The organism is Cupriavidus sp. MPR-AND1C (assembly GCF_058809705.1).
The window spans coordinates 1-103,051 of sequence record NZ_JBXASU010000018.1 but is presented as its reverse complement, the minus strand read 5'-3'; the positions used below and the strand labels follow the sequence as shown (position 1 = coordinate 103,051).

General features: G+C 66.1%; 83 protein-coding genes, 2 tRNA genes and 1 pseudogene. 42 read left to right on the top strand and 44 right to left on the bottom strand.

Annotated features, from left to right (window positions below):
- Positions 1–526 precede the first annotated feature (526 nt).
- The 6 genes and pseudogenes from AC1RWI_RS13010 (at position 527) to AC1RWI_RS12985 (ending at position 6,374) form a co-directional block, all read left to right on the top strand.
- On the top strand, positions 527–850 hold the full coding sequence (locus AC1RWI_RS13010; protein ID WP_043345985.1) for a hypothetical protein: 324 nt from the start codon (positions 527–529) through the stop codon (positions 848–850).
- A gap of 242 nt (positions 851–1,092) precedes the next feature.
- Positions 1,093–1,260, top strand: a pseudogene (locus AC1RWI_RS13005) (helix-turn-helix domain-containing protein); the annotation flags it as partial.
- A 139-nt stretch (positions 1,261–1,399) separates the two neighbouring features.
- Positions 1,400–1,837, top strand: coding sequence for a MarR family winged helix-turn-helix transcriptional regulator (locus AC1RWI_RS13000; RefSeq protein ID WP_043345982.1), 438 nt, complete (start codon positions 1,400–1,402; stop codon positions 1,835–1,837).
- Between the two features lie 41 nt (positions 1,838–1,878).
- A complete protein-coding gene (locus AC1RWI_RS12995; RefSeq protein ID WP_492866803.1) occupies positions 1,879–3,366 on the top strand; it encodes an efflux transporter outer membrane subunit in 1,488 nt (495 codons plus the stop codon).
- A 60-nt stretch (positions 3,367–3,426) separates the two neighbouring features.
- Positions 3,427–4,698: an HlyD family secretion protein gene (locus AC1RWI_RS12990; RefSeq protein ID WP_492866801.1), complete on the top strand. Its 1,272-nt coding sequence runs from the start codon at positions 3,427–3,429 to the stop codon at positions 4,696–4,698.
- 110 nt (positions 4,699–4,808) lie between these two features.
- Positions 4,809–6,374, top strand: coding sequence for a DHA2 family efflux MFS transporter permease subunit (locus tag AC1RWI_RS12985; protein WP_492866799.1), 1,566 nt, complete (start codon positions 4,809–4,811; stop codon positions 6,372–6,374).
- 67 nt (positions 6,375–6,441) lie between these two features.
- On the opposite strand, the gene AC1RWI_RS12980 is transcribed toward AC1RWI_RS12985, so the two are convergent.
- The 5 genes from AC1RWI_RS12980 to AC1RWI_RS12960 are packed head-to-tail and all read right to left on the bottom strand — an operon-like array spanning position 6,442 to position 10,554.
- Positions 6,442–7,086: a hypothetical protein gene (locus AC1RWI_RS12980; protein ID WP_052494546.1), complete on the bottom strand. Its 645-nt coding sequence runs from the start codon at positions 7,084–7,086 to the stop codon at positions 6,442–6,444.
- Complete coding sequence (locus tag AC1RWI_RS12975; protein WP_492866797.1) at positions 7,083–7,721, bottom strand: SCO family protein; 639 nt, start codon at positions 7,719–7,721, stop codon at positions 7,083–7,085. Before AC1RWI_RS12975 ends, AC1RWI_RS12980 begins: the two co-directional genes overlap by 4 nt.
- A gap of 1 nt (position 7,722) precedes the next feature.
- Positions 7,723–8,331: a c-type cytochrome gene (locus tag AC1RWI_RS12970; RefSeq protein WP_043345977.1), complete on the bottom strand. Its 609-nt coding sequence runs from the start codon at positions 8,329–8,331 to the stop codon at positions 7,723–7,725.
- 15 nt (positions 8,332–8,346) lie between these two features.
- Positions 8,347–8,949, bottom strand: coding sequence for a cbb3-type cytochrome c oxidase subunit II (locus AC1RWI_RS12965; RefSeq protein ID WP_043345976.1), 603 nt, complete (start codon positions 8,947–8,949; stop codon positions 8,347–8,349).
- A gap of 3 nt (positions 8,950–8,952) precedes the next feature.
- A complete protein-coding gene (locus AC1RWI_RS12960) occupies positions 8,953–10,554 on the bottom strand; it encodes a cbb3-type cytochrome c oxidase subunit I (protein ID WP_492866794.1) in 1,602 nt (533 codons plus the stop codon).
- Between the two features lie 602 nt (positions 10,555–11,156).
- On the opposite strand from AC1RWI_RS12960, the gene AC1RWI_RS12955 reads away from it, so the two are divergent.
- From AC1RWI_RS12955 to AC1RWI_RS12945, 3 genes are all read left to right on the top strand, one after another.
- Complete coding sequence (locus AC1RWI_RS12955; RefSeq protein WP_043345975.1) at positions 11,157–12,371, top strand: NnrS family protein; 1,215 nt, start codon at positions 11,157–11,159, stop codon at positions 12,369–12,371.
- A 133-nt stretch (positions 12,372–12,504) separates the two neighbouring features.
- Entirely contained in the window at positions 12,505–13,956 is a 1,452-nt protein-coding gene (gene pdxR / locus AC1RWI_RS12950; protein WP_492866792.1) for a MocR-like pyridoxine biosynthesis transcription factor PdxR, read from the top strand.
- Positions 13,957–14,052: 96 nt separating this feature from the next.
- The gene (locus tag AC1RWI_RS12945) at positions 14,053–14,490 is read left to right on the top strand and encodes a carboxymuconolactone decarboxylase family protein (RefSeq protein ID WP_043345971.1); all 438 of its coding nucleotides are present in this window, start codon (positions 14,053–14,055) and stop codon (positions 14,488–14,490) included.
- 44 nt (positions 14,491–14,534) lie between these two features.
- Here AC1RWI_RS12945 and AC1RWI_RS12940 read toward each other — a convergent pair whose 3' ends face one another.
- Positions 14,535–15,059: an RrF2 family transcriptional regulator gene (locus tag AC1RWI_RS12940; protein ID WP_043345969.1), complete on the bottom strand. Its 525-nt coding sequence runs from the start codon at positions 15,057–15,059 to the stop codon at positions 14,535–14,537.
- A 302-nt stretch (positions 15,060–15,361) separates the two neighbouring features.
- Here AC1RWI_RS12940 and AC1RWI_RS12935 point away from each other — a divergent pair, with 302 nt between their 5' ends.
- Positions 15,362–16,573, top strand: coding sequence for a globin domain-containing protein (locus AC1RWI_RS12935; protein WP_492866790.1), 1,212 nt, complete (start codon positions 15,362–15,364; stop codon positions 16,571–16,573).
- A 73-nt stretch (positions 16,574–16,646) separates the two neighbouring features.
- Here the strand turns inward: AC1RWI_RS12935 and AC1RWI_RS12930 are convergent, their stop codons facing one another.
- Together AC1RWI_RS12930 and AC1RWI_RS12925 are read right to left on the bottom strand one after the other, a co-directional pair.
- Positions 16,647–18,071: a heavy metal sensor histidine kinase gene (locus AC1RWI_RS12930; protein WP_492866788.1), complete on the bottom strand. Its 1,425-nt coding sequence runs from the start codon at positions 18,069–18,071 to the stop codon at positions 16,647–16,649.
- The gene (locus AC1RWI_RS12925; RefSeq protein ID WP_043351702.1) at positions 18,068–18,739 is read right to left on the bottom strand and encodes a heavy metal response regulator transcription factor; all 672 of its coding nucleotides are present in this window, start codon (positions 18,737–18,739) and stop codon (positions 18,068–18,070) included. The genes AC1RWI_RS12930 and AC1RWI_RS12925 overlap by 4 nt, the downstream gene beginning before the upstream one ends.
- A gap of 147 nt (positions 18,740–18,886) precedes the next feature.
- Between AC1RWI_RS12925 and AC1RWI_RS12920 the strand changes: the two genes are divergently transcribed.
- From AC1RWI_RS12920 to AC1RWI_RS12905, 4 genes are all read left to right on the top strand, one after another.
- Positions 18,887–19,528, top strand: a complete 642-nt coding sequence (locus AC1RWI_RS12920; RefSeq protein ID WP_492866786.1) for a hypothetical protein — start codon at positions 18,887–18,889, stop codon at positions 19,526–19,528.
- A gap of 61 nt (positions 19,529–19,589) precedes the next feature.
- Positions 19,590–20,237, top strand: a complete 648-nt coding sequence (locus tag AC1RWI_RS12915; protein WP_492866784.1) for a cytochrome b/b6 domain-containing protein — start codon at positions 19,590–19,592, stop codon at positions 20,235–20,237.
- Positions 20,238–20,266: 29 nt separating this feature from the next.
- Positions 20,267–21,019 carry a molybdopterin-dependent oxidoreductase gene (locus AC1RWI_RS12910; RefSeq protein WP_043351701.1) on the top strand — a complete coding sequence of 251 codons (753 nt, stop codon included), beginning with the start codon at positions 20,267–20,269 and terminating at the stop codon, positions 21,017–21,019.
- Between the two features lie 246 nt (positions 21,020–21,265).
- Entirely contained in the window at positions 21,266–21,559 is a 294-nt protein-coding gene (locus AC1RWI_RS12905) for a hypothetical protein (protein WP_043345960.1), read from the top strand.
- Between the two features lie 211 nt (positions 21,560–21,770).
- Here the strand turns inward: AC1RWI_RS12905 and purL are convergent, their stop codons facing one another.
- From purL to AC1RWI_RS12860, 9 genes are all read right to left on the bottom strand, one after another.
- Positions 21,771–25,817, bottom strand: coding sequence for a phosphoribosylformylglycinamidine synthase (gene purL / locus AC1RWI_RS12900; protein WP_043345959.1), 4,047 nt, complete (start codon positions 25,815–25,817; stop codon positions 21,771–21,773).
- 275 nt (positions 25,818–26,092) lie between these two features.
- Positions 26,093–28,039 carry an alkyl/aryl-sulfatase gene (locus AC1RWI_RS12895; RefSeq protein WP_492866781.1) on the bottom strand — a complete coding sequence of 649 codons (1,947 nt, stop codon included), beginning with the start codon at positions 28,037–28,039 and terminating at the stop codon, positions 26,093–26,095.
- Between the two features lie 264 nt (positions 28,040–28,303).
- Positions 28,304–28,762 (bottom strand): (2Fe-2S)-binding protein, encoded by a 459-nt coding sequence (locus tag AC1RWI_RS12890; protein WP_043345955.1) that lies wholly within the window; start codon positions 28,760–28,762, stop codon positions 28,304–28,306.
- Positions 28,763–28,778: 16 nt separating this feature from the next.
- Positions 28,779–31,046 (bottom strand): xanthine dehydrogenase family protein molybdopterin-binding subunit, encoded by a 2,268-nt coding sequence (locus AC1RWI_RS12885; RefSeq protein ID WP_492866779.1) that lies wholly within the window; start codon positions 31,044–31,046, stop codon positions 28,779–28,781.
- On the bottom strand, positions 31,043–31,477 hold the full coding sequence (locus tag AC1RWI_RS12880) for a hypothetical protein (protein ID WP_043345951.1): 435 nt from the start codon (positions 31,475–31,477) through the stop codon (positions 31,043–31,045). The genes AC1RWI_RS12885 and AC1RWI_RS12880 overlap by 4 nt, the downstream gene beginning before the upstream one ends.
- 26 nt (positions 31,478–31,503) lie before the next feature.
- Entirely contained in the window at positions 31,504–33,381 is a 1,878-nt protein-coding gene (locus AC1RWI_RS12875) for a GMC family oxidoreductase (protein WP_492866777.1), read from the bottom strand.
- Between the two features lie 21 nt (positions 33,382–33,402).
- The gene (locus tag AC1RWI_RS12870; protein WP_492866775.1) at positions 33,403–35,766 is read right to left on the bottom strand and encodes a hypothetical protein; all 2,364 of its coding nucleotides are present in this window, start codon (positions 35,764–35,766) and stop codon (positions 33,403–33,405) included.
- Positions 35,767–36,255: 489 nt separating this feature from the next.
- Positions 36,256–39,906, bottom strand: a complete 3,651-nt coding sequence (locus tag AC1RWI_RS12865) for a hydantoinase B/oxoprolinase family protein (RefSeq protein WP_492866773.1) — start codon at positions 39,904–39,906, stop codon at positions 36,256–36,258.
- 105 nt (positions 39,907–40,011) lie between these two features.
- A complete protein-coding gene (locus AC1RWI_RS12860) occupies positions 40,012–40,632 on the bottom strand; it encodes a winged helix DNA-binding protein (protein WP_043345941.1) in 621 nt (206 codons plus the stop codon).
- Positions 40,633–40,938: 306 nt separating this feature from the next.
- Between AC1RWI_RS12860 and AC1RWI_RS12855 the strand changes: the two genes are divergently transcribed.
- The 8 genes from AC1RWI_RS12855 to pgi all read left to right on the top strand — a co-directional run bounded on the left by AC1RWI_RS12855 (position 40,939) and on the right by pgi (position 51,239).
- The gene (locus AC1RWI_RS12855; RefSeq protein ID WP_043345939.1) at positions 40,939–42,282 is read left to right on the top strand and encodes an amidase; all 1,344 of its coding nucleotides are present in this window, start codon (positions 40,939–40,941) and stop codon (positions 42,280–42,282) included.
- Between the two features lie 147 nt (positions 42,283–42,429).
- Positions 42,430–43,392 carry a TRAP transporter substrate-binding protein gene (locus AC1RWI_RS12850; protein WP_052494774.1) on the top strand — a complete coding sequence of 321 codons (963 nt, stop codon included), beginning with the start codon at positions 42,430–42,432 and terminating at the stop codon, positions 43,390–43,392.
- Positions 43,393–43,578: 186 nt separating this feature from the next.
- On the top strand, positions 43,579–44,130 hold the full coding sequence (locus tag AC1RWI_RS12845) for a TRAP transporter small permease subunit (protein WP_043345936.1): 552 nt from the start codon (positions 43,579–43,581) through the stop codon (positions 44,128–44,130).
- Positions 44,130–45,440 carry a TRAP transporter large permease gene (locus tag AC1RWI_RS12840; protein WP_043345935.1) on the top strand — a complete coding sequence of 437 codons (1,311 nt, stop codon included), beginning with the start codon at positions 44,130–44,132 and terminating at the stop codon, positions 45,438–45,440. Before AC1RWI_RS12845 ends, AC1RWI_RS12840 begins: the two co-directional genes overlap by 1 nt.
- A gap of 40 nt (positions 45,441–45,480) precedes the next feature.
- Positions 45,481–46,779: a D-amino acid dehydrogenase gene (locus tag AC1RWI_RS12835; RefSeq protein ID WP_492866770.1), complete on the top strand. Its 1,299-nt coding sequence runs from the start codon at positions 45,481–45,483 to the stop codon at positions 46,777–46,779.
- Between the two features lie 2 nt (positions 46,780–46,781).
- Positions 46,782–48,407 carry an NAD(P)H-hydrate dehydratase gene (locus AC1RWI_RS12830; protein ID WP_492866768.1) on the top strand — a complete coding sequence of 542 codons (1,626 nt, stop codon included), beginning with the start codon at positions 46,782–46,784 and terminating at the stop codon, positions 48,405–48,407.
- Positions 48,404–49,366 (top strand): DMT family transporter, encoded by a 963-nt coding sequence (locus tag AC1RWI_RS12825; RefSeq protein WP_492866766.1) that lies wholly within the window; start codon positions 48,404–48,406, stop codon positions 49,364–49,366. The genes AC1RWI_RS12830 and AC1RWI_RS12825 overlap by 4 nt, the downstream gene beginning before the upstream one ends.
- Before the next feature lie 238 nt (positions 49,367–49,604).
- Positions 49,605–51,239 carry a glucose-6-phosphate isomerase gene (pgi, locus tag AC1RWI_RS12820; RefSeq protein ID WP_492866764.1) on the top strand — a complete coding sequence of 545 codons (1,635 nt, stop codon included), beginning with the start codon at positions 49,605–49,607 and terminating at the stop codon, positions 51,237–51,239.
- Positions 51,240–51,251: 12 nt separating this feature from the next.
- Here the strand turns inward: pgi and AC1RWI_RS12815 are convergent, their stop codons facing one another.
- Positions 51,252–51,950, bottom strand: coding sequence for an ABC transporter ATP-binding protein (locus AC1RWI_RS12815; RefSeq protein WP_043351695.1), 699 nt, complete (start codon positions 51,948–51,950; stop codon positions 51,252–51,254).
- Between AC1RWI_RS12815 and AC1RWI_RS12810 the strand changes: the two genes are divergently transcribed.
- The gene (locus AC1RWI_RS12810) at positions 51,949–52,632 is read left to right on the top strand and encodes an arylesterase (RefSeq protein WP_492866762.1); all 684 of its coding nucleotides are present in this window, start codon (positions 51,949–51,951) and stop codon (positions 52,630–52,632) included. The two genes, AC1RWI_RS12815 and AC1RWI_RS12810, sit on opposite strands and share 2 nt — an antisense overlap.
- Before the next feature lie 72 nt (positions 52,633–52,704).
- On the opposite strand, the gene AC1RWI_RS12805 is transcribed toward AC1RWI_RS12810, so the two are convergent.
- From AC1RWI_RS12805 to mnmC, 8 genes are all read right to left on the bottom strand, one after another.
- A complete protein-coding gene (locus AC1RWI_RS12805; RefSeq protein WP_492866760.1) occupies positions 52,705–54,654 on the bottom strand; it encodes a SurA N-terminal domain-containing protein in 1,950 nt (649 codons plus the stop codon).
- 248 nt (positions 54,655–54,902) lie between these two features.
- Positions 54,903–54,979: transfer RNA gene (locus AC1RWI_RS12800), tRNA-Asp, on the bottom strand.
- A gap of 55 nt (positions 54,980–55,034) precedes the next feature.
- Positions 55,035–55,110: transfer RNA gene (locus AC1RWI_RS12795), tRNA-Val, on the bottom strand.
- 296 nt (positions 55,111–55,406) lie between these two features.
- Entirely contained in the window at positions 55,407–57,818 is a 2,412-nt protein-coding gene (gene lon, locus AC1RWI_RS12790) for an endopeptidase La (RefSeq protein ID WP_043351692.1), read from the bottom strand.
- Between the two features lie 249 nt (positions 57,819–58,067).
- On the bottom strand, positions 58,068–59,342 hold the full coding sequence (clpX, locus tag AC1RWI_RS12785; RefSeq protein WP_043345921.1) for an ATP-dependent Clp protease ATP-binding subunit ClpX: 1,275 nt from the start codon (positions 59,340–59,342) through the stop codon (positions 58,068–58,070).
- A gap of 246 nt (positions 59,343–59,588) precedes the next feature.
- Entirely contained in the window at positions 59,589–60,239 is a 651-nt protein-coding gene (gene clpP, locus AC1RWI_RS12780; RefSeq protein WP_043345919.1) for an ATP-dependent Clp endopeptidase proteolytic subunit ClpP, read from the bottom strand.
- Between the two features lie 73 nt (positions 60,240–60,312).
- Positions 60,313–61,674, bottom strand: coding sequence for a trigger factor (gene tig / locus AC1RWI_RS12775; RefSeq protein WP_043345917.1), 1,362 nt, complete (start codon positions 61,672–61,674; stop codon positions 60,313–60,315).
- A 226-nt stretch (positions 61,675–61,900) separates the two neighbouring features.
- Positions 61,901–63,925, bottom strand: coding sequence for a bifunctional tRNA (5-methylaminomethyl-2-thiouridine)(34)-methyltransferase MnmC2/FAD-dependent 5-carboxymethylaminomethyl-2-thiouridine(34) oxidoreductase MnmC1 (gene mnmC / locus AC1RWI_RS12770; RefSeq protein ID WP_492866758.1), 2,025 nt, complete (start codon positions 63,923–63,925; stop codon positions 61,901–61,903).
- A 245-nt stretch (positions 63,926–64,170) separates the two neighbouring features.
- On the opposite strand from mnmC, the gene AC1RWI_RS12765 reads away from it, so the two are divergent.
- Complete coding sequence (locus tag AC1RWI_RS12765; protein ID WP_043345913.1) at positions 64,171–65,028, top strand: 23S rRNA (adenine(2030)-N(6))-methyltransferase RlmJ; 858 nt, start codon at positions 64,171–64,173, stop codon at positions 65,026–65,028.
- Positions 65,029–65,139: 111 nt separating this feature from the next.
- Here the strand turns inward: AC1RWI_RS12765 and AC1RWI_RS12760 are convergent, their stop codons facing one another.
- Entirely contained in the window at positions 65,140–65,391 is a 252-nt protein-coding gene (locus AC1RWI_RS12760; protein WP_043345911.1) for a DUF1488 family protein, read from the bottom strand.
- Positions 65,392–65,724: 333 nt separating this feature from the next.
- Between AC1RWI_RS12760 and AC1RWI_RS12755 the strand changes: the two genes are divergently transcribed.
- The 7 genes from AC1RWI_RS12755 (at position 65,725) to AC1RWI_RS12725 (ending at position 71,820) form a co-directional block, all read left to right on the top strand.
- Positions 65,725–66,216, top strand: coding sequence for a hypothetical protein (locus tag AC1RWI_RS12755; RefSeq protein ID WP_043345909.1), 492 nt, complete (start codon positions 65,725–65,727; stop codon positions 66,214–66,216).
- 240 nt (positions 66,217–66,456) lie between these two features.
- A complete protein-coding gene (gene dinB / locus AC1RWI_RS12750) occupies positions 66,457–67,620 on the top strand; it encodes a DNA polymerase IV (RefSeq protein ID WP_492866756.1) in 1,164 nt (387 codons plus the stop codon).
- Between the two features lie 107 nt (positions 67,621–67,727).
- The gene (locus AC1RWI_RS12745) at positions 67,728–69,437 is read left to right on the top strand and encodes a sensor domain-containing diguanylate cyclase (protein WP_492866754.1); all 1,710 of its coding nucleotides are present in this window, start codon (positions 67,728–67,730) and stop codon (positions 69,435–69,437) included.
- A gap of 260 nt (positions 69,438–69,697) precedes the next feature.
- Positions 69,698–70,219, top strand: a complete 522-nt coding sequence (locus tag AC1RWI_RS12740) for a hypothetical protein (RefSeq protein ID WP_492866752.1) — start codon at positions 69,698–69,700, stop codon at positions 70,217–70,219.
- Positions 70,220–70,380: 161 nt separating this feature from the next.
- Positions 70,381–70,902, top strand: a complete 522-nt coding sequence (locus AC1RWI_RS12735; protein ID WP_492866750.1) for a hypothetical protein — start codon at positions 70,381–70,383, stop codon at positions 70,900–70,902.
- 194 nt (positions 70,903–71,096) lie between these two features.
- The gene (locus AC1RWI_RS12730; RefSeq protein WP_492866748.1) at positions 71,097–71,477 is read left to right on the top strand and encodes a helix-turn-helix domain-containing protein; all 381 of its coding nucleotides are present in this window, start codon (positions 71,097–71,099) and stop codon (positions 71,475–71,477) included.
- A 109-nt stretch (positions 71,478–71,586) separates the two neighbouring features.
- Positions 71,587–71,820 carry a DUF2188 domain-containing protein gene (locus AC1RWI_RS12725; protein ID WP_043345901.1) on the top strand — a complete coding sequence of 78 codons (234 nt, stop codon included), beginning with the start codon at positions 71,587–71,589 and terminating at the stop codon, positions 71,818–71,820.
- 70 nt (positions 71,821–71,890) lie between these two features.
- Here AC1RWI_RS12725 and AC1RWI_RS12720 read toward each other — a convergent pair whose 3' ends face one another.
- A complete protein-coding gene (locus AC1RWI_RS12720) occupies positions 71,891–72,322 on the bottom strand; it encodes a GNAT family N-acetyltransferase (protein ID WP_492866746.1) in 432 nt (143 codons plus the stop codon).
- 255 nt (positions 72,323–72,577) lie between these two features.
- Here AC1RWI_RS12720 and AC1RWI_RS12715 point away from each other — a divergent pair, with 255 nt between their 5' ends.
- From AC1RWI_RS12715 to AC1RWI_RS12700, 4 genes are all read left to right on the top strand, one after another.
- On the top strand, positions 72,578–72,916 hold the full coding sequence (locus AC1RWI_RS12715; RefSeq protein ID WP_144409793.1) for a hypothetical protein: 339 nt from the start codon (positions 72,578–72,580) through the stop codon (positions 72,914–72,916).
- 428 nt (positions 72,917–73,344) lie between these two features.
- Positions 73,345–74,097, top strand: coding sequence for a carbonic anhydrase family protein (locus AC1RWI_RS12710; protein ID WP_492866744.1), 753 nt, complete (start codon positions 73,345–73,347; stop codon positions 74,095–74,097).
- 97 nt (positions 74,098–74,194) lie between these two features.
- Positions 74,195–74,557 carry a hypothetical protein gene (locus tag AC1RWI_RS12705; RefSeq protein WP_492866742.1) on the top strand — a complete coding sequence of 121 codons (363 nt, stop codon included), beginning with the start codon at positions 74,195–74,197 and terminating at the stop codon, positions 74,555–74,557.
- 82 nt (positions 74,558–74,639) lie between these two features.
- Positions 74,640–74,990 (top strand): hypothetical protein, encoded by a 351-nt coding sequence (locus tag AC1RWI_RS12700; RefSeq protein ID WP_043345887.1) that lies wholly within the window; start codon positions 74,640–74,642, stop codon positions 74,988–74,990.
- Between the two features lie 91 nt (positions 74,991–75,081).
- Here AC1RWI_RS12700 and AC1RWI_RS12695 read toward each other — a convergent pair whose 3' ends face one another.
- The 9 genes from AC1RWI_RS12695 to AC1RWI_RS12655 all read right to left on the bottom strand — a co-directional run bounded on the left by AC1RWI_RS12695 (position 75,082) and on the right by AC1RWI_RS12655 (position 88,790).
- Positions 75,082–75,870, bottom strand: coding sequence for a peptidylprolyl isomerase (locus AC1RWI_RS12695; protein ID WP_043345886.1), 789 nt, complete (start codon positions 75,868–75,870; stop codon positions 75,082–75,084).
- Between the two features lie 10 nt (positions 75,871–75,880).
- Positions 75,881–76,624 carry a respiratory nitrate reductase subunit gamma gene (gene narI, locus AC1RWI_RS12690; protein WP_492866740.1) on the bottom strand — a complete coding sequence of 248 codons (744 nt, stop codon included), beginning with the start codon at positions 76,622–76,624 and terminating at the stop codon, positions 75,881–75,883.
- The gene (narJ, locus tag AC1RWI_RS12685) at positions 76,621–77,301 is read right to left on the bottom strand and encodes a nitrate reductase molybdenum cofactor assembly chaperone (protein WP_492866738.1); all 681 of its coding nucleotides are present in this window, start codon (positions 77,299–77,301) and stop codon (positions 76,621–76,623) included. Before narJ ends, narI begins: the two co-directional genes overlap by 4 nt.
- Before the next feature lie 11 nt (positions 77,302–77,312).
- The gene (gene narH / locus AC1RWI_RS12680; RefSeq protein WP_043345879.1) at positions 77,313–78,836 is read right to left on the bottom strand and encodes a nitrate reductase subunit beta; all 1,524 of its coding nucleotides are present in this window, start codon (positions 78,834–78,836) and stop codon (positions 77,313–77,315) included.
- A 17-nt stretch (positions 78,837–78,853) separates the two neighbouring features.
- The gene (locus tag AC1RWI_RS12675) at positions 78,854–82,657 is read right to left on the bottom strand and encodes a nitrate reductase subunit alpha (RefSeq protein ID WP_492866736.1); all 3,804 of its coding nucleotides are present in this window, start codon (positions 82,655–82,657) and stop codon (positions 78,854–78,856) included.
- Between the two features lie 40 nt (positions 82,658–82,697).
- On the bottom strand, positions 82,698–84,149 hold the full coding sequence (locus AC1RWI_RS12670) for a NarK family nitrate/nitrite MFS transporter (protein WP_492866734.1): 1,452 nt from the start codon (positions 84,147–84,149) through the stop codon (positions 82,698–82,700).
- A 337-nt stretch (positions 84,150–84,486) separates the two neighbouring features.
- Positions 84,487–85,164, bottom strand: coding sequence for a response regulator (locus tag AC1RWI_RS12665; protein ID WP_492866732.1), 678 nt, complete (start codon positions 85,162–85,164; stop codon positions 84,487–84,489).
- 17 nt (positions 85,165–85,181) lie between these two features.
- Positions 85,182–87,077, bottom strand: a complete 1,896-nt coding sequence (locus AC1RWI_RS12660) for a type IV pili methyl-accepting chemotaxis transducer N-terminal domain-containing protein (RefSeq protein ID WP_492866730.1) — start codon at positions 87,075–87,077, stop codon at positions 85,182–85,184.
- Between the two features lie 363 nt (positions 87,078–87,440).
- Positions 87,441–88,790 (bottom strand): hypothetical protein, encoded by a 1,350-nt coding sequence (locus tag AC1RWI_RS12655; RefSeq protein WP_492866728.1) that lies wholly within the window; start codon positions 88,788–88,790, stop codon positions 87,441–87,443.
- A 350-nt stretch (positions 88,791–89,140) separates the two neighbouring features.
- Between AC1RWI_RS12655 and AC1RWI_RS12650 the strand changes: the two genes are divergently transcribed.
- The 5 genes from AC1RWI_RS12650 (at position 89,141) to AC1RWI_RS12630 (ending at position 92,260) form a co-directional block, all read left to right on the top strand.
- Positions 89,141–89,662, top strand: coding sequence for a hemerythrin domain-containing protein (locus AC1RWI_RS12650; protein WP_492866726.1), 522 nt, complete (start codon positions 89,141–89,143; stop codon positions 89,660–89,662).
- Between the two features lie 196 nt (positions 89,663–89,858).
- A complete protein-coding gene (locus AC1RWI_RS12645) occupies positions 89,859–90,539 on the top strand; it encodes a Crp/Fnr family transcriptional regulator (protein WP_492866724.1) in 681 nt (226 codons plus the stop codon).
- 506 nt (positions 90,540–91,045) lie between these two features.
- Complete coding sequence (locus AC1RWI_RS12640; protein ID WP_492866805.1) at positions 91,046–91,345, top strand: DUF2249 domain-containing protein; 300 nt, start codon at positions 91,046–91,048, stop codon at positions 91,343–91,345.
- Positions 91,346–91,654: 309 nt separating this feature from the next.
- On the top strand, positions 91,655–91,798 hold the full coding sequence (locus AC1RWI_RS12635) for a hypothetical protein (protein ID WP_492866722.1): 144 nt from the start codon (positions 91,655–91,657) through the stop codon (positions 91,796–91,798).
- A 27-nt stretch (positions 91,799–91,825) separates the two neighbouring features.
- On the top strand, positions 91,826–92,260 hold the full coding sequence (locus AC1RWI_RS12630; protein WP_236702003.1) for an RrF2 family transcriptional regulator: 435 nt from the start codon (positions 91,826–91,828) through the stop codon (positions 92,258–92,260).
- 37 nt (positions 92,261–92,297) lie between these two features.
- On the opposite strand, the gene AC1RWI_RS12625 is transcribed toward AC1RWI_RS12630, so the two are convergent.
- The 7 genes from AC1RWI_RS12625 to ytfE all read right to left on the bottom strand — a co-directional run bounded on the left by AC1RWI_RS12625 (position 92,298) and on the right by ytfE (position 99,819).
- Positions 92,298–93,485: a DUF8744 domain-containing protein gene (locus AC1RWI_RS12625; protein ID WP_492866720.1), complete on the bottom strand. Its 1,188-nt coding sequence runs from the start codon at positions 93,483–93,485 to the stop codon at positions 92,298–92,300.
- Positions 93,434–93,787, bottom strand: coding sequence for a metal-sulfur cluster assembly factor (locus tag AC1RWI_RS12620; RefSeq protein ID WP_052494772.1), 354 nt, complete (start codon positions 93,785–93,787; stop codon positions 93,434–93,436). The genes AC1RWI_RS12625 and AC1RWI_RS12620 overlap by 52 nt, the downstream gene beginning before the upstream one ends.
- A gap of 124 nt (positions 93,788–93,911) precedes the next feature.
- Entirely contained in the window at positions 93,912–94,631 is a 720-nt protein-coding gene (locus AC1RWI_RS12615) for an anaerobic ribonucleoside-triphosphate reductase activating protein (protein ID WP_492866718.1), read from the bottom strand.
- A complete protein-coding gene (nrdD, locus tag AC1RWI_RS12610; RefSeq protein WP_492866716.1) occupies positions 94,615–94,815 on the bottom strand; it encodes an anaerobic ribonucleoside-triphosphate reductase in 201 nt (66 codons plus the stop codon). The genes AC1RWI_RS12615 and nrdD overlap by 17 nt, the downstream gene beginning before the upstream one ends.
- A 65-nt stretch (positions 94,816–94,880) precedes the next feature.
- On the bottom strand, positions 94,881–96,662 hold the full coding sequence (locus AC1RWI_RS12605) for a ribonucleoside triphosphate reductase (RefSeq protein ID WP_492866714.1): 1,782 nt from the start codon (positions 96,660–96,662) through the stop codon (positions 94,881–94,883).
- A gap of 150 nt (positions 96,663–96,812) precedes the next feature.
- Entirely contained in the window at positions 96,813–99,098 is a 2,286-nt protein-coding gene (locus AC1RWI_RS12600) for a nitric-oxide reductase large subunit (protein WP_492866712.1), read from the bottom strand.
- Positions 99,099–99,138: 40 nt separating this feature from the next.
- Positions 99,139–99,819 carry an iron-sulfur cluster repair protein YtfE gene (gene ytfE, locus AC1RWI_RS12595; RefSeq protein ID WP_043345856.1) on the bottom strand — a complete coding sequence of 227 codons (681 nt, stop codon included), beginning with the start codon at positions 99,817–99,819 and terminating at the stop codon, positions 99,139–99,141.
- A 149-nt stretch (positions 99,820–99,968) separates the two neighbouring features.
- Here ytfE and norR point away from each other — a divergent pair, with 149 nt between their 5' ends.
- The gene (norR, locus tag AC1RWI_RS12590; RefSeq protein ID WP_492866710.1) at positions 99,969–101,561 is read left to right on the top strand and encodes a nitric oxide reductase transcriptional regulator NorR; all 1,593 of its coding nucleotides are present in this window, start codon (positions 99,969–99,971) and stop codon (positions 101,559–101,561) included.
- A 184-nt stretch (positions 101,562–101,745) separates the two neighbouring features.
- The gene (locus AC1RWI_RS12585; RefSeq protein ID WP_492866708.1) at positions 101,746–103,029 is read left to right on the top strand and encodes an MFS transporter; all 1,284 of its coding nucleotides are present in this window, start codon (positions 101,746–101,748) and stop codon (positions 103,027–103,029) included.
- Positions 103,030–103,051: the final 22 nt, after the last annotated feature.

The following is a 103,051-nucleotide window of genomic DNA, read 5'->3' as shown; positions in this document are numbered from 1 at the left end:
CTTCAGCTTTCTTGCTGGGGCGGAGCAGCGGCTTCCATGTGCTGAATATTATCTACTGGTAGATAGATAGTCAAGGGGTTTTTCAGATCGGATGCCAGAAGCTCAAGATACCGCGCGAAGCGCACATGAGACGTGGCAAGACGCGCGAAGAAAGCGCGAAGAAAGCGCGAAGAAAAGCCGGGGAAAACCAGGAAAATCGGGGGGAATGCACCGGCCGCTGCACACCGTTCACGCTCCGGGACAGGGCGCGGCCGAAAGGAAAAGAGCGCAACAAGGATTTACAACGTTTTACTACGGCCTCCCCGGATTCACTCCTAGGATGAACTGTGCGGGACGCAGCATAGGCAGACGGGGGCGAGCACGCATGCACCCCGGCCAGCCTTCACTTGCGTGCCCCGCTGGCCCACCGAGGTTGCCGCCCCAGCTTGCCTGGCGTGGCGCAGATGCCAGCTATTCCGGCCGGCCTGTGACCGGGCGCACCCTCGCTGAACCACAGGCGACCACCTCCTTACCACCGGAGCAAGAGATGCGCAGAGTACTCACGTTGACGTTACTTGTCGCCGCCGCAACGGCTTCAGGCTTGAGCTATGGCCAGCAGAAGAAGTTCGACCCATACACCGACGGGGCCAAGGCCGGCAAGGCCGATCCCTATACGGATGGGGCGAAAACCGGCAAGTTCGATCCGTACACGGATGGCGCGAAGCAATCCACGCAAATGGACCTGAATGCCGCGCAAGGCAAGCCCGATCCCTACACGGACGGGGCCAAGGCCGGCAAGGCCGATCCTTATACGGATGGCGCCAAGGCCGGCAAGGCCGACCCGTACACGGACGGCGCGAAATCGAAGTAGTGTGCAGCCAAAAGGCGCGGCCACCCATGTGCCGCGCCGCCGCGTGGCCATGCTGACTCCCGGGCAATAGCGCCCCGGGTTCGGATCTTTGCAGCGGCAACCGCGCGCGGCCCCTTCGCTTGGCCGCGCTGGGTATGTCTGTGTGCGCAAGGTCACGTCGCCCCCTTCCCCGATCTCCACGCCTAGCCGGCCAGGACCCGCTACGCTTGCGGCCGCTGGCGCCCAGCAACACCTCTGTCCCGCGCTGCGACGCCAGGCTGGCGCTGGAGCGGCTAGCTCGCGGCGAGGCCGTGGGCGAAGTTGCGCCGGCGCTGGGCTACGCCACGCCAAGCAACTTCATCGCCATGTTCCGCCGTGCCTTTGGCGATTCTCCGGCCCGGTATTTCGCCAGCCGCGGGGTGAACGCGTAGCCATCCACGCCGGCAAGCGGCACATTCGGGACCTGTTGACCGCCCTTTGCGCACGCGCTAAAGAATGTAGATTCTGACCTTGAATTTATCTGACTTATCAAATACTATCCAGCCAGCAGACGGAAGACAGGAGGTAGCCATGAAGCACTACACGAAAGGGACTTTCAACCTGACGGAGAGCGTCGGTTTTTATCTCAACAAGGCCCGCAATCTCGTGCTGATGGAGATGGACGCGGCCCTGAAGGACCTGGATATCACCGCCCAGCAGATGGGCATCCTGCTGTCGCTGTCGCACGGCACGGCCACGACCCCGTTCGAGCTGAGCAAGCTGCTGGTGATCGACACCGGCCTGATGACCCGCATCCTCGACAAGCTGGAGCACAAGGGCCTCCTGACCCGCTCGCGCAGCGTGGATGACCGCCGCGTGGTGAACCTGGAACTCACCGCCAAGGGCCACAGCGTTGCCGACCAGATCCCGGAGATCGCCCCCGAGGTGCTCAATGCGCGCCTCAAGAATTTCAGCAAGAGCGAGTTCAACGAATTGTTGCGCCTGCTCGACAAATTCTCCGCCGCCTGAGCGCGCCTTATTTTTTAACCATTTATCTGACAAATCAGAAAATGAAAACGCAGATTTCTCGAGCGACCGGCCGCGCCCTGCGCTCCGCCAAGGTCCTGCCCCTGCTGCTCAGCGCCTGGCTGGCCGGCTGCGCCAGCTACGCGGGCATCTCCAGCGACAAGCACATCACCGACCCCACCACGCTGGAGGCGACCGCCAGCCTGCCCGCCGAGCAAGGCCGCTGGCCCGCGGCGGACTGGGCCGCCCAGTTCGGCGACGCGCAGCTGCGCGCGCTGATTGCCGAGGCGCTCGAAGGCAGCCCGTCGGTCGACATGGCCAAGGCTCGCCTGGCCGCCGCCGCGGCCTACAGCGAAGGCGCCAATGCCAACACCTTGCCGCGTGTGGATGCCGGTTACGCCTTGACCCGCCAGCAGTACTCGGCCACGGCCATGGTCCCTCCGCCCGTCGCGGGTTCCTGGCAGACCGAAAACCGTGGCGTGATCAGCGCCACGTATGAACTCGACCTGTGGGGCAAGAACCGCGAGGCGCTGGCCGCATCGGTCTCGGCCCGCCGCGCCGCCGAGGCCGAATCGGAACAGGTGCGCCTGTCCGTCAGCTCGGCCGTGGCCCGCGCCTATAACGAACTGGCCCGCCTGTACGCCCTGCTCGACATCGCCCAGGACGAAGTCAGGCAGCGCGGCGCGCTGGCCCGCATCACCCACGCCCGCGCCGCCTCCGGCCTGGACACCGAAGTGGAACAGCGCACCGCCGACGCCAACCTCGACGCCAGCAACGCGACAGTCACGGCGCTCAACGGCGCCATCCTCAATGCCCGCTACCAGCTGGGCGCCCTGCTCGGCCGCGGCCCGGACCGCGCTCTGGCCCTCGCGCGGCCCACGCTCAGCCCCGGCGATACGGTGCGCCTGCCGGACAACCTCCCGGCCGACCTGGTCTCGCGCCGCCCCGACATCGTTGCCGCGCGGTGGCGCGTGGATGCCAGCACCCACGACATCAAGGGGGCCAAGGCCGGCTTCTACCCCGACATCAACCTGAGCGCCGCGATTGGCCTGGATGCCTTCGGCTTTGGCCGCTTTCTCACCGCCGCCAGCCGCACCGCCAGCGCCGGCCCGGCCATCCACTTGCCGATCTTCGATGCCGGCGCGCTGCGCGCGCAGTTGAAGGGCCGCTACGCGCAATTCGACATGGCGGTGGCGAACTACAACCAGACGCTGATCGGCGCCCTGACCGACGTGGCGACGCAACTGGCCCAGATCCGCACGATCGATGCGCAACTGGTCGATGCACTGCGCGCCGAGCAAAACAGCCGCCGTGCCCGCGACCTGGCCCTTGCGCAATATCGCCAGGGCCTGACGACCCAGCTCACCGTGCTGAACGCCGAGACCAGCGCGCTGGCCAGCACCCAGGCCGTGGCCCAGCTGCGCATGACGCGCCGCGACCGCCAGATCGCGCTGGCGGCGTCTCTTGGCGGCGGCTACACGGATACGTCCGGCGTGGCGGGCGCTCCCGAACAGCCGCAATCGCCGCAATAACCGCTCGACGCCACCAACGCCACCGATAACGCCACCGATACCGCTACCGAGGTGATCAAAATGACCGAAGCTACCCAGACCGAATCCGCTGCCGACAGCAGCAGCACCGCCCCCGCCAGCAAGATGGCCACCCGCAAGCGCCTGCTCGCCACGCTGGGCCTGGCCGGCCTGATTGCCGCCGGCGGCTACGCTGGCTACTATTTCACCTACGCCGTGCACCACGAAGACACCGACGACGCCTATGTCAACGGCAACCTCGTGCAGCTCACGCCGCAGGTCAGCGGCACCGTGATCAGCGTCAACGCCGACGACACGCAGATCGTGCAGGCCGGCGAAGCCGTGGTCAATCTCGACCCGGCCGATGCGCAGGTCGCGCTGGGCAACGCCCAGGCACAACTCGCGCAAACGGTGCGCCAGGTCAGCGCCCTCTACGTCAACAACAACGTCTACCAGGCCGCGATCCTGCAGCGCCAGGCTGACCTGGCCAAGGCCCGCGACGACTTCCAGCGCCGCAGCCAGGTGACGGAAACCGGGGCCGTGTCCGCGGAAGACGTGGCCCACGCCCGCGACGCGGTCAAGACCGCCGAGGCCGCGCTCGAAGCCGCCCGCCAGCAACTTGCGTCCAACCGCACCATGACCGACCACACCACGGTCGCCGAGCATCCTGCCGTGCAGGCCGCCGCCGCCAAGCTGCGCGATGCGCACCTCGCCCTGGCCCGCAACACACTGCCGGCGCCGGTCACGGGCTATGTGGCGCGCCGCTCGGTGCAGGTCGGCCAGCGCGTAGCCCCGGGCGCGCCGATGATGGCCATCGTCCCGCTGGACGGCGTCTGGGTGGACGCAAACTTCAAGGAAGTGCAGCTACAGCATATGCGAATCGGCCAGCCGGTCGAGCTGCGCGCGGACGTGTACGGCAGCAGCGTGCGCTACCACGGCCGCGTGGTGGGCTTCTCGGCCGGCACCGGCAGCGCGTTCTCGGCCCTGCCCGCGCAAAACGCCACCGGCAACTGGATCAAGGTGGTGCAACGCCTGCCCGCCCGCATCGAACTCGACCCCGCGGAGCTGCGTGCCCACCCGCTGCAGATCGGCTTGTCGATGCAGGCCGAGGTGGACACCCGGGACCGCAGCGGCGCGCAACTCGGCGCGGTCAAGAAAACCACCTACAGCACCAATGTCTACCGTGGCTATGGGGAGCAAGCCGACGCTGAAATCGCTCGCATCATCGCGCTGAACAGCACTTCGGGCACATCGGGCCAGGGCGCACAGGCCACCGCGATTGCCGCCGTTGCCGCGAAGACAGCGGAAAAACCGGCCAAGGGTGCTGTCCTGTAATGCCTTGCCAGGATTTTTCTTCGCCATTTATCTGATAACTCAGATTTTTAAATAGCAATCAAATCCGGCGAAAGCCGGCCGGCACCAGCCGGAGACCCGTCGAGTTCACCATGGAAAACGCCAACACAGCCGAACCGCTCCAGCCCCCGCCGCTTGCCGGCGGCAAGCTGGTGCTAGCCACCTTCGCGGTAGCGCTCGCCACCTTCATGAACGTGCTCGACTCGTCGATCGCCAACGTGGCCATACCCACCATCTCCGGCAACCTCGGCGTGTCGGTGGACGAAGGCACGTGGGTCATCACGCTGTTCGCCGCCGCCAACGCGGTATCGATCCCGCTCACAGGCTGGCTGACCCAGCGCATCGGGCAAATCCGCCTGTTCGTCGGCGCCATCCTGTTGTTCGTGCTGTCATCCTGGCTGTGCGGCATTGCGCCCACCCTGCCGATCCTGCTGGCCGCGCGCGTGCTGCAAGGCGCCGTGGCCGGCCCGCTGATTCCGCTCTCGCAGGCCATCCTGCTTGGCTCGTATCCCAGGCAACGCAGTTCCACGGCGCTGGCGCTGTGGGCCATGACGGCTACCGTGGGCCCGATTGCCGGCCCGGCGCTGGGCGGCTGGATGACCGACCGCTACTCCTGGTCCTGGATCTTCTACATCAACATTCCCGTAGGCCTGTTCGCTGCCGCCGTCACCTGGATCATCTACCGCTCGCGTGAAACACCGAAGCGCGCACTGCCGATCGACAAGGTTGGCCTGGCTTCGCTCATCACCTGGGTGGCAGCGCTGCAGATCATGCTCGACAAGGGCAAGGATCTCGACTGGTTCCATTCGTCGCTGATCGTGGGCCTGGGTGTCGTTGCGTTGATCAGCTTTATCTTCTTCGTGATCTGGGAGCTGACCGAGGAACATCCGATTGTCGATCTCAGGCTGTTCGCCGGGCGCAACTTCCTGGGCGGCACCGTGGCGATCTCGGTAGCCTACGGCGTATTCTTCGCCAATCTGGTCCTGCTGCCGCAATGGATGCAGCAGTACCTTGGCTACCCGGCCGTGAACGCCGGCCTGGTGACCGCTCCGCTGGGCATCTTCGCCGTGATACTGGCGCCGGCGCTGGGCAAGATCATGCCGCGCTCCGATGCGCGGGTGCTGGCGACCCTGGCCTTTGCCGGCTTCGCCGCCGTGTTCTTCATGCGCTCGGGCTACACCACCACCGTGGACACCTGGACGCTGGTGTTGCCCACGTTGTTGCAAGGCATCCCCACCGCGCTGTTCTTCGTGCCACTGACCGCGATCATCCTGTCGGGGCTGTCGCCGGACAAGATCCCGGCCGCCGCGGGCCTGTCGAATTTTGTGCGCGTGTTCACCGGCGCGGTAGGGACGTCGCTGGCCAGCACGGCCTGGAACGACCGCAATGTCCTGCATCACTCGCAACTCGCGGAGCAGGCCAGCCAGCACAACCCGGCCTTTGTGCACGCGCTGGAAGCCTTGCAAGCCACGGCTGGCTTCAGCCATGACCAGGCGATGGCGTTTTTCGAACGCAACCTCACCACGCAAGCCGCCATGCTTGGGTTGAACGATATCTTCTGGATCTCGGGCGTGATCTTCATCGTGATCATTCCGCTGATCTGGTTCACCAAGCCGGCCAAGGGCGGCAATGCTGCCGCTGGTGCGGCCGCGCATTGAAGGCGGGCGGGAGCTTGCATGAATGGGGGGCAAACCGGCCTGCCTGCTTGCCTACTTGCCTGCTTGCCTACTTGCCTTCCTGCCGCCTTGCCCCCGCCGTCCCGTGCGGCTGCTCTGCCTTCCCGGCGGCCCATAGCAGCAACCAGATGCCCAGCAGGCCCGAATAGATCACCAGGCCCACGCCCGCGATGCGCTGGTCGGCCAGCAGGTAGCTGGCGCAAAGGCGCGTCTCGCTATCGATGAACAGCATCCCGAAGGTCAAGCCCATCCATATGTAGTTTCCGCCGAAGAACAACACCAGCGGCCAGGCGCTCACCTTGAAGCCGAAATGCGCGGCGATGCCCGCTGCCACCACCAGCGCGTACTTGGCCACCAGGGTCGGAAATTCCAGCCGGCTGAGATCCAGCGCGACGGGAAGCATCCATGCGCCGTAGGCCAGCAAGGCGAACGCCAGCAGGCTCGGTGCGTAGGGCCGCAACGCCGTGATTCGCTCGCGCCGCGCGTCCGAGATCAGCCAGGGCAGCGCGCAGCCCGCGCAGAACAGGCCCGGCAGCAGCACCAGCATCTGCAGCGTCATCGAGCCCTCCAGCAAGGCATGCACACGCGGCACGCACAGCGTCACGGCTAGCACCGCCAGCCCGCCGGCAAGACCGGCCCGGCGCGCCGGCCAATGGTGGGGACACGGTTGCTGCACGGCGGATTGCGGATTCATGGCAGATGCCTGCGCGCGAAGTCGTAGGCCTGCTGGTAGCCGGCCAGCGCGTAGACGGCCAGCACCCGGCCATGGGCGTCGGCCACGTGCACGCCGCCGTTGTGCTCGAAGCCGCCGAGCCCATCCGGGATAGCGATGACATCCGCGTCGCGCAGCAGCGCCTGCATGGCGGGCGCGGCGACGGGCGCGGCCACCTGCCAGCCGGGCAGTTGTGCATGATGCGCCCTGGCATATGCGGCAAGGCTGGCGGTGTCGTCGCCGGCGGGGTCGAAGGATAGGGATACCAGGCCAATGCGGCCGTCCAGCCCGTCGGCACGGATGCGGCCCTGCAATTGCTCGAACTCTGAGCCGAGCGCGCGGCACACGCTCAGGCAGCGCGTGTAGATGAAATCCACCAGGAAGAACTGCGCGCCCTGCTCCCGCCCCGCGCCGAACAGCCGCGCGGGCTCGCCCGCTTGATTGCGCGTCTCGATGGCCGGCAGCACCAGCGCGCCTTGCGCGATGCGCGTCTCGCGCCGGTCGTCCAGCGTCCAGGCAGTAAAGCCAAAGGTGAGATAGCGCAAACCCGCGACGGCCAGCACCAGCACCAGCAACAAGGCCGATGCCGGCCATGCCGGGCGAGTGCGCGACAGCATGCTAGCCACCCGGCGCGCCAAGCGCGGCATCGCCGTCGAACGGTGCGGTCATGGCCGCGGTCTGCGCGCGCGCCGCCTTGACGATATCTTCCGTGATCGCGGGCGAGGTGTTGCCCCACTGGCTGCGCACATGCGTGAGCACCGCCGCGACCTCGGCATCGCTCAGCTGATCCGCGAATGCCGGCATGGCGCCGTTGTACGTGGCGCCCTTGACCGTCAGCTTGCCGGTGATGCCGCGCAGCACGATGGAGGCAACCTTGGCGTCCTTGCCGTTGACCCACTCCGAGCCGGCCAGCGGCGGGAACACACCCGGCAAGCCCTGCCCCGTGGCCTGGTGGCAAGCCACGCAGCGCGCCTGGAACACGGCGGCGCCATCCACGGCACCGCCGGCGGCCTTGCCGCTGCCCTGGAGATCGGCCAAGGTGCGGCGGTCGCCCAGTTCCGCCGGCGCGTTGATGGGCGCGGTGGCGATATACCAGCAGCCCCAGGCTACCAGGGCCACCACCAGCACCAGCACCACCTTGGGCATGGGTGCGCGGTTTTCATGCGGGTCCGCATTCTCGCGGGATCGGGCCGCGGCGGCCCGGCGCTTTTCCGATGGGCTGTCCATCTGTGTCTCCGGGGGCTACGGCGCGGCCTTGGCCGCGGGCGGCGCGGGCAGGACGGCGCCGGTGCGGTTCAGCGATTGCAGGTACGAAACCAGGTCGAGCGCGGTTGCCGAGGCCACCACGATCTTGCCCGGCGGATTGAAGGCCTCCGGCAGGTTGACCACCTTGTCGCCGGGGTCCGCCTTGTCCTTCACGTCGAACAGGAACGGATAGCTCGGCATGATGCTGCCGGGCACGTAGGCGCGCGGCTGGAACAGGTGGCCGAGGTGCCAGTCGGCACTCGGCTGGCGCACGCCGATGTTCATCAGGTCCGGCCCGGTGCGCATGGTGCCGAGCAGGTGTGGGTGATCGTAGTAGTAATCGCCCGCCACCGACACCCGGCCCCAGCCACGCTTGGCGTCCGGCGCGAACGAGGCATCGCGCGGCTGCTGCGAATGGCAATAGACGCAGCCGTTGGCGATATAGACCTCGCGCCCGCGCAGTTGCGCGGCGGAATACGGCTTGACGCCTTCGGTGGGCTTGACGTCCCGGAGCTGCAGATAGGGGATCACGACCAGCGCGCTCGTTGCCAGCGCGAGCATGGTCATGCCGCCGGCCAGCAGGGCTTTTTCATTGTTCACGATTCAGGCTCCCAGTGCCCGCTTGCGGCCTTGGTGAAACAAGGCAGGCCGGTCCCGGTTGGGTCCCAGGCCAAGGATGGCGCAGACAAAATTGGCGACGAAGCACAGATGGCCGAGCAGCATCATGCCGCCCCCGACGGAGCGCGCTTTCAGGTAAGGGATGGTGACGGCCACGGAATCCATGAAGGGCTTGCTGGCATCGAGCATGGCATAGCCCTGCAGCGTGCCGCCGATGGACAGCCCGATGAAGTACACGCCGATGCCGGCCACCGCGAGCCAGAAGTGCGCGTAGATCAGCCAGCGGTACGGCCACTCGCGGCCGGTCACGCGCGGCACCATGAAGTAGATGGCGCCAAAGAACGCAAAGCTGACAAAGCCGTACAGTCCCAGATGCGCATGCGCCACCGTGTAGTGCGTGAAATGGGTCACGCGGTTGACGGCGCGCAGCGCCTCGAACGAGCCTTGCGCCGAGCTCAGCGTGTACATCATGCCGCCGAAGGTGACGAAGCGCAGCGTGGGCGAATCGATCAACCGGTGGAAATGGCCGCGCATGGTCTGGTGCTGGTTGATCGAGAACGCAATCACGGGCACCAGCATCATCATGCTCTGCACGATGGACAAGGTAATCAGCCAGCCCGGCACCGGCCCGCCGATCAGGTGATGGCCGCCGACCTGGCCATAGAAGAACGCCAGCGCCCAGAAACCCAGCAAGGACAAGCCGTAGGAACGCACGGGCTGGCCGATGATCTTGGGCAGGAAGTAATAGATGGAAGCCAGCGCTAGCGGCGTGTAGAACAAGCCGAGCACGTTATGGCCGAACCACCAGTTCATGGTGGCCTGCTCCACGCCGAAGTGCAGCCCGGGGATGTTCGCCACCAGGAACAGCACGGGGAACCAGAACAGCGCGCAGCCCATGTACCAGACCGAGACGTAGAGGTGATCCACTTTGCGGCTCACCAGCGTGAGCACCAGCGGCATGCCCACCAGCGCACCGCCGGCCACGAGCAGGATGTCGACCTGCCACGGGATCTCCAGCCACTCCAGGCCGTCCGAGATCCCGGCCGCGATGCTCCCCAGCCCGGCAATGAGCCCCGCGTTCCACAAGGCCGCGCCGAGTACAGCATACTTCGCGCCGGCCAGGCGCGTCTTGAGCAGGCGCGGCAGCAGGAACAGCGCGATGGACAAGCCGGCCATCGGCGCCCAGCCATAGGCCACGGCGTTCAGGTGGATGGTGCGGATGCGGCCGAACGACAGCCACGGCACCGAAGCCAGCAAGTCGGGCTCGTGCAACTTGACCGAAGCCGTCAGCCCCGCCAGCGACGCCACCACCAGCCAGACCATGGCGCAGCAGATGAACAGGAAGACCACGGGCGCCGAGGATTCGTCAGCGATATCGCGCGAGGTGTCGTACGCGGCATCGCCAGCGGTCCCATGCGGCTTGTCCGCGGCAGGGTCTTCCGGCTGCCCCGCCTCCCCGCGCTCGAAGATGACGTTGGCCGCGGCTGGCGAAGTATCGAACAAGCCCTTCTGCATGCTCCAGATAAAGGCCGCGAGCGCGACCACCGAGAGCAGGAAGGCAGATAGCAGGATGGCGATTGTGCTCATGGGACGTTTCGGTTGCTGCCGCATCGGGCGCGTGGCGACGATTGCCGCGCGCCAGGCCACCAGCTTGGCCAAGCGCTCGACCCTTTGGGTGGTTTTGTTGCGGATGTGCCGGTGGCGGCCGGCGGCCAAGGCCTCCCCCCGAGGCCTTCTTCAAGATGCTCGTCACAACTTAGCTCAGTTTGGCGGGCGGCGTCGCCCGGGCAAAGAATGGCCTTGCCCGGATACGTCACAGGCCCCGTCACGTGCAGAGTAGGTAGGAAATCGATAAGCCGCCATAGCCATTTTCCAGATTCTTCTGGTAACCACCAGCGGGCGGGCACGCACCGCGGCGGCTCAGCCTTTGCGCAGCCGGGGCCGCGGGCGGCTTAGCGGCAAATTGTCACGTCGCCGCGCCGCCCGTCGCCCCGTTGACACATCCGCATTTTATGTTGCATTTGAAATGCTTGTTTTATAGAATCGTTCACGGGTTGCCGCGCCGCACGATATGCGAGCTCTGTTGGCAAGCGCACAGACAAACACCTGGAAACACCGGCAAACGCCAACAAACGCCAAGAAGCGCCAACGGCAATCCGTGTTTCATCCACCCCCTTGCGAGAAGCGTCATGCTGCCCCTGCCACAAACCCGGCCATCTACCCGGGCGCCAACCGGCGCCGGATACCACGGCCACCCCGTGCTTGCGCTCGCGTTCCGGCCCTTCTATCTGCTGGCGGCGGGCTTCGCCGTGGTGGCCATCGGCGTGTGGGCAGCCATCTACCTGGGCTGGTGGCCCTGGTCCGGCGCACAGCCGGCCATCGGCGGCATGCTGTGGCATGCGCACGAAATGGTGTTTGGCTTTGCCGCCGCGGTTGTGGCTGGTTTCTTGTTTACCGCCGGCAAGAACTGGACGGGACAGCAGACGCCGCAGGGTTGGCTGCTGGGTGGTCTCGCCGCCGTGTGGCTCGCGGCGCGCGTGGCGATGTGGACCGGGCCCGCCCCTGCCGCAGCCCTGCTGGACCTCGCCTTCCTGCTGCTGTGCGCCGCCGCCTTCCTGCGCGTGCTGGTGCGCGCCGGCAGCACGCGCAACTACGGCCTTGCCGCCGCCCTGTTCCTGCTGTGGGCACTGAACGTGGTGTTCCACCTGGCGATGAACAGAGGCGCCGTGCACATCGCGCTGCAAAGTGCCGATGCCGGCATCGGCCTGGTCGTCATCTTCATTACCGTGATCGGCGGGCGGGTGATCCCGATGTTCACCGCCAATACCGTGCCCGGCATACGCATCCGGCGCTCGACGCCGGTAGAGCGCAGCGTGGTGGCGCTGACGCTGGCCGCGATGATCGCCTGCACGCTGGCGCCGCGCGGCATGGCTACCGCGGCCATCGCGCTGCTGGCTGCGCTGGCGCAAGCGCTGCGGCTTGGCGGCTGGAGCTCGTGGCGCACGGTGCGCAAGCCCTTGATCGCCATCCTTCACCTGGCATATGCCTGCCTGCCGCTGGGCCTGGTGCTGCTGGCGGCATCCGCCCTGGGCTGGGGCGAGCGCTCGACGGCGTTGCACGCCCTCACCGTGGGCGCGATCGGCTGCGCCATCCTGGGGATGATCACGCGCACCGCGCTGGGCCACACCGGCCGCAAGCTGGAAGCGGGTGCGGTGGAGAGCGCCGCCTACGCATGCATCGGCCTGGCTGCTGTCGCGCGCGTGATCGGGCCGCTGCTGTTGCCGCAATACAAAGCCTTCTGGATCGCCAGCGCGGCGGCGCTCTGGATGGCGGCCTTCGCGCTGTACCTGCTGAAGTACGCGCCCTACCTGACCCGGCGCCGGGCCGACGGGCGGGAAGGTTAAGGCTTCCGGCGATGCCCGCCGAACGAGACCACGCTCCCCGCTCTCTGCGCTCTCCCCACCTGCCAGCCTCAGCCTCAGCCTCAGCCTTTGGCATCGTGCCGCGCCCGGGTAAACACCAACAAAAGATCAAGGGATGGATGTCCATTTGAGCCTTCACGGCCGGCAGGGCCTTGCCGGCCAACTCTATCGACAGTTGCGGGCGGCCATCGTCGATGGCCGGCTGGCGCCGGGCGAAAGACTGCCGTCGACCCGCGGCCTTGCCACGCAGCTCGGGGTATCGCGCAAGACCACGCTCGATGTGTTCGAGCGGCTGATTGCCGAGGGCTACCTGCGCTCCCGCGCCGGCGACGGCACCTTCGTCGCGCACGAGATGACGGGCCTGGCGCCATCGCCGTCACCGCTCGCCCCCAGCGCCGGCTCCGGCTCGATCTGGGAAGCGCTGCCCGACACCCTTGCCCATACGCCGCGCGGCGCCGCGCCGGCGTTTGACTTCGTGGGCGGCGTCACCGACAAGGGCATGTTTCCCTTCGACAAATGGCGTAGCTGCGTCAGCCACGCGCTACGCGTGCAGGCCCGCGAGCGTGGCAGCTACCGGGATCCCGCCGGCGAGCAGGAACTACGGCTTGCGGTGTCGCGCTACCTGGCGTTCAGCCGTGCCGTGGTAAGCAACTGGCAAGACGTCATCATCACGCAGGGCGCGCAGCAGGCGATCGACCTGATGGCGCGGGTGGTCATCCGCCCCGGCGACGTGGTGGCGGTGGAGGATCCCGGCTATCCGCCCGCGCGCATCGCGTTCCTCGCGCTGGGCGCGCAGGTGGCTTATGTCCCCGTGGATGCGCAGGGGTTGGTCGTGGACGCCCTGCCGGACAATGCGCGCATTGTCTACGTCACGCCGTCCCACCAGTTTCCACTGGGCATGGCGATGAGCCTGGAGCGGCGCGTGGCGCTGCTCGAGTGGGCGCAACGCCGTGGCGCGCTGGTGCTGGAGGACGACTACGACGGCGAATACCGCTTCACGGGCCACCCGATGGAGTCGCTCAAGAGCCTGGACAAGACAGGGGTGGTGGCGTACGTCGGCACCTTCTCCAAGACCATCTTCCCTGAGTTGCGCATCGGCTACGTGATCCCCCCGGCGCCGCTGGGCACAGCCGTGCGCAGGGCCAAGCAGGTCAGCGACTGGCACAGTTGCACCATGACGCAGACGGCGCTGGCCAAGTTCATGCTCGATGGCCACTTCGCCAAGCACCTGCGGCGCATGCGCAAGGAGTACGCCGCACGCCGCGCCGCGTTGCTTGCGCACCTGCAGGGCCCGTTGAGCCCGTGGTTCACGCCCCACGCGCCGGCCGCGGGCATCCACATGGTGGCCCACCTGAGGATGCCGCAAGACGAAACCGCGCTGATCGCGCGCGCCGCCGCCGCATCAGTCGGCCTGTATGGCATTGCGGGCATGTACGGCGGGCAGGCGCCGGCGCCTGGCATCCTGTTTGGCTACGGTGGCATCAGCGCGGCGGACATCCACGCCGGCATGGAAAAGCTGGCCGGCACACTAGCAGCGGACGGCCCGCCACTGGTTACCTCAAATTAGAGAAAACTGGCTATTTTGCATAGCCAGTCGCCGTCCTATTCTTGTTCCTGTCGCGCCTGCACACCGATGGCGCAAAACGCAAGACAGGAGCAAACCATGGAACAACGTCTGGACTTCTACAAAGCCAACCCTGCCGCCATCAAGGCCGTGCTCGGCCTGGAAGAACGCATCGGCAAGAGCGGCCTGGAAAAGCCGCTGGTAGAACTGGTGCGCCTGCGCGCCTCGCAGATCAATGGCTGCGCCTATTGCATCGACCTGCACACGACCGATGCGCGCAAGGGCGGCGAGAATGACCGCCGCCTGGCCACCCTGTCGGCCTGGCGTGAAACGCCCTTCTTCACCGACCGCGAGCGCGCCGCACTGGCCTGGACGGAAGCCCTCACGCTGGTCGCCCAGGATCATGTGCCCGACGCTGCATGGGAAGCGGTTCGCCCCCACTTCAGCGACGCCGAGCTGGTCGACCTGACCCTGCTGATTGCCACGATCAACAGCTGGAACCGCTTCGCCATCTCGTTTCGCAAGACGCCGGCCTGAACCCGGGCCGGCCTCGCCAGCCGGGAGACCGGCGCAACGCCGGCTTACTGCTCGCCAGCGTCCTCGGCTGTCGCCTTGGAGGCCTTGGCCTTGCGCGTCACGTTCTTGACCGGGATGGCGGCCAGGGTGGCCGCGCCGCCGTCGCCAAACGCCCGCGTGAGCGCCGCAGGCTTCTCCACCAGATCCTGCAGGCTATAGGCGTCCAGCACCTCGAAATAGGCGCGCAACGCCGCGGACAGCACGCCGCGCAAGCCGCATACGCGGGTGATGATGCAGTGGTTGTCGTCGCCCTGGAAGCATTCCACCAGGTTGAAATCCGACTCCATGGTCCGGATCACCTCGCCCAGATTGACCTCCGACGCCGGCCGGCCCAGCGCGATGCCGCCGGCGCGCCCGCGCACCGTATGCAGGAAGCCGGCCTGGCCGAGCTTTTGCACGATCTTGATCAGGTGGTTCTTGGGAATGCCGAACGCATCCGCGATGTGCTGGATGGTGACCAGTTCGCCCGGATGGACCGCGACATAGATCAGGGTCCGCAGACTGTAGTCGGTGTAGTCGGTCAGTCTCATGGAAGGAATCCGGTTTGCGGCGATGACGCACGGGGTAGCCAGAATGGGGCTGTGGCGGGCACTGGGCCTCAGTGTGACGGCCAACGCAGTCTAACATGGACCAAAGATACATCTTTGCGCGCCGCCGCAAATTTTATGTTGCATTGCAAATGCATGTTTAATAAAATCGGCTCCAAGGCGTCACCATCTGACCGCGTCCAGGCTGAACCGGGACAGCACCCAGACCGTACGCCGCCACCGCACCACGTTGCGGAGTCGTTTTTCTTTTTTGTTGCATTTTCTGCACATCTTTGGAGGTTGCCGTGCTGTCCGAACAATCGAGACCCCTGATCGACGCGAGCGTGCCCGTGCTGCGCGAACATGGCCTGGCCATTACCCAGACGTTCTATCGCAACATGTTTGCCGATCGGCCCGAGCTGACCAACCTGTTCAACATGGGCAACCAGGCCAACGGTTCGCAGCAGCAGTCGCTCGCCTCCGCCGTGTTTGCCTACGCCGCCAACTATGGCGACAACAGCGCCCTGGCACCGGTGGTCAGCCGCATCGTCCACAAGCACGCCTCGGTCGGCATCAAGCCCAGCCATTACGCCATCGTCGCGCGCCACCTGCTCGGCGCCATCGGCGAAGTGCTCGGCGATGCCGCCACCCCGGCGCTGGTCGCCGCCTGGGACGAAGCCTACTGGCTGCTCGCCGCCGAACTGATCGCCGCGGAAGCCCGCCTCTACGCGCACGCGCAAACCGGCCCCGATCACCGCCAGCCCGTGCGCATCGTCGCGCGCGAGGAACAAAGCGCCGACATTACCGCCTTCACGCTCGAAGCCGTCGGCGGCACCACCTTGGCCGACTTCCTGCCCGGGCAGTACATCTCCGTGGTGGTGGAACTCTCCCCCGGCGCCTTCCAGCAGCGCCAGTACAGTTTGTCCGACGCGCCCAACGGCAAGACCTGGCGCATCTCGGTCAAGCGCGAGCGCGGCAATGGCGAGGACCAGCCCGCCGGCACGGTCTCGAACTGGCTGCATGAAAACGCCCGCGAAGGCGACGTGCTGCTGGTCAGCCAGCCCTTTGGCGACTTCGCCCCGCGCATCGAGCCCAGCACCCCCATCGTGCTGCTTTCGGCCGGCGTCGGTGTCACGCCCATGATCAGCGCGCTGAACACCGTCGCGCAGCGCAATCCTTCACGCAAGGTCGTATTCGGCCACGCCGCGCGCATGGCCTCGCATGTGGCGCACCTGAAGGACGTCAAGCATGCCGCCCGCAAGCTGCCCGAGCTGCGCACGCACTTTTTCCTGGAATCCGAGGAACCGGCGGAATTTCTGGCGCAACCCGCCCTGCCCGGCCGCATGGATATCGATGTGATTCTGGCCAACGAAGATCTTGCGGATGCCGACTTCTACCTGTGCGGGCCGCTGCCGTTCATGCAGGCACAGCGCGCGGCGCTGCAAGCGCGTGGGGTGAAGGCGGACCGGGTGCACCGCGAGGTGTTCGGGCCGGATCTGCTCGATACGCTGCTGTAACGCCGCCGGCACGCTGCTGGCACGCCAGAAACCAGACGGCAATGAAGCGCGCGGGGATCCCCCGCGCGCAAGCTCAGCAAGCCTGCCCCTGCTGCCGCGGGAACCGTAGCGCAAACCGCACCAGCCCCGGCGCGGGGCAACTGGCCGTCACGCCGCCGCCGTGCAGCACCATGATGGCCTTCACGATAGCCAGGCCGAGGCCGTTGGACTCGGTGACCCGGCTGCGCGCCGCATCGCCGCGATAAAAGCGGTCGAACAAGCGGTCGAGCTGGCCTTGCGGGATGGCCTCGCCCTGGTTCTCCACCGCAACCACGACGCCATCAGGCTCTTCGGTGCTGCTGAGCCGCACCACGCTGCCCGGCGTGCCGTAGCGCACGGCATTGACCACTAGGTTGTTGATGGCGCGACGGCACAGCAGCGGATTTGCCCAGACCGTGCCGCGTGCCTCCACGTCGAATGTCATCGCCCTCTCGTCCGCCGGCCCTTCGAAATACTCGGCAATCTTGTTGAGCTCGTCAGGCAGCGACACCGGGACGCGCTCGATAACCAGCCCGGCATGGTCGGCCTGCGCCAGGAACAGGATGTTCTCGGCGATATGGCCGAGCCGGTTCAGCTCCTCCAGGTTGGACTCGAGGACGTCCTGGTATTCCTCCGGCCGGCGCGACTGGTTCAGCGTGACCTGGGTCTGGCCGATCAGCGCGCCCACGGGCGTGCGGATCTCGTGGGCCAGGTCGGCGGAGAACTGGGACAGCCGCTCGTAGCCGTCGGCCAGCCGGTCCAGCATGGCGTTGAACGCGCCAACGAGGCCGCGCAGCTCGGCGGGCGCATCCCGCTCATCAAGGCGCACCGCGAGGCTGGCGGGGCTGATCTCGGCGGCGCGCGCGGCGATGCTGCCAACCGGCTTGAGCCCGCGCCGGATGGCGAAGAAGGCGAGCGCGGTCGCCGCCAGCATGCCGACCAGCGCGGCCAGCACCACGCGGTCGCGGTAGGCGGCAAGCATGCGCACTTCGTTGCTCATCGGATGCGCGGCGATCACCTCGACCACGCCGCCATCCTCGCTGGAGCGCGCCATCGCGGCCGCCCAGTGCACCGGCACGCCGTTGTCCAGCCGGGTGCGCAGGATGCTGGCTGCGCTCAGGCCGGCGCCGTCGCCCGGCGGGGACGCCGCAAGCTTTGCCGGTACCGGCAGGTTGTCCGGGTTGACATGGATGAACGGCGGCTCGCCCGGCTTGCGGAAAATCAGCACGTCGCGCTCGGCGCCGAGCATGGATTCGAACAGCAAAGGCCGGTCCTTGAGCTCGCCCACGGTGTACACATCGCTGGCCAGCCGGCGAAAATGCGCCACGCGCCCGATCAGCTGCAGATCGGCTCGGGCCTCCATCGAGGTCTTGACGGACTGGTAGAAATACGCGCCCAGCGCGCCGATCACCACGCAGGCAATCGCGGCGAACGACAACGTGGTGCGCGCGGTCAGCGAGCGCGAGGACCAGGATTTCACGCGCCCTCGCCGAAGGTATAGCCGATGCTGCGCACGGTATGGACGAGTTTCTTGTCGAAGGGCTGGTCGACCTTGGCGCGCAGCCGCTTGATGGCCACGTCGACGACATTGGTGTCGCTGTCGAAGTTCATGTCCCACACCTCGGCGGCAATCAGCGTGCGCGACAGCGCCTCGCCCTGGCGCTTGACCAGCAGGTGCAGCAGCAGGAATTCCTTGTTGGTCAGCACGATCTCCACGCCCTGGCGCGTCACCTTGCGGCGCAGGACATCGAGCTTGAGGTCGGCGAATTCGAACACCTCCGCCTCGCGCACCACGCCGCGGCGCAGCAGCGTGCGGATGCGCAGCACCAGCTCGATGAACGAGAACGGCTTGACGAGGTAATCGTCGGCGCCAAGCTCAAGCCCGTGGATGCGGTCGTTGACGTGGTCGCGCGCGGTCAGGAAGATCACCGGCAGGTCGCGCCGCGCGCGCAGCGTGCGCATGATTTCCCAGCCGTCGATGCCCGGCAGCATCACGTCGAGCACGACGAGGTCATAGGCATGCTCCAGCGCCATGTGCAGGCCGTCCGTACCGGTGCGCGCGAGATCCACGGCGTAGCCGCTTTCGCGCAAGCCCTTCTTGAGGTAATCGCCGGTCTTGGGGTCGTCTTCGATGACGAGGATGCTCATGATGCGCAATGCCATTCAACGGTATGCCGCCATTCTAGCGGTGGCCGGAGCCCCGATTTATGACTTTTTTGTCATCAAAAAGTCACCCGAGCGACCCGGCCATCACCCTAACCTACGCAGCACTTTCCACGCACCAGGAGTTCCAGGATGAAGATCGTTTCGAGTAGGTTGACACGTACCTTGGTGGCCCCGGCGCTGCTCGCCGGCGCCATGTTTGCCGCTGCGCCCGCAGTGCTGGCGCAGCCCGCTCCCGCCGCCACGCCGACCGGCGTGCGCGGCACCGTGACCGCCTTCGCCGGCGACACGCTGAAGGTGCGCACGCGCTCGGGACAGGACCTGGAAGTGGGCCTGACCAAGGACACCGCGGTGCGCGCGGTGACGCTGGCCAAAGTCGATGAGATCAAGGCCGGCAGCTATATCGGCTCGGCCGCCGTGCCGCAGGCGGATGGCTCGCTCAAGGCGCTCGAGGTGCACGTGTTCCCGCCGAGCATGCGTGGCAGCGGCGAAGGCCACCGTGCGTGGGACCTCGGCAAGAACAGCAGCATGACCAACGGCACCGTGGGCAACGTGGTGGTCAGCAACGGCCGCACTATCACCGTGAAGTACCCCGACGGCGAAAAGCGCATCGTGATTCCCAACGACGTGCCCATCGTCAACCTGGAACCCGGCGACCGCTCCTTGCTGATCCCCGGCGCGCACGTCGTGCTGTTTGCCAGCAAAGGCGCCGACGGCGGGCTGACCGCGCGCTTTATCTCGGCCGGCAAGCAAGGCGTGGTGCCCCCGATGTAGGACCCGCCCGGGCCGGCGCCGTCCGGCCTGGATCCTTGCTGTCCCGCCAACGTTCCCCGTCATGCGCAAGCTCCCCTCCTCCGCACCCGCGCGGCGCGCCGTCGTCCATCCGCTGGTCGTGCGCGCCACGCACTGGATCAACGCCTTCGCCATGGCCTGCATGGTGATGAGCGGCTGGGCGATCTACAACGCCTCGCCGCTGTTTTCCTTCAAATTCCCGGCCTGGGCAACGGTGGGCGGCTGGCTGGGTGGCTCGATCGCATGGCATTTCGCGGCCATGTGGCTGCTGGCCGCCAATGGCCTGGCCTACCTGGCTTATGGCCTCGCCACACGGCATTTCCGGCGCCACTTCCTGCCGCTGAGCGCGCGCGGCGTCCTGCGTGACGCGTCGCTTGCCATCCGGCTGCGCCTGCCGCATCGGCCTGGCGCCTACAACGCGGTGCAGCGGCTGATGTATGTGGCGGTGCTGCTGCTGGGCGTGCTGGTGGTGGCATCCGGGCTGGCCATCTGGAAGCCCGTGCAGCTGGACTGGCTGGCGACGCTGCTTGGCGGGTTCGACACGGCGCGCCATGTGCATTTCCTTGCCATGGCGGGGATCGTGGGTTTTGTGGTGATTCACCTGGCGCTGGTCATCCTGGTGCCGGCCACCTTGTTGCCAATGTTGACCGGACGCGCCGGGCGCGCTGGCCATGGAGATGTCCAAGCATGAGCGCCCCCAACGATGACAAGCGGATCGTCATGCCGGCCGCGGAGCCGCCAAGCGCGGCTGATTTCAAGCCCCAGCTCGTGCAGCTCCAGCGGCGCCTGTTGCTGCGCTCCTCGCTGTCGCTGGGCGCCCTGTCCATGCTGGCCGGCTGCACCATGCAGGATGGTGATGCCGTGGACAAGGTGCTGTGGTCAATGTCGCGCTGGAACGATCGCGTGCAGGCCTGGCTGTTCAACCGCAACCGGCTCGCCACCACCTACGCGCGCAGCCAGGTCACGCAGCCCTTCCCGTTCAACGCCTTCTATCCTGAGTACGACGTGCCGGAGGTCGACGGTGCCGGCTACCGCCTCGAAGTCTCCGGGCGGGTCGCCGACAAGCGCGCATGGAGCCTGGCGCAACTGCGCGCGCTGCCCCAGGCGGGGCAGATCACGCGGCATATCTGCATCGAAGGCTGGAGCGCGATCGGCGAATGGCGCGGCGTTGCGCTGCGCACCTTCCTGGAACGCATCGGCGCGGACACCACCGCCCGCTATATCGGCTTCAAATGCGCGGACCGCTACTACTCCAGCCTCGACATGGAAACCGCGCTGCACCCGCAGACCATGCTGGCGCTGGATTTTGGCAGCGAGCCGCTGCCCGCCCGGTATGGCTACCCGCTCAAGCTGCGGGTGCCGACCAAGCTCGGCTTCAAGAACCCCAAGCATATCGCCGCGCTCTTCGTGACCAACGAGAATCCGGGCGGCTACTGGGAAGACCAGGGGTATAACTGGTTCAGCGGGCTGTAGGACAAGAAAGCGCCGCCGCCGGCAAGTGACGAACTCTGGGTGATGCACTGGTTGCCGGGCACCCGACGCGGCGTGTGGTGTGCATGCTGCCGCACTCACAAGGCGCGCCGAGCATTCCCACCGTCGCCGCACATGGGTAATATCAAGGCCATGCGCGTTGCCGCCACCCTGGCCGGCACGCAACCTGGATAGCGCAAGCCCGCCCGATCTCCCGCCGCGGGCACCGGCACGCGAACGGGAGAGACCATGGCTTCAGTGGCATCAGGCGGCAGCCCCTACCGGCAACTCTGGCATCTCACATCCGAAGGATGGGGCTACTGTGCGCTCGGCACCTTCAGCCACGATGGCCTGCCCCCGGAATGGCGCGCCGTGCTGCCCATGCTGCCGCTGCGCGACCGCTACTCCCCCGTGAAAGCCGCGCGCATGGTGCTGGTCACCATGCAGATCCGCGGCGCGGCGCCGGCATCGGCCAGGCAATCGGACCCGCAGCGGCCGTTGTACTTCGTTTATCAGGCCTGGAGTACGCGGCGGGTGGCTTGAGCGGGGAAACCACGGGCTTCGCTTGCAGTGGCTCCTAGCTAAGCCACCCCTCTCCCCGGCCCTCTCCCCCTGAGGGGAGAGGGAGAGACAGCCGTCGTCATGGCACTCGGCTTTGGCCCGTTCCCCGGCTTCGGCAAATGCCCCGATCAGAAAAGACAAAAGCCCGCTTGCGGGCTTTTGTCTTTCTACAGCGCAAACAACAGCAGGCCGGTCAACCCACCCACTTGCGCGCATTGCGGAACATGCGCATCCACGGGCTGCCGCCGTCTTCCACCTGCTTCCAGGCGTCCGGCGCCCAGCTCATGGTGGCGGTGCGGAACACGCGTTCCGGGTGCGGCATCAGCACGGTGAAGCGGCCATCGGTGGTGGTCACCGAGGTAATGCCGTCCGGCGAGCCGTTCGGGTTCAGCGGGTAGGTTTGCGTCGGCGCGCCGTGGTTGTCCACGAAACGCAGCGCCACCTGGGCCTGGCTCTTGTCGCCTTGCTGCGAGAAGTCGGCGAAGCCTTCGCCGTGCGCCACCACGATGGGGATGCGGCTGCCTTCCATGCCGGCGAAGAAGATCGACGGCGAGGATTGCACTTCCACGGTGACGTAGCGCGCTTCGTACTGTTCCGACTGGTTGCGGGTGAACTTGGGCCATGCGCCCGCGCCGGGGATGATCGGGGCGAGGTTGCTCATCATCTGGCAGCCGTTGCACACGCCCAGCGCGAAGGTGTCCTGGCGGTTGAAGAAGGCCGCAAACTGCTCGGCCATCTGCGCGTTGAACAGGATGGTCTTGGCCCAGCCCTCACCGGCACCCAGCACGTCGCCGTAGCTGAAGCCGCCGCAAGCGACAAAGCCGGAGAAGTCGGCCAGGTTGGCGCGCCCGGCAATCAGGTCGCTCATGTGGACGTCATGCGTGTCGAAGCCGGCGCGGTCCATGCTGTACGCCATTTCGATCTGCGAGTTGACGCCCTGCTCGCGCAGGATCGCCACGCGCGGACGCGCGCCGGTGGCCACGAACGGTGCGGCGATGTCCTGTGCCGGATCGAAGGTCAGCACCGGCGAGATGCCCGGGTCCGCCGCGTCGAGCACGCGATCGTATTCGCTGTCGGCGCAAGCCGGGTTGTCGCGCAGGCGCGCGATGCGCCAGCTGACTTCGCTCCAGGTGCGCTGCAGCTCGCTGCGCGCGGCGCCGAAGACCTTCTTGGCGTCGCGGTAGATCTCGATCTGGTCGGTGGCATTGGGCTTGCCCACCACGTGGCTGCAGGCCGACAGGCCAACTTCGCGCAGCACGGCGAACACGCCGTCGCGCTCTTCCTGGCGTACCTGGATCACCGCGCCGAGCTCTTCCGAGAACAGCGCGCGCAGGGTCTGCTCGTCGCGGCGGCCGGAGATTTGCTGCGCCCAGTTCTTGGCGTCGCCAAAGTCCTGTTCCTGGACCGGGTCCAGCGCCAGCATGTCGACGTTGAGCGACAGGCCGCAATGGCCGGCAAAGGCCATCTCGGCCAGCGCGGCCATGAAGCCGCCGTCGGAACGGTCGTGGTAAGCCAGCAGCTTGCCCTCGCGGTTCAGGCGCTGGATCACGTTGAAGAAGTTCTTCAGGTCTTCGGCGCTGTCCACGTCCGGCGTGGTGTCGCCAACCTGCTGCGTCACCTGCGCCAGGATGCTGCCGCCCAAGCGGTTCTTGCCACGGCCCAGGTCGATGGCGATCAGCACGCTGTCGCCCGCATCGGTGCGCAGTTGCGGGGTCAAGGTGCGGTCGGTGTCATCCACGGCGGCAAACGCCGAGATGATCAGCGAGACCGGCGCGACCACTTCCTTGTCGACGCCGTCGTCCTGCCACTTGGTGCGCATGGACAGCGAATCCTTGCCCACCGGGATGCTGATGCCCAGCGCCGGGCACAGTTCCATGCCGACCGCGTGCACGGTGTCGTACAGCTTGGCGTCTTCGCCGTCCACGCCGCAGGCGGCCATCCAGTTGGCGGACAGCTTGACCTTGCCCAGGTCCTTGACCGGCGCGGCGGCCAGGTTGGTCAGCGCCTCGCCGATGGCCATGCGGCCCGAAGCGGGGGCGTTGATCACGGCCAGCGGCGTGCGCTCGCCCATGGTCATGGCTTCGCCGGCGCGGCCCTTGTAGTCGAGCGTGGTCACCGCCACGTCGGCCACCGGCACCTGCCAGGGGCCGACCATCTGGTCGCGCGCGTTCATGCCGCCGACCGTGCGGTCGCCGATGGTGATCAGGAACGACTTGCTGGCCACGGTCGGGTGGCGCAGCACGTCGCGCACGGCCTGGTCCAGCGCGATGCCGGTCACGTCCACCGGGGGCAGGCTTTGCTCCACGTGCCTGACGTCGCGGTGCATGCGCGGCGGCTTGCCCAGCAGCACGTCCATCGGCATGTTCACGGCATAGTGTTCCTTGAGCGCCGCGTCGACATGCGCATCGACCAGTTGCAGCTGCTGCTCTTCGGTGGCGATGCCCACCACGGCAAACGGCGAACGCTCGCGCTGGCACATGGTCTGGAACAGCGGGAAGGACTCCGGCGCCACCGCCATCACATAGCGTTCCTGCGACTCGTTGCACCAGATCTCGGCCGGGCTCATGCCCGACTCTTCCAGGTGCACCTGGCGCAGGTCGAAGCGCGCGCCGCGGCCCGCGCCGTCCACCAGCTCGGGGAAGGCATTGGAGATGCCGCCCGCGCCCACGTCGTGGATCGACAGGATGGGGTTGTCGTCGCCGAGCTGCCAGCAGGCGTTGATGACTTCCTGCGCGCGCCGCTCCATTTCCGGGTTGCCGCGCTGGACCGAATCGAAGTCCAGGTCGGCCGTATTGGTGCCGGTCGCCATCGAGCTGGCGGCGCTGCCGCCCATGCCGATGCGCATGCCCGGGCCGCCCAGCTGGATCAGCAGCGAGCCGGCCGGCAGCGCCTTCTTGTGCGTGTGGCCGGCGTCGATGTTGCCGATGCCGCCGGCGATCATGATCGGCTTGTGATAACCGCGCACGGTGCCGCCCACGTTTTGCTCGTAGACGCGGAAGTAGCCGCCCAGGATGGCGCGGCCGAATTCATTGTTGAACGCGGCGCCGCCAAGCGGGCCTTCGGTCATGATTTGCAGCGGCGAGGCGATGCGGTCCGGCTTGCCGGTCACGCTCACCTTGTCGTCCGGGTTGCGGTGCGCCACCGGCTGGGCGGCGTCGCGCGCGTTTTCCCAGCCTTGCACGGCGTCGGGCAGCATCAGGTTGGAGACCGTGAAGCCGGTCAGGCCAGCCTTGGGCTTGCCGCCGCGGCCGGTGGCGCCTTCGTCGCGGATTTCACCGCCGGCGCCGGTGGAGGCGCCGGGGAACGGCGAGATGGCGGTCGGGTGGTTGTGCGTTTCCACCTTCATCAGCGTGTGGGTGAGCGCCTCATGGCGGCCGTACTTCTGCTCGGCGCCGCGCGGGAACCAGCGCTCGGCCACATCGCCTTCCATCACCGCGGAGTTGTCCGAGTACGCCACGATCGACCCTTGCGGGTTGAGCTGGTGGGTGTTGCGGATCATGGCGAACAGCGATTTGTCCTGCTGCACGCCGTCGATGGTCCAGGTGGCGTTGAAGATCTTGTGGCGGCAATGCTCGCTGTTGGCCTGGGCGAACATCATCAGCTCGACATCGGTCGGGTTGCGATCCAGCTTGGCGTAGGCATCGACCAGGTAGTCGATCTCGTCTTCCGACAGGGCCAGGCCCATTTCGGTATTGGCTTGCGCCAGTGCGGCGCGGCCACCGGAGATATCGATGAAGCGCAGCGGCTTGGCCGGCAGTTCCTGGAACAGGCCGGCGGCGTCTTCACGCGAAGCCACCACGCTTTCGGTCATGCGGTCGAACAGGTGCGCGGCCACCGCGGCGCGCGTGCCGGCATCCAGCGTCTTGCGCCCGCGCAGCAGGCCCTTCTTGCAGATCACGGTGATCTCGATGCCGCGCTCGATGCGGTGCACGTGCTCGAAGCCGCAGTTATGCGCGATGTCGGTCGCCTTGCTGGCCCACGGCGAGATGGTGCCGAAGCGCGGAATCACCACAAAGCGATCACCGTCGGTTTGTGCCTCGAAAGGCGCGCCATAGGTCAACAGCGCGGCGATGCGGGCGCTGTCGTCTTGCGACAGCGGCACGTCGGTGTCGACAAAATGCAGGAACTGGCCGTGTACCGACTCGATGTCGGCGTCGATCTGCTTGAGGGCGGTGAGCAGGCGTTGCTGGCGAAAGGCGGAAAGCGCCAATGCACCGGGGAAGCACGAGAAATGCGCCATGGTCTGAGCGGTCGGGAGGGCAGGAGGTAGGGGCTGCTACCGGCCGGCGCCGCTGGTTGGGGCGCCGTGCTGGCGGGAAACCGGGATTATACCTTGTCGAGGGGGGTTTCCCGCGTTGCAGCAGAGGCGGCTTGACGGACAAAGGCGGCTGCGGCCCGGACAAGCTCCGCAGCCATCACGCGGGCCGGGCGACATCCCGGTCAATTGCGCCCCATAAGACACTTTTCCCACTCAAACCACGCAAACCACTCGAACCCGACTCACCGCGACCAGGCTCAGCGGTCCGGCCAGGGGGCCGCGTCCACCACCGGGAAGCTGCCGCTGAACTGGTCCAGCAAGCCCATGAAGCGCGCAAGCAGCGACACATCGCCGCGCAGCGCGAGCCGGCCTTGCGCCACCGCCTCGGCCGCCGTCCAGCGCCGGGCCAGCACGGCGTCGAGCGTGTCGCGGCTGGTCTCGATGACCACGTCCGGCGTGCCCGCCATGTCCGCCGCATCGGCCACATCGGCCGCCTCCACCTGCAGGCTGCTCAGCGCGCAGTTGGACAGCGTGCTCACCCAATGCTCGCCGCTGTCGGTGAACTGCCAGCCGATCTGGCACGCCATGCCCTGCGCGCGCTGGCCGTGGATGCGCACCGCCAGCGCGTCGAACAGCAGCTCGTTGCTCATCGCGCCCATCAGCGCGTTGGCCGGTGGCCCCTGCGGATTGGCCTGCGGCGGCCCTTCGCGATACTCGCGCGCGGCCAGCAGGTAGGCATTGCGCCACGTCGCCGACTCGGCCTGGAAGCCCATCTGCTCCAGCGCGCGGGCCGCCAGCTCGCGCGCCTCGGCATGCGCGGGATGCGCGTAGACCGCGTGCTTGAGCACCTCGGCCACCCAGCGGAACTCGCCGCGCTCGTAGTCGGCGCGGGCCTTGGCCATCACGGCGTCGATGCCGCCCATGTATTCCAGGTGCTTGCGCGCGGCGGCCACCGGTGGCAGCGCATGCAGGTTGGCCGGATGCGCGTCGTACCAGCTCAGGTAGTGCTGCACGATCGCCTTGACGTTGTGCGACACGGTGCCGTAGTAGCCGCGCGTGTGCCAGCGCCTGGCCAGCGGCTCCGGCAGTTGCAGCCCTTCGGCGATCTCGCCGGCCTTCAGGCCGTGGCTCATCAGCCGCACGGTCTGGTCGTGCAGCACGCGGTACAGGTCGCGCTGCTCGGACAGGAAGCGCCGGGCGCGCTCCGCACCCCAGGTCGGCCAGTGATGCTGGGCCAGCACCACCTCGGTACGCGGGCCGTAGCGGCGCAGCGCGCGGTGCAGGTACTTGGACCACGCCAGCGCGTCGCGCACCTTGGCGCCGCGCAGCGGGCACAGGTTGTGCAAATTGTGGGTAGCGTTCTCGGCCAGGTTGAGCGCGCCCTCGGACGGGATGAAGAGGTGCATCTCGGAGGGCGCCTCGGTCTCGGGCGTGAGCTGGAACTCGATCTCCAGCCCGTCGATCACGTGGATCTCGTGCTCGGCCTCGATCGACCGCGTCGGCGCGATCAGCGTCGAGCGGCCCATTGGCAGCGTCTTGCCCAGGCCGGCATCCACCTGCGCCGCCGGCCCTTTGGCCAGCGTGTGGCCGAACTGGAACTGCGCGCGGCGCGCCATGGCCACGCCGCCGATCACGTTCTCGGCGATGGCGTGGTGCATGAAGCCGGAGGGCGCGATCACCTGGACCCGCCCGGCGCGCACATCGGCCTCGTCAACCAGCCCAGCCACGCCGCCGAAGTGGTCGGCGTGGCTGTGGCTGTAGATCACGGTGTGCAACGTGCGGTTGCCGCGATGCGCCCGGTACAGCGCGAGCGCCGCCGCGGCGGTCTCCGGGCAGGTCAGCGCGTCCAGCGCGATCACGCCGGTGTCGCCTTCGATAAAGGTGATATTGGCGATATCGAACCCGCGCACCTGGAAGATGCGCGGCGTGACCTGGAACAGGCCGTGGATGCGGTTCAGGCGCGCCTGCCGCCACAGGCTGGGGTTGACGGTATCCGGCGCCTCGGCGGCGTCAAGAAAACCGTAGGCCTCCAGGTTCCACACGCCGTGCCCATTGGCGCGCGCCACCTTGGCATTGGGGATGGTGCCGACAAAGCCGCGCTGCGCGTCTTCCCAGTCCTGCTCGTCGTGCTCCGGCAGCTCGCGCGCCAGCAGGCGGTGAAAGTCAGCCGTGGCCGCGTGGGCACAGCTTGCGTTGTCCGGCATGGGGTCTCCTTGGTGGCTCGCTGCTAGCTCTTTGGTGGCTCGTTGACGATGCCCAGGCAAGCCAACCGCGCCGGGACCGGTCAGCACGGCGTGAATCGGCACGCCATGCCATGGATGATCGGACGCAACCCGCTTGTGAGCGCGAAGGGCGGTTTCGCCGCGATGGGCATGGCGCAAAACAACCTGAACAGGAATCGGGGTTTCATTCTTTGTCGCGCCCTGCGTTCACGTTATCGGTAAAAACCCTCGCCGGGCGGGGCTGCCTCAGGTGCGTGGCTGCCCGGCGGCCTGGTGGATGGCTGCGCGGATCCGCGGGTAGGTGCCGCAGCGGCAGACAATGTGCGCCATCGCCCTATCGATGTCGGCATCACTGGGCTTCGGGATGCTTCTCAGGAGCGCGCTGGCGGTCATGAGCTGCGCGCTCTGGCAGTAGCCGCACTGCACCACGTCCAGATCGAGCCAGGCCGCCCTCAAGGCTTGCGCCTGCGCGCCGCGCAAGCCTTCGATGGTCACGATCCGGATATTGGCCAGCGTGGAGACCGGGCTCATGCAGGCGACCTGCGGCGCGCCGTTCAACTGCACCGTACAGGCCCGGCAAACGCCGATGCCGCAGCCATACTTGGTGCCGGTCAACCCCAGCTCGCACCGGAGCACCCACAGCAGCGGGGTGTCCGGGTCGGACTGCACGGAGACGGTCTTACCGTTGATGTTCAGGGGCAGCATGGCTTTCTCCCGGGGCTCAGGCCAGTTTCAAGGGCAACGCGCGCAGGCGCTGTCCTGTCAGCGCAAACAGGGCATTGGCCACTGCCGGCGCAATGGGCGGCGTGCCCGGTTCACCCACACCCTGGGGATGGTCCTGGCTTGGCATGATGTAGGTTTCGATGGCCGGGCAGTTGTTCATGAAGATGACGGGGAAATCGCCAAACGTTTTCTGGTGCACCTGGCCGTCGACGATCGTGATCTCCTCGAACAGCGCGGCCGACAAGCCAAAGATGATCGCGCTCTCCATCTGCTGGCGAATCAGGTTCGGATTCACCGGCAGCCCGCAATCGATCGCGCACACCACGCGGTGCACGCGCACGGTCTTGTCCGGCGCCACGGATACCTCCGCCACCTGCGCGACGATGCTGCCGTATGCCTCGTGCAGCGCCACCCCGCGTGCGCGTGCGGCACCGTCTGCCGTCTTCCCTAACGGCTTTGCCCAGCCGGCCTTGTCCGCTGCCATGTGCAACACGGCCAGATGGCGCGGATGCCTGGCCAGCAGGCCGGCGCGGAATTCAACGGGATCCTTGCCAGCGGCCGCCGCCAGCTCGTCGATAAAGCTCTCGGTGAAAAATGCCTGGTGCGAGTGGCCCACCGAGCGCCAGAAGCCCACCGGCACCGGCAGGTCGACAATCACATGCCCGACGCGCGCGTTCGGCCATTCGTAGGGCCGGTCGAATGCGCCTTCTGTCGTGGTCTTGTCGATGCCCAGGCCCGGCAGGCCAAGCAAGCGCGCCAGCATGGCCGGCACGATCGCCTGGCTGGCCGACGTGTTGTGCCAGGCCACCAGGTTGCCCGCGCCGTCGAGCCCGGCCTTGAAGCGCGAGAGGCAGGCAGGCCGGTAGAAGTCGTGCGTGGTGTCCTGCACGCGCGACCAGATCGTCTGCACCGGCCGTCCACCGCCCGCGCGCGCGATGGCGGCAGCCTGGGAGATGAAATCCACCTCCAGCCGCCGCCCGAACGCGCCACCGATCAGTTGCGGCTGCACATCCACCTTGTCGGCATCGATGCCAAGGACCTTCGATACCGCCCGGCGCGCCAGGCCAGGCAGTTGCGTCGAGACCCAAACCCTGGCCGCGCCGTCGCGCACCTGCACCGTGCAGTTGATGGGCTCCACCGCCCCATGCGCGAGGTAGGGCGCGCTGTACTCGGCGCTGACGGGCTTGGCGGCTGACTTCAATGCCGCTTCGACATCGCCATGGCGGTAATAGGCGTGGCCGTCGGAGGCATCCAGCGCCTGCGCGAGGCGGCGGCTCACCTCCGCGCTGGACAGCGAGGCGGCGGCGCCAGGGTTCCACACGATCCTGACCGCATCCAGCGCCTTCATGGCCCGGTACGCGTTATCGGCGATCACCGCCACCCCGCCGGTGCCGCCGTTGTAGGCATCGACCGCGAGCACCTTGACGATGCCCGGCATCGCGGCGGCAACCGCGCCGTCGAAGCTCGCCACCGTGCCGCCCAGGGTCGGGCACATCGTCACGCTGGCGTACAGCAGGCCCTCGGGCAGCACGTCGATGCCAAAACGCGCCGTGCCATCGATCTTGGATGCGGCCTCGATGCGGCGTAGGTCCTTGCCGATCAGCTTGAATTCGGATGGCGTCTTCAGCGCCACCTTTGCCGGCAGCGGCAGCCTCCCGGCCTGGGCCGCCAGTTCACCGAAGGTGGCTGTTTTCCCGGAGGGATGCAGTACCTTGCCGTCCTGCGCGCCGCACTCGCCCGCTGGCACGTTCCACCGCGCCGCCGCCGCGCCGATCAGCATCGCGCGGGCGGATGCGCCGGCTTCGCGCATCGGGTTCCACAGGTCATTGAGGCTCGACGAGCCGCCTGTCACCATTTCGCCGATCTCGCGCATGAGCTTGCGGGTCAGCCAGGCGGCCAGATGCCTGGCCACGCCGTCGTCGTCCGCTCGGAACGGGAGATCCTCCACGACGACTTCCAGGTTGTTGTAGATCTTGTCCACGGGCGCGTGCTCAACCTTCACCTGTGCCCAGTTGGCATCCAGCTCGTCGGCCAGCACCATGGCCAGGCCGGTGTGCACGCCTTGCCCCATCTCGGAGCGGCACATCATGATGGTGACGGTGTTGTCCGCCGCGACCTTGACCCAGCCATTGAGCCCCACCTGCGTGCCAACCGCCGGCAACGGCTGCGACGTGGCCAGCCGCTGCCGAGGCGGCAGCACCGACCAGCCGACCAGCAACGCACCGGCCCCGCCAATGCCAGCGACCAGGAACGCTCTGCGCTTCATCGGAACGCGAGGCAGAAATCGATCAGGCGATGCTTGTCCCAGTACACCTTGCCAAGATATACGCCGGGCGCGATGCAGCGAATCTCGTCACGGATCCAATGCGCGACCAGCGATGTGGCGGAATAGTCCAGGACAACGCACTCCTTCTGGTCAAGCCAGCTCTCGCCCTTGTACACCTTCGCCAGGATCGCCTCGAGCCCGAAGATGGAGACGCGGTTCTTGAGAACGCCGCGCCTGGCGTCGAAGACCTTTCCCTGCCAGGCAAAGAGGTTGATCATCTTGGCGATGCTCTCGGTGAATACGGTGCCGGGCGAGATGATCGCGGTGCCGGTGGCCTCGCCATCCGGAATATCGCCGGCCGGGCTGTTGCGAAACAGATCGTCAAGCTCGTCCTGGCGCATTTCCAGCAGCGTGCGTACGTCGTATGCCATGTTTGCACCTCCAATGTCCCGCCTGCCTACACCTTCTCCGCCGCCTTCTCCGCCACCCTCGCCGCGGCTTTCGCTTCGTGCAAGAGCACATCGGCAGCCTTCTCGGCGATCATGTAGACCGCGCTGGCCAGGAAGAAGCCCGGAATCCTCGGAAAGACGGACGCGTCGACAACCCGCAGCCCGCGCGTGCCATGCACGGAAAAATCGCTGCCCAGCACGCCGCCCGCCGCGCGCGCGCCGATGGCGCAACTGCACGAGGCGTGATGCCCCCAGGCGTTGTCGCGCACATAGCCGCCCAGCTCCTCGTCGCTGCGCAGGTGCGCGCCAGGAAGCTGCTCCTGCACGATCACGCCGCGCTCAGCCAGCGGCGCTGCCAGCTTGCGCACAAAGCGGATGGCGTCGATCACCGCGCGCAGATCCTCGTCCGCCCCCGCCCCGCCTTCTTCGAAATAGTGGAAATTGATCAAGGGCGGCTCCAGCGGATTCGCGCTGCACAACCGCACCGTGCCCGCGCGGTTGCGCGTGTGTGCCTTGAGAATGGCCCAGGTGAGTGCATCGTTGCTCTGGGCGAGTAGCTTGGAGTAACCCGGGAAGTAGCCGGTGAAATGCGCAACCAGCGCCATGCAGAACACATCCGGCACTGGCGCGGATTTGCGTGAGCGACGTGCAACCGCGATCGCCACGCCGTTGGAGGTATAGACCCCCTGCCGGCGGTCGCGCCAGCTGCAATAGGCCGGATCGTCCTTCTGGAAGCGGGCGCCATCAAGGATGCGCCACGGCTGCGCCATCCGGCTTACCACGCCCACCTCATAGCGATCCTGGAGATTGCGCCCGACGCCAGGCAAATCCACCTTCACGGCAATGCCGTGCGCCCGAAGGTGCTCGGCAGGGCCAATGCCCGACAGCATCAGCAGTTGCGGCGTATTGAACGCGCCGCCCGCCAGGATCACCTCACGGCGCGCGTGCACTTCATGGCGCACGCCGGGCGCCGTGCTTGGCGAGACATGGGCCTGATAGAGGCGCTTGCCCTTCAGGTATTCGACACCGGTTGCCGTGCCGTGCGCGTCCAGCAGCACGCGCGTGGCCAGCGCGTCCATCTCGACATGCAAGCACGACGGCAGGCGGGTCGCCACCTCCAGCACCCGTTCGCGCGCGCCGTGGCGCGCATGCCCGCGTGTGGAAAGCGGTGTGTAGCAAACGCCTTCGAAACATCGCCTTGCCCAGATCCTGGCGTTCGGATCGCCCTGCCAGCGCAAGAAGCGCAGGAGCGCATGCAGGCGCCGCGGCACGCTGCGCGCGGCCATTTCCATGGAGCCCAGGATCAGGCGCGTGAGCGCATCGTCGGTCAGCGCTTCCAGCGGGAACGCGCGCTCGGTGCTGAGCCATCCGTCCCAGCCGTGCGCCGTGGGATCGAAGCCAAGGCGGCGCGCGAGCGCCCACAGCGGACGGTGCCGGCATTGCTCCAGCGTCTTGGCGTACCGGCGCATGCGGGTGGCTTTCCACGAGTGGTCGCCGGTCAGCTCGGCAATGCCGTCCCAGTCGGAGTCGTGCGGGTAGAGGAAGATCATCGCGTTGTGCGCGGTACAGCCGCCGAGCGTCGCCGCCCGGGGATAGAGCACGCCTTCGCCGCCGTACTTCGGGTCCCTGCGCTGCTGCGCATCGTCCGCGTAGTGGCGCACAAAGAAATTCCAGCTCATGGCCGGGTTCTCGGAGGCGCAGGCATGAAACGCCGGCACCTCGTAGTCCTCCGGCATGCAAGCCGTGCCGGGCTCGCCCGCATCGTTGCCGGCCTCGAGCAGGAATACGCGCATGCCGGCCTGCGCCAGCCGCGCGGCGAGCGTGCCGCCACCCGCGCCGGAACCGACGATCACGTAATCCCATGCTTGTTCGTCTGGAGCAGACATATCCCCGCCGCGTCGCCTACGTCAAAACGTCTTGAGAAAGGCAATCAAGGCCCGCTTGTCGTCATCGCTCAATACCGGCTCCTGCCCGAACGATTGCTCATCGGCGCTCAGGCCGGCCTGGTTGTTGAACTCCGCCGTGCCGAAGTAGTGGCCGCGGTTCACAACAAAGTCCGGGCACTTGCTGAGTGCCAGCATCGGTTTGACCAGGTCGGCGTAAGTCTTGCCCAGATCCGCGTCGGTCGCACCTTCCGGCACGGAGGCCAGGTCCGATCTCAGCTTGAGCGCAAAGCCCACCAACCTGGCCGCATGCTCGGCCTTGGCCCCGACATCGCTGGTCTCCGACAGCGGCTGGATATTGGCCAGCAGGTTGACCGGCATGCGCCTGGGCGCCGGCCCGATCGTCACATCGCCGCCCGCCCCCACCAGCCACGGCGCATAGCGGTGCATGAAGCCCTGCAATGGCTTTAGCGCGTCCGGCACGAAGCCCTCCGGCACGGTAATCTGGCTGCGCTCGGTGGTGCGATCGATGGTGCCCGGCACCTTGGCGCCCAGGATGTCGTCATGCACGCGCTTCTCGGGCCAGAGCAGCTGCTCGATGGACGCGTCGAAGACCTGGATGCGGCTGGCAACCGACGGATCCTCGCTGAAGGGCCCAAGCGCGTTATTAAGCAGGAACGGCGCCGTCGACCAGACGCTGATCAGCGAGGGCACGCGGGTATAGCCACGGCCGCCGGCCGGCATCCGGTATTGCCAGCGCTCGCCGGTAAAGGGGTCGTTGAGGGTGACGGCCCCGACCGAGGGCAGCGTCTTGTATGACTCCGACGAGAAGTTGTCCCAGATATTTCCGCGCAACGCATTGGTCGCGAGCGGGCTGCACACGTTGGTCCGCAGCAGCGTAGCGGGAATGCGCGCATCGGACGACAGATAGTTGCCCGCCAGGAAGTCCGGCGCTTTGACCACCGCGCGCATCTGCGTCTTGAACTCGTCCGTCTGCGTCCATTTCCAGTACCGCATGAAGCAGGCGAGATAGTTCGGGCCCGCGCAGTTCCGCAGGTTCAGGCGGGCCGGCGGCGGCGGCGCCTTGCTGGAATGACAACGCGCGCAAGTGTCGGCGAACACGACCTTGCCCCGGTCGAGCACCTGCGCGCCGGCCGGCGTGGAAGCGTCCGCCAGGAAGCCTGCGCCGCCCGGGGCATCGCTCAAGTGGTCCGGCGGGGTTGCCTTCAGCAGGAACAGCGCCATGTTGATCGTGCCGGCTTCCGTCGCCGCCCAGTAGCTCGAATTCTTCTGCGCCACCGCCAGCTCGATGGGCGAGATCGCCTTGCCGCCGAGGATGGGATTGAAGTGCAGCAGCCATTCCTCGCTGAACAGCCCGATATTCAGGTACACCCGGTTCAATGCGCCCAGCACGCCGACCGAATCGGCGCCGTCCTTGAGGACGTGCGGCGTCCATACCGTGTCGGGCGGCGTGTAGAACTGCGTCAACGCGCCGGTCTTGACGAAGTCGTTGAGCTGCCGGTTGTTCAGCTCGCCCCCGGCCAGTTTTTCCTCGCCGATGCGCCTGGCCACGCCCATGCGCGACGTCAGGTCGTAGAGCGCGTTCATGGTGCGGGGGTTGTTGATGTTGTCCGTGGACACCAGCGAGGTATCCATGGTGCCCGGGCGGAAGGTATGCACGAGCTGGAACATGAAGTTCTGCCGGCCTTCGGGCGTCGATGCGTTATGGATGAACAGCCGGTCCACCCACATGTACTGCGCGCCCACGGTGGAGCTCAGCTCGGGCCATTGCGGGTGCGCGGGATCCCGGGGGGGATGGATCGGGCTCGGGCCCACGTGGCAAAAACCGCAGGCCATGCCAACGCGGTAGGGCCGCACGAGATCCGCGCGGTTGTAGTACTTGGGATCGGTGTAATAGCGCTGCGGATCCCATGCCTTCGCGGCTTTCTCGTCAAAGGCCGGGTTGGGAAACAGCCGCAAGCCGATGATCCCCGTGGGGTAGCCGTAGTAAGAGCCCACCGGCAGCTTCGCGCCATTGGCGAACGTGGTGCCGCGCGCGCCAATCCTGACGCCCGGATAGGCTTGCTCGTTCTCGAAGGGATCGGCCGGGCAATCCTTGGCCCGCTGGTCCAGCCACAGCCCGAAACGCTGCGGATCGGGCCCCGCGGGCTTTTCGAAGCAGGGCTCGTTGAGCAGGCCCAGGTAGCGCCAGCGGGTGTCGCGGGAATAGCCCTGGCTCGGATGTGAGCTGATGGACTTGAGCAGGTCGAACGCGCCGAACGTGAAGTTCGTCATGTCGTCCCAGAACCGGTCGTTGCCGCCGCTCCACACCAGCCACATATCGCGGCCGGCGACTTCTTCCCGGGTCAGCGCAACGCCACGATCCATGTCGTGGAAATAATCCTCCGATGCATGCCGGAACGTTTCCGGGCCCCGGCCGGCCTGCTTCGCCTCGTCAAGGACCCGGCCCGGCTCCGGCCTGGAGCACCCGCCTGCGGCAAGCGCGCCAATCAATGCGCCAATCAATGCGATACCAAGAACGATTGATCTGCTGCGTGGCGTCACTGTGGTCCCTCCCTTGCCCCCCGGGAATGGCCACATGCTGCACGATGGCCTCACCCCCCAGGGTCTTCATAAACCTAGGAATCACCTGAAGATAAGTCAAGGAGTTTGCTGCAACGCGATGTGTCCGGCAGCGGCGCCCGGCGCGCCGAATCTGCCGAAAATACTGGATCGAAAACTCAGGAAGTGACGAAAGACTGATCTGTTGGAAATGAATGGAAATCAATGGAAATGACCGGGAATGAAAATTCGCCGCACCCGTGACGCGCGCGCGGCGAGCCGGCGCATTGCACCCCTGCTCGCCCCGCCGGGCGCTTACACCTTGCCGTAGCCCCCGCCTCCCGGCGTTTCCACCACGAAGACATCGCCCGCTTTCATCTCGCAACGCCCGACATGGCCCAGCGCTTGCTCGCTCCCGTCACCCCGCACCACGTAGTTGCGGCCCATCGCGCCGGGCTCGCCGCCGGCCATGCCGAACGGCGCATGCAAGCGGTTGTTGGACAGGATCGACGCCGTCATCGGCTCCAGGAAGCGCACCTTGCGGATGCCGCCGTTGCCGCCATGCCACTGCCCCGCGCCACCCGAGCCAGGCCGGATCTCATAGCTCTCCAGCCGCACCGGGAAGCGCCATTCCAGCACCTCCGGATCGGTCAGGCGCGAGTTGGTCATATTGGTCTGCACCACGTCGCAGCCGTTGAAACCCTGCCCCGCGCCGCTGCCGCCGGAGATGGTCTCGTAGTACTGGTAGCGCGCGTTGCCGAACGTGAAATTGTTCATGGTGCCCTGGCTGGCCGCCACCACGCCCAGCGCGCCGTACAGCGCGTTGGTGATGCACGAGGACGTTTCCACATTGCCAGACACCACCGAGGCCGGATAGCGTGGATTGAGCATGGAGCCTTCGGGGATGATCACGTTGATCGGCTTGAGGCAGCCGGCGTTGAGCGGGATGTCCTCGCTGACCAGCGTGCGGAACACGTAGAGCACGGCCGCCATGCAAACCGCGCGCGGCGCATTGAAGTTGTTGGGCAGTTGCGCCGAAGTGCCGGTGAAGTCCACCACGGCTTCGCGCCTGGCCTGGTCCACGCTCACGCGGACCTGGATTTGCGCGCCATTGTCCAGCGGGTACCGATAGGCGCCATCCTTCAGCGCGGTGATGACGCGGCGCACAGCCTCCTCGGCATTGTCCTGCACATGGCCCATATAGGCGCGCACCACCGGCAGGCCGAACTGCACCACCATCTTGCGCAGCTCCTCCACGCCCTTGGCGTTGGCTGCCACCTGGGCGCGCAGGTCGGCCATGTTCTGGTCGATATTGCGGGCCGGGTAGCGCGCGCCCGCCAGCAGTGCGCGCATGCCGGCATCGTCGAGCACGCCGGCCTTCACCAGCGGAAAGTTGTCGATCATCACGCCCTCTTCCTCCACCACCGTGGAGTCCGGCGGCATCGAGCCCGGCGTGATGCCGCCGATATCGGCATGGTGGCCGCGCGAGCCGACGTAGAAGAGGATCTGCGCGCCAGCCTCGTCGAAGACCGGCGTGATCACCGTCACGTCCGGCAGGTGCGTGCCGCCGTTGTACGGGTCGTTGAGCACGTAGACATCGCCATCGGCCATGTGCCCGGCGTTGCGCGCGATCACCGTCTTGATGCTCTCGCCCATCGAGCCCAGGTGCACCGGCATGTGCGGGGCATTGGCGATCAGGTTGCCGCCGGCATCGAAGATGGCGCAGGAGAAGTCGAGCCGCTCCTTGATGTTGACCGAGTACGCCGTGTTCTGCAGCCGCTGGCCCATCTGCTCGGCGATCGACATGAACAGGTTGTTGAACACTTCCAGCATGACCGGATCGGCGTCGGTGCCCATGGCGCGCCGCTGGGGACGCGGCACCGCGCGGGTCAGCACCAGGTGGTCGCGCGCGGTCAGCTCAGCCTGCCAGCCGGGCTCGACCACCGTGGTGGCGTTGCGCTCGGCGATGATGGCCGGACCCGGCAGCACGTCGCCGGGGCGCAGCGTATCGCGCGGGAACAGGCCAGTGTCATGCCAGGCGCCGCCGCTGAACATGCGCACCAGTTCCGCCGGCACGGGGCCGCCGCAGCGCGGCTGCGCGTCGGGCAGCTTCTCCTCGGGTGGCTCGCTGCTGCCGATGGCTTCCACCGACAGTGCTTCCACGACCAGGGGCTTGCCCTGCATCAGGAAGGCGTAGCGCTGGCGGTACGCGGCATCGAACGCCGCCCGCATGGCAGGCAAGGTGCCGAACGGCACCACCAGCGCCGAATCCGTGCCCTCATAGCGCAGGTGCGCGCGGCGCACCACATCGATCTGCGCCTCGGCGACTTCCTGCTCCAGCAATTCCTGCCGCGCTTCGCTTGCCAGCGCATCGAGCGTGGCTTGCAGCGCGGGCAATGCGCTGTCGTCCAGGCGCGTCTCCACGGCGCGCTCGCGCATGGCGGTGCGGTCTGCCAGGCCCATGCCGTAAGCCGACAACACGCCCGCCAGCGGATGCACGAACACGGTCTGCATGCCGAGGGCGTCCGCCACCAGGCAGGCATGCTGCCCGCCGGCGCCGCCGAAGGTGGTCAGTGTGTAGCCGGTCACGTCGTGGCCGCGCTGCACGGAGATCTGCTTGATGGCGTTGGCCATGTTGCCGACCGCGATCTCGATGAAGCCTTCGGCCACCTGCTCGGCGCTGCGTTGATCGCCGGTCGCTTGCGTTACCGCTTGCGCCAGCGCCGCGAACCTGGCCACCACCGTGTCGCGGTCCAGCGCGGCATCGGCGCGTGGGCCGAACACCGCGGGGAAATGCCGCGGCTGGATCTTGCCGAGCATGACATTGCAGTCGGTCACTGCCAGCGGGCCGCCGCGCCGGTAGCTCGCCGGCCCCGGGTTGGCGCCGGCCGAATCGGGGCCGACACGGAAACGGCTGCCGTCGAAATGCAGGATGGAGCCGCCGCCAGCGGCCACCGTGTGGATGCTCATCATGGGCGCGCGCATGCGCACGCCCGCCACGCTGGTCTCGAACACACGCTCGAAATCGTTGGGATGATCGCCGTTGAAGTGCGAGACATCGGTCGACGTGCCACCCATGTCGAAGCCGATGATGCGCCCGAAGCCCGCGCTCTGCGACGAGCGCACCATGCCGACGATGCCGCCGGCCGGGCCGGACAGGATGGCGTCCTTGCCCTGGAAGCGGTGCGCATCGGTCAGGCCGCCGCTGCTCTGCATGAACTGCAGGCGCACGCCCGGCATCTGCTGCTCCACTTGCCCGACATAGCGGCGCAGGATCGGCGACAGGTAGGCGTCCACCACCGTGGTGTCGCCACGCGAGACCAGCTTCATCAGTGGCGACACCTGGTGCGAGACGGAAATCTGCGTAAAGCCGGTCGCGCGCGCGATCCGCGCGGCGGCCTGCTCGTGCGCCGCCTGGCGGTAGCCGTGCAGGAACACGATGGCAATGGCGCGGATGCCGCTGTCGAACACGCGCTGCATGTCAGCGCGCAGCGCGGCCTGGTCGAGCGGCGTCACCGTTTCGCCCTGCGCATCCAGGCGCTCGCCCACCTCCACCACTTCGCGGTAGAGCAGCTCCGGCAGCACGATGTTCAGGTCAAACAGGCGCGGCCGGTTCTGGTAGGCGATGCGCAGCGCATCGCGAAAGCCGCGCGTGATGAACAGCGCCACCGGCTCGCCCTTGCGCTCCAGCAAGGCATTGGTCGCAACGGTGGTGCCCATCTTCACCACTTCCACCTGCGCCGGCGTGACCGGCTCGCCCGGCGCCAGCCCCAGCAGGTGGCGGATGCCGGCCACGGCGGCATCGCTGTACTGCTCCGGATTCTCGGACAATAGCTTGTGCGTGACCACCGTGCCGTCCGGCTGAAGCCCCACCACATCGGTGAAGGTGCCGCCGCGATCGATCCAGAATTGCCAGCGGCGACGGTCCGAAACAACGGCGGCGGAGGATGGCAGCGACTGTGGCATGCGGGGGCTTCCTTCTCGGGCGTGATGGAGATGTCGGGGAAAAAACGGGCGGTCATGCGGCAGCGCGGCCGGGGCGCAGGCCGGCCGCGCGCGGTGTGCTTGCTGCTACAGGGACGTCGCCGAGCGTGCGGCCTGCTCGTACAGGCCGGTCAGCACACGCAGCAGCCGTGCCAGCTCGCCGATCTCGACGTTCTCGGCACTGCCGGCGGAAAAATTGCTGGTCAGGCATTGCTCGCGGATCTCGCGGTAGCGCGCGCAGGCCTCGGTGCCGGCGGGGGTGGTGATGTAGGTGGCTTCCTTGCCGATGCGCTCGCCCTCCACCAGCGCCAGGCCTTGCAGCTTCTTGAGCGCGTAGGTGACCAGGTGGGTATCCTCGACGTTGAGCACGAAGCAGATATCGGCGAGCCGCTTGGGACGCGCCCGGTGGTTGACGTGATGCAGCACCAGCACGTCCAGGAAGGTCAGGTCGCGCACGCCGGAGGCGCCCATGCAGCGCACCACCCAGCGGCTGTATGCGTTGTAGGCCGTGTTCAGGCCGAACTCGAACTCCGACAGCTCCGGGCTGCGCTCCGACACCAGGTGCGAGGACGAAACGATATTGGGGCCGGGCGGGCGCGCCAGCGCGCTGGCCGCGGATCTGGCGTGAGCGTGGCCAACCTCGGCTTGATCGGCGGCTGGCTGAGTTGCTGGCTCGGTTGCTGGCTCGGTTGCTGGCTTACGCGCCATGTCTTCACTCCTTTCAGGGGTTGGTGTACGCACGGAACGACAAGGATGACTAGGTGTATCCCCGAGGTCCCGGCCACCATATTTGGCTTGACAGTTTATTAACAAATTATGAGGATAAACACAAAATAAATCCAAGCAAAACATCGGGGATGTCACCGTGGATTCTGCACGAAAAAAGGGCGGGAAACGCGGATTGCGCACTATCGCGGGGACGCAGGCGTGCCCCGCCATGGGCTGGTTGCGCAGCGCGGACGCACTGGATAGACTCGATCCGACCCCTCCTGAGCGCGACTGATCGCGAGCCCCATGCCCACGGATATCCATACATTACAGACAAGACTTCGCGATGGCGCGATCTCCCGCGCCGACGTGATCGCCCAGGCTGCGCAGCACGCGCAGCAGCCGGACGCGCACGCCGTGTTCCTGCACACCACCTTCGACACCGCCGCGCAGGTCGCCAAGGCCGCCGATGCGGCCACCCGGGCGGGCAAGCCGCTGCATCCGCTGGCGGGCCTGCCGGTCTCGGTCAAGGACCTGTTCAACATCGCCGGCGAAGCCTCGCGCGCCGGCTCGCCGGTGCGCAGCGACGCGCTGGCGGCCACGGCCGACGCCACGGTGGTGCGCCGGTTGCGCGAGAGTGGCGCGGCGCTGGTCGGGCGCACCAACATGACCGAGTTCGCCTTCTCGGGCGTGGGCATCAACCCGCATTTCGGCACGCCGGTGAACCCCGCGGACAAGCAGGTCGCGCGCATTCCCGGCGGCTCGTCGTCGGGCGCCGCGGTGTCCGTGGCGCTGGGCCTGGCCGTGGCGGGGCTGGGCAGCGACACCGGCGGCTCCATCCGCATCCCGGCTGCCCTGTGCGGGCTGACCGGCTTCAAGCCGACCGCCCGGCGCGTGCCGCTGGATGGCGCCTTCCCGCTCTCCTATACGCTGGACACCGCCTGCGCCATGGCGCGCACGGTGCAGGATTGCGTGCTGGTGGACAGCGTGATCGCCGACCAGGCGGTGCTCCCCGTCATCAAGGCCGCGGCGGGCATCCGCCTGGCCATTCCGCGCCAGGTCCTGCTCGACGGACTCGATGACACGGTGGCGCGCGCGTTCGACCGCGCCCTCGGCCGGCTGTCCGCGGCCGGCGTGCAGATCGAGCACATCGACCTGCCGGAGCTGGCCGAGCTGGCCAGCATCAACGCCGGCGGCGGCTTCACCGCCGCCGAGGCGCATGCCATCCACCGCCACGTGCTGGCCACGCGGCGCGAACAATACGATCCGCGCGTCGCCTCGCGCATCGACCGCGGCGCGGCCATGAGCGCGGCCGACTACGTGGACCTGATGCGCGCCCGCCTCGACTGGATCGCGCGGGTTGCGGCCCGCATCGAAGGCTTCGACGCCGTGACCTGCCCCACCGTGCCGATGGTGGCGCCGCCGATCGCCCCGCTGGTGGCGGACGACGCACTGTTCTTCCGCACCAACGCCCTGCTGCTGCGCAATACGTCGGCGTTCAACTTCCTCGATGGCTGCTCCATCTCGCTGCCCTGCCACCAGCCGGACGAGTTGCCCGTGGGCCTGATGCTCTCGCACGGTGCGTTGCGCGACGCGCAACTGCTGGGCACGGCAATTGCATTGGAATCCATCATCAAGCCGGCCGCCTGAGGCGCCGCGGCAAGAACCGGGGTAACCCGCGCCACCCCTGAGCCAGGTGGCGCGGGCAAGACGACTTCAGAACAAAAACCAAGACAAAACGTAGCCGCAACGACCAACCAGGAGAGATCGATGCAAGGGAAGGCCACACTGAAGTGCATGTTGCTGGGCGGGGTGCTTGCCACCGCTGCCGTGATGACGTCGGCCGCGCGGGCGGATACCAAATGGGACCTGCCAACCGGCTACCCGGTGAGCAACCTCCACACCGAAAACCTGCAGCAGATGGCCACCGACGTGGAGAAGGCCACGGGCGGCAAGCTCAAGATCGTGATCCATCCCAACGGCTCACTGCTCAAGGCCAACGAGATCAAGCGCGGCGTGCAGACCGGCCAGGTGCAGATGGGCGAGATCCTGATGTCGCTGCTGGCCAACGAGAACCCGGTATTCGGCGTGGATGCGGTGCCCTTCCTGGCGACCAGCTACCAGGACTCCTACAAGCTGTGGCAGGCCTCGCGCGCGGTCACCGACAAGGTGCTGGACAAGCAAGGCATGAAGCTGCTGTACGCGGTGGCCTGGCCACCGCAGGGCATCTACGCCAACAAGCCGATCAACGCCGCGGCCGACATGAAAGGCCTGAAATGGCGCGCGTATAACCCCGCCACCTCCAAGATCGCCGAACTGGTGGGCGCGCAGCCGGTGACCATCCAGGCCGCCGACCTGGCGCAGGCGCTCGCCACCGGCACCGTCAATTCGTTCATGTCCTCGGGCGCCACGGGCGTGGACACCAAGGTCTGGGAGAGCGTGAAGTACTTCTACACCGTCGATGCCTGGCTGCCGAAGAACATGCTGGTGGTCAGCAAGAAGTCCTTTGCCGCGCTGGACAAGCCAACCCAGGATGCCCTGCTCAAGACGGTGGCCGAAGCCGAGAAGCGCGGCTGGCAGATCTCGGAGCAAAAGACACGTGAATACCTGGCCGTGCTCGGCAAGAACGGCATGACGGTGCAGCCGCCCTCGCCCCAGTTGAAGCAAGACATGCAAAAGCTTGGCCAGGTGATGGTGGAAGACTGGGCCAAGGGCGCCGGCGACGACGGCAAGGCCATCCTGGACGCCTACAAGAAGTAGGCGTCGCCGTCATTGGTGCCGTAATTGGTGCCGTCATTGGCGCCCTAGTCAGCGCCGTAGCGGGAAACCAGCGGTCCGTATCCTGCCATGGCGGCATTGCCCGCCGCCGTGGCCCTGCTGCCGCAAGCCTCCCGCGCCCTCTTTTTCACTGCCTCTTTTTCACCGCATCCACCCTCCCCAATCGCCATGCAAGCCACTTCCGTCAACAAGCGCTGGCTGGACCGGCTGCTTGACCTGTTCGCCGTGCTCGGCGCGCTGTGCATCCTCGGGGTCTGCCTGATCATGATCCTGATGTCGTTCTCGCGCGAGACCACGTTTATCTTCAAGGGCGGCGACGACATCGTTGCGTGGCTGTGCGCCGCCTCCGCCTTCCTCGTACTTGGCCAGACCTTCCAGCACGGCGGCATCGTGCGCGTGGAAATGCTGCTGGAGGCCGTCAGCCCGCGCGTGCGCTGGTGGCTGGAGCTGATCTCGCTGACCATCTGCGCGGTGTTCGCCGCCTACGCGACCTGGGCCTTGTTCAGTTTCGCCTGGGCGAGCTGGGAGATCGGCGATGTGTCGCAGGGCCAGATCGTGGTGCCGCTGTGGATTCCGCAGAGCTTTGCGGTGCTGGGCTGTGCCGGCTTCATGCTGGCGGTGCTGGACGAACTGTTGCGCGTGGCGCGCAAGCAAAAGCCGCGCTACCAGCTGGCGCAGGAAGCCAAGCTGGCCGCCGGCGACTTCGGGGAGACCGTCTGATGAGCACCGTCCTGGTTTCCCTGATCCTGCTGGTGGTGATGATCGGCTTCCTGGTCATCGGCGCGTGGATTCCCGTGGCCATTGCCGTCACCTCCTGGGTGGGGCTGGTGGTGTTTGCCGATCGCGATGCGCTGGTCAACCTGGCCAATGCGTGGTGGTCGTCCAGCGCGTCGTATACGCTGGCCTCGCTGCCGCTCTTCGTGTGGATGGGCGAGATACTGTTTCGCACCAAGCTGTCCGAGCAGATGTTCAACGGGCTCTCGCCGTGGTTGAACTGGCTCCCCGGGCGCCTGATGCACGTCAACATCCTGGGCTGCGGCATCTTCGGCTCGGTGTCGGGCTCGTCTGCCGCCACCTGCGCCACCATCGCCAAGTCGGCGCTGCCCGAGCTGACCCGGCGCGGCTACGATGAGCGCGTGACGCTGGGCTCGCTGTCGTGCGCCGGCACGCTCGGCATCCTGATCCCGCCATCGATCACCATGGTGGTCTACGCGGTCTCGGCCGATGTGTCGATCATCCGCGTGTTCCTGGCCGGCTTCCTGCCCGGCCTGCTGCTGATGCTGCTGTTCTCCGGCTACATCGTGGTGTGGGCGCTGTCGAACCCGGACAAGACGCCGAAGGCGGAAGCCTTCAACTGGCGCTCGCGGCTCGCCTCGATCCGCCAGCTGATGCCGTGCATCGTGCTGATCGCCTTTATCACCTGGATCATGATCACCGGCTACTCCACCGCCACGGAAGCGGCCGCCTACGGCGTGGTGGCGTCGCTGGCGCTGGCGTGGGTGGGCGGCTCGCTCACCCGCAAGGCGTTCTGGGAAAGCCTGATGTCGGCCACCCGGCTGACCGCCATGATCATGTTCGTGCTGGGTGCCACCTCGTTCCTGTCCGTGACCATGAGCTTTACGGGCATCCCGCGCGCGCTGGCGGAATGGGTGGCCTCGATGCACCTGTCGCCCTGGGCGCTGATCGCCGTGCTGACCGTGATCTACATCCTGCTGGGCACCGCGCTCGATGGCATCTCCATGATCGCGCTGACCACCGCCACGGTGCTGCCGATGGTGCAGGCCGCGGGCTTCGATCTGGTATGGTTCGGGATATTCATCGTGCTGCTGGTGGAGATCGCCGAGGTGACGCCGCCCGTGGGGTTCAACCTGTTCGTGCTGCAGAGCATGACAGGCAAGGACAGTAACTACATAGCGCGGGTCTCGCTGCCGTTCTTCATGATGATGGTGGTGGCCATCGGCATCGTCACCGTGTGGCCGCAGATCGTCACCTGGCTGCCCGATGTGGTGATGCAAAAAGAGCTGAAGTAACTGAAGTGACTGATGTGACTGAAGTAACCTACGGAGCGCCATGCATGTGATCGTCATCGGCGCCGGTGTCATCGGCGTGTGCTCCGCGTGGTACCTGCGCGAGGCTGGCTTCGACGTAACCGTGGTCGAGCGGCGCGCGGCGCCGGCGCAGGAGTCGAGCTTCGGCAACGCTGGCGTGATCGCGCCGGGCTATGTCACACCCTGGGCGGCGCCGGGCATGCCGGGCAAGGTGCTGCGCAACCTCTTCGCCAGCACCTCGCCCGTGCTGTTCCGGCCCAGCGCCGATCCGGCCATGTGGCGCTGGATCGCGCGCTGGCTGGGCGAATGCACGCTGGAGCGCTACCGCCTCAACAAGCTGCGCATGCAGCGCCTGGCCTTCTACAGCCGGCAATGCCTGCATGCGCTGCGCGGCCAGCTCCAGATCGACTACGAGCAGTCTCAAGGCTACCTGCAGCTGTTCCGTACCCAGCGCGACCGGGATCTCGCTGAGCCGGCGCTGGCCCTGCTGCGCGAGCACAAGGTTGCGCACCGGCTGGTCGATGCCGACGGCTGCCGGCGCATCGAGCCTGGCCTGACCACCGATACGCCGCTGGCCGGCGGGCTGCATCTCCCCGAGGACGAATCCGGCAATTGCCCGATGTTCGTGCGCCGGCTGCGCGTGCTGGCCGAGGCCGCGGGCGTGCGCTTTGTCATGGACAGCGACGCCAGCGCGCTGCGGCCGTTGCCAGGCGGCAAGCTCTCGCTTGACCTGCGCAGCACCGCTGCCGGCGATGCCCGCAGCGCGCGCGGCGTGCGCGAAACGCTCACCGTCGATCGCGTGCTGGTCAGCGCAGGCATCGCCAGCGCCGCGCTGTTGCGCCCGCTGGGCCTGCGCATCCCCCTCTACCCCGTCAAAGGCTATAGCGCCACCGTGCACGTCAGCGACGAGCTGCAGGCGCCGCTGGGCGCGCTGATGGACGAGTCCTACAAGGTCGCCATCACCCGCATGGGCAACCGCCTGCGCATTGCCGGCACCGCCGAGCTCGGCTCGCGCAAGCTCGACCTGCGCCCCGCGGCCATCAACACCTTGCTCAAGGTGGCGCGCGACTGGTTCCCGGTTGCAGGCCACTATGGCACGGCCACGCTGTGGGCCGGCGCGCGCCCGATGCTGCCCGATGGCCCGCCGCTGATCGGCGCCACGGCCGTGCCCGGGCTGTACCTCAACCTCGGCCACGGCTCCACCGGCTGGGCGATGGCATGCGGCTCCGGGCGCATTGCCGCCGACCTGATCGCAGGCAATCGCCCCGGCATCGACCTGGATGGCCTGACCCCCGACCGCTACGGCTTAGGCCCACGCTGACCATGCAAAGCTCTGCCCCGACTTCTCCCACGCTGGCCGCTGCGCTGCCCGACGATGCCTGGCTGCCCCTGGACGCGGCAAGCGCCAGCGCGATCCCGCTGTACGACGTGGCGGCCGTGCGCCACATCGAAGCGGCAGCCATGGCCAGCCTGCCCGCCTTCGCGCTGATGTCCCGGGCCGGCGCCGCCGCGGCGGCCTGGCTGGCGCACCACGCGCCCGCGGGCCCGCTGCTGCTGCTGGCCGGCCCGGGCAACAACGGCGGCGACGCGCTGGTGGCCGCCACCCGCCTGCACCAGGCCGGGCGCCAGGTGCAGGTGTGGCTGACGGCCGAGCCCGATCGCCTGCCCGCCGACGCCGCGCGTGCCTGGCTGGAGGCGCGCGCGGCCGGCGTGATACTGCACGCCATGCCGGAATCCGCCTGCCATGGCACCCTGCCGCCGTTTCCCCCGGACACCTGCGCGCTGGTCGACGGCTTGTTCGGCATTGGCCTGAACCGCGCCGCCGATGGCTTCACGGCGCAGTGGATCGCGCACCTTGCCGAGTCCCGGCTGCCCGTGTTCTCGCTCGACATCCCGAGCGGGCTGTTCGCCGATACCGGCGCCGGCGCGCCGGCGGTACGCGCTTTGCGCACCCTCACCTTCATCGGCGCCAAGCCGGGCCTGCTCACGCTCGACGGGCGCGATTGCGCGGGCGAGGTCGATATCGCCCCGCTCGGCCTGCTCTATCCGCCGGCCCAGTCCGCCTGCGCCATGGTCAGCGTGCCGGCGTCGTTTGCATCGGCGCTGCCCGCGCGGCGCCATGCGACCAACAAGGGCACGTTCGGCTCGCTCGCCGTGATCGGCGGCGGCATCGGCATGACCGGCGCACCGCTGCTTGGCGCGCGTGCCGCGCAGCACCTCGGCGCCGGGCGCGTGCACATCGCTTTCCTGGCGCAGCCCGCGCCGCTGATCGACCCTGTTCACCCGGAGCTGATGCTGCACCCGATCGCGGAGATCGAGCTGACCAATATGTCCGCGCTGGTGATCGGCCCGGGCATGGGCACGGGCACGGCGGCGCGCAAGCAGCTGGCGCAGTTGCTGCAAGCCAGCGTGGCCGCCACCGAGCCGCCCGCGCTGGTGCTGGATGCCGATGCGCTGAACCTGCTGGCCGCGGACCCCGCGCTTGCCGCCATGCTTGGCGGCGGCCCGCCGGTGCGCGTGATGACGCCACACCCGCTCGAAGCCGCGCGCCTGTCCGGCATCAGTGTGGCTGAGATCCAGCGCGACCGCCTGGCGGCGGCGCGCTCGCTGGCGGCCCAGTGGCAGGCCGTAGTCGTGCTCAAGGGCTCGGGCACGGTGATCGCGTCGCCGCCCGATGCGCTTGGCAGCGTGTCGCTATCGATCAACCCGACCGGCAATGCCGGCCTGGCCACCGCCGGCACCGGCGACGTGCTGGCCGGCATGATCGGCGCCCTGCTGGCCCAGGGGATGCCGGCGCTGCAGGCCGCACAGGCCGCGGTCTGGCTGCACGGGCGCGCCGCCGACCACCTGGTGGCGCAGGGCACTGGCCCCGCCGGCCTGACCGCGAGCGAGCTCTACCTGCCGGTGCGCGACCTGTTCAATGCTCTGCTGCGGGCGCGGCAGGCATGAGCAAGGCGACGGATGGCGGCGCCCGCGCGCAGGCTGCCGGCACCTCGCCGGCCCGGCGCCAGTTGCTCACCGGCGTGGCCCTGCTGGTGCTCGGCCAATGGATACTCAGCCTGCTGGATGCCAGCAGCAAGACGCTGACCCAGCAGGGCCTGCCGGTGGTGGGCGTGGCGTGGGTACGCTACGTGGGCCATGTGGCCGCCATCTTCCTGCTGCTCGGGCCGGCGCGCGTGCGCCAGCAATGGCGCCCCGTGAAACCGGGCCTGCAGTGGCTGCGCGGGGGAATGATGCTGGTCTCCACACTGGTGTTCTTCAGCGTGCTCAAGCTGATGCCGCTGGCCGAGGCCACGGCGCTGAATTTCTGCGCGCCGTTGTTCGTGGTGGCGTTGTCGCCCTGGCTGCTGGGCGAGCGCCCAAGCGCGCATGCGCGTGTCAGCCGCTGGAGCGGTGTAGCGATCGGCTTCATCGGCATGCTGATCGTGGTGCGCCCCGGCGGCGAGTTGAGCGGGCCCGGCATTGCGCTGGGCTTGTTGTCGGCACTGGTGTTCGCGCTGATGCAGATGCTGACGCGGCGCATTGCAGCGCATGACGCGCCCATGACCACCTTGATCCAGAGCGGCGTGACCGGCGCCGCCCTGACCACCCTGCTGGTGCCCTTCTTCTGGTTCGAGGCGGTACCCACGCCGCTGCAAGCCGTGCTCCTGCTGAGCACCGGCGTCACCGGCTCGATTGGCCACTATTTTGTGATTCGCGCTTTCCAGTACGCCGACGCCTCATTCCTCAGCCCCTTCCTTTACCTGCAGATCCTGTCGGCGACGACCATCGGCTACCTGGCGTTCGGCCAGTTGCCGGACTGGATCACTGCGCTCGGCGTGGCGGTGATCTGCGTGGGCGGGGTATGCGTGGCGGGCGGTGAGCCAGCGCTGCGGGCCGTCGCGCGCCGGCTCGGCCGGCCCGGCTGACGGGAGAACAGCGCCAGCGCGCGCAGGCATGCGCCCGGCGACCGATCCCCCCGGAAGCACTAATGCCGTCTTTTGCCGCCAAAACGCCGAGTCGCGCCAGATGGGCGCGTTATACTTGAGAGGCTTCTGACCGTTGCGCAAGGCCAGCCTGGCTGGCTGCCGGGGAGCCATGCTACCTAGCCGAAAAACCAAGCTTGAAACGGTACTTCCGCGCAGTCCTTCAAAGAATCCCGCACGCATGCCCACAGACCTCCACGCCTGGCACTCACTTCTGCAACACCACGACGCCATTCGCGAAACGCCGATGCGCGAGTGGTTTGCCGCCGGCTCCGCGGAACAACGCGTCGAGCAGTTCTCGCTGGAAGCCGCAGGCCTGTATCTCGATTACTCCAAGAACCGCATCACGCCACAGACCATGGCATTGCTGATGCAACTGGCGGATGAAGCCGGCGTGCCGAAACGCCGCGATGCCATGTTTGCCGGCGACCACATCAACGCCACCGAGGACCGCGCGGTCCTGCACATCGCGCTGCGCGCCGGCGCCGACGCAACCTTCAAGGTCGACGGCAAGTCCGTCATGCCCGCCATCCACGCCGTGCTGGACCGCATGCGCGTGTTCTCGCAGCGCGTGCGCAGCGGTGACTGGACCGGCTTCACCGGCAAGCGCATCACCGACGTCATCAACATCGGCATCGGCGGCTCGGACCTCGGCCCGCGCATGGTGTGCCGCGCGCTCTCGCACCTCGCCGGCAACGGCCCGCGCATGCATTTCGTCTCCAACGTGGACGGCACCGAACTGGCCGAATGCCTGGAGCGGATCGACCCAGAACAAACCCTGGTGATCGTCTGCTCCAAGACCTTCACCACGCTCGAGACCATGGCCAACGCCTGCAGCGCGCGCCAGTGGTTCCTCGACAAAGGCGTGGCCAAGGACCAGCTCGCCAGCCACTTCGCCGCGGTATCGACCAATGTGGAGGCGGTGCGCGCCTTCGGCATCGACCCGGCGCACATGTTCGAATTCTGGGACTGGATCGGCGGGCGTTTCTCGCTGTGGTCCTCGGTCGGGATATCGATTGCGCTGGCGGTCGGCTTCGATGCATTCGAAGACCTGCTGATCGGTGGTCGCGCCATGGATGCGCATTTCAGCAGCGCGCCGCTGGCGCAGAACATGCCCGTGGTGCTGGGCATGCTCGGCATCTGGTACCGCAACTTCTTCGGCATGCCGACCAGTTGCATGGCGCCGTATTCCACCTCGCTCGAATTGTTCCCTGCCTTCCTGCAGCAACTGGAAATGGAGAGCAACGGCAAATCGGTGCAGCTCGACGGCCGCCACGTGCGCGCCCATACCGCGCCGGTGGTCTGGGGCTCCGCCGGCACCAACGGCCAGCACGCCTATTTCCAGCTGATCCACCAGGGCTCGCAGATCGTGCCGGTGGATTTCGTGGCGCCGCTGCGGCCGCCGCGCCAGCTGCCCGGCCATCACGCCAAGCTGCTGGCCAACTGCTTTGCCCAGGCCGAGGCGCTGATGCTCGGGCGCACGGCCAAGGAACTGCGCGCCACGGGCCTCACCGACGAGATCCGTATCGCCCACATGGTGTTCGAGGGCAACCGGCCGAGCAACACGCTGCTGATGCAAGACATCACGCCGCATACCCTCGGCGCGCTGATCGCGCTCTACGAACACCGCACCTTCGTGCAAGGCGTGGTCTGGAACATCAACTCGTTCGACCAGTGGGGCGTGGAACTCGGCAAGATCCTGGCCAAGCCGATCGAGGGCGAGCTTAACCATGCGCAAAGTGCCGCCGCGGGGCAGCACGATGCATCGACCGGCAGCCTGATTGCGCGCGCGCGCGCGGCGCTCGGCAACGCCTGACACCGCGGTTTATCAAACCGGCGCGGTCATCCATTCGTCGCTGGCAACCCGGCCGGCTTCGATGGTCAGGATGCGCCCGCAGCGAGCCGCCACCGAGCGATCGTGCGTGACCAGCACCAAGGTGGAACCGGCATCGCGGTTCAGCTCGAACATCAGCGCAATCACGGCCTCGCCAGTTGCCGTATCCAGGCTCCCGGTCGGTTCGTCGGCAAAGAGAATGTCGGGACGGGCCACAAACGCCCGCGCCAGCGCCACGCGCTGCTGCTCGCCGCCGGAGAGCGTGCGCGGATAGTGGGAAAGGCGCCCGCTCAGCCCCACGCGGGCCAGCATGTCGGCGGCGCGCTCGCGCACGCCCGCGGTCTCCCCGCGCAACTCCAGCGGCAGCATGACGTTTTCCAGGGCGCTCAGGTGCCCGACCAGCTGGAACGACTGGAACACAAAACCCACATGGCGCCCACGCTGCGCTGCCCGCTGGTCTTCGTCGAGCTGGAACAGGTCCTGCCCGTTGAGCTTGACGGTGCCCGTGGTGGGCAGGTCCAGGCCCGCCAGCAAGCCCAGCAGGGTGGATTTGCCCGAGCCGGATGCGCCCACAATGGCCAGCGTTTCGCCGGACGTGACGGAAAACGACACGTCGTGCAAAATCGTCAGCGAACCTGTCGTGTCGGCTACGGTCTTTCCTAATGACTCGACTGCAAGAATGGATGAAGACATGAGCAAGAAGTTCTGGTGCGGTTGGCGAAAGCTGGCGCTGGCGGTGAGCGTGGCCACGCTGGTGCCCGCGATGGTGCCGGCCACGGCGTCGATGGCGCGTGCGGCAACGCCCGCCATCCTGGTGCTGGGCGACAGCCTGTCCGCTGAGTATGGCCTGGCCCGCGATGCAGGCTGGGTCAAGCTGATGGAGGCGCGTCTGCGGGCGGAACGTTTCGATTATAACGTCGTGAATGCCAGCGTCAGCGGCGAGACCACGGTGGGCGGCAAGACGCGCTTGCCCGACCTGCTGGCAAGGCACCATCCGGCCGTGGTCATCGTGGAGCTGGGCGCCAACGATGCCTTGCGCGGCCTGCCGCTGCAGACCACCGAGGCCAACCTGCGCAGCATCGTCACCGGCGCGCAGCAAGCCAAGGCCAGCGTGCTGCTGGTGGGCATGCGCATCCCGCCCAACTACGGGCCGGACTACACCGAGCGCTTCTTCTCGCTCTACCCCAAGCTGGCCGGCGAGTACAAGGTCCGGCTGGTGCCCTTCCTGCTGGAGCAAGTCATCGCCAGGCCAGAGTGGTTCCAGGCGGACCGCCTCCATCCCACGGCGCAGGCGCAGGGCGCGCTGCTCGATACCGTCTGGCCGCAGCTCAAGCCCTTGCTGAAGACGCCAGCGGCCAAGACCGCTACCCGCTAGTTGTCCGCGGCTTTGCCATAACGAGAAAGGCGCCCGAAGGCGCCTTTCTCGTTATGGCTGCGAGCAGCAGGTTTACTGCGCGCCAGCGTCGCTGGCCGGACCGGCTTGCGTCGTGGTGGCGGGCTTGAGCAGCTTCACCTTGGCCCGGTCCTTCAGGCCTTCGTAGAAGGCTTCCAGCTGGCTCTGGCCGAGCATCTGGCCCAGTTGCTGCGCCTCGCCCTGGCGCTGCGCGGCATCCGCCTGCGCAGGCTGGCTGACCTTGCCGATGCGATAGATCGCGTAGCCGTCGGCACCCAGGTCCACGCCGACATACGCGGGCAGCTTGGCGGTATCGGCACGCATCACGGCTTCCACAGCCTTCGGTGCCAGGCCGTCGGCCTTGGCGCGCGAGACCGTTACCGGCGCGCCGAAGCCGTCGGCGCCGCCGCTCTTCTTCAGCGCTTCGAGACGTCCCGCGCCCGCCTTGGCGGCAAGCTCGGCTGCCTGCTGCGCGATATAGCCTTCGCGCACCTTGGCCTGCACATCTTCGAACTTGCGCACCGTGGCCGGGCGGTAGTCGACGATGCGCGCCGCCACCAGCGTGGTGGGGCCAACCTGCACGGCCTCGGTGTTGCGCTTGTTCTTGACGGAATCATCGCTGAACAGCGCCTTGAGCAGCTTCTCGTTGTTGAGCGGGTTCTGCGCGCCCAGGGCCGGGTTCGGCTGGCGGGTCACGTTGTCGGCGCTCTGGATCGTCAGCTTGAACTTGTCGGCGGCCGGCTTGAGGCTATCGGACTGCTCATAGACCGTATTGCCAAACGTGTCGGCCAGTTCGGTGTACTTCTTGGCGGCGAGTTGCTTGCGCAACTCCGCTTCCAGTTCGGTACGGACCTGGTCAAGCGGCTTGGTCTCGGCCGGCTTGATGCCGGTGAGCTTGATGATGTGATAGCCGTAGTCGGTCTCGACCACGTCGCTGATCTGGCCATCCTTGAGCGCGTACATCGCGTCTTCGAACGGCTTGACCAGCGCGCCACGGCCCATGAAGCCGAGGTCGCCGCCCTTCTGCGCCGAGCCCGGGTCCTGCGACTGCTTGCGGGCCACGTCGGCAAACGTCTCGGGATGCTTGCGCAGGTCCTCGAGCAGCTTGGTGGCTTTTTCCTTGGCGGCCTGGCGCTCCGCGGCCGGGGCTTCCTTGGGCGAGCCGATCAGGATGTGGCTGGCGCGGCGCTGCTCGTCGGTGCGAAAGCGCGCGATGTTGCTGTCGTAGTAGGACTTGAGCTCTTCGGGCGTGACCGGCGTCGATGCGGCCAGCGCGTCGGCCGACAGCACCAGGTAATCGACCTTGGCTTGCTCGGGCACTGAGAACGCCGCCTTGTGGCTTTCGTAGTAAGCCTTGAGCGCGGCGTCATCCGGATTGACCTTGGCGGTGAAATCGGCCGGCTTGATTTGCAGCGCCTGCACGTCGCGCTGCTGGTCGCGAATGGCGATCAGGCGGTCCAGCAAGGACTTCGGCACGAAGGCGGTCGCGCCAACCGAGCTGCTGAGCTGCTGGGTGGCCAGGTCGAAACGCATGCGGGCGTCGAACTGCTCGGGCGTCATGCCTTGCTGGGCCAGCAGGCCAACGTAGGCCTTGTCGTCGATCGTGCCGTCTTTCTTTTTCGGCAACTGCGCGATGGCGGGAATGCTGCTGATCGTCTCGAGCAGGCGTTCGTTGGAAACAGTCAGGTGCTTCTTGGCCACCTCATCCGCCACCACGCGCTGCAGGATCAGCTGGTCGAGCACCTGCTGGCGTGCCTGCGCACCTTCGAACTGGCGCGGGTCGTAGTTCGTGCCAAGCATCTGGCGCATGCGCTCGCTCTGGTCATGCACCACGTTATCCACTTCTTGCGCCGTGATAGCGCGGCCGTCGACCTTGGCAAGGTCGTGCGAGCTGTCCATGAAACGCGAGTAGCTCTCCACGCCGAAGAACACAAACGACGGGAAGACAAGCACCAGCAGCAGCAAAAGCATCAAGCGCCGGTTGTTGCGTACGAAATCAAGCATGCTGACTCAGGAAAAGGGTTGGTACCGAACGGCAAACCTCGGGATTCTATCAGGAGCGGCAGGCTTCACGCGATTCGCAGCCCCGCGGCTGCAATTGGCGAGCCATATCTGCCCTTGCCGGGCGGGTGCTCCGGGACACCGCAAGCCGGAGCCGGCTTGATCAGGAACGGCGCGCCGAATGCGTAAAGCGAAGTGATGCGCAAAAAGCAAAACGGGCCACTAAGGGCCCGTTTTGCTGACTGCTTGTTTGGCGGAGTGGACGGGACTCGAACCCGCGACCCCCGGCGTGACAGGCCGGTATTCTAACCAACTGAACTACCACTCCTGAATTGGTGTTGCAGGATGCATCTGTGTGTCTGGCTTGTCTTGCGGCAGGAGCGTGGTGGGTGCTGAGGGGCTCGAACCCCCGACCTACGCCTTGTAAGGGCGCCGCTCTACCAACTGAGCTAAGCACCCGCTCGTACCGCAGCCGCACTGCATGCTGCAAGCATCGCCGCGCACATATCAGAGTAATTACTGCTGTTTGCGTTGCGAGGGCGCAAGTGTAATACAGCCTTTGGCGTTTTGCCAAGTATTCTTCGCAGGCATTTTTACAGGCGGGAAAATGCGCCTGCGCGTTGTGCAAAGGCTGTGCGACGTGGCATGAAACAGGAGACGGAACACAGGGGCCAGAATGGAAAAACGCCGCGGGGGACACCCGCGGCGTTTTTCATGCGCTGCCAGCAAGCTACGGCAGCATCAGCGAGACATCATCAGTGATGAATCATCTCGACCTTGGCAGCGCCCTTGTCCGCCACATCGGCAGGCTTGGCCACTTCTTCAGGCAGAGGCTCGGGCTTACGCTCGAGCGCGAGTTCCAGGACCTTGTCGATCCAGCGCACCGGGACGATCTCGATGGCGTTCTTGACGTTGTCCGGAATCTCCGCGAGATCCTTCACGTTCTCTTCGGGGATCAGCACCAGCTTGATACCGCCGCGATGCGCCGCAAGCAGTTTCTCCTTGAGGCCACCGATCGGCAGGACTTCGCCGCGCAGCGTGATCTCACCGGTCATGGCCACGTCAGCACGCACCGGAATGCCCGTGAGCACCGACACCAGCGCCGTGGTCATCGCACCGCCTGCCGAAGGGCCATCCTTGGGGGTGGCGCCTTCAGGCACGTGGATGTGGATGTCGCGCTTCTCGAACATCTCGTCCGTAATGCCCAGACGACGTGCCCGCGAGCGCACCACCGAACGTGCTGCCTCGACCGACTCCTTCATCACGTCGCCCAGCGAACCGGTGCGGGTGATGTTGCCCTTGCCCGGCATGATCGCGGCTTCGATGGTCAGCAGATCGCCGCCCACTTCCGTCCACGCCAGACCGGTCACCTGGCCTACCTGGTTTTCCTTGCCGGCCAGGCCGAAGTCGTACTTGCGCACGCCAAGGAACTTGTCCAGGTTCTCGGACGCGACCTTGACCGTGCCCGTTTCCTTCTTGAGCAGCAGCAGCTTCACCACCTTGCGGGCGATCTTCGACACTTCGCGCTCAAGCGAACGCACGCCCGCTTCCCGCGTGTAGTAGCGAATGATGTCGCGCAGGGCGTCTTCGTTCACTTCCATCTCGCCGGGCTTCAGACCATTGTTCTTGATCTGCTTGGGCAGCAGGTAGCGCTGGGCGATGTTGACCTTTTCCTCCTCGGTGTAACCCGACAGGCGGATCACTTCCATCCGGTCCAGCAACGGAGGCGGAATGTTGAGCGAATTGGAAGTCGCCACGAACATCACATCGGACAGGTCGAAATCGACCTCGATGTAATGGTCCTGGAACGTGTGGTTCTGTTCCGGGTCCAGCACTTCGAGCAATGCCGACGACGGATCGCCGCGGAAATCCATGCCCATCTTGTCGATTTCATCGAGCAGGAAAAGCGGATTGCGCACGCCGACCTTGGCCAGGCTTTGCAGGATCTTGCCGGGCATCGAGCCGATGTACGTACGACGGTGGCCACGGATCTCGGCCTCGTCGCGCACGCCGCCCAGCGCCATGCGCACGAACTTGCGGTTCGTGGCACGCGCAACGGACTGCCCGAGCGAGGTCTTGCCCACGCCAGGGGGCCCAACCAGGCACAGGATCGGCGCCTTCACCTTGTCCACGCGCTGTTGCACTGCAAGATACTCAAGGATGCGTTCCTTGACCTTCTCGAGACCGTAGTGGTCTTCATCCAGCACGCGCTCGGCGTTGGCGAGGTCGTTGTTGACCTTGCTCTTCTTGCGCCACGGCAGGTTGACCAGCGTGTCGATGTAGTTGCGCACGACCGTGGCTTCCGCCGACATCGGCGACATCAGCTTGAGCTTCTTGAATTCGGCGTCCGCCTTTTTCTTGGCTTCCTTCGGCATGCGCGCAGCCTTGATGCGCTTGTCGAGTTCTTCCAGGTCAGCGCCTTCTTCGCCCTCGCCCAGTTCCTTCTGGATGGCCTTGACCTGCTCGTTGAGGTAGTACTCGCGCTGGCTCTTCTCCATCTGGCGCTTGACGCGGCCACGGATGCGCTTTTCCACCTGCAGGATGTCGATCTCGCCTTCGAGCTGCGACAGCAGGCTCTCCAGGCGCTCGGTGACATTCACCATCTCCAGGATCTTCTGCTTCTGCTCGAGCTTGATCGGCAGATGCGCGGCGATGGTGTCGGCCAGGCGACCCGGTTCGTCGATACCCGACAGCGACGTCAGGATCTCGGGCGGGATCTTCTTGTTCAGCTTTACGTACTGGTCGAACTGCGACACGATGGCGCGGCGCAGCGCCTCCGTCTCGGCGGTTTCGACCGGACCCGGCGGCACGGGCACGGCTTCGCACATGAAGTGCGATTCGTCTTCGCTCACTTCGCGGATATTCGCGCGCTGCGTGCCTTCCACCAGCACCTTGACGGTGCCGTCGGGCAGCTTGAGCATTTGCAGGATGTTGGCGATGCAGCCCACCTCATAGAGGTCGTCAGCGGTCGGCTCATCCTTGGCCGCCGTTTTCTGGGCCACAAGCATGATGCTTTTGCCCGCCTCCATCGCAGTTTCCAGCGCCTTGATGGACTTCGGACGTCCCACGAACAGTGGGATCACCATGTGCGGAAACACCACCACGTCGCGCAGCGGCAACAGTGGCAAGCGAATCGGCTCAGCCGGGAGGAGTTGTGTTCCGGACATCATTTTCCCCAGTCAGTCATTTAGGCGTAAATTGGGTCTCATGAATCGATTGCAAGACATCCTTTGCGCGCGATTCGATGCTAGTTGCAAAATGCTGCTCCCCGCACTTGCAAGACCCGTCCAGACAGCATACCCCCGTTTCCTCCCCTTCGTTTTACGAAAATGAAGAAAAAAAGCCGCTCGCTTTTCGCGAACGGCCTCTCAGGACTCGCTGCCGGCCTGGCATCGTCATAAGCGCCGGCGTTCGCGTCAGTTCGAACCAGCCACCTTCGGCTGTTCCTCGTACATCAGCAGCGGCGGCGCGTCCCCGGTGATGGTGTTCTCGTCGATCACCACCTTTTGCACGCCCTTGTAGTTAGGCAGGTCGTACATCACATCCATCAGCGATTGTTCGAGGATCGAACGCAGGCCACGTGCACCGGTCTTGCGGCGGATTGCCTTGCGGGCAATCGCGGAGAGCGCGGCCGGGCGGATTTCCAGCTCAACGCCTTCCATCGCCAGCAGCTTCTGGTACTGCTTGATCAGCGCGTTCTTCGGCTCGACCAGGATCTGCATCAGCGCGGCTTCGTCCAGCTTGGCCAGCGTAGCCACTACCGGGAGGCGGCCGATCAGTTCCGGGATCAACCCGAACTTGATCAGGTCTTCCGGCTCGACCTGCGGCAGCACTTCGCTGGCCTCGCGCTCTTCCTTGCTCTGCACCTGCGCGGCAAAACCGATACCGGTCTTGTCCGAACGCTGCATGATGACCTTCTCGAGGCCATCGAACGCACCGCCGCAGATAAACAGGATGTTGGTGGTATCCACCTGCAGGAAGTCCTGGTTCGGGTGCTTGCGGCCACCTTGCGGAGGCACCGAAGCCATGGTGCCTTCGACCAGCTTCAGCAGGGCCTGCTGCACGCCTTCACCGGAGACATCGCGGGTGATGGACGGGTTGTCGGATTTGCGCGAGATCTTGTCGATCTCATCAATGTAGACAATGCCGCGCTGTGCCTTTTCCACCTCGTAGTTGCAGTTCTGCAGCAACTTCTGGATGATGTTTTCCACGTCCTCGCCGACATAGCCGGCTTCGGTCAACGTGGTGGCATCGGCGATCACGAACGGCACATTGAGCAGGCGCGCCAGCGTTTGCGCCAGCAGCGTCTTGCCCGAACCGGTGGGACCAATCAGCAGGATGTTGCTCTTGGACAACTCGACGTCGTCCTTCTTGCCGAGGTGCTTCAGGCGCTTGTAGTGGTTGTACACCGCTACGGCCAGGATCTTCTTGGCCTGCTCCTGCCCGATCACGTATTGATCCAGGCTTTCGCGGATCTCGTGCGGGGTGGGGAGATCGGACTTGGCCGTGGCCCCCGCGTCCTTGTCGGATGCAGCAGCCTCGTCGCGGATGATCTCGTTGCACAGGTCGATGCATTCGTCGCAAATGAACACCGACGGGCCCGCGATGAGCTTCTTTACCTCGTGCTGGCTCTTGCCGCAGAACGAGCAGTAAAGGAGCTTCTCGCTGGATGAACCTTTTTTATCCGCCATAGGAATCAGTCACATTAGCAGTGTGCGTGCCGCAGTGCCGGAGCGCTGCGGGGATACGCTTCAAACGCATCATACGCCAAAAAAAATGGCGCGGCGGGTAGACCCCCACGCTGTGGGGCAAAAGCAAAAAACGAGGCACAAGGCCTCGTTTCTCTATAGCCTTCTTCGTTGCGGCCGGGCGGCGATTCCCGAAGGATCACTGCCCGGCCCCTGCCCGGGCCGCCTTGCGGCAGCCGGGCCGGTCTGTCAGGCACGGCGGGCGAGCACCTTGTCGATCAGGCCGTAGTCCACTGCCTGCTCGCCGCTCATGAAATTGTCGCGATCGGTGTCGCGGGCAATCTTGTCGACCGGCTGGCCGGTGACTTCCGACAGGATCGTGTTGAGCCGCTCGCGCAGGTACAGGATCTCGCGGGCCTGGATCTCGATGTCCGAGGCCTGGCCGCGCGCGCCGCCCAGCGGCTGGTGGATCATGATGCGCGAGTTGGGCAGCGCCGAACGCTTGCCCTTGGCGCCAGCCGACAGCAGGAAGGCACCCATGCTGGCTGCCATGCCCATGCACAGCGTGGCCACGTCCGGCTTGACGAACTGCATGGTGTCGTAGATGGCGAGGCCAGCCGACACCGAGCCACCCGGCGAGTTGATGTAGAGCGAAATATCCTTGTCGGGATTCTCGCTTTCCAGGAACAGCAACTGGGCGACCACCAGGTTGGCGGTCTGGTCGTTGACTTCGCCGACCATGAAAATCAGACGCTCCTTCAACAGGCGCGAATAGATGTCATAGGCGCGCTCGCCCCGACCGGACTGCTCAACCACCATCGGCACCAGCCCCAGTCCCTGCGTTTCCAGGGCGGAGGCCTGCGTGGTGGCCAGACGGTCAAGCAAATCATTGCGGGTCATGCAAGTTCTCCTGGAGTTCGGTAAGAGGCAAGGCTGCGGCCAACGCGCCACGCGCGCCGGCCACGGACCAGGCTCAGGCCTGCTGAGGCTGGTTGTTGCCTTCGGCAGTCAGTTCCTCGAAGGACACCGTCTTGTCGGTGACCTTGGCCTTGTCGCACACGAAATTTACCACGTTGTTTTCGAGCACGTAGGCCTCCATCTCGGCCAGGCGCTGTTGGTCACCGTAGTACCAGCGCATGACTTCCTTCGGGTCTTCGTAGCTCTTGGCGAAGTCTTCGATCTCGGCCTTGATCTGGTCTGCCTTGGCGTCCAGGCCGTGCGCCTTGACGATCTCGGCCAGGATCAGGCCGAGCTTGACGCGGCGCTCGGCTTGCTGCGTGAACATTTCGGCCGGGATGGGCATGTCCTTGGCGTTCGGCATGCCGCGTTGCTCCAGGTCGCGACGCGCCATTTCCACCAGGCGCTCCTGGTCTTGCTCGATCAGGGCCTTCGGCACTTCCAGCTCGCTCGCCTTCAACAGCGCGTCCATGACCTGGTCCTTCAGCATGGCGTGCGTGCGGCGCTTGACTTCGCGCTCCAGGTTTTCGCGGATGTCGGCGCGCATCTTCTCGACGCTGCCGTCGGCGATGCCCAGCGACTTGGCGAACTCGTCGCTCACTTCCGGCAGGTGCGCCCACTCGATCTTCTTGAGCGTGACGGTGAACTCGGCAGTCTTGCCGGCCACGTCCTTGCCGTGATAGTCCTCGGGGAACGCCAGCGGGAAGGTCTTGCTTTCGCCAACCTTCAGGCCCAGCGCAGCTTGCTCGAACTCGGGCAGCATGCGGCCTTCGCCCAGCACGAAGGCGAAGTCGTCAGCCTTGCCACCGGGGAATTCCACGCCGTCGATCTTGCCCACGAAGTCCAGGGTCACGCGGTCGCCGTTCTGGGCGGCCACTTCCGCACCGCCGTCGCCGTGCTCGCCGGCTTCGCCACGGGTGTGGTAGTGCACGCGCTGCTTGCGCAGGATGTCGATGGTCTTGTCGACTTCGGCATCGGTAATTTCGGTCTTGGTGCGGGTCACTTCGGCGCCAGCCAGGTCACCCAGCTTGACTTCCGGATAGACCTCGAAGGTCGCGTCGAAGGCCACTTCGTCTTCGCCCACGCCGTCGGTCTTGACTTCGAACTTCGGCTGGCCGGCAACCTTGACGTCTTGTTCTTTGGTGATGTCGAAGAACTTGCGGGCAGCCTTGTCGAAGCGCACTTCGAACTCGACTTGCTGGCCGTATTGCTTCTCGACCATCTTCATCGGTACCTTGCCGGGACGGAAACCGGACATCTTCACCGTCTTCGACAGGCGAACCAGACGTTCCAGCTTTTCCTTTTCGACTTCGGCCTTGGGAATGGCCAGGGTCACCTTGCGGTCCAGTTTGCCAAGGTTTTCAATGACATTCGACATGGTCGTTGATCCAATCCAGAGTGTTGTTGTGTTCGTAAGCGCACCCCGCTCGCGTGCCCGAGAAGACACAGGCAAAGCGACGGCAAATGCCGATACCCGGCACGCAAACCCGTACCCGGCACGCAGGACACGCGCAAAAATCGGCGTTTCCAGAGCATCCGGGCGCAGGCCCACGCAAACGGAAAACGGGCATTATCGCACGGTTTTCATTCGGTTCCGGCAGTTTTTACCCGGGAACCGGCTCGGCGGGCACATCGCCGCCTGCCACGGTCCCCTGGCGCAAGGCGCGCACCAGCAGGCGCGCCGGATCGATGGCCTCGGCCAGTTCGAGCTCGAGCGGCAATGGCTCCCCTTCGATCTGGCTGGCCAGCAATTCCGCCCCCAATGCGGCCCATGTGAGGCCGCGCGAGCCATATGCAAGTGCCGCGTAAAGCCCCGGCAGCCGAGGGATATCCCTTAGGCGCGCCCCGCTGAGCGCCGCGGCGTCCCGCGCCGCCTGGGCCTCGTCGGCCACGCGGCCGATCAGCGGCAGGCGGTTGTGCGAGACGCTGCGCACGCCCACATACCCGCTGAGCATTGCCGGGTCCAGGCTGGCGGCCGTGCCGGCAAGCGCCGGCAGCAACGCGGCGAGCCGGGCCAGGTTCTCGGCGTGCACCGCGGGGCGCGCATCCAGCGCGCCGGATTCCTGTGCATCCGGCTCGTAGCTGGAACCGATGCGCGCGGTGCCGTCTGCCGCGCGCGGCAGCAGGTAGCCGGTGCCGGTGACCACGCAATCGGGCCATTTGCCAAGGCGCGCCAGCTCTGCCGGCGCCAGCGTGGTGAGCTGGCCGCGCACCCGGTCGATCGTCATATGGCGCAGCGCGAGCAAGCGCAGCGCTTCGTACGCGTTGGCCACGACCACCACCGGCGCCGCGGCCATGACCATGCCCACCTCATCCAGCGCCTGCCAGCCATCCGCCACGCGCGCCAGCCGCGCAACGCGGCTGCCATAGCGCGCCGTTACCGCCGCCCCGGCCCGCGCCAGCTGCGCGCGGCAGATCTCGGGCGGCGGCGCCCAGCCGCCCTGCCCGAACCACAGCCCGCCATGGGGCACCGGCGCGCCATGCCGGCTGGCTGCCTCCTCGGCGCTCATCCACCGCGCGAACGCCTGCGGAAAACCCAGGGCGGCAAGCGCCGCCTGCTGGATATCCGCGTCCTCCACGCCCGCACCGGTCTGCAGCACGCCGCAGCCCTGCCAGCCGGGCGCATGCCCCGCCGCCGCCAGCCCCGCCCAAGTCCGCAGGGCCTGCAGGTTGCCGGCGCGCGACAGGCGCGACAGGATGCTGTCATCCGAGGACAAGTGCGGATGCATGGCGGCGGCACGGTGGGCCGAGGTCAGCTGCGCCGGGCCGTCATGGGCATCGAACAAGGTCACGCGCCAGCCACGCGCGGCCAGCCGCTCCGTGACCGCGCAGCCGGCCAGGCCCGCGCCGATAACGATCGCGTGCCGCTCGGGCCACGCGGCGGCGGATGGCGGCGGCTGGCGCCGCGTGCCGCGCATGGCAGGAAAGCGCGCCACGGTCATCGGTGGCTCTGAGCCATATCCCGGTGCGGAGCTGAGCGCGAAGCCGGCGGCTTGCAAACCCCGCTGGAAGGCAATGTCCGCCACGTGGGTGGCGAGCGTGGCTTCCGGGCGGGCCAGCCGGGCCAGCCGCTTCATCAATGGCGGCTGCCACATTTCGGGGTTGCGCGCGGGCGAAAAACCGTCCAGGTAAAACGCATCCGCGCCCAGCACCAGCCGCGGCAGCACGGCGTCGATATCGCCAAATGCCAGCGTCAGCACGACCGCCCCGCCCTCGAATTCCAGCCGGTGCAGGCCAGGCAGCGCCAGCGGCCATGCGGCCCTGAGCTGGGCGGCCAGCGGCGCCAGCGCCGCCGGCGCGCCAATGCAGGCATGCATCGCGGCAAGCCCCTCGCTCGTCAACGGATGCTTCTCGATCGACACAAAGTGGAGCCGCCGGCAACGCTTGGGATCGTCTCGCCATGCCTGCCAGGTTGCCAGGAAGTTCAGCCCCAACCCGAAGCCGGCCTCCACAATCACGAACTGGTCGCGCCCGCCCCAGGCCTGCGGTAAGCCGTTGCCGGCAAGGAAGATATGACGGGCCCGCTCCAGGCTATCTTCGTTGCCGTGATAGGCCTCGTCGTAGCGCGGCGAGTAGGGCAAGCCTGAAGCGGAAAAAGCGGGCTCGGCGAGATCTAGGCTGCGGGACATGGACAAGGCGACAAAGCGGCTGAGGTCGGGAGAATGGGAAATGCGCAGGAGCGTCAGACGCGAAGCGCATTGGAAGTGCATTGGAAGCGGAGGCTGGCGAAGAAGCCGGCAATCGCCCGCCAGGCGCGCCCTGCGGCATGCCGCAGGGCCGCCCCAAAGCCCGGCGATGGTAGCATAGCGCCCTGTGCCGCCGGCCCCTCCAGGCCGGCACCCGCACGCCCCGCACGACCTTTTCCCGCCTCGCCATGCTCAGCTACCGTCACGCCTTCCACGCCGGCAACCACGCCGATGTTCTCAAACACGCCATCGTGGTCCAGTTGCTGGAGCAGTTGAGCCAGAAAGACAAGCCCTTCTGGTACATCGACACGCACGCTGGCGCCGGGCTGTACGCGCTCGATCACGCCTACGCGCAGAAAAAAGGCGAGTTCGAGACCGGCATTGCCCGGCTGTGGCAGGCCGCCGCCGCCAAGCGGCCCATGCCGACGCTGGTCGAGGACTACCTGGAGCAGGTTCGCACGCTGAACCCGGACGGCAACCTGAAGCACTACCCCGGCTCGCCGTGGCTCGCCTGGCAGATGCTGCGCGACGCGGACCGCCTGCGCCTGTTCGAGATGCACAGCACCGAAATCCAGGTGCTGCGCGACAACTTCCGTGGCGCCGGCCGCCGCGTCATGCTGTACGACGGCGACGGCTTTACTGGCATCAACGCCATCCTGCCCCCGCCGCCGCGCCGCGCACTGGTGCTGATCGACCCTTCATACGAGGACAAGCAGGACTACGGCCGCGTAGTGCGCAGCCTGCAGGATTGCCTGCAGCGCTTTGCCACCGGCATGTACGCGATCTGGTATCCCGAAGTGCAGCGCCGCGAATCCGTGCAGTTGCCGGTGCAGCTGAAAAAACTGCCGCTCAAGAGCTGGCTGCACGTCACCCTGCGCGTCAAGCACCCCGTCGCCGGCGGGCTGGGCCTGCACGGCAGCGGCATGTTCATCGTCAACCCGCCGTGGCGCCTGAAGGAAACCCTGGAGGCAGCCATGCCCGCCCTGGTGACGATGCTGCGCCAGGACGACGGCGCCGGCTTCACGCTGGAAGCGCAGGAAAGCTGATCCTCGCGCCGGCCGGGCCGCTGGCGAGAAAGAAGCTATTTGGCCATGCGCCGGCCATCCTCCAGCATGCCGCTGGTGTCGCGGCAGTGCTGGCCGCTTTTAGCGCCGCTGTCAGGAGATGGTGTACCTGTTCTGCCGGCTGCGGGAATAGAGCCCGCGGGCGAGTTCCAGGATGTGGTCGCGGTGGCGGTCGAATGCCTCCAGCACGGCAGGCTCGTCCGGGCGCAGTTCGGGGCTGAGGTTGGAGAGTACCGCGCGGTCGACCTCGAAGGAGATCTCACGCGAACTGTCGTAGCCCCAAAAGCATACGCAATGCCTGGATGGGTCGTAACTCCGGCTGGGATTGGGAAAATTAAGTGCCATTTCTGTATCCTAGTCCGATTCGGCCCCCTCTGTACGGCATAGAAGGCGGGACTGCCGGATTTGCGCCGAATTGGGCAACCATCCCACCAGCAAGTCTGGAGAAGACCGCTTCTCATCGCCATTTCGCTTACCGGTAACCTGGTGTCGAGCCGCACAGACATGACGCGACATAGGTGTCGGGAAAACCAGATCTAAGCATCTTCTACTTCGCCCGCGCGCGGCCAGACCGTACGATTCCCATCACAACCGCGGTGGCACGATCGCCGCGGTCCGGGACAGGACGGCAACCATAAAGCTGTCCGCCGGACATCAACACAAGGGTCAAGGGGTCTTATGAAAAGCTTGCGCGGAGCCAGCAACGGTTGGGCGCCGGACGTCGAGGTGACGGACAGGGGCATCTGGAAAAACACGATCGCCGCAGCCAGCCACGCGCTGGAAACCGTCGCCCTCATCGAGCACGGCGTCGGCATGACATTGAAGCTGCAGCGCAAGATCCGCGCGCTGCGCGAGCGTTTGCACGCCACCCAGACCGAACTGGACCGCTATCGCGACATGCACGCCGCCGCCATGGAGGCGTTACGCCAGATTGAAGTGACACCGCCGGAAGATACCGGCCGGCTGCGCGCCGAAGGCGAAGCCCTGCAGATGCGCCACCGTGCCTACAAGCTGCTGGTCGAGCATTACGCCCGGGCGGGCATTCCCATCGACCTGGCCGTCTTCGCCAGGCAGCGCCGCCAGGTCCTCCAGCACATCCTGTTCCAGCAGCGCCGCGGCGTCGCGCCGGCGCAGATCAGCGTCGACGATATCGCCTTCCTGCTGCGCTGATCCCATCGCCAGAGGGGAAAGAGATTCCGGCGTCCATTGCGACAATCGCGGGCCGGCCGGATCCGCTTACACCGGCTGCGCTTTCAAAGGCCCGCGCAGTTCGCGGGCTTTTTTTTCGCGCCGGCGGGCATCGTCATGACGGCCACCTACGTGCATCGCTGGTAGCGCGACCGGGGCACAGCGGTATTGTCGGCAGAATTCGATATACTGTATATGCATACAGTCACCCGCCGACGCCCCATGTCATCTGCACCCCGCCGCATCGCCCACCTGGATATGGACGCGTTCTACGCGTCCGTCGAGCTGTTGCGATACCCTGAGTTGCGCGGCAAGCCCGTGGTGATCGGTGGTGGACGCAATGCGGTCCCCGAGATACTTCCCGACGGCAGCCGGCGCTTTGCCCGTCTGCGCGACTACGCCGGGCGCGGTGTGGTCACCACATCCACCTACGAAGCCCGCGCGCTGGGCGTGTTCTCCGCCATGGGCATGATGAAGGCCGCGCAACTCGCCCCGGACGCCATCCTGCTGCCCACGGATTTCGACTCGTACCGGCACTACTCCCGCCTGTTCAAGGCTGCCGTCGCCACCTTCACCAGCGACATCGAAGACCGCGGCATCGACGAGATCTACATCGACCTGAGCGAGGTGCCGGGCGAGCCCGACGATATCGGTACCCGCATCAAGCAAGCGGTGCGCGAAGCCACGGGACTGAGCTGCTCGATCTGCATCGCCCCCAACAAGCTCCTCGCCAAGATCGGCTCCGAACTCGACAAACCCGACGGGCTCACCCTGCTGGCAGCCAGCGACGTGCCACTGCGCATCTGGCCGCTGCCCGTGCGCAAGGTCAACGGGATCGGCCCGAAGGCCACCGAGAAGCTCGCGGCGCTGGGCATCGCCACGGTCGGCGACCTCGCCAGCGCGGACCTGGGCATGCTGCAGACCCATTTCGGCCGCAGCTACGCCGCCTGGCTGGCCGAGATCGCGCAAGGCCATGACGAACGCCCGGTGGTCACCAGCTCCGAGCCCAAGTCCATGAGCCGGGAAACCACCTTCGAGCGCGACCTGCACCCCAAGCAAGACCGCCAGACGCTCTCCGAAGTCTTTACCGGCCTGTGCCAGCGCCTGGCGGAAGACCTCCGCCGCAAGGGCTACGTGGGCCGCACCATCGGCGTCAAGCTGCGCTACGACGACTTTCACACCGTCACCCGCGACCTCAGCATGCCGGCCCCGACGGCGGACGCCGCACAGCTGCGGCGCGCCGCCACCGAATGCGTCAAACGCGTTGCGCTGGACCGGAAGATCCGCTTGCTGGGCGTGAGGGTCAGCGCGCTGACGCCCGCGGGAGAAGTGGCGCCGGCTGCGCTGCCGGTACAGGCAGAGTTGCCTTTCGCCGACAACGCTTAGCCGGCCCCGCTTTGAGCCGATCCGTCTGATAGTATTGGCACAGCCGTGCATAACGTTGCAGCACCTGCGCACAATCCGCACAATCAACACCCTCGGGCTAACGTCAATTGTCATTTGACCTGGATATGCGGGCCTCTACCGAAGCGCAAGCTAGACATGAACGCATCGACACCTCTAGGTGGCTAAGCCTGACAGTCGCCTTACAGCAAGCGCGGTTTGACGCGCTGACACGACTCGCGCGGCACCTCTTCAAGGTCCCGGTTGCCCTGGTTACGTTGCATGACGTGCTTGATGATGCGCATCCCGGCGACGTTCCCATCCTCATCGACGGCCTGCCCATGGGCTTTCACGCGGCGTGCCCCTTGACCACATCGAGCGGCAGCCGGCTTGGCGCCTTCTGGCTGCTCGATGCAGGGTCACGCGAACTGGACCAGGCGGAGCGCGGCCTGCTGCAGGACTTTGCCGACATGGCGGTCGCTATCGTCGAGCGCGACCTGGCCCAGGGCAAACTGAACGACGACGCCAGCAGGCTCGAGGAAAACGAAAAGCGGCTTGAGCTGGCCATCGCGGGAAGCGGCACGGGCGTCTGGGACCGGGATATCCAGTCGGGCTGCATCCACTACTCGGCCGGCTGGAAAGCCATCATCGGTTATGAAGAATCCGAGATCACCAACCGGATCGAAGATAGCTATACCCGCGTCCATCCCGACGACCTCGCCTACGTCCAGGCCACCATACAAGCCCACTTCAACCAGGAAACGGAAAGCTACGCGGTGGACCACCGGATCCGCTGCAAGGATGGCAGCTATAAATGGATATCCAGCCGCGGCAAGGTGGTCAGCCGCGGCGGCAACGGCGAGCCGCTGCGCATGATCGGCACCACCACCGATATCACGGCCATCCAGGCACTGGCCGAAGAACTGCAGCAAACCGTCGACCTGGTCACCAGCCTGACCAACGAAGTCCCCGGCCTGGTATTCCAGCATCGCCTGCTGCCAACGGGGGAATCCTTCCTGTCCTACGCCAGCGCCGGCATCGCCGATATCTACGAGCTCACGCCGCAACAGGTAGCCGCCAGCACAGGCCCCATCCATGCCGTCATCCACCCCGACGATCTGGAAGCCTACCGCGCCTCGCTTCAGGCGTCCGCCGCCAGCCTGACACCCTGGCACCTCGAGTACCGCGTCGAACTGCCCCGGCAAGGACTGCGCTGGCGGCAAGGCGACGCGCGTCCCCGGCGGCTCGACGACGGCAGCACGCTATGGCATGGATTTATCACGGACGCGACCGAGCGCAAGCGCATCGAGGGAGAACTGCAGGAATTTGCAACCATCGATTTCCTGACGCAACTACCCAATCGCCGTCACTTCGTCGCGCGGATCGAACAGGAGCTTGCCCGGATCCAGCGCACGGACAGCCGCCCTGCCGCCGTCCTGACGTTTGACCTCGACCACTTCAAAGCCATCAACGACACCTGGGGCCACGCCATGGGCGACCACGCCCTGCGGCGTTTCGCGGCGCTGCTGCGCAATGCATTGCAAAAGCACGATTTCGCCGGCCGCATCGGCGGCGAAGAATTTGCCGTGGTGCTCCCCGATGCGAGCCTTGAGACGGCGACACGATTTGCCAGGCGCGTCCAGCATCAGATCGCGGAAACCGCACTGCTTGACGGCAGCCAGATCGTCACGCTGACCGTCAGCGTCGGCATTGCCCTCATGCATGCCACCGATCTCAGCGCGGACCTATCCCTGTTGCGCAGCGACGGGGCGCTCTACCGCGCCAAGGAACGCGGCCGCAACCGTATCGAGTGTGACTGATCCACGCCAGGCCGGTGACTGGCGAAGCGATACCGCACGACGATGACACACCAGCAGAATCCCCGGCACCCCGGCCAGCCTCTCACGCCATTCATCAATGGCTGGAAAACGCCTCCTGATGCATAAACCACGCATTAAGTTACCCAGTAAATTACCCACCGAATTACCCGCTAAATTATCCACTAAGTTACCCATTAGTCATTGAATTATCAGTACCAACAGAAAATTTACCTTCAGGTAATGCACAGGTTTAATGGGCCATGGATATTCAAGACACGCGTGAACAGCGCCTAGCCCAGATCATGGCCGAACAGTTCGGCGGCTCTATAGCGCGCCTATCAGACCGGCTGGACCGCGACCCCTCATACTTCTCCCGCATATTCTCGAACACAGGTAAAGCCGGAAAAAAGCGCATCGGCGAACATCTCGCTCGCGACATCGAAGCCAAGCTCGGCCTGCCGCGCCTGTGGCTGGACGGCGAGGCACAAGACGCCGCCGCACCCCCGAAAGAAGAAACCCTGCCGCCCGAGATAGCCGCCCGATTCGCCCGCCTGATCAATGGCTTGCGCAACGAAGACATCGACAGGATGCTCGCTGCCATCGAATTGATCACCCAGGTCGAAACCGTGCAATCGGTGCGTAAATACAAGAAAAACACCAGAACTGCCCGCGTCCTGAAGACCGGCGGGAGAAGCACGGCATTCAAGCTAGCCAGCAACGCCGTTCACGAAAGCGGCACGCAGGCACCCGCCAAGCCACGCAAGAAAACATCCACAAGCTGAGATAAGCGCGACATCCGGCTTGCCGGATGTCTCACCCCGCCCTGCTCGCTCCGCACTATCCCGCCGAGGCACCCAGATTACCTCATGATCTTGCATTTTTAGTTACCCATGGGTAATCTATGACATCGACTTCCCTGACGCTGCACGACCAAGGAAACTTCATGCTCATAGGACTCTGCGGCCGCCCTGGCTCCGGCCAGGACCGCATCACGAACTACCTGGCCTGCGGGAGCCGCGCCTTCCACGTCATCACCTTCGACGCCCCGCTGCGCCACATGATCCAGGCCTGTGCGGGCATCCGTGAGACGTACTTCAGCGCGGCAAAATTCCATGACGTCATCCCGGCGCTCGGCAAGTCACCGGCCCAGTTGCTGTACACGCTTCGGGAATCCTGGATCCGTTCGGCGATGGATCCGGATGTGCTGGTCGGGTACTTCGCGCAAACGCTGGCCCGGCACGACGGCCACGATGTTGTGGTTCCCGATGTGTCCACACAAGCAGAGGCTGCGTTCATACAGGCGCGCGGTGGACGGTTGATCCGGGTCGTTTCGCGGCGCGGGCCGGGGGCTGCCCCGTCGATCAAGCCTGCATGGATTGATCTGGAACTGCAGGCGGACGAAGAGTCGGATCGGCTGTATGCGCAAATTGATGCGATCGTGGGCGAGGACGTTCAGGTGGGTTGACGGGTTGCGCGCCGGCCAGTGCTCAAGGTTCGGCACATCGTGCGCGATGGCAACCAGCAAACAATATTTGCATCATGGTTAGCTGCAATGGCTAACATGAAGATGCACACGATCGCGTTCACCAGGCATTCGGCCCGGCCGCCCAAGCCATGCCGGGGAATGTCCGGGAATGCCCATCGAGGAGGTGCCTTGCCATGATCCATATTCAGTTCATCGAACGCGACGGCCGCCCCGAGTTTGCGGTAGTGCCTATTGAATTGTGGGAGCGCATCAAGCATCGGGTCGAGGACCCGATGCTTGATGCACTGCCAGGCCAGGCGAAGGGCCAGGACAACGGCTTTCGGATCCCTGCCGCCATCCTGGACGCCGAACTCGCCGGGGACAACCCGGTCAAGGCCTGGCGGGAATATCGCCGCATGACCCAGGATGCGCTGGCGGCAGCGGCAGGCCTTAGCAAGCCCTACCTTAGCCAGATAGAGAACCGCAAACGCGATGGCAGCCCCGAGGTTTTCCAGAGCCTGGCGGCGGCGCTGCGCGTCCCGCTCGACGTATTGGTGGGACAGCCGGAAAAATAGCGCGACATCCGATGTCCAGGCGGCGTATCGGACGCCGCCCGCCATCCCACCATCGCGCGGACAGAACAGCCCCTAAAACAGCAGTAGCGCACTGCTCAGAGAGACAACCATGGATTCGATACCGCAACGCAACGTACACGTCGTGCCTCATGGCGACGGTTGGGACATCATCCACGAGGGGGCAAAGGGGGAAAGAGCACACTTCCTCACTCAGGAGGAAGCGGTGCAAGCCGCGACGGTGATTGCACAGCGCGAGAAGGTGGAACTCCTGGTGCACGGCCAGGATGGCCAGATCCGTACGCGCGCCAGCTACGGGCGAGACCCCAGGAGCATAAGGGGCTGATCATGCTCAGGCGGCTGGCGTGCCGGGACCCGGCGCGCCAGCCTGCCCCATGGAATCGCCGCCAGCGGAATCAGAGCACCTTCTTCATCGAGGGAGCCGGATGGAGGACATAGCTCTCGCGCTCATAGAACGGAATGGCCTCCGGGCGGGCGTCGAGAAACACCGCAGTCATGCCGCGCGCACGCGCGTCGGCTTCCGCATATGCCATCAGGGCGTGACCGGCGCCAGTTCCGCGCGCTTGCGCATCGACCACAAGGTCATCGACGTGCAGGTGTGCTCCGCGCGCGAACGTATGGACGGGCCGCATCCCCATCACGCCGACAAGCTTGCCGCCTTGAAAGGCGCCAACAAGCTCGTAGCCAGAATGCGATTGCCGGCGCACCCGGCGCAGGAACTCGGCTTCATCCAGCGAGCGCAATTGCATGATGATGGGGAAAGCTTGCTCCCATTGCGCTGGGGAAAGCCTTCGGACATCCAGGCTGGCGCTGTGATTTTCAGTCATCGTTTCGTTCCTTGCGCATTGCCGAAATCGCGATTCTGGCACAGGCGTTAGCAGCCGGCATCCAACTTGCACGGCGAAGTCACCCGCTGTCACGCAAAGCCTTGGCGCACCCCCTCTACGGCGGGGTACTGAAACTGGTGCGACGCACCACAATCAATAGCGGCGACAGATTGCCCCTTTGCCTTCTCCCGAGCGTGCAGGCAACCACCTTGCCGCCGCCCCCCTTTTTTCACCCAACCGGGATGCAGCATGAGAATGACTCCGATTCTTGCTCTGATGTTGGTGCCGGGCGCGGTTCATGCCCAACTCACGGCATACAAAGCTTCCGGATCTGCTGGCTACGGTGGCTACGGTGGCTATGCCGCCGCCTCGCAGCAGCACGGCGGCACGGCCTACGGCTCAGCACAAGGCCAGGGCAATTCGCTCTCTGGCGTCAACGGCGCCATTACGCAGCGCTATAGCAATGCCACTTCAGGGCATCAGCGGGACGAGTTGACCGCTGCGCAGACTGCGGGAGCCTCGCGAGACTACGGCGGCGGCGCAAGCAAAACCTCGTTGAATCCGTCGACAGCCCGCGCTCAGCCGGGCAAATGAACGAGCGCGACGCCACCGTGCTGAGACCATGAGCGTCCCATTTTCCTGAGTACCCAAAACGATACACGGCTGCGGCAAACGGCTGCGGCAAGCTCAAGCGGCATGTCCGCCCGGTTCTCAGGCACATGGACCTGAGTGCCGTCTCATCCCAGGACTTTCCGCGCGAGTCCGGCTTGCGCTTGGGCACAAACAAAGCGTTAGCGTCCACGCTGACGATACGGGGATTCCCCGTTGGACCAAAGTCCAATAGCCCGGGAACCTCACTGCAAGTACCATGTGTTCAGGGCCATTCCACAAGCGGCGAAGCCGGTGGCTTGGCGATCTGCTGCCGTCTGCCAGGGAGCCGACGCGAAGTGAATCGCCCATGCACGACAGCGCCGCGATGCCAGCAACAACGACCGCCTTGCGGTTGTTTGCGGAGAATCAAAATGCACAAGAAAACTGTCTGTTGTGCAGCGGCGCCCTCCAACAGCGTTGGAAGACGTACCGTGCTGAAGACTGCGCTTGGCGTGGCAGCCGTTGGGCTGGCGGCAAGCATGGGGGACGCCGAATCCGCCTATGCGGTGGCGCTATCGAAGCCCGAGCGAGACAAACTGACCCCGGACCAGATCATCGAGAGCTTCAAGCAAGGCAATAGACGTTTCCGCTTGGGGAAGATGCGGTCCCACGATTATCTGGCACAAAAAAGAGTGACTGCCGGCGGGCAGTATCCAGCGGCGGTGATCTTGAGTTGCATTGACTCCCGGGCCCCGGCCGAGATCATCCTTGACACGGGAATTGGAGACACGTTCAACGCGCGTATCGCGGGCAATATCGCCAACGAGGATCTCATTGGAAGCCTGGAGTTCGCCTGCGCGGCGGCTGGCGCTAAAGTCATATTGGTGATGGGGCACACAGGATGCGGCGCCATCAAGGGCGCGATCGATCACGTTGAACTGGGAAGCCTGACCGGTCTCCTGGCCAGGATCAGACCGGCAGTGGACGAAACGCAGTACGCCGGCGACAGAAGCAGCAAGAATGATGAATTTGTCGATGCGGTGGCAAAAACCAATGTCCGGCGCACGATCGACGCAATACGAAATGGGAGTAGCGTGCTGGCCTCGATGGAGAAAGATGGAAAATTGAAAATCGTTGGCGCGATGTACCACTTGAACGGTGGGGCTGTCGAATTCCTCGCCTGAGAAGAGCACTGTATATCCATACAGTTAACTCAACTATCCGCGCTTGGCCTACGATGACTCTTATACTGGATATCCATACAGTACAAACGAGAAAGACATGTTCGCCTGCGATCTGGAAACCGTCTTCCTGTACCGCCGCGCAGCCGATGCGGTCGCCGTGCCCTTTCCTTGCGCGCGCATCACGGTGGACGATCCGCTGCTGATGGCCGACACGTGGAATCCTGAGGCAGAAGCGGCAGCGCAGGCCAGCAGCGCCACGCTTACCCTGAACGGCATCGATACGGCAGCAATCATGGCACTGCCATGGACAATCGACCGCCTGGCGTTCCATTACCAAGGCGCCTGGCTAAGCTTCCAGCTTGCCTGCAGCATCCAGTTCACAGGTCCTCGCTCGATTTGCCTGCGCACCCGCGGCGAGCGCCACTACGCCACCCGCCAGGAGACGGCATGCGCCCTGTAAAGTAGCCATACCGTGCGCCGCCATGCCACCCGACACACCAGAGACATGGGCCCGGGCGCTACGCCACGCCGTTCGCGGCGGCATGCCGGATCACTACGGCGAGATCTATCGCATGCAGTTCTACCTGCTCGGCCCCAACGGCGAGCCGGTGAAGGAGTCGCGCATGCAGACGCACCAGGAATTCCTGACGGGCAGGTTCAAGCGGTTCGTCCTGCGCACCGACCTGATCGAGCAGAGCGCCCGCGTCTGGACCTGCTTTTGCCCATGGTCGGAAATGATGGATCCGCCGGTCTTCCTGACCCACCTGAGCGCGCCCGGCGTCGACAAGATTTTCACCTCGCCAACGTGGCAAGATGCGCAGGACAAACACCGGCGCGTCTCGGACAAGGCGCGGCGGGTGCTGCCGCTCACGCCCTTGCCGGGCTCTCCATGACGAAGAAACCGGACTTGACCATGGCGCGATACACGACTGGGTCTGCGCCGAGCGCAGGCTGAAGACCAGGCCGGGGCGCGCCATGCGCGCGCTACTGTACCAACGGTGTGTCCGAACCGTCGAGATCCACGCCCTCGATCACCGCCTGCCCTGCCAGCAGGCACAGGTATTGCCGCAGCGCGGTGACATAGGCTTGCTGGCGCAGTTGCAGCGCCACGGCCGGGCGCACTGTCTCGAACGGTTGTACTTCGCCACTCTCACGCGCGCACACCTCCACCACGTGCAGGCCAAAGCGGCTGTGCACCAGCCGCGGCAGCACCCCGACTTCCTGATGGCCGAACAGCTCGCGGGCGAACTCCGGCGCGCAATCGCTCGCCTCCAGCCAGCCCAGTTCGCCGCCCTGGGCGCCGCTGGGGCAGTTTGAAAACTCCCCGGCCGCGCGCGCAAAGTGTTCGCTCGCGGATGCCGGGTCGTCGTGGCAGCGCACTGCCACCAGCATGCGTTCGGCGCGCTGGCGCAGTGCATTGACATCCAGGCCGGGCGTCACGGCAAACAGGATGTGACGGGCCTGCACGCGCTCGCCGCGGCTATAGCGGGCGAGATTGGCCGCGTGATGGCGCCGGCATGCCTCTTCGCCCGGCTCGGGTATCCGCAGCTCGTTTTCCAGCAAGGTTTCGATTGCCGTGCTGGCGGCCTCGCTGATCACGCCGTCGGTTGCGCCGGCATCGGCTGGATCGAGCAGCCCGGCACGCTGGGCGGCCTGGCGCAGCAGCTCGGTGCAAGCGCGCTGGCGCAGGGCTTCCAGCGCCAGCGTTTCATCGTCGGCGTGCAGGGCCTGGCCGTTGACGGACGCGGCGCGGGTAGATACGGAATGACGCATGGCGCGCTCCTCAGTGCGATTGTTCGGGCTGCGCACGCTTGGCGCGCTCGTGGCCCGCCGGCAGGTTCAGGCGGCGGCTGCGCACCACCTGGTAAGGACGGAACAGGTAGGTCACCGAGGCAAAGCCGCTCCAGACATGGACCAGGCGGGTGAAGGGAAACACGAGGAACACTGTCATGCCCAGCACCATGTGCAGCTTGAACACCCAGCCCACCCCCTGCATCAACGCCGGCGCGCCGCCTCGCAGCGTCACGATGCGCTGCGCCCATTCGGCCAGCACCAGCATCATGCTGCCGTCCAGGTGTTGCCCGGACAGCGGTATGGTGCCCAGCCCCAGCGCCAGTTGCACCCACAGCAGCCAGAGGATGGCGATATCTCCGGGCCGCGAGGTGGCGCGAATACGCGGGTCACCCAGGCGGCGATGCAGCAACAGGCTCACCCCGATGAAGCCAAGCACGCCGGCCATGCCGCCCGAGATCATTGCCAGGAGCTGCTTGGCGCCGGCGCTGATGAAATGGCCGTAGACCGCATGGGGCGTGAGCATGCCGAACAGGTGCCCGAAGAACAGGAACAGCACGCCGACGTGGAACAGGTTGCTGGCCCAGCGTAACTGCCCGGAGCGCAGCATCTGCGAGGAATCGCTCTTCCAGGTGTACTGGTCCCGGTCGAAGCGGATCAGGCTCCCGACCAGGAATACGACCAGGCAGATGTACGGATAGAGGCCGAAGAAGAAGGTGTCGAGGGCGGCAGTCATGATCGCGCTCCGGTGACGGGTCCGTCGCGGCGGACGAAATGGATAGACTGGGGCTCGCCGGGCTTGCTCTGGCCATGCGTGGCACAGCCATCGAAGGCAGGCGGCTCGGCCCAGGCCGCGTCGAGCGATTCCTCGGGCGGCAGCCGTACCGGCTCGACGCGCTCGCCCGCCAGTTCCAGCACGGCGGCGATTGCCGCGTGATACGGGCTGTGGCGCTCGGCCAGCGCGGTATGCACGGCATTGAGGATGTGCGCCATCTCGGCCAGGAACTCGCGCGCGGTCTGTGCGGGCTGCGTGGCGGCGAACTCCAGCACTACCGGCAGATAGTCGGGCAGTTCGCCCGGCCCCAGGAACAGGCCGGCGGCCTCATAGGTCTGCAGCAAATCCACCAGCGCCTGGCCGCGCTCGCGCGAGTCGCCATGCACATGCTCGAACAGGTGCAGCGCGGTGGCGCGGCCGCGGTCGAAGGTGTCGACATAGCGCGCCTCGAGTTCATAGGGGTCGCGCCGCTGCATGCCGTCAACCAGCGCCAGCAGGCTGTCCCGCCCGGCATCGCTGAGCGTGCGGCTCGCCGCCACCAGATCCCGCATCGGCGCCAGGCAAGCACGCAACTCCTCCCCGGGATAGGCCAGCAGCCGGGCCAGCACCAGGCAAATTCGCGCATCGAATGGTTTCATGGCAGCGTCCTTTACAGTGTCGCCTTGATCGGAATGGTCCGCCGCTTCTTGCCGCCGAACAGGCTGGTCTCGCTGGTGCCGTCCGAGCAACCGTTGCCGAACGAGAAGCCACAGCCGCCGCGCAGGTCGAAGGCGTCCTCCGCATACTCCCGGTGCGCCGTGGGGATGACGAAGCGATCCTCGTAGTTGGCGATCGCCATCACCTGGTACATCTGCTCGACCTGCGCCACGCTCAGCCCGGCCTGCTGCAGCGCAGCCAGGTTCTGGCGCCCTTCCACGTGCTTGTCGCGCTGGTACGCGCGCATGGCCAGCATCCGCTCCAGCGCACGCACCACGGGTGTGGTGTCGCCGGCGGTGAGCAGGTTGGCGAGATACTTGACCGGGATGCGCAACTGCTTCACGTCGGGAATCTCGCCATTGATGCCGACTTCGCCGGCGTTGGCCGCGGCCGTGATGGGCGAGAGCGGCGGCACGTACCAGACCATCGGCAAGGTGCGGTACTCCGGGTGCAGCGGCAGCGCCACCTTCCAGTCCACCGCCATCTGGTAGACCGGGCTGCGGCGCGCCCCCTCCAGCCATGACTCGGGCACGCCGTCCGCCCGGGCCTGGTCAATGACTTTGGGGTCATTGGGGTCGAGGAAGATGTCGAGCTGCGCCTGGTAGAGATCGCGGTCATGCTCCACGCTGGCCGCCTCCTGGATGCGGTCCGCATCGTAGAGCAGCACGCCGAGGTAGCGGATGCGGCCTACGCAGGTTTCCGAGCAGACGGTCGGCTGGCCGGCTTCGATGCGCGGGTAGCAGAAGATGCACTTCTCCGCCTTGCCGCTCTGCCAGTTGTAGTAGATCTTCTTGTAGGGGCAGCCGGACACGCACATGCGCCAGCCGCGGCACTTGTCCTGGTCGATCAGCACGATGCCGTCCTCTTCCCGCTTGTAGATCGAACCGGACGGGCAACTGGCCACGCAGGTGGGGTTCAGGCAGTGCTCGCACAGGCGCGGCAGGTACATCATGAAGGTGTTCTCGAACTGCCCGTAGATCTCCTTCTGGATGTCGTCGAAGTTGCGGTCCCTGGAGCGCTTGGCAAACTCGCCGCCCAGGATCTCCTCCCAGTTCGGCCCCCATTCGATCTTTTCCATGCGCTTGCCGGTGATCAGGCTGCGCGGGCGCGCGGTGGGGGCCGTACGGGACTCGGGCGCGGACTGCAGGTGGTCGTAGTCGAACGTAAACGGCTCGTAGTAATCGTCGATCTGCGGCAGGTTGGGATTGGAGAAGATGCGCATCAGCAGCTTCCACTTGCCGCCCTGGCGGGGCTCGATGCGGCCGTCGGCCTTGCGCACCCAGCCACCGTTCCAGCGCTCCTGGTTTTCCCATTCCTTGGGGTAGCCAATGCCGGGCTTGGTCTCCACGTTGTTGAACCAGGCGTACTCCATGCCGGGGCGGTTGGTCCAGACGTTCTTGCAGGTCACCGAGCAGGTATGGCAACCGATGCACTTGTCCAGGTTGAGAACCATGCCGATCTGTGCGCGGACTTTCATCGTCGGTCTCCTTCTTCTCAGGCGGCGCCGGGGGCGTCGGCGTTGGCGGGCTCGTCGAGCCAATCGACCCGGTTCATCTTGCGCACCACCACGAACTCGTCGCGATTGGTGCCGATGGTCCCGTAGTAATTGAAGCCGTAGCTGTATTGCGCGTAGCCGCCGATCATATGGGTGGGCTTGAGCACCACGCGCGTGACCGAGTTATGGATGCCGCCGCGCAGGCCGGTGATCTCCGAACCGGGCGTGTTGATGATCTTTTCCTGCGCGTGGTACATCATCACCATGCCCGGCTTGATGCGCTGGCTCACCACGGCGCGCGCGGCGATGGCGCCGTTGGCGTTGAAGAGCTCGACCCAGTCGTTATCGACGATGCCGGCCCGCCCCGCATCGTCTTCCGACAGCCAGATCACCGGCCCGCCGCGATTGAGCGTGAGCATGATCAGGTTGTCGGTGTAGGTTGAATGAATGCCCCATTTCTGGTGCGGCGTGATGAAGTTCAGCGCAATCTCCGGGTGGCCATTGGGCTTCTTGCCCAGCATCTCGTCGACGTTCTTCAGGTTGATCGGCGGGCGGTAGCTGACGAAGCCTTCGCCGAAATCGCGCATCCACGGATGGTCCTGGTAGAACTGCTGCCGCCCGCTCAGCGTGCGCCACGGGATCAGTTCGTGCACATTGGTATAGCCGGCGTTGTAGCTCACCTTTTCGCTCTCCAGCCCGCTCCAGGTCGGCGAGGAGATGATCTTGCGCGGCTGTGCCTGGATATCGCGAAAGCGGATCTTCTCGTCCTCGCGGTGCAGCGCCAGGTGGGCATGCTCGCGCCCGGTGATGCGGCTGAGCGCCTGCCATGCCTTGACCGCCACGTGGCCGTTGGTTTCAGGCGCCAGCATCATCACCACTTCGGCCGCGTCGATATCCGTGTCGATGCGCGGCAAGCCCTGGCTGACGCCCGCCTCGCTGACCGTGCCATTGAGTTCCCCGAGTGCGTGCACCTCGCTTTGCGTGTCCCAGCCGATCCCCTTGCCGCCATTGCCGATGCGCGTCATCAGGGGCCCGAGCGCGGTGAAGCGCCGATAGGTGTTGGGATAATCGCGCTCCACCACGTTGATCTGCGGCGCGGTCTGGCCGGGCACCAGGTCGCACTCGCCCTTCTTCCAGTCCCGCACGCCAAAGGGCTGCGCCAGTTCGGCGGGGGTGTCGTGCATCAGCGGGGTGAGCACCACTTCCTTCTCCACCCCGAGATGGCCCGCGCAGACCTTGCTGAAGGTCTTGGCGAAGCCCTTGTAGATCTCCCAGTCGCTGCGCGCCTGCCAGGCCGGATCAACGGCGGTGGAGAGCGGATGGATAAACGGATGCATGTCGCTGGTGTTGAGATCGTTCTTCTCGTACCAGGTCGCCGTGGGCAGCACGATGTCGGAGTACATGCAGGTGGTGCTCATGCGGAAGTCGAGCGTGACCAGCAGGTCCAGCTTGCCCTCGGGCGCCTGCTCATGCCAGCGTACTTCCTCGGGCTTGGCATGGTCGGGACCGAGATCCTTGCCCTGCACGCCGTGGCTGGTACCCAGCAGGTGCTTGAGGAAATATTCGTGCCCCTTGCCCGAGGAGCCGAGCAGGTTGGAGCGCCACACGAACATATTGCGCGGCCAGTTGGCCGGGTGGTCGGGATCCTCGCAGCTCAGCTTCAGCGAGCCGTCCTTGAGGGACTGGGCCACATAGTCCCGCGTGTCCATCCCGCGCGCCTGCGCGTCGCGCTGCACCTGCAGCGGATTGGTCTGCAGTTGCGGCGCCGATGGCAGCCAGCCCATGCGCTCCGCGCGCACGTTGTAGTCGATCATCGAGCCGCTGTAGCGCGCCGGATCGGCCAGCGGCGAGAGGATCTCGTCCACGCCGAGTTTCTCGTAGCGCCACTGGTCGGTATGGGCATAGAAGAAACTGGTCGAGTTCATCTGGCGCGGCGGGCGGATCCAGTCCAGCGCGAAGGCCAGCGCGGTCCAGCCGGTCTGCGGCCGCAGTTTCTCCTGGCCCACATAGTGCGCCCAGCCGCCGCCGCTCTGGCCGATGCAGCCGCACAGCATCAGCATATTGATGATGCCGCGGTAGTTCATGTCGCAGTGGTACCAGTGGTTCATCGCCGCGCCGATGATCACCATGGACTTGCCCCGGGTCTTGTCGGCGTTGTCGGCGAACTGCCGCGCCACCGCGATGACCTGCTGGCGCGCCACGCCGGTGATGCGTTCTTGCCAGGCAGGTGTGTAGGGGACCTCGTCGTCGTAGCCTCCGGTGGCGGCACCGCCCTGCTGTTCGCCCGGCAGCCCGCGCGCCACGCCGTAGTTGGCCGCCAGCAGGTCGAACACCGTGGCCACCAGTGTCTCGCGCTGCCCGCCTGCTTCCTGCAACGCCAGGCGCGCCGCTGGCACGCGCCGCACGATCACGTCGCCGGCGGTCTTGCTCGACGTGAAGTGCGGCGTGTCGATGCCGCCGAAGTACGGGAAGCCGACATCGACGATGTCATGCGGCTGGGCGCCATCCTCCACCACCGACAGCTTGAGCTTCACGGCTTCGCCCTGCCTTGCCTCCTTGCTCTCCAGGTTCCATTTGCCGGCGTCGGGCCTGCCGTCCGGCCCCCAGCGAAAACCGATCGAGCCGTGCGGCAAGGCGACCTTGCCCTGCTCGTCGAATCCGACCGTTTTCCATTCGGGATGGTTCGCCTGCCCCAGTGCATCGGGGAAATCGCTGGCGCGCACATAGCGATCGGGCACCAGGGTCTTGCTGCCGTCGGGCAGCGTGTGTTCCTTGAGCGCGACCAGCAACGGCAGGTCCGTATACCGGCGCGCATAGTCGTCGAAATAGGCGCTGCGCCGCTCGAAGTAGAACTCCTTGAGGATGACGTGGCCCATCGCCATCGCCAGCGCCGCATCGGTGCCCTGCTTCGGGTGCAGCCACAGGTCGGCCAGCTTGGAAACCTCCGCGTAGTCCGGGGTCACGGCTACCACCTTGGCGCCTTTGTAGCGCACCTCGGTAAAGAAATGGGCGTCCGGCGTACGTGTCTGCGGCACGTTGGAGCCCCACGCGATCAGGAAGGTGGAGTTGTACCAGTCCGCGCTTTCCGGCACATCGGTCTGTTCGCCCCAGGTCTGCGGGCTGGCGGGCGGCAGGTCACAGTACCAGTCGTAGAAACTCATGCAGACCCCGCCGATCAGGCTGAGATAGCGGCTGCCCGCGGCGTAGCTCACCATGCTCATGGCCGGGATGGGCGAGAAGCCGATCACGCGGTCCGGGCCGTGCTTCTTGATGGTGTACACGTTGGCCGCGGCGATCAGCTCGTTGACCTCGTCCCAGCTGCTGCGCACGAAGCCGCCCAGCCCGCGCTGCTGCTGATACTCGCGGCGCGCGGCATCGTCTTCGACCACGGCCGCCCAGGCATCCACCGGACTCTTGGCCACGGCCCGCGCCGAGCGCCAGTGCTTGAGCAAGCGCCCCCGCACCATCGGGTACTTGACCCGGTTGGCGCTGTAAAGGTACCAGGAGTAGCTCGCGCCGCGCGCGCAGCCGCGCGGCTCGTGGTTCGGCAGGTCGGCGCGCGTGCGGGGGTAATCGGTCTGCTGGGTTTCCCAGGTCACGATGCCGCCTTTCACGTAGATCTTCCACGAGCACGAGCCGGTGCAGTTGGTGCCATGGGTGGAGCGCACGATCTTGTCGTGCTGCCAGCGGTTGCGGTAGGCGTCTTCCCAGGTGCGGTCCTCGCCCGTGGTCTGGCCGTGGCCGTCGGAGAAACTCTCGCGCGGCTGGCTGAAGTAAGTGAGGCGATCGAGAAAATGGCTCATTGCGGGGCTCCGGTATCGTTTGTGCGCATCGCGCTCGTGCTCAGCACGGCATCTCGGCGCCGCGGCGCCCGTAATACCACCAGGTGACCACCACGCAAAGCAGATAGAAGACGATGAAGATCCACAGCGCGGCCTCCGGGCCGCCGGTCGCGGCGATGGCGGTGCCATAGCTCTTGGGGATGAAAAAGCCGCCGTAGGCACCCAGCGCCCCGGCGAAGCCCAGCGCGGCTGCCCCTTCGGTATTGCCGTCCTTGATCGCCCGGGCCTGCGCCTCGTCGCCGGCGCCCTCCACCTCGCGCAGCTTCTGATTGAGGAAGATCACCGGGATCATGCGGAAGGTCGAGCCATTGCCGATGCCCGTGGTCAGGAACAGCACCAGGAACATCAGGAAGAAGCCGGTAAAGCTGCCTTGCGCCGGACCCGCGGAGAGTGCATAGCCGCCCGCGCCCTTGGGCAGGAAATACAACACCCCGACCACGGCCAGCGCCATCACCACGAAATTCCACAGCGTGACGGACGCGCCGCCGAGCCGGTCGGCCAGCCAGCCGCCGACGGGCCGGATCAGCGCGCCGAGCAGCGGCCCCAGCCAGGCATACGCCAGCGGGTTGACGTCGGGAAACTGGCTCTTGATCAGCAGCGGGAACCCCGCGGCAAAGCCGATGAACGAACCGAAGGTGCCAAGGTAGAGCAAGCACATCAGCCAGTTGTGCTTGCGCTTGAAGATGGCCGCCTGCGCGGCGAACGAGGCCCGCGCGTCGGCAATGTCGTTCATGAAGAACCAGGCCGCCACCGACGCCAGCGCGATCCAGGGAATCCAGAGATAGGCGGCGTTCTGCGCCCACACCTGGCTCACCTGGCCGGTCTTGCCGACGATCGTCTGCGGATCGCCGCCAAAGATGCCGAGGATGCCCACAGTGACGATCAGCGGGCTAAGGAACTGCACCACCGAGACGCCAAGATTGCCCAGCCCCGCATTCACGCCCAGCGCCGAGCCCTTGTGCTCCTTGGGAAAGAAGAAGCTGATATTGGCCATGCTGGAGCTGAAGTTGCCGCCGCCCAGGCCGCACAGCAACGCCAGCAGCAACATGGTGGGATAGCTGGTGGTCGGATCCTGCACCGCAATGCCGATCCCGATGGCGGGAATCAACAAAGACGCCGTGGAGATCGCAGTCCAGCGGCGCCCGCCGAACAGGGGCACCATGAAGGAATAGAAGATGCGCAGCGTCGCGCCCGATAACGCAGGCGCGGCCGCCAGCCAGAAGAGCTGGTTGGTCGAGTACCTGAAGCCGAGCTGCGGCAGGTTGACGGCCACCACGCTCCACAATTGCCAGATCGCAAATGCCAGGAACAGCGCGGGCACCGATATCCACAGATTCAGCTTGGCGATCGCCTCGCCCTCGCGCTCCCAGAATGCGCGGTCTTCGGGGGTCCAGATGGTCAGCACCCGGCCACCGCCGGACGGCTTCGGTGTGTCTGCTACGGTTCGGCTCATTTCAGTCTCCAGGCGCGCTCAGGACTGCGCCGCGTTGCCGGCACGCACCCCGTGCGGGCCCATCATCTCGGTGCGGCGCACCTCGGTGAAATACAGCGAGCCGGTCAGCACGAGCATGGCTGCCGGCAGGCCGAACGCCGGGGCGTTGAGTCCCAGCGCCCTCTCCTGCGACAGCGCCGTGCCGATCGCTCCCCCGGTCTCTTGCTGAGTTCCAATCTAGGCGCCCTGTGCAAGGCGCAACATCCCTCGACCGGGCAGGCCGGCATGTCCGGAAGGAGGATGGTTTCGAGCAACCAGACGCCCGGGCATAGTTCGAAAGAACGATGCCGGATCCGGTTCAGGCGCTGCCGCGCCCGGCGAGGAAGACGGCCGCCTGGACCCGTGAACTGAGGTTGAGCTTGCGCAGGATATGCTGGACGTGGACTTTCACCGTCGTCTCGGCGATGCCCAGCTGGCGCGCGATGGCCTTGTTGCTCAAGCCGCTGGCGATGCCGTGCAGGATCTCCAGTTCGCGCGGCGACAACACGGCAAGCGGATCGGCGGGTGCGGGCGGCGCGCAGGCACCTTCCCGACTGCCATGCGCGGCATGGAACGCGGCGACCAGCTTGCCGGTCATCTCGGGACTGATGGCAGACTGCCCTTTGCGGATCTGGTGGATGGCCGCGACCAGGGCAGCGCCCTCGATGTTCTTGAGCACATAGCCGGCGGCACCCGCCTTGAGTGCCGCGCTCAGGTCGTGCTCGTCCTCGCTGACCGTCAGCATCAGCACGCGCGCGCGCGGCGCGGCCTCCCTGAGCCCGGGCAGCGCATCGATCCCCGTCACACCGGGCAGATGGTTGTCGAGCAGGATGACATCCGGCTGCAAGGCCTGGGCGCGATGCTGGGCCTCGCCTGCGTCGCCGGCCTCGCCAACCACCTGCAGCGCCGGTTCCTGCGCCAGCAAGGCGATCAGCCCGCGGCGGAACAAGGTATGGTCGTCCACGACCAGGAGGCGGACCGGATCAGCGGCGGGCATCGGTTTCTCCTCTCTCGTCAGTGGCTCTGCACGGTGCTGGCCATCCGGGCGGGCCGGGACGACGCTTCGCGCAGCGCGGGCCGGCGCGGCGGCAACGTCAGCGTCACCCGCGTGCCGTGGCCGTTGCCCGAGGTCAGCGTTACCGTGGCGCCGATGCGCTGCGCGCGCTCGTGCATGATGCGCAAGCCCACGTGCAACTGGGCGGACGCCGGCGGTTGCGCAACGTTGAAGCCAAGGCCATCGTCACGCACCTCGAAACGCCACACCTCAGCCTGGCGCACGTCGATCCAGACCTGTGTCGCATGCGCATGCTTGCGTATGTTGGACAGCGCCTCCTGAATGACGTGCAGTACCTGAACCTGCACGTCGGGCATCAGGGGCACATCATGTCCTTCCATGCGCAGATGCGTGCGCAAGCCAGTCTGGTGCTCGAATTTCTGCAGCGTGGTACGCAGCGCGGGCTCGATGTCTTCGTGGTTGGTACGCGTGCGGAAATGCACCAGCAGTTCGCGCACGTCGTTATAGGTCTCGTGCACGCCGGTCTCGATCTCTGCGAGCACCTTGTCAAGCGCCGGCGCGTCACGGCGGCCAAGTGCGGTCCTCATCAACTCCACCTGGATCCGCAGAAAAGCCAGCGACTGGGCGATCGAGTCGTGGAGTTCCTGTGCCAGCAAGCCCCTCTCCTGAGCCACCGTGGCTTCTTTCTCCAGTGCTCCCGCGCGCAGCCCCTCCATCGCGCTGGCAAGGTGAGCTGCAAGGGCTTCGAGCAGGGAGCGGTCCTCAGCCGTCAGCGAGGTTTCCTCGAGAAAGAACAGATCGATTTCGCCAAGCACCCGCTGCTGAAGTTTTACCGGCAGGCAAACCAGTGTCCGGTAACCGGCCCGCGCGCATCGGATCGATGGATCGTCTGTTATCCCCCGGATGGGGATAACCCGCAGTTGCGCGGTGGCGCCGGCCTGAGCGCAATGGCAAGCCCCCGGGTGCAGGCAGCGCTCCTGCTCAAACATCACCTGCGGCAGGCAGTCGCCCGCCAGCAAAAGATAGCGCTGGTTGGCGGCATCGGACCAGCGGATCGCAACGGCATCGGCATGGGCAATCGCGCGAACCTTGCGCGCAAATCCTTTTGCAAGCTCGTCGAGCGTAGCCGCCTGCGCGATTTGCCCGCTCATCTCATACAAGGCGGCAAGGCGCATGCGCTCGCGTTCCAGCCGTGCGGTCTTTTCATTGACGCGTTGCTCGAGGTCGCCATACAACGCTTCCAGTTTTGCGGCCATGTGATTGAAGCCCTCAGCCAGTTCGCCAAACTCGTCCTGGGAGGTCACGGCCACGCGCGCGCCAAGGTCCGCGGTCTCGATGCGCTGCAAACCGCGCCGCAGACGCGTCAAGGGCTCAAAGACGATCAGATAGCCGGCATAGAGGAGCGTCACTGCGCTGGCAATGACAAGGGCCACCATGGCGAGCTGGAACATATGCAACCGTGCCGTCCACCGGGAGAGCTGCAGCTCGATGCCGGATACCAGCGCGTCGACGGCTGCCGCGAAACGGTCCAGCTCGCCCGCCGGGGCAGGCGCACCCGATAGCCAGTGCGCGCGAAGCGAGGCCCAGCCTTGTTGAACCGTGGCGAACTGCGCACGGGTCTCGGCGTTCCAGGGAACAAAGAGTGGGCGCGAAGGATCGCCGCTCGCCAATAGCGCCAGGCCCTGGTCAGACTCGTGCAACTGGGATGTCACCGTATCCGTGGTTGCGCCCCGCTCCATGGCCAGCGCGAGCCGATAGCCCTGCATGCGCATGCGGCCAGCTTCGTTGACGGCTGCCGCTCCGCCTTCGATCTGCCAGGTGACCCAGAGCGTGAGGCCGATCGAAGTCAGGGCAAGGCACAGTACCGCGGCACCGATCGCCAGCAGTTTGGTCAACAGACTCCAGCCCGGACGGTGCATCGCGTGACTCCAGGTTGCGCGTTCCGCATGCCGCTATGCCGGAACCCGATCACTGCATGCTGCGTTGCACGATTCCTGCCGCCACCGGCATTGACCGTCTCTGCCGGCGATCGGTCGGCAACGCAGTATCCGTGCGCACAAAGAGGCACTTGATCGCGCCGGTGTTTCACTCGGATCTACGTGAGCGCCGCCAACGGATATGCGTCCCCCCAATGGAACTGAATATATCCAAGACCGCGTAGCGATGTTTGATTCATCGCAAACCTGGTGCTTGCCAATTCCGAAGATCTGCAATAAAGAGGCGTATTTTTCCCGATTTTTTTCGATCCTGGCGAGCGTTCATGGAAATGCCTTCCGGCTACGCTTTTCCCTGCCAGGATCGGAATGTCCGGTTTCCCTTCGACCGGCATGCCGAGGCGGCAGCCCGCCGCGGGCCATGGTGCGGTGCAGGCAGCGAACGGCGCGCAACAGTTGCAGGCCGAGCCAGACGTTGGCCGCCGCAAACAGCACGCCACCAGGCAAAGCCAACCATCGCGGCGCCAGCGGCAGCGCCAGCAGCAGGACATAGGCCAGCAACAGCAAGTTGGCTTGCCAGCGCTGCTGGCCTGGCGAAATCATCGTCTGCATGGCAGGAATCCGGGCTGGCAATGGCAACCGGCGGCGCAAATGCATCCAGATCAGGAAAGGCACGATCTTGCCGATCATCGCGGTTACCGGCAATACCCCGCATCCGACCAGCACGGCGATGCCGATCCACCAGGGTATCGCGATGGAGACAGGCAGGGCGATGGCCGCGAGCGACAATGCCACCGCGCCGATGGCGCTCACGCAGGCGGCGGCCCACAGCCGCCAGCACGGATCATGGCGGCGTCGCGCACGCAGTACGCCACCCAGTCCATACGCCGCGAGGGCCCCCAACAACAATAGAAGCGGCGCTGCGCCAGCACCGGAAAATTGCGGCGCGTCGATCACGGCGCCGCTATAGGCCAGCAGCAACAACCAGATTCCCCAAGGCAGGAAGCGCTCCAGCGCGGCAGGCAGGCGCCCGGTCTGCCAGAACATGGGCACCACCGTGGTCGCGACGCCGGTAACGAGCGTGGCAATCCAGCCCACCAGCCCCCAGGCGACATGCAGTCGCAGCAATGGGCCCGGCGCCAGTTGCCACCGCCCGCCCAGTACGCCGGCTAGCGCCGCGCCGGTCGCAGCCGTTGCAATCAGCGCGGCGCCTATGCCTGCCAGTGTTCGCGTGGTTGCATCCACGGCAACTATGCGTGCGCCCGCCCGCAGCAATGCCAGGCCGACCAGTCCCAGGAAAGGCGCCCCAAGGACCATTGCCACGCGAAAACCGAGTGGCCGGCCGGCAAGGAAGCCTCCGGCCAGCCCGAGCGCCGTGGCCCCGCCGAGCAACGCGACCAAGCGAGCCAATGCATCGGACCCGCGTACGCGCACCCCGGCGACCACCGGCATCATCTGGAACAGTGCCCCCACCATGACGGGAACCAGCATCCCCAGCGCAAGGAGATGGACTACCGCCAGCACCGTCGGGGAGAAGCGCAACGGCAGGCCGTCGGAGGGACCGAACGCCAGCAGCAATCCCGCGGTAGCGCCAAGCCATGGCGCCGGCAGCAGGCAGCCAAGGACTACGGATGGCCGGGGTGCGTTCTCGTATGTCAGGTGCGCAGCCCTCATGCTGGCTGCCATGCGACAAGGCGCTGCCGGCGCAGGCGAGGTGGCGCACCGGCGTCCTTGTGGATTTCGGAAGGGGAAAGTCGGGTCGGCATCTTGTCAATCTCCGCATGCAGGGCAGCAGGGTTGCAGCATTCATCTCGAACTCACGTTCGTCCTGGCGTAGACACACTAGACGCCAAATGCGCGCGTCGTCATTGATCGCGGCAAAGGGTTGTACAACTGGAGAAGCCACCCATGAACCGGCGGCGCACGTTTTTGCGCTATCTCAACAGTGCGTGCTCTGCGTCAGGCGATACTTGAAAGTCGGCAGCAGGCGATTGAAGATTGCCTGGCCCAACCGGAGCGCGACAATGTTCTCTACCGCGGCCAGTCTTCCTGGCTTCGATTCACCGATTGAATTGCTGCTGGCATGCCACGACAAAGTGCGGCATTTCGCCGGCTTGTGTTCCAGACTTGAGCAGCATGCGGCGCGGCACGGCGCAGATGAAGAGGCACGCGCCGCGGCCGCCAGTGTGTTGAGATACTTCCAGCTCGCCGCGCCGCTGCACCATGCGGACGAGGAGGAAGACCTGTTCCCGGCACTGCGCGAGCTGGATGACGCAGGCCTGAGCGCGAGTATTGACGAGCTGGATGCCGAGCATGAATACCTGGGCGAGTTGTGGTGTTGCGTGCACCCCTGGCTGGAGGCGATGTCGTTGGGGACAAGTGACCCTGCTCCGCCTAAGCTCGAGGCGTTCTCCACCCTCTATCCCGAACATGCATTGCGGGAGGAGCGCGAGGTCTATCCCGCGGCCGTCCGCCTGCCGCACGATCGCCTCGCCGGGATTGGCCAGCGCATGGCGCAACGCAGAGGCGCACGCCAGGGGCCCTGACCGTCAAAGCTCGCCGGCCAGGACGGCAGACTTGATCTGCCACAAGGCCCGGTTGCCCCGGGCGTGGAATCCTATGCGCTACGTGGCTGTCGCCGCGCTCCGGATACGCCACCATCGGCCGGTCCGCAAGGCCGGCATGCCCTGGAGGCAGGCTGCGACAGCCTGACCGATGCAACCACCGCCACTGAGGCAATCCATGCGCCACAAACTAAACCTGGAGGGACTACTGGGAAGCCTGCCGCTCTTCAGGAACCTCGACGCAGAACAACTGGCCGAACTGGCGGGCTCCTGCCATGAGGTCAGGGTATGCAAGCACAGCCATCTCTTCCGGCGCGGCGACGCGGCTGCGGGCTTGTACGTTGTTGCCGTTGGCCAGATCAAGCTGGCGCTGCCCTCGGTGCACGGCAATCCCGAGAAAATCGTCGAGTTCTTCGGCCCCGGCGAGGCATTTGGGGAGGCCGTCATGTTCCTTGACCGCCCCTACCTGGTAGACGCCCAGGCGCTCGATGACACGCTGCTGATCCTGCTCGACAAAAAGGAGATATTCGCCGCCATCGATCGCGATCCGTCGTTTGCGCGCCGCATGCTTGCGGGCCTGTCGATGCGTCTGCATACCCTGGTGCAGGATATCGAGACAGTGAACCTGCACAACTCGCAACAGCGAGTGATCGGCTACCTGCTGAACGGGCCTCGCGAGGGCAACCTCACGCGCTTTACCGTCAACAAGAACCTGATTGCCTCCAAGCTGGGGTTGTCGCCGGCAACGCTGTCTCGCACCCTGCAGCGGCTCAGCGAAGCCGCCTTGATCACCGTGGCCGGCCCTGAAGTCGTGATTCACGATATCCAGGCGCTTGAGCGCCGGTTTGCCGGACGGTAAGCGCGCCCTCGCGGCATGCAACCCCAACCGGAAATGGCTTGACCGGCGTCAATCGCGGCGGGCCAAAGCCTCGCTAGTACGGCGTTCCATTTTCGTCGTGGGCGCGGTGGCACCGCCGGAACAGTTCTGAGGGATTCACCACCGCGCCCACCCCACCACGAAACCATCATGGCGCGATATATCGTGGCGATTCGGACCGGTACCGGCAGATGTGTGAATGAGCAGGGATGCCGCTACCGAGCAGCCCCACCACGAAACCAGCGTCATTCACAGGATCGTGGCCATTCAAACCGGTAACGGCACGAGTCCTTTAAAACCCGGGGCCTGACGACGAAACCACCGGGCTACGCAACCCCGACACGCCAGCCTCCTGCAAGGATCGCTTTCTTTTGGTTACTTTTCTTTACGAGTAAAGAAAAGTGACATCTCACACGTTCCAAAACGGCCAACACCGTACAGCCGCGACAGCAGCTAGAAGCGCTAAAACCTCGCCCACTTACGCTACCATCCAAACCAACCCTGCCTTTCTATTCAACGCGCGCGGCATCGCCAGGCGCTTTCGCCATGCCGCGATTTTTGGCGCGCTGGAAGCGCTGGGCGAAGGCGAGTCGATGCGGTTCGTCAACGATCACGACCCCCTTCCCCTGATCGAGCAACTGCGCCGGCGCTATCAAGATCAACGCCAGATTGCCTACGTTGAGCGCGCGGGCGATGCCGTGGTGATCGACTTCACCGTACATCCCGCGGCCGCCACACAGGGATGCGGTAGCGCAAACGGCACGGGCTGCGGCTGCAGCGGCGGCTAACCACGCCCAACCACGCCGTCCTGCGCCGCATTCAGGCCGTCTTCGCTCTCCCGATTCGCTTTTTCCGCAATTGGCTTGCCCGCGGACAAGCCGGCCCAGGCAGTCCTGAGGCAAGATGCCAATGAGGCCACTGAGTTGCGGGGGCGCGCCCGGTGGCCTTGATGTTGCTGGCCTGAAGCCTGTCCGTACGAACTATGGGCAGGCTTCTTTTTTCCCCGTTCGGCATCGCCTGCGCTCGACTCGGCTTGTCTTTGGTCAATGCATTGCGACAAAGCACGGCGGCGTCGCGCCTCATAAGATACATTCACCATGAATCTTAAATTTCGTGATGTCTCCCGCCGCAAGCGGAGGCTTGATGCCCCGAGCTTCCTGCCTGCCGTTCTGACCGAGGCCAAGATCCACGAACCAACAGGCAAGAACCAAGAGCCAGGAACCAACAGCCCGACAGGCTGAGAGGTCGATACGATGCGCCTTACCACCATGACCGACTACGCGCTACGGCTGCTGATCTACGTGGCGCGGCATCCTGAACGGATGTGCACCAATAGCGAGATCGCGCAGGCCTACGGTATCTCCAGAGCACACATCGTCAAAGTGACGCACAAGCTCAGCCGCCAGGGATGGATCGCAACCATGCGCGGCAGAGGCGGCGGCATGCAGTTGTCGTCCGGGCCGGGAAGCATCAATCTCGGCGACGTGGTTCGCAGCGTGGAGCCCGATTTCGATCTGGTTGCCGGCCTCGCCGACGGCAGCGCCCGCAAGTTCGCGAGCGACGAGCATCTGTGCTGCGTCATGGATGGCGCTCGCCGACGTTTCCTGCAACATCTTGAAGGCTATACGCTCGCCGACCTGCTGGCGCGGGCATTCCCGGCTGCGCCGCATGCCGGCGTAGCCGTGGATCCGGTCAGAAACTGAGGCCAGCCGCAGCGGCCCTCGTTCTCCGGTGGAAGATTCAGGACTGCCGGGGCCGTGGCGCCTCGCGGGATCGCCATGCCTGCGCCGCGGCGGCGGCGACAGCGATGAAGAGCAGGATGGCGGCAACGTTGCCCGCCGCCGCCGCCGCCCTGATTGCAGGCAGCGCGTGGCCGAAGCTCAGTCGCGCGGCCAGGGACAGGTGCAGCAAGGCAAGCGGCACATAGAAGCCATTGCCGAACTGCAGCTTGATACGCGTGATCGCCGGCAGGATGACAGGCGCATGCGCCATCACCATGCTGACGATAAAGCCCAGTCCCAGCGCATGCAGCGCGGCGTCGCGCCATGGCAGCCCTGCCGCGGTTGCCGCCCACGCCACGCCCGCCACCAACAGCCAGCCGTAGCCCAGAAGCAGGCAGACCGCCATGTAGCGGCTCAGTCCGTGGCTGCGCACCGTGCGGCGCGCAATGTCGAACCGTGCCAGCCAGGCGGCAAGCAACGCCAGCGCTGCGCCATAGATGACGCCGCCGATCCTGCCCGCGCTGCCTTCCAGCGCCGAGCCGGCGGCACCCAGCACCAGCACCGCCAGGATGGCAAGCAAAGCCGCTTGCGCGCCGGGCCGGCGGCGCATCAGGCGCGTCATTTCAAGCCGCTCGGCAGCGACCGTGACAACCAGGAAAATGAAGTACCAGGCGTTGACCGAGGCCAGCCAGCGGCCTGACGCCACCCCCGCGTTGCCCGCCAGCCAGGCCAACGCGGCGACCAGCAGCAAGGCGGTATGGGCGGCCGGCTGGCGCCGCAGGACTTCCACGCTGACGCCCACGAACACCAGCGCGCCGGCCGCCATGGCCCAAGCGCCGGCGGCAGGCAATCCCGCCACCATCAGCAAAGCGCCCAGCCCCGATGCGACTGGCGCCGCAAAGGCCACGGGACGGCCGAGCGCCACCGCACGCTCGATGCCGATGACCGTGCCGAAGAAGCCGCCGGTCATCAAGGCACCGTGGAATTGCAGCGCGCGCCACGCCACGTGGTAATCGCCGGCCCATGGCAGCATCACGCCCGCGCGCATCCATCCACCGAGCATGCCCGCGAGCAATGCGCATACGGCCAGCAGCAGCACGGCCAGCCGGGGCCAGGTCTTGCGCTGGCGTCCTTGCGCGCGGCGCGCGGCCACGCTCACCATCCCATGGCGTGCTTCGCGCTGGCGCTCATGCGCTCCGGCGTCCATGCGGGCTCCCAGCCTAATTCCACATCGATCAGGTACCCCAGGGGCATCACGCCTTCCAGTTCGAGCTGCACGTCGTCCAGGATCATGTCGGCCACCGGACATGCGGCGGAAGTCATGGTCATCGAGACATGCACGGATCCGTCCGATACGGTGATGGCGTAGATCAGGCCAACGTCAAGGATGCTTAGCGCCAGTTCCGGATCCACCACGCGGCGCAGGGCATCCCTGATCGGTATGCGCCACTCCTCCGGCCCCTGGTAGTCGAACCTGCCCGTCCCGTTCGAAGTTTGTCTGGTGAGCATGCTTGCCTCCTTGCGCATTACTGTTGGTTTCCTGTCACGCGTCATCCCATCGTAGTACGGACCACGCTGGCTGCGTGGCCCCTACCCGCCAATCGATTGACATAGCGCAATGCCGACGCGTCCGTCACGCCGTGCGCAGCGTGAAACTGCTGAAGTGCGATGCCAGCCTGGCGATATCGTAGCGGCCAAGCGAGGCGCTCGCGCCGCCGCCGCGGCACGCCTGCAACGCCCAGTGCGTCACGCCAAGCGCGGCGATCCGTTGCGCCAGCGCATGCAGCTCGGCGATATCGAACAGGCCGGCGTGCCAGGTGGTGCGGCATTCGCCCGCCACGCCGCTGGCAAGCCACCGGCGCAGCGATTCCCAAGCCCTCTCCCCGCTGCCCGGCACCCGTGTAATGGCCTCATACCGATGCAGGGGTGCCTTGAGATCGAGGCCGATCCAGTCCAGCCGGGGCAGGATGGCGGCCAGGCGATCGGGGTACATGCCGGCGGTATGCAGCGCAACCTCGAACCCCCCGGCCCGCACGGCCTCGATGGCACCGGGCAGTCCCGCCTGCAGGGTTGGCTCGCCCCCGGAAAACACCACGCCGTCGAGCAGGCCCCGCCGCGCCTGCAAGAAGGCCTGCACATCCGCCCAGGCAATGGCGGGCGGCACGCCAGCATCCAGCAAGTCCTGGTTGTGGCAATAGCCGCACCGCCACGGACAGCCCTGGCAGAACAGGACGGCGGCCAGGCGGCCGGGGAAGTCGATCGTGGTCAGCGCTGTCATGCCGCCGATACGCAACGTGGCCGCGTCGCGCCGGCGCCGGGCCGCCGCCGCGCATACGTCAGGCGTCGATGGCATGGGGTTGCGAGAAGAAGCGCCGCTCGCGGTGCTCGCCCTGCTTGCCGGTGTTGAAGCTGGAGACCGGGCGGTGATAGCCCATCACGCGGGTCCAGACCTCGCAGGGTTGGCGCTCCTCGTCGCGCAGCGCGGCGCTGCAAGGTTGGAATTGCGTGGATGGCGAGGATTGAGCTTGGTGAGTCATCAGATTTACTCCGTCTTGAGAGTGGGTTGAAAAAACCGGGGCATGAAAAGAACAGCGGATCCTGGTCAGGCGGCGATCGGGTCCCGCTTGCGCGCGAGGATCTCTTCGTCGCACCGCGGGCAGAACGGATGCTCGCCGGCGAGGTAGCCGTGCGTGGGGCAGATCGAGAACGTCGGCGTCACCGTGATGTACGGCAGGCGAAAGCGCGTCAGCGCGCGCCGCACCAGTTCGCGGCAGGCCTCGCCGCTGGACAGGCGCTCGCCCATGTACAGATGCAGCACCGTGCCGCCGGTGTACCTGGACTGCAAGGCCTGCTGCCGCGCCAGCGCCTCGAAGGGGTCGTCGGTCCAGCCGACCGGCAACTGCGAGGAATTTGTGTAGTAGGGCTGTGCGGCCGTGCCGGCCTGGCGGATCTCCGGCCAGCGCTTGCGGTCTTCCCGTGCGAAGCGGTACGTTGCCCCTTCGGCGGGGGTCGCTTCGAGGTTGTAAAGATGGCCGGTTTCCTGCTGGAAGGCCACAATGCGCTCGCGCACATGTTCCAGCAAGCGCAGCGCGAAGGCATGGCCCCACTCCGACGTGATGTCGTGCCGGTCAGCGGTGAAGTTGCGGATCATCTCGTTGATGCCGTTCACGCCCAGCGTCGAGAAATGATTGCGCAAGGTGCCCAGGTAGCGCTTCGTGTAGGGGAACAGGCCCTGGTCCATCAGGTGCTGGATCAGCGTGCGCTTGTTCTCCAGGCTCTGCTTGCCCAGATCCAGCAGGCGGTCGAGCGCACGCAGCAGCGCCGCTTCATCGCCGGCATGCAGGTAGCCCAGGCGCGCGCAATTGATCGTGACCACGCCCACGCTGCCGGTCTGCTCGGCACTGCCGAACAGGCCGTTGCCGCGCTTGAGCAGCTCGCGCAGGTCGAGCTGGAGCCGGCAGCACATGGAGCGCACCATATTTGGCTCCAGCTCCGAGTTGATGAAATTCTGGAAGTACGGCAGCCCGTACCTGGCCGTCATCTCGAACAGCCGCGTGGCATTCTCCGATTCCCACGGAAAATCGCGCGTGATGTTGTAGGTCGGAATGGGAAAGGTGAACACCCTGCCCTTGGCATCGCCTGCCGTCATCACCTCGATATAGGCGCGGTTGATCAGGTCCATCTCTTCCTGCAGGTCGCCATAGGCGAACGGCATTTCCTGGCCGCCGATGACCGGCACCTGTTCGCGCAGGTCTTCGGGGCAGGTCCAGTCGAAAGTCAGGTTGGTAAAGGGCGTTTGCGTGCCCCAGCGCGACGGCACGTTCAGGTTGTAGATCAGCTCCTGGATGCACTGGCGCACCTGGCCATAGGACATGGCGTCCTTGCGCACGAATGGCGCCATATAGGTGTCGAACGACGAGAACGCTTGCGCGCCGGCCCATTCGTTCTGCAGCGTGCCGAGAAAATTGACGATCTGCCCCACGGCAGAGGACATGCGCTTGGGCGGCCCGGCTTCCACCTTGCCCGGCACGCCATTGAAGCCCTCATGCAGCAGTGTGCGCAGCGACCAGCCGGCACAGTAGCCGCTGAGCATGTCGAGATCGTGGATATGGATGTCGCCGCTGCGGTGGGCGTGGCCGATTTCCGGCGCGTAGACATGGGACAGCCAGTAATTGGCGGTGACCTTGCCCGCCACATTCAGTATCAGCCCGCCCAGCGAATAGCCCTGGTTGGCGTTGGCATTGACGCGCCAGTCCGCCTTGCTCAGGTATTCGTTGATCGCGGCTTGCACGTCGATCAGGGCCGTGCGGTCCTGGCGCGGCCCTGCGTGCTGGCTGACCTCCCCGGGCAGGCAGGCAACAACGGCTTCGGTACAGTGCTCCATCTATTCCCCCGATAACATTCACACTAAATGTGGGGATAGAGTACCGGTCAAACACTATATCTAGATTGACGGAAAGCAAGCGTATGGCATGCCGACCTGTTCTCGCTGGTATCGGCGCGGGGCGGATCGCCGCGGCCATCCGCCCCGCGCTTACCGTTGCGCCGCGCTCAGGCGCCCTTCCGGCGCGGTCTGCGCCGGTGCCTTGGCGGCGAGGCCCAGTACCACTTGCAGCGCCATCGAGAGCGCGCCGACGATAAACACCACGTCGCCGAAGGTGCGCACCCAGCGCAGCGTCTGCAGGATGGGCTGCTGCATGAAGGCCTCGCTGCGCGCATACCACAGCCCCTGGCTGACGCTGGCGTGGAACTGGATGATGCCGATGGGCAGCAGGCTGGTGCCGATCATGAGTACCAGGCCGGCGTTGAGGCCCCAGAACGCTGTCTTCGCCAAGCCCTGGTTCAGTACGTAGCCGGGCCGCACATAGCGCAGCACCAGCAGCGTGAAGCCCAGCGCCAGGAAGCCATAGACCCCGAACAGCGCCGCGTGGGCATGCACCGCCGTGGTATTCAGGCCCTGCACGTAGTACAGCGAAATCGGCGGGTTGATCATGAAGCCGAATACACCGGCGCCCAGCATGTTCCAGAACGCCACGGCGACGAAGCACATCAGCGGCCACTTCAGGTTGGCCATCCACGGTGCCCGGTCCTTCAGGCGCCAGTTTTCCCAGGCTTCATGGCCCAGCACGATCAGCGGCACCACTTCGAGCGCGCTGAAGCTGGCGCCCACCGCCATCACCGGCGTCGTGGTGCCGGCAAAGTAGAGATGGTGGAACGTGCCAGGCAGGCCGCCCAGCATGAACAGCGACGCCGACGCCAGGCTGGCCGCCGTGGCCATCGGCCGCGACACCAGGCCGAGGGTGGAGAAGATAAAGGCCAGCGCCGTGGTGGCGAACACTTCAAAGAAGCCCTCGACCCACAGGTGCACGACCCACCAGCGCCAGTATTCCATCACCGACAGGTTGGTGCGCTCGCCGTAAAACAGGCCGGCCCCGTAGAACAGGCCGATAGCCACCACCGAGGATGTCAGCAAGGCCAGCAGGTTCTTGTCGCCGCCCGGCGTGCGCAGTGCCGGCGCGATGGCGCGCAGCATCAACACCAGCCAGAACAGGATGCCGGCGAACTTGCCGATCTGCCACAGGCGGCCCAGGTCGACGTACTCGTAGCCCTGATGCCCCAGCCAGAAGTTAAGGTTCTCGGGCATAAGCTGCGCGATCGCCAGGTAGTTGCCTGTGAACGATCCCACCACGACCACCACCAAGGCCCAGAACAGCACGTCCACGCCAAGCTTCTGGTACTTCGGGTCCTTTGCGCCGTTGATGAGCGGTGCCAGGAACAGGCCGGCAGCCAGAAAGCCGGTAGCGATCCAGAACAGCGCGCTCTGGATGTGCCAGGTGCGCAGCAGCGTGTATGGGAACCACTTCGACAGCTCAATGCCGTAGAAACGCTGCCCTTCCACCGTGTAGTGAGCCGTCAGGCCGCCGATCAGCACCTGGAACACAAACAGCGCCACCACCAGGAACAGGTACTTGCCCAGGGCGCGTTGCGACGGCGTGAGCGCGAACGCCGTAAGCGGGTCGCGCGCGGCCACGGCGGGCGGTGCCTCTTCGTGTCCGCGCAGGAATGACCAGGCCCATACCAGGAAGCCAACACCCGCAAGCAGCACTACCACGCTGGCGATGGACCAGATGATGTTCTCGCTGGTGGGCTGGTTGCCGATCAGCGGCTCGTGCGGCCAGTTATTGGTGTAGGTGGCAGTGAGGCCGGGGCGTTCGGTGGCGGCGGCCCATGCGGTCCAGAAGAAGAAGTGCGTCAGCTTCACGCGGCGTTCGGCGCTGGGCAACGTGTTCTCCTTCATGGCGAAGCTTTCGCGGCTCTTGCGCAGCGCCGGTGCGTCGGAGAACAGCCGTTCGTAGTAGGCGGCGGTGGCGGCAATGGCCTGCGCTCGGCGCCTGGAGACGGTGAGCACGCCGCTGTCCTGGTCGGCGCGGTTGCCACGGTACTCGGCGCGGAGCTGCTCGCGCAGCGCGGCCTGGGTTGGCCCGTCGAGCGCGGCATAGGTGCGGCCGTAGGTATCGCGCGCGGCCAGGTCGAGCCAGGCGGTGAGCTCGCGGTGCAGCCAGTCGGCAGTCCAGTCCGGCGCCTGGTAGGCGCCGTGGCCCCAGATGGAGCCGAGCTGCATGCCGCCGACGGATTGCCATGCGGTCTGGCCGTCGAGGATATCGTCCTTGCTGAACAAGGCGTTGCCGTCGGCACTAACGACTTGCTGCGGAATCGGCGGCGCCTTGCGGTAGACCTCGGTGCCGTAGTAGCCAAGCAGCGAAAAAGTGACCGCCACGACGGCGATCAGGGTGAACCAGAGTTTTTTATATTGTCCCATGATGGGTCTCGCTGTGATGCGTGTGCCTGTCGCGGCGGGATCAGGCGTGGGCCGGGGCGGCTTGCTCAGCGTTGTCGAACAGGATGTTGTTCTCGAGATGGATGTGTTCCATCAGGTCTTCGCGCAGGGTGCGCAGCCCCAGGTACAGCGCGCGCCAGGTGTTGCACGCGGCGCGGGGCAAGGTGATGTCGTTGGTCAGCGCATTGAGACGTTGCAGGGCCTGCCCGTGCTCGTCGTGCTCCATGCGCATGACCGTGATGGGGCCACCCGCCATGGCGCCGAGTTCGCGCGCGAGCAGCGGGAACAGGATCTGCTCTTCCTTCTGCATATGGCTCTCCAGCTCCTGCTGCATGACGCAGAGGTGATCCGCCAGGCCGAGCGGGCAATCCTCGCGGTCGCCATGCACTTGCTCCACCCGGCGCGCCAGGCGGATCAGCTCGGGCAGTTGCTGCCGATGCACCTCGTGGTAGCGCGCGAGGATGTGGGCGATCAGGTCGGCCGCGCACGCGCTGCCCCAGTCGCGGCCGTCACGTTGCGCCTGGGCTTGCAGCGACAGCAGGCTTGCCTCGATGGCCTGCGCATCCAGGCCCGCGGCTTGCGCGGCCTCGCCCAGGGTCTGCTTGCCGCCGCAGCAGAAATCCAGCTGGTAGTCGTGAAACACGCGGGTGGCGCCGGGGATCTTGCGGGCAAGCTGGCCCAGCGATTGTTCAGTCATGCTCATGATGTTCTCCTGTGTAAGGTGTGCATCATTCACATAGCGAAACCCATGCCCGAAAAATTAGCGCAAAGAATCAATGGTTTAGTTTTTTAAGGGTATTATTTACCCTTATTCAACAATGGTAAAAAATACCCAATAGGGTTTAATTGACCATGATGGAAAATCTCTTGCTGACGGACCTCGTTGCCGACCTTCCGCAGGCAGTACGGCTGCAGCGGCTGGTCAGCAGCCTGCGGGCCCACTTCCGCTGCGGCGCCGTGGCGCTCCTGCAGCTGGAAGAGGATCAGCTGCGGCCGGTGGCGATCGACGGGCTGGTGCGCGATGCGCTCGGGCGGCGTTTCGCGGTGGGCCTGCATCCACGGCTGGCCGCCATCCTGGCCAGGCGCGGCGTGACCTGCTTCCACCACGACAGCGTGCTGCCCGACCCCTACGACGGGCTGATCAACGAGCACGTGGGCGAACCCCTCCCGGTGCACGACTGCATGGGAACGAGCCTGCATGTGGAAGGCCAGCCGTGGGGCGTGCTGACGCTCGACGCGTTGACGGTCGGCACCTTCGGCGACGAAGCGCAGGCCGATTTGCGGCAGTTGACGGTAGTTGTCGAGGCGGCGATCCGCACGACACGGCTGGAAGCCGAGATCCGCGCGCTGCGGCTCACGCGCGGCGAAGCCCCGCTGGGCGACACGGCGCGGGACGATGGCGAGATCATCGGCCAGAGCGAGGCGATCAGCCGCTTGCTGCATGAGCTCACGGTGGTGGCCGACTCGGAGCTCCCGGTGCTGCTGCTGGGCGAAACCGGCGTGGGCAAGGAACTGTTCGCGCACCGGCTGCACCGGCTCTCGCGCCGGCGCGCGCAACCGCTGATCCATGTCAATTGCGCCGCCTTGCCGGAATCGCTGGCCGAGAGCGAGCTGTTCGGGCACGCCAAGGGCGCGTTCTCGGGCGCGGTGGGCGAAAGGCCGGGCCGCTTCGAAGCGGCCGACGGCGGCACGCTGTTCCTTGACGAGGTGGGCGAGCTGCCGCTCTCGATCCAGGCCAAGCTGCTGCGCACCTTGCAGAACGGCGAAATCCAGCGCCTGGGTTCCGACCGGCCGCGCCGCGTCGACGTGCGCATCATCGCCGCCACCAACCGCAGCCTGCGCGATCACGTGCGCGACGGCTCGTTCCGCGCCGACCTGTATCACCGGCTCTCGGTCTATCCGATCCCGATTCCGCCGCTGCGCGAGCGCGGCAACGACGTGCTGCTGCTGGCAGGCCGGATGCTGGAACTCAATCGCGCCCGGCTCGGCCTGCGCAGCCTGCGCCTGTCCGTCGCGGCCGAGGCCGCGCTGCGCCGCTACCCCTGGCCGGGCAATGTGCGCGAGCTGGAGCATGTCATCAGCCGGGCGGCGCTCAAGACCGTCAGCCGCGGCGCGAACCGCAACGACATCGTCACCCTGGAGGCGGAACTCCTGGATCTCGACGGGCTGGAGCCGGCGCCGCCCGGTGCCGCAGCCCCGCCCCCAAGCGCCGAGCCGGGTGCGTTCGCGCCAACGGCAGCCACCCTGCGCGAGGCGATGGACCAATGCCAGCGGCATTGCATCGAGCAGGCACTGGCCGCGCGGGGTGGCAACTGGGCGCAGGCGGCCCGCCAGCTGGGCGTGGACGCGAGCAACCTGCACAAGCTTGCCCGCCGGCTCGGCATCAAGCACGACGACAAGCACGACAACAAGCACCACGACATGCCGCACCGCATGGCGGACTGAGCGTATCTCGTCGATCAGCCTGGCGCCCGCTTGCGCGGCGCCAGGCCTGCCCCAGGCGGGCACACCCCTCCCCATTAGAACTAGCTCCACCGGCACCTGCGGATGTGCTGCCGGCGAATGGTCAATTGCGGTCGCGCTCTCTACGCTGGGAGCCGATCGTCATTGTTGACACAGGAGCATGGCCATGGCCACTCAACCCCTCACGCATGAGCCGGTGCCACCGCGCGCCTACGCGGTGCTGGCATCCAGCACCTTCGCCTTCACCATCTGCTTCGCCATATGGATGATGTTTGCGGTGCTGGGCATTCCCATCAAGCAGCAGCTGGGCCTGTCTGAAACCCAGTTCGGCCTGCTGGCCGCCACGCCCGTGCTCAGCGGCGCGCTGGTCCGCCTGCCGTTGGGCATCTGGACCGACCGCTACGGCGGGCGCATCGTCTTCTTTGCGCTGATGCTGGTCACTGTCATTCCGATCTGGATGATCTCGCATGCCACCACGCTCCCGCAGTTGCTGATCCTGGGCTTGTTCGTAGGCCTGGCGGGCGGCTCGTTTTCCGTGGGCACGCCCTACGTGGCGCGCTGGTTTCCGCGCTCCCGCCAGGGCCTGGCCATGGGCATCTTCGGCGCGGGCAACTCCGGTTCGGCCTTGACCAAATTCGTGGCGCCGGCGCTGATCGTGGCCGCCGGCGGCAGCTGGACCGTGGTGCCACGCGTCTATGCGATCGCCATGCTGGTCACGGCCGTGCTGTTCTGGGTGTGCTCGTCCAGCGATCCCGCTCACCGCGCCACGTCCTCGGCCAGCCTGCGCGCCCAGCTCGCCATGCTGCGCGACCCACGCGTGTGGCGCTACTCGCAGTATTACTCGGTGGTGTTCGGCGGCTATGTCGGCCTGTCGCTGTGGATGACCAAGTACTACATCGGCGAGTATGGCTTCGACATCAAGATCGCCGCCCTGCTGGCGGCCTGCTTCTCGCTGCCGGGCGGCGTGCTGCGCGCCATCGGCGGCTGGATCTCCGACCGCTACGGCGCGCACCGCACCACCTGGTGGGTGATGTGGGTGTGTTGGGTGGCGTTCTTCCTGCTCAGCTATCCGCAGACCGATTTCATCATCCACACCGCGCGCGGCCCGCAAGCCTTCCATATCGGCCTGTCGGCGCTGCCGTTTACCGCGCTGCTGTTTGTCGTCGGCGTTGCCATGGCGGTGGGCAAGGCCTCGGTGTTCAAGTTCATCGCCAACGATTTCGGCCACAACCTCGGCGCCGTCTCCGGCGTGGTGGGGCTGGCCGGCGGCCTGGGCGGCTTCATCCTGCCGGTGCTGTTCGGCCTGCTGGCGGACCTGACCGGCGTGCGCAGCAGCTGTTTCATGCTGCTGTACGGCACGGTCTGCGTGAGCCTGGTGTGGATGCACTACAGCCAGCGCGCCAAGGGCGCGGGCGCCGGCCAGCGCGTGCTGGCGGCGCAGCCGGCCTGAAGCGGCGCGCCGGTTCCCCGAT

What these genes read in the sequence shown, in the direction of transcription:
- AC1RWI_RS13010 (WP_043345985.1), top strand. Translation starts at nt 527, where the DNA reads ATGCGCAGAGTACTCACGTTGACGTTACTTGTCGCCGCCGCAACGGCT.
- AC1RWI_RS13000 (WP_043345982.1), top strand. Translation starts at nt 1,400, where the DNA reads ATGAAGCACTACACGAAAGGGACTTTCAACCTGACGGAGAGCGTCGGT.
- AC1RWI_RS12995 (WP_492866803.1), top strand. Translation starts at nt 1,879, where the DNA reads ATGAAAACGCAGATTTCTCGAGCGACCGGCCGCGCCCTGCGCTCCGCC.
- AC1RWI_RS12990 (WP_492866801.1), top strand. Translation starts at nt 3,427, where the DNA reads ATGACCGAAGCTACCCAGACCGAATCCGCTGCCGACAGCAGCAGCACC.
- AC1RWI_RS12985 (WP_492866799.1), top strand. Translation starts at nt 4,809, where the DNA reads ATGGAAAACGCCAACACAGCCGAACCGCTCCAGCCCCCGCCGCTTGCC.
- AC1RWI_RS12980 (WP_052494546.1), bottom strand. Translation starts at nt 7,086, where the DNA reads ATGAATCCGCAATCCGCCGTGCAGCAACCGTGTCCCCACCATTGGCCG.
- AC1RWI_RS12975 (WP_492866797.1), bottom strand. Translation starts at nt 7,721, where the DNA reads ATGCTGTCGCGCACTCGCCCGGCATGGCCGGCATCGGCCTTGTTGCTG.
- AC1RWI_RS12970 (WP_043345977.1), bottom strand. Translation starts at nt 8,331, where the DNA reads ATGGACAGCCCATCGGAAAAGCGCCGGGCCGCCGCGGCCCGATCCCGC.
- AC1RWI_RS12960 (WP_492866794.1), bottom strand. Translation starts at nt 10,554, where the DNA reads ATGAGCACAATCGCCATCCTGCTATCTGCCTTCCTGCTCTCGGTGGTC.
- AC1RWI_RS12955 (WP_043345975.1), top strand. Translation starts at nt 11,157, where the DNA reads ATGCTGCCCCTGCCACAAACCCGGCCATCTACCCGGGCGCCAACCGGC.
- pdxR (WP_492866792.1), top strand. Translation starts at nt 12,505, where the DNA reads ATGGATGTCCATTTGAGCCTTCACGGCCGGCAGGGCCTTGCCGGCCAA.
- AC1RWI_RS12945 (WP_043345971.1), top strand. Translation starts at nt 14,053, where the DNA reads ATGGAACAACGTCTGGACTTCTACAAAGCCAACCCTGCCGCCATCAAG.
- AC1RWI_RS12940 (WP_043345969.1), bottom strand. Translation starts at nt 15,059, where the DNA reads ATGAGACTGACCGACTACACCGACTACAGTCTGCGGACCCTGATCTAT.
- AC1RWI_RS12925 (WP_043351702.1), bottom strand. Translation starts at nt 18,739, where the DNA reads ATGAGCATCCTCGTCATCGAAGACGACCCCAAGACCGGCGATTACCTC.
- AC1RWI_RS12920 (WP_492866786.1), top strand. Translation starts at nt 18,887, where the DNA reads ATGAAGATCGTTTCGAGTAGGTTGACACGTACCTTGGTGGCCCCGGCG.
- AC1RWI_RS12915 (WP_492866784.1), top strand. Translation starts at nt 19,590, where the DNA reads ATGCGCAAGCTCCCCTCCTCCGCACCCGCGCGGCGCGCCGTCGTCCAT.
- AC1RWI_RS12910 (WP_043351701.1), top strand. Translation starts at nt 20,267, where the DNA reads ATGCCGGCCGCGGAGCCGCCAAGCGCGGCTGATTTCAAGCCCCAGCTC.
- AC1RWI_RS12905 (WP_043345960.1), top strand. Translation starts at nt 21,266, where the DNA reads ATGGCTTCAGTGGCATCAGGCGGCAGCCCCTACCGGCAACTCTGGCAT.
- purL (WP_043345959.1), bottom strand. Translation starts at nt 25,817, where the DNA reads ATGGCGCATTTCTCGTGCTTCCCCGGTGCATTGGCGCTTTCCGCCTTT.
- AC1RWI_RS12895 (WP_492866781.1), bottom strand. Translation starts at nt 28,039, where the DNA reads ATGCCGGACAACGCAAGCTGTGCCCACGCGGCCACGGCTGACTTTCAC.
- AC1RWI_RS12890 (WP_043345955.1), bottom strand. Translation starts at nt 28,762, where the DNA reads ATGCTGCCCCTGAACATCAACGGTAAGACCGTCTCCGTGCAGTCCGAC.
- AC1RWI_RS12885 (WP_492866779.1), bottom strand. Translation starts at nt 31,046, where the DNA reads ATGAAGCGCAGAGCGTTCCTGGTCGCTGGCATTGGCGGGGCCGGTGCG.
- AC1RWI_RS12880 (WP_043345951.1), bottom strand. Translation starts at nt 31,477, where the DNA reads ATGGCATACGACGTACGCACGCTGCTGGAAATGCGCCAGGACGAGCTT.
- AC1RWI_RS12875 (WP_492866777.1), bottom strand. Translation starts at nt 33,381, where the DNA reads ATGTCTGCTCCAGACGAACAAGCATGGGATTACGTGATCGTCGGTTCC.
- AC1RWI_RS12870 (WP_492866775.1), bottom strand. Translation starts at nt 35,766, where the DNA reads ATGGATCGTGGCGTTGCGCTGACCCGGGAAGAAGTCGCCGGCCGCGAT.
- AC1RWI_RS12865 (WP_492866773.1), bottom strand. Translation starts at nt 39,906, where the DNA reads ATGCCACAGTCGCTGCCATCCTCCGCCGCCGTTGTTTCGGACCGTCGC.
- AC1RWI_RS12860 (WP_043345941.1), bottom strand. Translation starts at nt 40,632, where the DNA reads ATGGCGCGTAAGCCAGCAACCGAGCCAGCAACCGAGCCAGCAACTCAG.
- AC1RWI_RS12855 (WP_043345939.1), top strand. Translation starts at nt 40,939, where the DNA reads ATGCCCACGGATATCCATACATTACAGACAAGACTTCGCGATGGCGCG.
- AC1RWI_RS12850 (WP_052494774.1), top strand. Translation starts at nt 42,430, where the DNA reads ATGTTGCTGGGCGGGGTGCTTGCCACCGCTGCCGTGATGACGTCGGCC.
- AC1RWI_RS12845 (WP_043345936.1), top strand. Translation starts at nt 43,579, where the DNA reads ATGCAAGCCACTTCCGTCAACAAGCGCTGGCTGGACCGGCTGCTTGAC.
- AC1RWI_RS12840 (WP_043345935.1), top strand. Translation starts at nt 44,130, where the DNA reads ATGAGCACCGTCCTGGTTTCCCTGATCCTGCTGGTGGTGATGATCGGC.
- AC1RWI_RS12835 (WP_492866770.1), top strand. Translation starts at nt 45,481, where the DNA reads ATGCATGTGATCGTCATCGGCGCCGGTGTCATCGGCGTGTGCTCCGCG.
- AC1RWI_RS12830 (WP_492866768.1), top strand. Translation starts at nt 46,782, where the DNA reads ATGCAAAGCTCTGCCCCGACTTCTCCCACGCTGGCCGCTGCGCTGCCC.
- AC1RWI_RS12825 (WP_492866766.1), top strand. Translation starts at nt 48,404, where the DNA reads ATGAGCAAGGCGACGGATGGCGGCGCCCGCGCGCAGGCTGCCGGCACC.
- pgi (WP_492866764.1), top strand. Translation starts at nt 49,605, where the DNA reads ATGCCCACAGACCTCCACGCCTGGCACTCACTTCTGCAACACCACGAC.
- AC1RWI_RS12810 (WP_492866762.1), top strand. Translation starts at nt 51,949, where the DNA reads ATGAGCAAGAAGTTCTGGTGCGGTTGGCGAAAGCTGGCGCTGGCGGTG.
- AC1RWI_RS12815 (WP_043351695.1), bottom strand. Translation starts at nt 51,950, where the DNA reads ATGTCTTCATCCATTCTTGCAGTCGAGTCATTAGGAAAGACCGTAGCC.
- AC1RWI_RS12805 (WP_492866760.1), bottom strand. Translation starts at nt 54,654, where the DNA reads ATGCTTGATTTCGTACGCAACAACCGGCGCTTGATGCTTTTGCTGCTG.
- lon (WP_043351692.1), bottom strand. Translation starts at nt 57,818, where the DNA reads ATGTCCGGAACACAACTCCTCCCGGCTGAGCCGATTCGCTTGCCACTG.
- clpX (WP_043345921.1), bottom strand. Translation starts at nt 59,342, where the DNA reads ATGGCGGATAAAAAAGGTTCATCCAGCGAGAAGCTCCTTTACTGCTCG.
- clpP (WP_043345919.1), bottom strand. Translation starts at nt 60,239, where the DNA reads ATGACCCGCAATGATTTGCTTGACCGTCTGGCCACCACGCAGGCCTCC.
- tig (WP_043345917.1), bottom strand. Translation starts at nt 61,674, where the DNA reads ATGTCGAATGTCATTGAAAACCTTGGCAAACTGGACCGCAAGGTGACC.
- mnmC (WP_492866758.1), bottom strand. Translation starts at nt 63,925, where the DNA reads ATGTCCCGCAGCCTAGATCTCGCCGAGCCCGCTTTTTCCGCTTCAGGC.
- AC1RWI_RS12765 (WP_043345913.1), top strand. Translation starts at nt 64,171, where the DNA reads ATGCTCAGCTACCGTCACGCCTTCCACGCCGGCAACCACGCCGATGTT.
- AC1RWI_RS12760 (WP_043345911.1), bottom strand. Translation starts at nt 65,391, where the DNA reads ATGGCACTTAATTTTCCCAATCCCAGCCGGAGTTACGACCCATCCAGG.
- AC1RWI_RS12755 (WP_043345909.1), top strand. Translation starts at nt 65,725, where the DNA reads ATGAAAAGCTTGCGCGGAGCCAGCAACGGTTGGGCGCCGGACGTCGAG.
- dinB (WP_492866756.1), top strand. Translation starts at nt 66,457, where the DNA reads ATGTCATCTGCACCCCGCCGCATCGCCCACCTGGATATGGACGCGTTC.
- AC1RWI_RS12740 (WP_492866752.1), top strand. Translation starts at nt 69,698, where the DNA reads ATGGATATTCAAGACACGCGTGAACAGCGCCTAGCCCAGATCATGGCC.
- AC1RWI_RS12735 (WP_492866750.1), top strand. Translation starts at nt 70,381, where the DNA reads ATGCTCATAGGACTCTGCGGCCGCCCTGGCTCCGGCCAGGACCGCATC.
- AC1RWI_RS12730 (WP_492866748.1), top strand. Translation starts at nt 71,097, where the DNA reads ATGATCCATATTCAGTTCATCGAACGCGACGGCCGCCCCGAGTTTGCG.
- AC1RWI_RS12725 (WP_043345901.1), top strand. Translation starts at nt 71,587, where the DNA reads ATGGATTCGATACCGCAACGCAACGTACACGTCGTGCCTCATGGCGAC.
- AC1RWI_RS12720 (WP_492866746.1), bottom strand. Translation starts at nt 72,322, where the DNA reads ATGACTGAAAATCACAGCGCCAGCCTGGATGTCCGAAGGCTTTCCCCA.
- AC1RWI_RS12715 (WP_144409793.1), top strand. Translation starts at nt 72,578, where the DNA reads ATGACTCCGATTCTTGCTCTGATGTTGGTGCCGGGCGCGGTTCATGCC.
- AC1RWI_RS12710 (WP_492866744.1), top strand. Translation starts at nt 73,345, where the DNA reads ATGCACAAGAAAACTGTCTGTTGTGCAGCGGCGCCCTCCAACAGCGTT.
- AC1RWI_RS12705 (WP_492866742.1), top strand. Translation starts at nt 74,195, where the DNA reads ATGTTCGCCTGCGATCTGGAAACCGTCTTCCTGTACCGCCGCGCAGCC.
- AC1RWI_RS12700 (WP_043345887.1), top strand. Translation starts at nt 74,640, where the DNA reads ATGCCGGATCACTACGGCGAGATCTATCGCATGCAGTTCTACCTGCTC.
- AC1RWI_RS12695 (WP_043345886.1), bottom strand. Translation starts at nt 75,870, where the DNA reads ATGCGTCATTCCGTATCTACCCGCGCCGCGTCCGTCAACGGCCAGGCC.
- narI (WP_492866740.1), bottom strand. Translation starts at nt 76,624, where the DNA reads ATGACTGCCGCCCTCGACACCTTCTTCTTCGGCCTCTATCCGTACATC.
- narJ (WP_492866738.1), bottom strand. Translation starts at nt 77,301, where the DNA reads ATGAAACCATTCGATGCGCGAATTTGCCTGGTGCTGGCCCGGCTGCTG.
- narH (WP_043345879.1), bottom strand. Translation starts at nt 78,836, where the DNA reads ATGAAAGTCCGCGCACAGATCGGCATGGTTCTCAACCTGGACAAGTGC.
- AC1RWI_RS12675 (WP_492866736.1), bottom strand. Translation starts at nt 82,657, where the DNA reads ATGAGCCATTTTCTCGATCGCCTCACTTACTTCAGCCAGCCGCGCGAG.
- AC1RWI_RS12670 (WP_492866734.1), bottom strand. Translation starts at nt 84,149, where the DNA reads ATGAGCCGAACCGTAGCAGACACACCGAAGCCGTCCGGCGGTGGCCGG.
- AC1RWI_RS12665 (WP_492866732.1), bottom strand. Translation starts at nt 85,164, where the DNA reads ATGCCCGCCGCTGATCCGGTCCGCCTCCTGGTCGTGGACGACCATACC.
- AC1RWI_RS12655 (WP_492866728.1), bottom strand. Translation starts at nt 88,790, where the DNA reads ATGAGGGCTGCGCACCTGACATACGAGAACGCACCCCGGCCATCCGTA.
- AC1RWI_RS12650 (WP_492866726.1), top strand. Translation starts at nt 89,141, where the DNA reads ATGTTCTCTACCGCGGCCAGTCTTCCTGGCTTCGATTCACCGATTGAA.
- AC1RWI_RS12645 (WP_492866724.1), top strand. Translation starts at nt 89,859, where the DNA reads ATGCGCCACAAACTAAACCTGGAGGGACTACTGGGAAGCCTGCCGCTC.
- AC1RWI_RS12635 (WP_492866722.1), top strand. Translation starts at nt 91,655, where the DNA reads ATGAATCTTAAATTTCGTGATGTCTCCCGCCGCAAGCGGAGGCTTGAT.
- AC1RWI_RS12630 (WP_236702003.1), top strand. Translation starts at nt 91,826, where the DNA reads ATGACCGACTACGCGCTACGGCTGCTGATCTACGTGGCGCGGCATCCT.
- AC1RWI_RS12625 (WP_492866720.1), bottom strand. Translation starts at nt 93,485, where the DNA reads ATGGACGCCGGAGCGCATGAGCGCCAGCGCGAAGCACGCCATGGGATG.
- AC1RWI_RS12620 (WP_052494772.1), bottom strand. Translation starts at nt 93,787, where the DNA reads ATGCTCACCAGACAAACTTCGAACGGGACGGGCAGGTTCGACTACCAG.
- AC1RWI_RS12615 (WP_492866718.1), bottom strand. Translation starts at nt 94,631, where the DNA reads ATGCCATCGACGCCTGACGTATGCGCGGCGGCGGCCCGGCGCCGGCGC.
- nrdD (WP_492866716.1), bottom strand. Translation starts at nt 94,815, where the DNA reads ATGACTCACCAAGCTCAATCCTCGCCATCCACGCAATTCCAACCTTGC.
- AC1RWI_RS12605 (WP_492866714.1), bottom strand. Translation starts at nt 96,662, where the DNA reads ATGGAGCACTGTACCGAAGCCGTTGTTGCCTGCCTGCCCGGGGAGGTC.
- AC1RWI_RS12600 (WP_492866712.1), bottom strand. Translation starts at nt 99,098, where the DNA reads ATGGGACAATATAAAAAACTCTGGTTCACCCTGATCGCCGTCGTGGCG.
- ytfE (WP_043345856.1), bottom strand. Translation starts at nt 99,819, where the DNA reads ATGAGCATGACTGAACAATCGCTGGGCCAGCTTGCCCGCAAGATCCCC.
- norR (WP_492866710.1), top strand. Translation starts at nt 99,969, where the DNA reads ATGATGGAAAATCTCTTGCTGACGGACCTCGTTGCCGACCTTCCGCAG.
- AC1RWI_RS12585 (WP_492866708.1), top strand. Translation starts at nt 101,746, where the DNA reads ATGGCCACTCAACCCCTCACGCATGAGCCGGTGCCACCGCGCGCCTAC.